Origin of the sequence: Leifsonia sp. NPDC102414 (assembly GCF_044765685.1) — a bacterium.
Taxonomy (GTDB): Bacteria; Actinomycetota; Actinomycetes; order Actinomycetales; family Microbacteriaceae; genus Leifsonia.
In genome coordinates, this window is record NZ_JBIWKN010000002.1 from 281,843 (window position 1) to 376,704 (window position 94,862).

Annotated in this window: 94 protein-coding genes and 1 tRNA gene; 39 read left to right on the forward strand and 56 right to left on the reverse strand. The window is 68.6% G+C overall.

What is annotated here, in order from left to right; all coding sequences use genetic code 11:
* Window positions 1–14 precede the first annotated feature (14 nt).
* The 4 genes from galU to ACIRCZ_RS09640 all read right to left on the reverse strand — a co-directional run bounded on the left by galU (window position 15) and on the right by ACIRCZ_RS09640 (window position 5,653).
* The gene (gene galU / locus ACIRCZ_RS09625; protein WP_402852306.1) at window positions 15–1,064 is read right to left on the reverse strand and encodes a UTP--glucose-1-phosphate uridylyltransferase GalU; all 1,050 of its coding nucleotides are present in this window, start codon (window positions 1,062–1,064) and stop codon (window positions 15–17) included.
* 68 nt (window positions 1,065–1,132) lie between these two features.
* Entirely contained in the window at window positions 1,133–2,533 is a 1,401-nt protein-coding gene (locus ACIRCZ_RS09630) for a UDP-glucose dehydrogenase family protein (protein ID WP_402852309.1), read from the reverse strand.
* 35 nt (window positions 2,534–2,568) lie between these two features.
* Complete coding sequence (locus ACIRCZ_RS09635) at window positions 2,569–4,086, reverse strand: glycoside hydrolase family 26 protein (RefSeq protein ID WP_055898117.1); 1,518 nt, start codon at window positions 4,084–4,086, stop codon at window positions 2,569–2,571.
* Entirely contained in the window at window positions 4,079–5,653 is a 1,575-nt protein-coding gene (locus ACIRCZ_RS09640) for a glycosyltransferase (protein ID WP_055898115.1), read from the reverse strand. Before ACIRCZ_RS09640 ends, ACIRCZ_RS09635 begins: the two co-directional genes overlap by 8 nt.
* Window positions 5,654–6,134: 481 nt before the next feature.
* On the opposite strand from ACIRCZ_RS09640, the gene ACIRCZ_RS09645 reads away from it, so the two are divergent.
* Both ACIRCZ_RS09645 and ACIRCZ_RS09650 read left to right on the forward strand, forming a co-directional pair.
* Entirely contained in the window at window positions 6,135–6,725 is a 591-nt protein-coding gene (locus ACIRCZ_RS09645) for a nitroreductase family protein (protein WP_055898112.1), read from the forward strand.
* A gap of 182 nt (window positions 6,726–6,907) precedes the next feature.
* Window positions 6,908–8,305, forward strand: coding sequence for an APC family permease (locus tag ACIRCZ_RS09650; protein ID WP_402852315.1), 1,398 nt, complete (start codon window positions 6,908–6,910; stop codon window positions 8,303–8,305).
* Window positions 8,306–8,452: 147 nt separating this feature from the next.
* Here the strand turns inward: ACIRCZ_RS09650 and pip are convergent, their stop codons facing one another.
* Window positions 8,453–9,397, reverse strand: a complete 945-nt coding sequence (pip, locus tag ACIRCZ_RS09655) for a prolyl aminopeptidase (protein WP_402852318.1) — start codon at window positions 9,395–9,397, stop codon at window positions 8,453–8,455.
* Between the two features lie 56 nt (window positions 9,398–9,453).
* Here pip and arr point away from each other — a divergent pair, with 56 nt between their 5' ends.
* Window positions 9,454–9,876, forward strand: coding sequence for an NAD(+)--rifampin ADP-ribosyltransferase (arr, locus tag ACIRCZ_RS09660; protein WP_055898106.1), 423 nt, complete (start codon window positions 9,454–9,456; stop codon window positions 9,874–9,876).
* A 33-nt stretch (window positions 9,877–9,909) separates the two neighbouring features.
* On the opposite strand, the gene ACIRCZ_RS09665 is transcribed toward arr, so the two are convergent.
* Window positions 9,910–10,959, reverse strand: coding sequence for a zinc-dependent alcohol dehydrogenase family protein (locus ACIRCZ_RS09665; protein ID WP_402852322.1), 1,050 nt, complete (start codon window positions 10,957–10,959; stop codon window positions 9,910–9,912).
* A gap of 192 nt (window positions 10,960–11,151) precedes the next feature.
* Between ACIRCZ_RS09665 and ACIRCZ_RS09670 the strand changes: the two genes are divergently transcribed.
* From ACIRCZ_RS09670 to ACIRCZ_RS09680, 3 genes are all read left to right on the forward strand, one after another.
* Complete coding sequence (locus tag ACIRCZ_RS09670; protein ID WP_402852325.1) at window positions 11,152–12,369, forward strand: imelysin family protein; 1,218 nt, start codon at window positions 11,152–11,154, stop codon at window positions 12,367–12,369.
* A complete protein-coding gene (efeB, locus tag ACIRCZ_RS09675; RefSeq protein ID WP_402852328.1) occupies window positions 12,366–13,607 on the forward strand; it encodes an iron uptake transporter deferrochelatase/peroxidase subunit in 1,242 nt (413 codons plus the stop codon). Before ACIRCZ_RS09670 ends, efeB begins: the two co-directional genes overlap by 4 nt.
* Window positions 13,608–13,669: 62 nt before the next feature.
* Window positions 13,670–15,346 carry a phospholipase C gene (locus ACIRCZ_RS09680; protein WP_402852331.1) on the forward strand — a complete coding sequence of 559 codons (1,677 nt, stop codon included), beginning with the start codon at window positions 13,670–13,672 and terminating at the stop codon, window positions 15,344–15,346.
* A gap of 93 nt (window positions 15,347–15,439) precedes the next feature.
* Here the strand turns inward: ACIRCZ_RS09680 and ACIRCZ_RS09685 are convergent, their stop codons facing one another.
* Window positions 15,440–17,599: an ATP-dependent Clp protease ATP-binding subunit gene (locus ACIRCZ_RS09685; RefSeq protein ID WP_402852334.1), complete on the reverse strand. Its 2,160-nt coding sequence runs from the start codon at window positions 17,597–17,599 to the stop codon at window positions 15,440–15,442.
* 130 nt (window positions 17,600–17,729) lie between these two features.
* A complete protein-coding gene (locus ACIRCZ_RS09690) occupies window positions 17,730–18,620 on the reverse strand; it encodes a hypothetical protein (protein ID WP_402852337.1) in 891 nt (296 codons plus the stop codon).
* 138 nt (window positions 18,621–18,758) lie between these two features.
* Here ACIRCZ_RS09690 and ACIRCZ_RS09695 point away from each other — a divergent pair, with 138 nt between their 5' ends.
* From ACIRCZ_RS09695 to ACIRCZ_RS09710, 4 genes are read left to right on the forward strand one after another with little or no spacing between them, the layout of a single operon-like run.
* The gene (locus ACIRCZ_RS09695; RefSeq protein WP_055898092.1) at window positions 18,759–19,142 is read left to right on the forward strand and encodes a PadR family transcriptional regulator; all 384 of its coding nucleotides are present in this window, start codon (window positions 18,759–18,761) and stop codon (window positions 19,140–19,142) included.
* Window positions 19,143–19,144: 2 nt separating this feature from the next.
* Window positions 19,145–19,537, forward strand: coding sequence for a DUF1048 domain-containing protein (locus tag ACIRCZ_RS09700; protein ID WP_055898090.1), 393 nt, complete (start codon window positions 19,145–19,147; stop codon window positions 19,535–19,537).
* Window positions 19,534–20,352: an ABC transporter ATP-binding protein gene (locus ACIRCZ_RS09705; protein WP_402852342.1), complete on the forward strand. Its 819-nt coding sequence runs from the start codon at window positions 19,534–19,536 to the stop codon at window positions 20,350–20,352. The genes ACIRCZ_RS09700 and ACIRCZ_RS09705 overlap by 4 nt, the downstream gene beginning before the upstream one ends.
* Window positions 20,349–21,113, forward strand: a complete 765-nt coding sequence (locus ACIRCZ_RS09710) for an ABC transporter permease (protein ID WP_402852345.1) — start codon at window positions 20,349–20,351, stop codon at window positions 21,111–21,113. The genes ACIRCZ_RS09705 and ACIRCZ_RS09710 overlap by 4 nt, the downstream gene beginning before the upstream one ends.
* 79 nt (window positions 21,114–21,192) lie before the next feature.
* Here ACIRCZ_RS09710 and ACIRCZ_RS09715 read toward each other — a convergent pair whose 3' ends face one another.
* Complete coding sequence (locus ACIRCZ_RS09715) at window positions 21,193–22,848, reverse strand: MFS transporter (protein WP_402852348.1); 1,656 nt, start codon at window positions 22,846–22,848, stop codon at window positions 21,193–21,195.
* Window positions 22,845–23,858 carry a glutaminase A gene (glsA, locus tag ACIRCZ_RS09720; RefSeq protein WP_402852351.1) on the reverse strand — a complete coding sequence of 338 codons (1,014 nt, stop codon included), beginning with the start codon at window positions 23,856–23,858 and terminating at the stop codon, window positions 22,845–22,847. The genes ACIRCZ_RS09715 and glsA overlap by 4 nt, the downstream gene beginning before the upstream one ends.
* A gap of 189 nt (window positions 23,859–24,047) precedes the next feature.
* On the opposite strand from glsA, the gene ACIRCZ_RS09725 reads away from it, so the two are divergent.
* From ACIRCZ_RS09725 to ACIRCZ_RS09750, 6 genes are all read left to right on the forward strand, one after another.
* The gene (locus tag ACIRCZ_RS09725) at window positions 24,048–25,223 is read left to right on the forward strand and encodes an adenosylhomocysteinase (protein ID WP_402852354.1); all 1,176 of its coding nucleotides are present in this window, start codon (window positions 24,048–24,050) and stop codon (window positions 25,221–25,223) included.
* Window positions 25,223–25,915: an IclR family transcriptional regulator gene (locus ACIRCZ_RS09730; RefSeq protein WP_402852357.1), complete on the forward strand. Its 693-nt coding sequence runs from the start codon at window positions 25,223–25,225 to the stop codon at window positions 25,913–25,915. The genes ACIRCZ_RS09725 and ACIRCZ_RS09730 overlap by 1 nt, the downstream gene beginning before the upstream one ends.
* A gap of 127 nt (window positions 25,916–26,042) precedes the next feature.
* Complete coding sequence (locus tag ACIRCZ_RS09735) at window positions 26,043–26,411, forward strand: hypothetical protein (RefSeq protein WP_235500573.1); 369 nt, start codon at window positions 26,043–26,045, stop codon at window positions 26,409–26,411.
* 75 nt (window positions 26,412–26,486) lie between these two features.
* Window positions 26,487–27,113, forward strand: a complete 627-nt coding sequence (locus ACIRCZ_RS09740) for a MerR family transcriptional regulator (RefSeq protein WP_402852361.1) — start codon at window positions 26,487–26,489, stop codon at window positions 27,111–27,113.
* On the forward strand, window positions 27,110–28,060 hold the full coding sequence (locus ACIRCZ_RS09745; protein ID WP_402852364.1) for a hypothetical protein: 951 nt from the start codon (window positions 27,110–27,112) through the stop codon (window positions 28,058–28,060). The genes ACIRCZ_RS09740 and ACIRCZ_RS09745 overlap by 4 nt, the downstream gene beginning before the upstream one ends.
* A complete protein-coding gene (locus ACIRCZ_RS09750; RefSeq protein WP_321164265.1) occupies window positions 28,057–28,494 on the forward strand; it encodes a DUF2834 domain-containing protein in 438 nt (145 codons plus the stop codon). The genes ACIRCZ_RS09745 and ACIRCZ_RS09750 overlap by 4 nt, the downstream gene beginning before the upstream one ends.
* A 107-nt stretch (window positions 28,495–28,601) precedes the next feature.
* Here ACIRCZ_RS09750 and ACIRCZ_RS09755 read toward each other — a convergent pair whose 3' ends face one another.
* Window positions 28,602–28,991, reverse strand: coding sequence for a tautomerase family protein (locus ACIRCZ_RS09755; protein WP_402852367.1), 390 nt, complete (start codon window positions 28,989–28,991; stop codon window positions 28,602–28,604).
* Window positions 28,992–29,199: 208 nt separating this feature from the next.
* Between ACIRCZ_RS09755 and ACIRCZ_RS09760 the strand changes: the two genes are divergently transcribed.
* The 4 genes from ACIRCZ_RS09760 to ACIRCZ_RS09775 all read left to right on the forward strand — a co-directional run bounded on the left by ACIRCZ_RS09760 (window position 29,200) and on the right by ACIRCZ_RS09775 (window position 32,065).
* Complete coding sequence (locus tag ACIRCZ_RS09760; protein WP_402852370.1) at window positions 29,200–29,469, forward strand: hypothetical protein; 270 nt, start codon at window positions 29,200–29,202, stop codon at window positions 29,467–29,469.
* Between the two features lie 26 nt (window positions 29,470–29,495).
* Window positions 29,496–30,191 carry a LysE family translocator gene (locus tag ACIRCZ_RS09765; protein ID WP_402852373.1) on the forward strand — a complete coding sequence of 232 codons (696 nt, stop codon included), beginning with the start codon at window positions 29,496–29,498 and terminating at the stop codon, window positions 30,189–30,191.
* A 37-nt stretch (window positions 30,192–30,228) separates the two neighbouring features.
* Window positions 30,229–30,750 carry a GNAT family N-acetyltransferase gene (locus tag ACIRCZ_RS09770; RefSeq protein ID WP_402852376.1) on the forward strand — a complete coding sequence of 174 codons (522 nt, stop codon included), beginning with the start codon at window positions 30,229–30,231 and terminating at the stop codon, window positions 30,748–30,750.
* 100 nt (window positions 30,751–30,850) lie between these two features.
* A complete protein-coding gene (locus tag ACIRCZ_RS09775; RefSeq protein WP_402852379.1) occupies window positions 30,851–32,065 on the forward strand; it encodes an MFS transporter in 1,215 nt (404 codons plus the stop codon).
* A gap of 12 nt (window positions 32,066–32,077) precedes the next feature.
* Here the strand turns inward: ACIRCZ_RS09775 and ACIRCZ_RS09780 are convergent, their stop codons facing one another.
* The 6 genes from ACIRCZ_RS09780 to ACIRCZ_RS09805 form a co-directional block, all read right to left on the reverse strand.
* Complete coding sequence (locus tag ACIRCZ_RS09780; RefSeq protein WP_235500570.1) at window positions 32,078–32,920, reverse strand: AraC family transcriptional regulator; 843 nt, start codon at window positions 32,918–32,920, stop codon at window positions 32,078–32,080.
* A 28-nt stretch (window positions 32,921–32,948) separates the two neighbouring features.
* Window positions 32,949–33,236: a hypothetical protein gene (locus ACIRCZ_RS09785; RefSeq protein WP_402852382.1), complete on the reverse strand. Its 288-nt coding sequence runs from the start codon at window positions 33,234–33,236 to the stop codon at window positions 32,949–32,951.
* 40 nt (window positions 33,237–33,276) lie between these two features.
* Window positions 33,277–34,407 (reverse strand): class I SAM-dependent methyltransferase, encoded by a 1,131-nt coding sequence (locus ACIRCZ_RS09790; RefSeq protein WP_402852385.1) that lies wholly within the window; start codon window positions 34,405–34,407, stop codon window positions 33,277–33,279.
* Window positions 34,408–34,428: 21 nt separating this feature from the next.
* Entirely contained in the window at window positions 34,429–35,400 is a 972-nt protein-coding gene (corA, locus tag ACIRCZ_RS09795) for a magnesium/cobalt transporter CorA (protein WP_402852388.1), read from the reverse strand.
* A gap of 126 nt (window positions 35,401–35,526) precedes the next feature.
* Window positions 35,527–38,022, reverse strand: coding sequence for a beta-glucosidase H (locus ACIRCZ_RS09800; RefSeq protein WP_402852391.1), 2,496 nt, complete (start codon window positions 38,020–38,022; stop codon window positions 35,527–35,529).
* Window positions 38,023–38,060: 38 nt separating this feature from the next.
* On the reverse strand, window positions 38,061–39,464 hold the full coding sequence (locus ACIRCZ_RS09805; RefSeq protein ID WP_402852394.1) for an MFS transporter: 1,404 nt from the start codon (window positions 39,462–39,464) through the stop codon (window positions 38,061–38,063).
* Between the two features lie 140 nt (window positions 39,465–39,604).
* Between ACIRCZ_RS09805 and ACIRCZ_RS09810 the strand changes: the two genes are divergently transcribed.
* Together ACIRCZ_RS09810 and ACIRCZ_RS09815 are read left to right on the forward strand one after the other, a co-directional pair.
* Window positions 39,605–40,627, forward strand: coding sequence for a LacI family DNA-binding transcriptional regulator (locus ACIRCZ_RS09810; protein ID WP_402852397.1), 1,023 nt, complete (start codon window positions 39,605–39,607; stop codon window positions 40,625–40,627).
* Between the two features lie 93 nt (window positions 40,628–40,720).
* Window positions 40,721–41,449: a hypothetical protein gene (locus tag ACIRCZ_RS09815; protein WP_402852400.1), complete on the forward strand. Its 729-nt coding sequence runs from the start codon at window positions 40,721–40,723 to the stop codon at window positions 41,447–41,449.
* 67 nt (window positions 41,450–41,516) lie between these two features.
* Here the strand turns inward: ACIRCZ_RS09815 and ACIRCZ_RS09820 are convergent, their stop codons facing one another.
* The 7 genes from ACIRCZ_RS09820 to ACIRCZ_RS09850 form a co-directional block, all read right to left on the reverse strand.
* On the reverse strand, window positions 41,517–42,701 hold the full coding sequence (locus ACIRCZ_RS09820) for a glycine C-acetyltransferase (protein WP_402852403.1): 1,185 nt from the start codon (window positions 42,699–42,701) through the stop codon (window positions 41,517–41,519).
* Window positions 42,701–43,744: an L-threonine 3-dehydrogenase gene (gene tdh / locus ACIRCZ_RS09825; RefSeq protein WP_402852406.1), complete on the reverse strand. Its 1,044-nt coding sequence runs from the start codon at window positions 43,742–43,744 to the stop codon at window positions 42,701–42,703. Before tdh ends, ACIRCZ_RS09820 begins: the two co-directional genes overlap by 1 nt.
* 193 nt (window positions 43,745–43,937) lie before the next feature.
* Window positions 43,938–44,354 carry a heat shock protein transcriptional repressor HspR gene (locus tag ACIRCZ_RS09830; protein WP_055898030.1) on the reverse strand — a complete coding sequence of 139 codons (417 nt, stop codon included), beginning with the start codon at window positions 44,352–44,354 and terminating at the stop codon, window positions 43,938–43,940.
* 2 nt (window positions 44,355–44,356) lie between these two features.
* Window positions 44,357–45,346: a DnaJ C-terminal domain-containing protein gene (locus tag ACIRCZ_RS09835; RefSeq protein ID WP_055898028.1), complete on the reverse strand. Its 990-nt coding sequence runs from the start codon at window positions 45,344–45,346 to the stop codon at window positions 44,357–44,359.
* 125 nt (window positions 45,347–45,471) lie between these two features.
* Window positions 45,472–46,185 (reverse strand): nucleotide exchange factor GrpE, encoded by a 714-nt coding sequence (locus ACIRCZ_RS09840; RefSeq protein WP_055898025.1) that lies wholly within the window; start codon window positions 46,183–46,185, stop codon window positions 45,472–45,474.
* A 2-nt stretch (window positions 46,186–46,187) separates the two neighbouring features.
* Window positions 46,188–48,050: a molecular chaperone DnaK gene (gene dnaK / locus ACIRCZ_RS09845; RefSeq protein ID WP_055898022.1), complete on the reverse strand. Its 1,863-nt coding sequence runs from the start codon at window positions 48,048–48,050 to the stop codon at window positions 46,188–46,190.
* Window positions 48,051–48,284: 234 nt separating this feature from the next.
* Entirely contained in the window at window positions 48,285–48,917 is a 633-nt protein-coding gene (locus tag ACIRCZ_RS09850) for a hypothetical protein (protein WP_402852413.1), read from the reverse strand.
* A 36-nt stretch (window positions 48,918–48,953) separates the two neighbouring features.
* On the opposite strand from ACIRCZ_RS09850, the gene ACIRCZ_RS09855 reads away from it, so the two are divergent.
* The 3 genes from ACIRCZ_RS09855 (at window position 48,954) to ACIRCZ_RS09865 (ending at window position 50,906) form a co-directional block, all read left to right on the forward strand.
* Complete coding sequence (locus ACIRCZ_RS09855; protein ID WP_055898994.1) at window positions 48,954–49,694, forward strand: GTP pyrophosphokinase family protein; 741 nt, start codon at window positions 48,954–48,956, stop codon at window positions 49,692–49,694.
* A 106-nt stretch (window positions 49,695–49,800) separates the two neighbouring features.
* Entirely contained in the window at window positions 49,801–49,944 is a 144-nt protein-coding gene (locus tag ACIRCZ_RS09860; RefSeq protein ID WP_157480441.1) for a hypothetical protein, read from the forward strand.
* Between the two features lie 125 nt (window positions 49,945–50,069).
* The gene (locus tag ACIRCZ_RS09865) at window positions 50,070–50,906 is read left to right on the forward strand and encodes a MerR family transcriptional regulator (protein ID WP_402852418.1); all 837 of its coding nucleotides are present in this window, start codon (window positions 50,070–50,072) and stop codon (window positions 50,904–50,906) included.
* Window positions 50,907–50,992: 86 nt separating this feature from the next.
* Here ACIRCZ_RS09865 and ACIRCZ_RS09870 read toward each other — a convergent pair whose 3' ends face one another.
* Window positions 50,993–51,901 (reverse strand): hypothetical protein, encoded by a 909-nt coding sequence (locus ACIRCZ_RS09870; protein WP_055898016.1) that lies wholly within the window; start codon window positions 51,899–51,901, stop codon window positions 50,993–50,995.
* A gap of 177 nt (window positions 51,902–52,078) precedes the next feature.
* Between ACIRCZ_RS09870 and ACIRCZ_RS09875 the strand changes: the two genes are divergently transcribed.
* Window positions 52,079–53,581, forward strand: a complete 1,503-nt coding sequence (locus ACIRCZ_RS09875; protein WP_082581599.1) for an MFS transporter — start codon at window positions 52,079–52,081, stop codon at window positions 53,579–53,581.
* Between the two features lie 99 nt (window positions 53,582–53,680).
* Here the strand turns inward: ACIRCZ_RS09875 and ACIRCZ_RS09880 are convergent, their stop codons facing one another.
* From ACIRCZ_RS09880 to ACIRCZ_RS09895, 4 genes are all read right to left on the reverse strand, one after another.
* Window positions 53,681–54,094, reverse strand: a complete 414-nt coding sequence (locus ACIRCZ_RS09880) for an NUDIX domain-containing protein (RefSeq protein WP_402852422.1) — start codon at window positions 54,092–54,094, stop codon at window positions 53,681–53,683.
* A 34-nt stretch (window positions 54,095–54,128) separates the two neighbouring features.
* A complete protein-coding gene (locus tag ACIRCZ_RS09885) occupies window positions 54,129–55,337 on the reverse strand; it encodes an RNA polymerase sigma factor (RefSeq protein ID WP_402853594.1) in 1,209 nt (402 codons plus the stop codon).
* Window positions 55,338–55,401: 64 nt separating this feature from the next.
* Entirely contained in the window at window positions 55,402–55,821 is a 420-nt protein-coding gene (locus ACIRCZ_RS09890) for a YciI family protein (RefSeq protein WP_055898010.1), read from the reverse strand.
* 142 nt (window positions 55,822–55,963) lie between these two features.
* Complete coding sequence (locus ACIRCZ_RS09895; protein WP_402852426.1) at window positions 55,964–56,728, reverse strand: MarR family winged helix-turn-helix transcriptional regulator; 765 nt, start codon at window positions 56,726–56,728, stop codon at window positions 55,964–55,966.
* Between the two features lie 60 nt (window positions 56,729–56,788).
* Between ACIRCZ_RS09895 and ACIRCZ_RS09900 the strand changes: the two genes are divergently transcribed.
* A complete protein-coding gene (locus ACIRCZ_RS09900) occupies window positions 56,789–57,709 on the forward strand; it encodes a hypothetical protein (protein ID WP_402852429.1) in 921 nt (306 codons plus the stop codon).
* Window positions 57,710–57,776: 67 nt separating this feature from the next.
* Here ACIRCZ_RS09900 and ACIRCZ_RS09905 read toward each other — a convergent pair whose 3' ends face one another.
* Window positions 57,777–58,223: an SRPBCC family protein gene (locus tag ACIRCZ_RS09905; protein WP_402852432.1), complete on the reverse strand. Its 447-nt coding sequence runs from the start codon at window positions 58,221–58,223 to the stop codon at window positions 57,777–57,779.
* Window positions 58,224–58,309: 86 nt separating this feature from the next.
* On the opposite strand from ACIRCZ_RS09905, the gene idi reads away from it, so the two are divergent.
* On the forward strand, window positions 58,310–58,861 hold the full coding sequence (idi, locus tag ACIRCZ_RS09910) for an isopentenyl-diphosphate Delta-isomerase (RefSeq protein ID WP_402852435.1): 552 nt from the start codon (window positions 58,310–58,312) through the stop codon (window positions 58,859–58,861).
* A gap of 100 nt (window positions 58,862–58,961) precedes the next feature.
* On the opposite strand, the gene ACIRCZ_RS09915 is transcribed toward idi, so the two are convergent.
* The 3 genes from ACIRCZ_RS09915 to dcd are packed head-to-tail and all read right to left on the reverse strand — an operon-like array spanning window position 58,962 to window position 61,183.
* Window positions 58,962–60,005, reverse strand: coding sequence for an alpha/beta hydrolase (locus tag ACIRCZ_RS09915; RefSeq protein WP_402852438.1), 1,044 nt, complete (start codon window positions 60,003–60,005; stop codon window positions 58,962–58,964).
* Between the two features lie 5 nt (window positions 60,006–60,010).
* Window positions 60,011–60,538 (reverse strand): hypothetical protein, encoded by a 528-nt coding sequence (locus ACIRCZ_RS09920; RefSeq protein ID WP_055897995.1) that lies wholly within the window; start codon window positions 60,536–60,538, stop codon window positions 60,011–60,013.
* A 39-nt stretch (window positions 60,539–60,577) separates the two neighbouring features.
* Window positions 60,578–61,183 carry a dCTP deaminase gene (gene dcd, locus ACIRCZ_RS09925; RefSeq protein WP_055897992.1) on the reverse strand — a complete coding sequence of 202 codons (606 nt, stop codon included), beginning with the start codon at window positions 61,181–61,183 and terminating at the stop codon, window positions 60,578–60,580.
* A gap of 102 nt (window positions 61,184–61,285) precedes the next feature.
* On the opposite strand from dcd, the gene ACIRCZ_RS09930 reads away from it, so the two are divergent.
* The 4 genes from ACIRCZ_RS09930 (at window position 61,286) to ACIRCZ_RS09945 (ending at window position 62,829) form a co-directional block, all read left to right on the forward strand.
* Window positions 61,286–61,702: a hypothetical protein gene (locus ACIRCZ_RS09930; protein WP_402852442.1), complete on the forward strand. Its 417-nt coding sequence runs from the start codon at window positions 61,286–61,288 to the stop codon at window positions 61,700–61,702.
* 133 nt (window positions 61,703–61,835) lie between these two features.
* On the forward strand, window positions 61,836–62,375 hold the full coding sequence (locus ACIRCZ_RS09935; protein ID WP_402852445.1) for a DUF6611 family protein: 540 nt from the start codon (window positions 61,836–61,838) through the stop codon (window positions 62,373–62,375).
* A 44-nt stretch (window positions 62,376–62,419) separates the two neighbouring features.
* Window positions 62,420–62,490: transfer RNA gene (locus ACIRCZ_RS09940), tRNA-Gly, on the forward strand.
* 147 nt (window positions 62,491–62,637) lie between these two features.
* Window positions 62,638–62,829, forward strand: coding sequence for a hypothetical protein (locus ACIRCZ_RS09945; protein ID WP_402852448.1), 192 nt, complete (start codon window positions 62,638–62,640; stop codon window positions 62,827–62,829).
* A gap of 9 nt (window positions 62,830–62,838) precedes the next feature.
* On the opposite strand, the gene ACIRCZ_RS09950 is transcribed toward ACIRCZ_RS09945, so the two are convergent.
* The gene (locus ACIRCZ_RS09950; protein ID WP_402852451.1) at window positions 62,839–63,795 is read right to left on the reverse strand and encodes a manganese catalase family protein; all 957 of its coding nucleotides are present in this window, start codon (window positions 63,793–63,795) and stop codon (window positions 62,839–62,841) included.
* 201 nt (window positions 63,796–63,996) lie between these two features.
* Between ACIRCZ_RS09950 and ACIRCZ_RS09955 the strand changes: the two genes are divergently transcribed.
* Window positions 63,997–65,172 (forward strand): zinc-dependent alcohol dehydrogenase, encoded by a 1,176-nt coding sequence (locus tag ACIRCZ_RS09955; RefSeq protein ID WP_402852454.1) that lies wholly within the window; start codon window positions 63,997–63,999, stop codon window positions 65,170–65,172.
* 127 nt (window positions 65,173–65,299) lie between these two features.
* On the opposite strand, the gene ACIRCZ_RS09960 is transcribed toward ACIRCZ_RS09955, so the two are convergent.
* Window positions 65,300–65,728 carry an Hsp20/alpha crystallin family protein gene (locus tag ACIRCZ_RS09960; protein ID WP_402852457.1) on the reverse strand — a complete coding sequence of 143 codons (429 nt, stop codon included), beginning with the start codon at window positions 65,726–65,728 and terminating at the stop codon, window positions 65,300–65,302.
* Between the two features lie 151 nt (window positions 65,729–65,879).
* Here ACIRCZ_RS09960 and ACIRCZ_RS09965 point away from each other — a divergent pair, with 151 nt between their 5' ends.
* Entirely contained in the window at window positions 65,880–66,191 is a 312-nt protein-coding gene (locus tag ACIRCZ_RS09965) for a MerR family transcriptional regulator (RefSeq protein WP_055897980.1), read from the forward strand.
* Here ACIRCZ_RS09965 and ACIRCZ_RS09970 read toward each other — a convergent pair.
* The 13 genes from ACIRCZ_RS09970 to ACIRCZ_RS10030 all read right to left on the reverse strand — a co-directional run bounded on the left by ACIRCZ_RS09970 (window position 66,188) and on the right by ACIRCZ_RS10030 (window position 81,143).
* Window positions 66,188–67,153: an ATP-grasp domain-containing protein gene (locus ACIRCZ_RS09970; RefSeq protein WP_402852461.1), complete on the reverse strand. Its 966-nt coding sequence runs from the start codon at window positions 67,151–67,153 to the stop codon at window positions 66,188–66,190. The two genes, ACIRCZ_RS09965 and ACIRCZ_RS09970, sit on opposite strands and share 4 nt — an antisense overlap.
* Window positions 67,146–68,285 (reverse strand): alanine racemase, encoded by a 1,140-nt coding sequence (gene alr / locus ACIRCZ_RS09975; protein ID WP_082581551.1) that lies wholly within the window; start codon window positions 68,283–68,285, stop codon window positions 67,146–67,148. Before alr ends, ACIRCZ_RS09970 begins: the two co-directional genes overlap by 8 nt.
* Before the next feature lie 207 nt (window positions 68,286–68,492).
* On the reverse strand, window positions 68,493–69,434 hold the full coding sequence (locus ACIRCZ_RS09980) for an aldo/keto reductase (protein WP_402853597.1): 942 nt from the start codon (window positions 69,432–69,434) through the stop codon (window positions 68,493–68,495).
* A 51-nt stretch (window positions 69,435–69,485) separates the two neighbouring features.
* Window positions 69,486–70,589: a Gfo/Idh/MocA family protein gene (locus ACIRCZ_RS09985; RefSeq protein ID WP_162255990.1), complete on the reverse strand. Its 1,104-nt coding sequence runs from the start codon at window positions 70,587–70,589 to the stop codon at window positions 69,486–69,488.
* Window positions 70,590–70,700: 111 nt separating this feature from the next.
* On the reverse strand, window positions 70,701–71,786 hold the full coding sequence (locus tag ACIRCZ_RS09990; RefSeq protein ID WP_055897970.1) for a nitrilase-related carbon-nitrogen hydrolase: 1,086 nt from the start codon (window positions 71,784–71,786) through the stop codon (window positions 70,701–70,703).
* A 99-nt stretch (window positions 71,787–71,885) separates the two neighbouring features.
* Window positions 71,886–73,583 carry a GMC family oxidoreductase gene (locus tag ACIRCZ_RS09995; RefSeq protein ID WP_055897967.1) on the reverse strand — a complete coding sequence of 566 codons (1,698 nt, stop codon included), beginning with the start codon at window positions 73,581–73,583 and terminating at the stop codon, window positions 71,886–71,888.
* Window positions 73,576–74,118: a gluconate 2-dehydrogenase subunit 3 family protein gene (locus tag ACIRCZ_RS10000; protein ID WP_402852467.1), complete on the reverse strand. Its 543-nt coding sequence runs from the start codon at window positions 74,116–74,118 to the stop codon at window positions 73,576–73,578. The genes ACIRCZ_RS09995 and ACIRCZ_RS10000 overlap by 8 nt, the downstream gene beginning before the upstream one ends.
* Window positions 74,115–75,068 carry an ABC transporter permease gene (locus ACIRCZ_RS10005; RefSeq protein ID WP_235500567.1) on the reverse strand — a complete coding sequence of 318 codons (954 nt, stop codon included), beginning with the start codon at window positions 75,066–75,068 and terminating at the stop codon, window positions 74,115–74,117. The genes ACIRCZ_RS10000 and ACIRCZ_RS10005 overlap by 4 nt, the downstream gene beginning before the upstream one ends.
* A 160-nt stretch (window positions 75,069–75,228) precedes the next feature.
* On the reverse strand, window positions 75,229–76,779 hold the full coding sequence (locus ACIRCZ_RS10010; protein WP_055897959.1) for a sugar ABC transporter ATP-binding protein: 1,551 nt from the start codon (window positions 76,777–76,779) through the stop codon (window positions 75,229–75,231).
* A 19-nt stretch (window positions 76,780–76,798) separates the two neighbouring features.
* On the reverse strand, window positions 76,799–77,872 hold the full coding sequence (locus ACIRCZ_RS10015; RefSeq protein ID WP_055897956.1) for a sugar ABC transporter substrate-binding protein: 1,074 nt from the start codon (window positions 77,870–77,872) through the stop codon (window positions 76,799–76,801).
* 63 nt (window positions 77,873–77,935) lie between these two features.
* Window positions 77,936–78,898, reverse strand: a complete 963-nt coding sequence (locus ACIRCZ_RS10020; protein ID WP_055897953.1) for a 1-phosphofructokinase family hexose kinase — start codon at window positions 78,896–78,898, stop codon at window positions 77,936–77,938.
* Complete coding sequence (locus tag ACIRCZ_RS10025; RefSeq protein WP_055898973.1) at window positions 78,895–79,665, reverse strand: DeoR/GlpR family DNA-binding transcription regulator; 771 nt, start codon at window positions 79,663–79,665, stop codon at window positions 78,895–78,897. The genes ACIRCZ_RS10020 and ACIRCZ_RS10025 overlap by 4 nt, the downstream gene beginning before the upstream one ends.
* Before the next feature lie 17 nt (window positions 79,666–79,682).
* Window positions 79,683–81,143 carry an L-fuculokinase gene (locus ACIRCZ_RS10030; RefSeq protein WP_402852476.1) on the reverse strand — a complete coding sequence of 487 codons (1,461 nt, stop codon included), beginning with the start codon at window positions 81,141–81,143 and terminating at the stop codon, window positions 79,683–79,685.
* Between the two features lie 27 nt (window positions 81,144–81,170).
* On the opposite strand from ACIRCZ_RS10030, the gene ACIRCZ_RS10035 reads away from it, so the two are divergent.
* Together ACIRCZ_RS10035 and ACIRCZ_RS10040 are read left to right on the forward strand one after the other, a co-directional pair.
* On the forward strand, window positions 81,171–82,025 hold the full coding sequence (locus ACIRCZ_RS10035; protein ID WP_402852479.1) for a class II fructose-bisphosphate aldolase: 855 nt from the start codon (window positions 81,171–81,173) through the stop codon (window positions 82,023–82,025).
* Window positions 82,015–82,734: an SDR family oxidoreductase gene (locus ACIRCZ_RS10040; protein WP_055897945.1), complete on the forward strand. Its 720-nt coding sequence runs from the start codon at window positions 82,015–82,017 to the stop codon at window positions 82,732–82,734. Before ACIRCZ_RS10035 ends, ACIRCZ_RS10040 begins: the two co-directional genes overlap by 11 nt.
* A 100-nt stretch (window positions 82,735–82,834) precedes the next feature.
* On the opposite strand, the gene ACIRCZ_RS10045 is transcribed toward ACIRCZ_RS10040, so the two are convergent.
* Window positions 82,835–83,929, reverse strand: a complete 1,095-nt coding sequence (locus ACIRCZ_RS10045) for a glutamate--cysteine ligase (protein WP_402852482.1) — start codon at window positions 83,927–83,929, stop codon at window positions 82,835–82,837.
* Window positions 83,930–84,021: 92 nt separating this feature from the next.
* Here ACIRCZ_RS10045 and ACIRCZ_RS10050 point away from each other — a divergent pair, with 92 nt between their 5' ends.
* On the forward strand, window positions 84,022–85,059 hold the full coding sequence (locus ACIRCZ_RS10050) for an iron-containing redox enzyme family protein (protein WP_402852485.1): 1,038 nt from the start codon (window positions 84,022–84,024) through the stop codon (window positions 85,057–85,059).
* Window positions 85,056–85,292, forward strand: a complete 237-nt coding sequence (locus ACIRCZ_RS10055) for a CDGSH iron-sulfur domain-containing protein (RefSeq protein WP_402852488.1) — start codon at window positions 85,056–85,058, stop codon at window positions 85,290–85,292. The genes ACIRCZ_RS10050 and ACIRCZ_RS10055 overlap by 4 nt, the downstream gene beginning before the upstream one ends.
* Before the next feature lie 46 nt (window positions 85,293–85,338).
* Here ACIRCZ_RS10055 and ACIRCZ_RS10060 read toward each other — a convergent pair whose 3' ends face one another.
* The 5 genes from ACIRCZ_RS10060 to ACIRCZ_RS10080 are packed head-to-tail and all read right to left on the reverse strand — an operon-like array spanning window position 85,339 to window position 92,481.
* Window positions 85,339–86,097, reverse strand: coding sequence for an SDR family NAD(P)-dependent oxidoreductase (locus ACIRCZ_RS10060; RefSeq protein ID WP_055897936.1), 759 nt, complete (start codon window positions 86,095–86,097; stop codon window positions 85,339–85,341).
* Window positions 86,088–87,269 (reverse strand): ATP-NAD kinase family protein, encoded by a 1,182-nt coding sequence (locus tag ACIRCZ_RS10065; RefSeq protein ID WP_402852493.1) that lies wholly within the window; start codon window positions 87,267–87,269, stop codon window positions 86,088–86,090. Before ACIRCZ_RS10065 ends, ACIRCZ_RS10060 begins: the two co-directional genes overlap by 10 nt.
* On the reverse strand, window positions 87,270–88,913 hold the full coding sequence (gene gcvPB, locus ACIRCZ_RS10070; RefSeq protein ID WP_402852496.1) for an aminomethyl-transferring glycine dehydrogenase subunit GcvPB: 1,644 nt from the start codon (window positions 88,911–88,913) through the stop codon (window positions 87,270–87,272). It abuts the gene before it with no gap.
* Entirely contained in the window at window positions 88,910–90,376 is a 1,467-nt protein-coding gene (gene gcvPA, locus ACIRCZ_RS10075; protein WP_402852499.1) for an aminomethyl-transferring glycine dehydrogenase subunit GcvPA, read from the reverse strand. Before gcvPA ends, gcvPB begins: the two co-directional genes overlap by 4 nt.
* Complete coding sequence (locus ACIRCZ_RS10080) at window positions 90,373–92,481, reverse strand: beta-galactosidase (RefSeq protein ID WP_402852502.1); 2,109 nt, start codon at window positions 92,479–92,481, stop codon at window positions 90,373–90,375. The genes gcvPA and ACIRCZ_RS10080 overlap by 4 nt, the downstream gene beginning before the upstream one ends.
* A gap of 235 nt (window positions 92,482–92,716) precedes the next feature.
* Here ACIRCZ_RS10080 and ACIRCZ_RS10085 point away from each other — a divergent pair, with 235 nt between their 5' ends.
* Window positions 92,717–93,373, forward strand: coding sequence for a GntR family transcriptional regulator (locus ACIRCZ_RS10085; RefSeq protein ID WP_235500562.1), 657 nt, complete (start codon window positions 92,717–92,719; stop codon window positions 93,371–93,373).
* Window positions 93,374–93,423: 50 nt separating this feature from the next.
* Here ACIRCZ_RS10085 and ACIRCZ_RS10090 read toward each other — a convergent pair whose 3' ends face one another.
* The gene (locus ACIRCZ_RS10090; protein WP_055897932.1) at window positions 93,424–94,245 is read right to left on the reverse strand and encodes a carbohydrate ABC transporter permease; all 822 of its coding nucleotides are present in this window, start codon (window positions 94,243–94,245) and stop codon (window positions 93,424–93,426) included.
* Window positions 94,242–94,862, reverse strand: a 621-nt coding sequence (locus ACIRCZ_RS10095) for a carbohydrate ABC transporter permease (RefSeq protein WP_402852506.1), incomplete at its 5' end; no start/stop codon positions are given. The genes ACIRCZ_RS10095 and ACIRCZ_RS10090, both read right to left, overlap by 4 nt.

Sequence of the window (94,862 nt, forward strand, 5' to 3'; positions counted from 1 at the left end):
GATTCAGCGAGTGGTCAGGCTCCTGCCACCGGCACCAGGTCGCGCTTGCGCGGCGCAGGCTCTGCCGCCGGCTCGGCCGGGATGGTCGCGACGGTCGGTTTCGCCGGCTTGGCGGGCTTGGCCGGCTGGGCCGGTGCGGGAGCGACGGGAGCGGCCGCCTCGACCGCATCCACGCCGTCCGTCGCGGTGAACTCGCGCAGCCACGGCACGAGGTCCTTGCCGAGGTCGTCGCGGGCGGCGGCGAGCTGCACGATCGCCTTGATGTAGTCCAGGCGGTCGCCGGTGTCGTAGCGACGCCCGGAGAAGACGACGCCGTGCACGCCGCCCGTCCACGATGGCGCGGTGGCGAGGCCCTGCAGCGCATCCGTCAGCTGGATCTCGCCGCCCTTGCCAGGCTCCGTCTTCTCCAGGATGTCGAAGATCTCCGGCCGCAGCACGTAACGCCCGATCACCGCGTAGTTCGACGGAGCGCTCTCGCGGTCCGGCTTCTCGACCAGGCCGGTGATCCGCACGACGTCGTCCTCGTCCGTCTCGACCACTGCGGCGGCACCGTAGAGGTGGATCTGGCTGGGGTCGACCTCGAGGAGAGCGACGACCGTGGTGTTGAGCTGCCGCTGCACCTCGAGCATCCTGGACAGCAGCGGGTCGCGGGCGTCGATGATGTCGTCGCCGAGGAGGACGGCGAACGGCTCGTGGCCGATGTGCATCTTGGCGCGGAGCACGGCGTGGCCGAGACCCTTCGGGTCGCCCTGGCGCACGTAGTGCATGTCGGCGAGCGACGTGGACTGGTTGACCTTCTCCAACCGGTCGAGGTCGCCCTTCCTGGCGAGGGTGTCCTCGAGCTCTGTGTTGCGGTCGAAGTGGTTCTCCAGCGCGTTCTTGTTGCGGCCCGTCACGAGCAGGACATCGTTCAGGCCTGCGCCGACCGCCTCCTCGACCACGTACTGGATGGCGGGCTTGTCAACGACGGGGAGCATCTCTTTGGGCATGGCCTTGGTGGCCGGCAGAAAGCGCGTGCCGAGCCCTGCGGCCGGAATGACGGCCTTGGTGACGTAACTGGTCATGATGGTTTCCTCTCGAAGGAAGCGGGGAACAGCCGAAAAGGGGGATGCGGTGGATGCGGTGGATGCGCTCAGCGCACGCCGGCGAGCGCGGCGAGGTCGTCGGCCAGCGGGGCGCCCTCCGGCACCCTGCCCATGACGTGCACCGCCCAGCCGGCGGCCGACCACGCGCCGGCGTCGAGGCAGTTGCGGGCGTCGATCACCGTTTTACCGTGCACGATCGCCGCGAGGGCGGCAGGGTCGGCCTCGACGAACTCGGGCCACTCGGTGAGCACGACCGTCACGTCAGCGCCGTTCACCGCTTCCTCGACCGAGTCGGCGTAGCCGAGGGTCGGGAACATGCGCTGGGCGGTGGAGCGCGCCTCCGGGTCGTACACGACGACCTGCGCTCCGCGGAGGTGAAGGGCGGCGGCGACGTTGAGAGCCGGCGAGTCGCGCACGTCGTCCGTGTGCGGCTTGAACGCGGCCCCGAGCACGCCGATCCTGCGGTTGAGCACCGAGCCGCCGCAGGCCGCGATGGCGAGGTCGATGACCCGCTGGCGGCGGCCCATGTTGATCTCGTCCACCTGCTGCAGCAGGCCGACCGCCGCGTGCGCACCGAGCTCGCTCGACCGGTGCATCAGGGCGCGGATGTCCTTGGGCAGGCAGCCGCCGCCGAAGCCGAGGCCGGCGTTCAGGAACTGGCGACCGATCCGAACGTCGTGACCGAGCGCATCCGCCAGCAGGGACACGTCGGCGCCTGCGGCGTCGCACACCTCGGAGATGGCGTTGATGAACGAGATCTTGGTGGCGAGGAACGCGTTGGCGCTCACCTTCACCAGCTCGGCGGTCGGCAGGTCGGCCACGAGGACCGGCGTGCCCGCCGCGATCGGGGTCGCGTAGATGCGGCGCAGCACGGCCTCGGAACGCTCGGACGTTCCGCCGAAGACGAGACGGTCGGGAGAGAGCGTGTCGTCCACGGCCTTGCCCTCGCGGAGGAACTCGGGGTTCCAGACCAGCTCGGCCGAGATGCCGTCCGGCAGCTCGGCGGCCACGATGGCGCGCAGCCTGGCGGCCGTGCCGACCGGGACGGTCGACTTGCCGACGATGACGCCGTCGTGCGTCATGTTCTGCGCGATCGACCGCGCCGCAGCCTCCACGTAGCTGAGGTTGGCGGCGAAGCTGCCCGACTGCTGCGGCGTGCCGACGCAGATGAAGTGCACGTCGGCGAGCGCTGTCGCCTCAGCGATGTCGGTGGTGAAGTTGAGTCGACCGGATGCGACGTGCTGGGTGATGAGCTCCGGCAGGCCTGGCTCGAAGAACGGCACGCGGCCGTCGCGGAGGGCGTCGACCTTGCTCTGGTCGGTGTCGACGCCGATCACGTCGAACCCGAGCTCGGCCATCGCTGCGGCGTGGGTGGCTCCGAGGTATCCGGTGCCGATCACGCTGATGCGCGGGGCCGGCTGTTCCTTGGTGGTCTTCTTGGTGGTCATGTCGCGTGGTCCTTTCGCTGGGATGTTCGCTGAGGTCATTGCGCCGGGGTGAGCGTGAAGTGGTCCTCCGGGCGCGTGATCCCGGAGATGAACGCGGAGAGCGTGTCTGCGCGGGAGTCGATGCGCCAGTCGTTCGTCGCTCTGACCCCCTCGACGTAGCTCGTCACGGCGAGGTTGAACCAGGAGAACCCGATGATGTCGTCGTTCTCCGGCTTGGAGAAGGCGTTGAAGAAGTCGGTGACCCAGGCCGTCTTATGGCCCTGCGTCTCTGACGCCCCCACCTCCGCGAGGACGATCGGCTTCTTCGTGATGGCCCTGAGCTGGTTCAAGCTCGGGGTGAAGGTGTAATCGAACGTGAAGCTCTGGTCCGCCTTGTACGGCGGCCGCAGGTAGCCGGACAGTCCGACCCAGTCGACGTAGTCGTCGCCGGGGTAGAGCGAGGGAAGGTAGCCGTCGACCTTGTGCTGCGCCGGGAGATTGTTGACGATGTTCGGCGCCCACACCCAGATCACCAGGTCGTTCGCGCCCTCCTCCTGGAAGACGTCGTGGACGTGCTTCCACATCTTCACGTAGTCGCCGGGGCTGTTGCCGTTGATCGAGTTGCCCTTGCCGTCGGTCTCCGCCCACGGGTACCAGACGCCGTTCATCTCGTGGTCGAGACGGATGGCCAGCGGCAGGCCGGTCGCCACGATGTCCTTGGCGTACTGGTGCAGGTAGGCGTCGAAGTCGCCTCCGATGATCTTCGGGAGCGAGTACTCCGGCGCATCCACCGAGTCGTTGCCCGCCGAGATGGGCCTGGACTCCCAGGTCATCATCGGCAGCCTGCCCTGCTGCCAGGCGCGGGTGACGGCGCTGGCACGGAACGTCTCGTCCCAGCCGCTGAAGTAGCCGACGAGGTTGGGCTGCACGCCGACCTTCGCGCTGGTCGCGTCGAACGTCGCCCAGTTGAACGGGGCCTGCTCGGTGTACATCCCGTAGTAGCGGCTGGCCGGCTGCAGCAGCTCCGCCTTGCTCGGCGCGGTGATCGGGGTGGGCTCCGGCGCGATGTTTCCGCCGTCGCCTCCGTTGCCGTTACCGCCGTTTCCGTTGCCTCCGGTGCTGGTGCCTCCCCCGGTTCCTGCCTTGCCACCGGACGCGCCGCTCTTGGCTGCTGCGTTGGCCGAGAGGGCGCCGTTCGCGCTGGCGAGCTGGGCCTTCGCCTGGGCGAGCGCCTTCTCCGCCGTGACGGCGCGCTGCTGCGCGGAGGCGAGCTGCTTCGCGGTCGACGCCTGCGCGGCGAGCGCCTGCTGCTGCAGGGAGGAGAGTTTGCCGTTCTGCGTCGCGATGGTCTTCTTCGCGGTGCTCAGGTTCTTCTGCAGGCTCGCGTTCTGCGCCGCGAGCGGGTTGACGGCGGTGGCCGCGGCGTCGACCACGGTGCGGACCGTGCTCGTCGGGGACGACCAGACGTAGTAGGAGATGCCGCCGAGCACGAGGCTCAGCACGACGAAGGCGGCGGTGGTCATGAGGGAGCGCGACTTGGTCTGCGCCCACCAGTGGGCTGCTTGGCTAGACAAGGAACAGGGCCTCCATGGTCAGGATCGCGATACCGATCAGGTACGGGATGGCGGCGTACGGGTTGAGCCGACGCCGCTCGGCGCGAGCGGTCTTGGTCTGGGTCTTGGTGATCTTGGTGGTGGTCTTGGTGGCCGCGCGGGTCTCTGCGCGGGTGGCCAATGCGGTCGTGGTGCTCAGGGCGGTCGTGGTTGTCAAGCCGCCGACCGCGTCGGGGAGCTGCTCGGCCCGGGTAGGCGCATCCAGTGCCTGCGCATCCAGTTGCTGCGCATCCCGCGCCTGGGCCAGGGCGATCTCGTCGTCGCTGCTGATCTCGTTCGGTCCGCCGGAGTATGCGCCGGAGCGGGTGCCCCAGCCACTGGCGTGCGCCATGCGGAAGAACCCGAGCAGGCGGATCGGCATGAGGAAGAACGTGGAGACGATGATGAACACCGGAAGGCGGAAGAAGTCGGACGGCTTCTCTGAAAGGTGCCGGATCTGACGGATCGACATGCTGATGACGGAGGAGGCGACCATCAGCGCGACGACCGTGAGCACTCCGCCCTGCACGCCGTACGCCTTGAGGAAGCCGGCGTAGAAGTTGTAGCCCTCACCCGTGATCGAGCGGTAGACCCAGCCGCCGAGGACCCCGGCGAGCACGAACGGCAGGATGATGTCGGTGATGAAGAAGAACGCCAGCAGCGGGGCGTGGCCGAGCATCCAGGGCAGCATCCTGAGCGTGTTGTACTGGCTGCCGCGAGCCCAGCGGAGCTGCTGCTTGAACAGCTTCTTCACCTTGAGCGGCGCATCCGTGTAGACCAGGCTGGTGTGCTGGTACACGGTGCGGTAGCCCTCCTTGAGGGTGAGGTTCGTGAGCGTCCGGTCGTCCGAGACCTCGAGAAAGACGCCGAGGAACTTCTCGTTCATGAACTTGTCCATGACGCGCATAAGGATCGACCGCCGGAACGCGATGGTGCGGCCGGGAAGGCAGCCGATCTGCCCGACGACGCTCTGCGCCGGCATCGAGTACAGGGCGCGCGAGTTCTCCAGCCAGTCCGCCCACCGGGTGATCCAGCTCCGCTCCGGCTCCAGGATGCGCTGCTTGGTGGTGACGCCGCCGACGCGCTCGTCCTTGAACGGCTTCACCAGCTCGGAGAGCGTGTTCTCCGTCCAGACGGTGTCGGAGTCGACCAGCACGGTGATGTCGCCCGTGGACATCCTGGTGCCGATCATCACGGCGTTGCGCTTGCCGGGGATGGGGGTGTGCACCCATCGCACCAGCGGCGCGAACTCCTCGCAGACCTCGACGAGGCCGGGGTTCGGGGCGCCGTTGATGACGACGATGATCTCGCCCGGCTTCTGCTCGACCATGCGGCCGATGACGTCGCGGAACAGATCGAGCGGTTCGTCAACCACGGGGACGACGACGCTGGTCGATACCTCGAAGTCCTCGGTGTACGGGCGGTAGCGGCGGGAGACGGCCACCTTGATGAGCCAGATGACCCAGATGAAGGCGGAGTAGACGGCGAACAGATAGAACTCGGGATGCCCCTCCAGCATGTGCCGGATTTGCAGAATGAAGATGAACATGGACGGGACCTCGCAGAGATACAGGGGGTGTCATCCACGTCACTGGGGATCTGGGCGGTCGGGTTGATCAAGTTCTAGCCGGGACGTTTCGCGCGCCGCAAGTGACGTTTCCGGGCAGCGGGCGACGGGGGGCGGTGTGCCCCGTCCCGCCCCTGTCCGCCGACACGCGGACACGATCCGGCTGTCGGCAGAATGACGGACGCACCCCCGTTCGGGGGAGGCGGAAAGGCCGGTCAACTGAGAAATCGCTCAGAGTGATGCTGCGCATCCCGTCGACCGCGGTGCGCAGGGATGGCGATGCGATTTGTACCCCGGATGCGGGTAGAAAACGGACGGGCGCAAGCCGGGGAGAATTAACACACCTGTAACAAATGGTTCATTTTCCGGGGGTCGGAATACTCCCACGCTGAATGTGTTTGCATGGTTATAGCTTGGCAATGGAGCCACGCGCTTCCATGTCGTTCGAACCACCAGGAGAGCCATGTCCATCGCCGAGCTGAACTCGCGCGCCGCCGTCACCGCGGCACCCATCATCCCCGCCCTCGCAGAGCGCTGGAGCCCCCGCGCCTTCGACCCGAGCGCCGTCGTCCCCGAAACCGCGCTGACCGCCGCGCTGGAGGCCGCCCGCTGGTCGCCGTCCGCGAGCAACACGCAGCCGTGGCGTTTCGTCGTCGCCCGCCGCGGAACCACCGAGTTCGACACCATCGCCGCGACCCTGATGGGGTTCAACCAGGCGTGGGCAGGATCGGCGAGCGCACTCATCGTCGCATTCGCCGAGGTGAAGGATGCCGAGGGCAACGACCGCCGCTGGGCCACGTACGACCTCGGTCAGGCCGTCGCCCACCTCAGCGTCCAGGCGCACCACGACGGCCTGCACGTGCACCAGATGGGCGGCTTCGACGGGGAGGCGCTCCGCACCGCCTTCGGCATCGAAGACCGCTTCGTGCCCACCTCCGTCAGCGCCATCGGCGTGCTCGGCGACCCTGACGCCCTTCCCGACCCACTTCGCGAGCGCGAGCTCGCACCGCGCACCCGTGCCGCGCTGGACGACATCGTCGTCGTCAACGCGTAACGGATAACGCCTGACGGCGACTCCCTACGAGAAGGGCGTGGTCGGCCCCGCACAGGATCGGCCGCGCCCTGTCACGGAGTTTGACGCGCGCCGGATCTGTGGGAATATGGCCGAACTCAGACGGCCATAGCAGTGTCGCGGGTCGTTGCAGAGTCGCAGCGTCGCCCGCCGAAGGAGAGACAATGACGACTCCCATCGCGCCAGCGATCGCATCGAGCGGCAAGCTCAAACGGAACCTCGGCCTGTGGGCGATCGTCGGTCTCGGCCTCGGCTACATGACGCCGACCGTCGTGTTCGACACGTTCGGCATGGTCGCGAAGGACACGAACAACGTCGTCCCGTCGGCTTACCTGGTTGCGCTCGTCGTGATGATGTTCACGGCCATCAGCTACGGCAAGATGGCCGGCGCCATTCCGAGCGCCGGGTCGGCATACACCTACGTGCGCGAGTCCATCCACCCGAACGTCGGCTTCCTGGTCGGCTGGACGTCGCTGATCGACTACGTGCTGCTGCCGATGGTGAACTGCCTCATCATCCGCAGCTACCTCGAAGCACTGTTCCCCGGCGTGCCAGGCTGGATCTGGGTGGTCATCTACTGCGCGGCCGTCACCTCGATCATCTACCTGACGATGCGCGGCACCTCCAACATCAACATGCTGCTGCTGGTGTTCTCGATCGTGGTCATGGTGGTGTTCGTGGTCATGGTGATCGCGCAGCTCGCCCAGGGTCAGGGCGCCGGGACCATCGCGTCCGTCCAGCCGTTCCTGCACGACGGCGTGACGCTCGGCGCTGTGCTGACCGGCGCCACGATCGTCTGCTTCTCGTTCATCGGATTCGACGCTGTCACGATGTACGCCGAAGAGGCCAAGACCCCCAAGATCATGCCGAAGGCGATCCTGTTCACGGTGATCATCGGCGGCGCGATCTTCCTCATCACCTCCTACTTCACGCAGCTCCGCTTCCCGTCGTCCCACGTGTTCCCGGAAGAGGCGATCCAGGACAGCACGCTGCCGGAGATCGGTCTCCAGGTCGGCGGCCAGACCCTGCAGGCCGTGCTGACCGCTGCCGGGTTCTGCGCGACGCTGGCCTCCGGCCTCGCCTCGCACGCCTCCGTGTCCAGGATGCTCCTGGTGATGGGCCGCAACAACGTGCTGCCCAACCGGTTCTTCGGTCACATCAACGCGAAGACGCACACCCCGACGTTCAACATCGTGCTGGTCGGCGTCATCAGCCTGCTGGCCGCGGCATTCACCCTGGAGACGATCGCAGCATTCATCAACTTCGGCGCGCTCATCGCGTTCACCTTCGTGAACATCTCGGTGATCGCCTGGTTCGCCATCCGCAAGGGCCGCCGTCGCACGCCACGCGACATCGTGACCTTCATCGTGCTCCCCGCCATCGGAATGCTGCTGACCGGCGTGCTCTGGGCAAACCTCCACGTGGATGCGCTGATCGGCGGCAGCATCTGGATGGGCCTCGGCGTCGTCTACCTGCTGGTACTCACCCGCGGGTTCCGCCGTAGCGTCCCCGGCTTCGACGAAGGCCAGCCGGTGACCGGGTTCAACAAGGCCGTGAAGTAGCGGCGGGACTGCTGGCCGGACTGGCCGCCATCGCCGCGCTCGTAGCCTTCGAGTTGATCATCCAGGCGATCGACGTGCAAGCCGAGCGCGACGGCGCCCCGGACTCACCGTCCGGACTTGCGGACGCGTGAGAGACGAGCGCCGCGGTCAGCGAGCGAACCCGCTGATCGCCTCCGCCATGCGCTCTGCCGATTCCGGGCCGCCGTGCCCCTCGCCTTCGACCACGATCAGTCGGCTGGCCGGCCACTGCCTGTGCAGCAGCCAGGGCGTGATGACCGGGCCGCTGACGTCGTGGCGGCCGTGGATGAATACGGCAGGGATGTGCGCGAGCTCGACCACACGGTTCAGGATGGCGCGGTCGCCTGGCAGGAATGCGTCGTTCGCCCAGTAGTGGGTGACGAGAGTCGCGAAGACCAGCCGCTGCATCGGATCGGTGTGGAGCGGACCCGGCACGAAGTTGGGGTCGAGTGAGACGTGGGTCGACTCCCAGTCGTCCCACGCGTCGGCCGCAGCGATCCGCTCCTCGACCGTGCCGGTCGCGAGCACGCGCGCGTACGCGTCGACCACGCGCTCACCCGGGCGGCGGTTCGACGACCGCTCCAGCGCAGCCCACGCCTCCGGGAAGATGCGTCCCATCGTCTCCGTGATCCAGTCGACCTCATCCCGGCCCGTGGTGGTCACGGCGCCGAGCACGATCCCTATCACCCGCTCTGGATGCGCCAGAGCGTACGCCAGCGCGAGCGTGGACCCCCACGAACCACCCGTCACGAGCCAGCGGTCGATGCCCAGCTCGGTGCGGACCAGTTCGAGGTCGGCGATGAGTCCGTCTGTGGTGTTCGATGGAAGGCGGTCGAGCGCATCCACGATAGACGGAGTGCTCCGACCGCATCCGCGCTGGTCGATGCCGATGAGGCGGAACTTCGCGGGGTCGTATCGTTTGCGGTAGTTGCCCTGCCCGAGCCCTGAACCAGGACCACCGTGCAGCCAGACGACGGGCACACCGTCCGGGTTGCCACTGGTCTCCCAGTAGATGCTGTCTCCGTCCGGGTTCTCCACCCAGCCGTGTGCGTCAGGATCGATCACAGGGAACATGTCCGCACGCTACCGCATCGTCTACCGGTCCGCCCCGGCCCTCGTATCATGGCGCTGTGAGCGCAGCGCAGGAATCAGGGCCGTTCTACCACGGCACCACGGCCGATCTCCTGGCCGGGGATCTCCTCTCGCCAGGGTTCCCGTCCAACTACCGGCCCGATGTCATCATGAACCACATCTACTTCACCGCGCTGCGAGACGGCGCCGGCCTCGCGGCAGAACTCGCCGCAGAGCTCGCGCCAGACCATCGCGAGCCACGGGTCTACCTCGTCGAGCCGACGGGCGGCTTCGAGGACGACCCGAACGTCACAGACAAGAAGTTCCCTGGCAACCCGACGCGCTCGTACCGCAGCGCCGAACCCATCCGGGTCATCGCCGAGGTCACCGACTGGACCAGGCTCACCTCCGAAGCGCTGCAACAGTGGCGCGACCGGCTCACCGGACTCCCACCGGAATCGCGCGGCGAGATCGTCAACTGACCAACGAACCGTAGGTCGACACCGGTCTGCTCCTTACGGCCGCAGGAGCACCTTGATAGCGCGGCGCTCATCCATCGCCGCGTACGCCTCTGCCGCCGCGGACAGCGGGAGCTCCAGGTCGAAGACGCGGCCGGGGTCGATGGCGCCGGACCAGACGTCCTGGAGCAGCTCCTCCACGTAGTTGCGCACGGGAGCGACGCCCCCGTTGACGCCGACGTTGTTGTTGAACAGCGGACGGACGGGCAGCTCGGGGCCGCCGTTGGGCACGCCGACGTAGCCGACCATTCCGCCAGGGCGGGCAGAGCGGATCGCCTGGTCCATCGACTCCTTGGTGCCGACCGCCTCGAGCACGCAGTCTGCGCCGATCCCGTCGAGCAGTTCCTTCACGGCCGCGACTCCGGCGTCGCCGCGCTCGGCGATGATGTCGGTCGCGCCGAACGCACGCGCCAGCTCCTGGCGGGACTCGTGCCTCGACATGGCAACGATGCGCGATGCCCCGAGGCGAGCGGACGCGAGCACAGCGCACAGCCCGACCGCGCCGTCTCCGACGACGACGACCGTGCTGCCCTTCGTCACGCCGGCCGAGACGGCGGCGTGGTGACCGGTGCCCATCACATCCGACAGCGTCAGCAGGCTCGGGATGAGCTCGTCGCGCGGGTACTCCGGCGTCGCGACGAGCGAACCGTCGGCGTGCGGCACGCGTACCTTCTGGCCCTGGCCGCCGTCCGCGAACCCGCCGAGCTTGTCGTCGGAGCCCCACCATCCACCGTGCAGGCAGGAGGTGCTGACACCGTTCTTGCAGTTGACGCAGGTCATGTCGCAGTCGTAGAACGGCGCGATGACGAAGTCGCCAGGCGCGATCGTCGTGACCTCCGGCCCGACCTCCTCGACGACACCGACGAACTCGTGCCCGATGCGGTGCGCCTCGTGCGTCGGCGTGACGCCGCGGTACGGCCACAGGTCGGACCCGCAGACGCAGGCAGCGACGACGCGCACGATGGCGTCGCCGCCGGTCGACAGCACGGGGTCGGGGACCTCTTCGACGCGGATGTCCTTTTCACCGTGGATGACTGTTGCAAGCATGGGAGAAAGCCTACGCCGCGCCCAGTGGCGCCGAGCACACCCGTCCCCCGTTCGGGGCACGGATGGTGACGGCCTGGTGAACAACGCGTGAAGCGCCGACCAGGGGATGCGCGACCCTCCTAACATCGCTCCTGCCGGTTCGGTCCGGCTCAGCCGTCCCCGCCCGCCCATCCGCCAGGAGGCCGTGAGTCCATGTCGAAGCGCTCCAGACTCGCAGTGTTCTTCGCTGCGCTCGGAGCCCTGGTGGTCATCGCGGTGGTGGTCACGGTCGCGGTGAGGTCGCAGAGCGCGCAGGCCGGCGAGCATCCTGCGTCGTACGCGGTGGCGGCCGACTCCGACGCCTGCGGCGCAGGCTGGGGTGGTCAGGATGCGCCGACGAACGCGTCCGTCCCTGGCGGCGAGCAGACCTTCACGGTGACGAACCACACGGTCGCCGGGATCGAGGTGTACCTGCAGGCCGTCGATTCGAAGAAGGTCTTCCTCGACCTGGAGGGCCTCGGCGCAGGCGCGCACGCCACAGCGCGGGTGACGATCGGCGCAGGACGCTACCGGTTCGTCTGTCTTCCTGCCGACGCCGACCCCGTGCACGGACCAACCGTCTCGGTCGGGCCGGCTCCGCCGTCCGCTCAGCTCACGCCGGGGGTCGTGCCTGTGACCAGGAACGACCTCATCCCGGTGGCCAAGACGTACACGACCTGGGTGGCGTCGCGCATCCCCGTGCTGCAACGACAGGTGGCCGAGCTCGGCACCGACACCGCGGAGGGCGACTTAGCGGCGGCACGCCGCGACTGGCTCAGCGCCCACCTCACTTATGAGACCCTCGGTGCAGCGTACGACGCGTTCGGGGACACCGGCGATGCCATCGACGGCCTGCCCGCGCCGGGCACCACCGCGCTCACCGACTCCGACCTCACCGGGTTCCACCGCATCGAGGCCCTGCTGTGGTCCGGTGCTCCTGCTACGCAGGTGGCGGATGCAGTCTCCGCACTGTCCGCGTCGGTCGCCACGCTCGCCTCCACGATCGCCGACGCCGAGATCGACCCTGGCGCCATCGGCCTGCGGGCGCACGAGATCGTCGAGAACGCCCTGCAGTTCGAGCTGACGGGCGACGCCGACGCCGCATCTGGGACAGAGCTGGCCACGGTCGACGCCAACCTCAGCGGCGCGTCTGCCGCCCTGGCGCCGCTCACGAGCATCCTGAGCAGCCGCTACGACGGGATGACCGCGACCACGGCGTCGATCGCTGCGACGCAGAAGCTGATCGAGTCGTTTCGGGCCGCCGACGGCAGCTGGCGTCCGCTCTCGTCGCTCAGCCGCGCGGAACGAGAGCGGGTCGACGGCGCGGTGGACGGGACGCTGGAGCTGCTCGCTCCCGTTGCGGCGATCTGCGACATCCGGAGGGAAGCATGAGCGGGATCGGACGGCGGGACTTCCTGCAGGCAGCAGCGGGCGCGGCGGTGGGCGCCGGTGCGGTCGCGGGGGTCGGTGCAGTCGCGGGGGTCGGTGCGGTCGCGGGCGCGCAAGCTGCTGCGGCGGGGACGGCCCGCACCGGCTACCCGTTCCACGGCACGCACCAGCAGGGCATCCTCACTCCTCCCCAGCGGGCCGCGGCGTTCGTGGCACTCGACGCGACGACCGCGAACAGGGCCGAACTCGCGGACCTGCTCAAGACGGTCACCGAGCGCGCCGCCTTTCTCACCACGGGAGGCACCCCGCCCGACCCGGGGCTCACCGCGCCGCCGCGCGACTCCGGCATCCTCGGCCCGACCGTCGTTCCCGACAGTCTCACCGTGACCCTCTCGGTCGGCGCCTCGCTGTTCGACGAGCGGTTCGGGCTGGCGAGCGCCAAGCCGGCGCGCCTGCGCACAATGGAGGACTTCGCCAACGACGCGCTCCGCCGCGAGGTCTGCGACGGCGACCTGCTGCTCCAGGTCTGCGCTGACGACCGGGACGCCGTCACCCACGCTGTGCGCGAGATCACGCGCGCCACCAGGGGAGGGATGCAGGTGCGCTGGCGGCAGGACGGCTTCATCTCCCCGCCGCGTCCGTCCGGGACGCCGCGCAACCTCATGGGGTTCAAGGACGGCACGAGCAACCCGGCCACCACGGACGCGAAGTGCATGGCCGACCTCGTCTGGGCGCGCGCAGGCGGAGCAGAGCCCGGCTGGGTCGCCGGCGGGAGCTATCACGTGGTGCGGCTCATCCGGATGCTCGTCGAGTTCTGGGACAGAGTCAACCTGCACGAGCAGGAGAACATGATCGGCCGGCGCCGCGACACCGGGGCGCCGCTCACCCGCTCGTACGAACACGACGACCCGCACTACGAGCTCGACCCGACGGGCGACGTCATCCAGCTGGATGCGCACATCCGCCTCGCCAATCCGCACACGACGGCCACCGCGAACCAGCGCATGCTCCGGCGGGCATACAACTACGACGCCGGGCTCGACGCCAATGGCGACCTCGACATGGGACTCATCTTCACGGCGTTCAACCAGGACCTCGAACGCCAGTTCGTGACAGTGCAGAAGCGGCTCGCCGACGAGCCGCTGACGGACTACATCTCGCCGTTCGGCGGCGGCTACTACTTCGCGTTACCCGGCGCGCGGAACTCCGGCGACTGGCTGGGCAGCGGAATGCTCGCCTGACACCGGTGACAGAGCTCGGCGCATCCCGTGCCGACGACCAACACACAAAGGAAGAAGGAATCGTGTTCAGACCATCACGTCTGCACCGCTCCAGGACGGTGGGCCGCGCCGGTCTCGCCGTCGTCGGCGCCGTCGCTCTCGTCGGCGCCGGGCTCCTGACGGTCGCGCCAGCGACCGCGGACACCTCGCACTCGTCGTTCACGCTCACGCCGATCAAGCACCTTGTCGTCATCTTCGACGAGAACGTGTCGTTCGACCACTACTTCGGCACGTACCCCTCCGCGGCCAACACGGACGGAACATCCTTCACCGCCGCCAAGGGAACACCGAAGGTGAACAACCTCGTCACCTCCGGCACGCTCGCCAGCAACCCCAACCTGTACCCGCCGAAGCGACTCGCATCCACCCAGGCCGTGACCTGCGACCAGAACCACAGCTACGCGGCCGAGCAGCAGGCGGTCGACGCGGGCAAGATGGACCTCTTCGTTCAGAAGACGTCGACGGACACCTGCACCGGCCAGTTCGGAGCACCAGGTCTCGCCATGGACTACTACGACGGCAACACCGTCACCGGTCTGTGGAACTACGCCCAGAACTATGCCATGAGCGACAACAGCTGGGACACCACGTTCGGCCCGTCGACCCCCGGCGCGCTCAACCTCATCTCCGGCCAGACCCACGGAGGCACCGCGTACGACCCGAAGACAGGGGCGACGCTGACCGCATCCACCGCAGTTCAGTCGCCCAGCGCATCCGGAGTCGGCACGGTGATCGGCGACCCCGACCCCGCATACGACGACTGCTCGGACAACGACCACACGTCGACGTCGGCCGTGGTCGGGATGGCGGGCAAGAACATCGGCGACCTGCTCAACAACCGCGGGGTGACCTGGGGCTGGTTCCAGGGCGGCTTCACGCCGACCACGTCCTGGGACGGCACGGCAGGCCACTACGCGAAGTGCGACGCCGTGACGGCGAACATCGCGGGGGCGACGCCGAAGGACTACTCGCCGCACCACTCGCCGTTCCAGTACTACAAGTCCACGTCCAACCCGCACCACCTTCCGCCGACCTCGACGAAGGCGATCGGGCACACCGACCAGGCCAACCACCAGTACGACCTCACGTCGTTCGACGCGGCGCTGAAGTCGAACAACCTGCCGTCGGTGTCGTTCCTGAAGGCGCCGGAGGCGCAGGACGGGCACGCGTCGTACTCCGATCCGATCGACGAGCAGAAGTTCCTCGTCAACGAGATCAACGCCATCCAGAAGTCGAGCTCCTGGTCGAGCACGGCGGTCGTGCTCGCCTATGACGACTCCGACGGCTGGTACGACCACGTCGCCCCGAAGGTCACCAACGGCTCTGCGGATGCGGCTGTCGACTCCGCCGTGTGCACGTCGGTCTCGCACACGGCCGGTGGATACGCCGACCGCTGCGGGCCGAGCCAGCGCCTTCCGCTCGTCGTGATCTCGCCGTACGCGGCGCAGAACAAGGTCGACCACACGCCGACGGATCAGACCTCCGTGCTGCGCTTCATCGAGAACAACTGGCTCACCGGCCGGATCGGCGACGCGTCATTCGACGCACGCGCCGGATCGCTCGGCGGCCTGTTCGACTGGTTCCGGCCGCAGCAGCGCGAGGTGCTGCTCTCGCCGACGACCGGAGCCGTGACCGCCGTCGTGCCGACGCGCGGGCACTGGCCCACGCCTCCGCGGAACGGGTGGTCGACGCAGCCGTAGGCACCGCTGAGCGCAGCAATCGAGCCCAGGCTCACTCACCCGTCACGCCGGAGCGTGCGGTGAGAGCCTGGGCTCGATGGTCGCGGGTTGTCGCTACTCCCGCACAGGTGCGACCGTGAGGTGATCGCCCGTTTCGGCGAGGTCGACGCGCACGAGGTCGCCGTCGCGGATCTCGCCGGACAGCAGCTCGGTGGCCAGGCGGTCGTCGATCTCGCGCTGCATCAGGCGACGCAGCGGCCTTGCACCGTAGATCGGGTCGTAGCCGCGCTCGGCGAGCCAGCGGCGAGCATCCGGGGTCACCGCCAGTTCCAGGCGGCGCTCCTGCAGCCTGCGCATCAGCCGGTCGATGTTGAGCTCCACGATCTCACCGAGCTCCTCCTTGTCGAGCGCCGAGAACACCACGATGTCGTCGAGGCGGTTCACGAACTCCGGCTTGAAGGCCTGGCGGACCATCTGCAGCACCGCCTCCTCCTTCTCGGTGTCGTTCAGGGTCGGGTCGACCAGGAACTGGCTGCCGAGGTTGGAGGTGAGGATCAGGATGGCGTTGCGGAAGTCGACCGTGCGGCCCTGGCCGTCGGTGAGGCGACCGTCGTCGAGCACCTGCAGCAGCACATCGAAGACCTCGGGATGCGCCTTCTCCACCTCGTCCAGCAGGATCACCGAGTACGGGCGACGGCGCACGGCCTCGGTCAGCTGACCTCCCTGCTCGTAACCGACATAGCCGGGAGGAGCGCCGACGAGCCTGGACACGGAGAACTTCTCCCCGTACTCGCTCATGTCGATGCGCACCATCGACTTCTCGTCGTCGAACAGGAACGCCGCGAGTGCCTTCGCCAGCTCCGTCTTGCCGACGCCGGTCGGCCCGAGGAACAGGAACGAGCCCGTGGGCCGGTCCGGGTCGGAGATGCCGGCCCTTGTGCGACGAACAGCATCCGCCACAGCAGCGACGGCCTTCTTCTGGCCGATGATGCGGCGGCCGAGCTCCCCTTCGAGCTGCAGCAGCTTCTCCGTCTCGCCCTGGGTGAGCCTGTCGACGGGGATGCCCGTCCACGCGGCCACCACGGCGGCGATGTCATCGGCCGTGACCTGCTCGTTGACCATGCGCGGCTGGTCGGGGTGCTGCTCGGCGCTCTCCGCCTCCGCGAGCTCCCGCTCGATGCCGGGGATGGTCTCGTACTCGATGCGCGACGCCTCCTGGTATCGGCCGTCCCGCAGCGCGAGGTCGCGCTTGGTCTTGGCCTCCTCCAGCTGCGAGCGCAGTTCGCCGACGCGGTTCAGCGACGCCTTCTCCGCGCGCCACCGCTCCTGCAGCTCCGCCAGCTCGGACTCCTGCTGACGCAGCCGCTCGCGCAACTGCTCCAGCCGCTCCTTGCTCGCCTCGTCCTTCTCTTTCTTCAGCGCGAACTCTTCGAGCTTCATCCGCTCGACCACGCGCTGGAGGGTGTCGATCTCGACGGGAGCGGAGTCGATCTCCATCTTGAGCCTGCTCGCGGCCTCGTCGATGAGGTCGATCGCCTTGTCCGGCAGCTGCCTGGCGGTGATATACCTGTTCGACAGGGAGGCGGCAGCGACCAGCGCGGAGTCCTCGATCGTGACCCCGTGGTGCGCCTCGTAGCGCCCCTTGAGCCCGCGAAGGATCGCGATGGTGTCCTCGACGCTCGGCTCGCCGACGTAGACCTGCTGGAAGCGGCGCTCCAGGGCCGCGTCCTTCTCGATGAACTCGCGGTACTCGTTGAGGGTCGTCGCGCCGATCAGGCGCAGCTCACCGCGGGCGAGCATCGGCTTGAGCATGTTGGAGGCGGCGACAGAGCCCTCTCCGCCGCCTGCGCCCATCAGGATGTGCAGCTCGTCGACGAAGGTGATGATCTCGCCCTCCGCGTCGTTGATCTCCTTGAGCACGGCCTTCAGCCGTTCCTCGAACTGTCCGCGATACATGGCCCCTGCCACGAGCGCGGAGAGGTCGAGCGAGACGAGCTGCTTCCCCTTGAGCGAGTCGGCGACGTCGCCGGCGACGATGCGCTGGGCCAGCCCTTCGACCACGGCCGTCTTGCCGACGCCGGGCTCGCCGATGAGCACCGGGTTGTTCTTGGTGCGTCGCGTGAGCACCTGGCTGACGCGACGGATTTCCGCATCCCGGCCGATGACCGGGTCGAGCTTCCCGCTCTTGGCGATCTCCGTGAGGTTGACGCCGTACTGTTCGAGCGCACTCTTCTGCTCCTCCTGAGTGGAGGGCGCGCCTTGCATGTTCGCCATTCGTGTCCTTTCCTCGGTCGGGCAAACTTGAGTCTACTAGGCTCAACTTTGTTTCGCACCCCTGTATTCCAGGAAAAAGCACGATTTTCGAGGAGGCCGCGCGAGCGAGCACGGCCAGCGGATGCGCGGCCTACCGCCCGTTCATCCGCAGCACCGCCACCGCGTTCGCCGTGACATAGCCGCGCCAGTCGAGCGCCGCGGCCGGCGAGTAGCTGGCGTAGTCGACGTCCCACCCGCCGTCCGCCAGCTGACCGCCCTCCAGCCGGTCGAGGTCGCGGGCGACCGCGGCGGGGTCGAGCAGCTCGCGGACCGGACGGCCGGGCTCCGGCGCGTAGTCGAGCAGGTGCAGCGTCTCGCCCTCCGACCCGCCGTCGACGGGCACGGCGCCATCGCCAGGAACGTACCTGCCCAGGTGGGCGAACAGGTCGCGCGCCTCCGGCTGGGAGTCCGCTGCCGCATCCAGGAGCTGCAGCGAGAACGAGAGCACGTACGCGAACGGCGCCGTGTCGATGCGACCGATCGCATCGAAGCAGTAACGCATCGCGGCCTGAAGCCAGGGGTGGTCGAGCACGGTGGCGTCCTGTCTGGCCACCCGATGCGCTCGCGCTGCGATCGCTGCGGTGATCTGCAGCGAGGACTCCGTGGGGTCCGCCTGCGCCCAGAACGGCGCGCAGGCGGTGGTGTCGGCGATCGGCAGGGCGAACGGGAGGCCGCCGTCCGGGAGCGTCGCCGCATCCAGCCAGTCGAGCAGGCTGCCGAGGTGGGGAGTCGCGACGGGCGCGGCGTCCGCGATCACCTCGAGTGCGTGCTGCGCGCCTCCCGGCTGACTCTCGGTCGCCCGCAGATCGGGCTCGAGCCCCCATCCGTATCCCCCGTCGGCGTTGCGGTATCCATCGAGGGCGGCGACGAGCGCGCGCTTGGCGGCGTCTCCACCTCCTGTCGCCGCCTCGAAACGGCGGCGGTCGAGGACGCGGGCGTGCGCGGCCATGAACGATGCGGCGCTGGTCAGGTCGATGCTCATGCCTCGACACTGCCACGCCATCGAGTTCCGCGTCGCACCGCCGCGAAAATCTCTTTGCTATTCAGTCTTGCTAACTACCGGTACTCGGCGTTACTATCTACCAGTACCAAGCACCACTGAGTAGCAAGGAGGAGTGCCATGGGCAAACAAGCGACAGAGATGCTCAAGGGAACACTCGAGGGCATCGTCCTGGCCATCCTGGCCGGGCGGTCGGCATACGGCTACGAGATCACCGCGTGGCTGAGGGACCAGGGCTTCTCCGACATCGCCGAGGGCACCATCTACGCCCTGCTCGTCCGCATCGAGCAGCGCGGCCTCGTGGATGTGGAGAAGGTGCCGTCCGAGAAGGGCCCGCCCCGCAAGGTGTACTCCCTCAACAGCCAGGGCAGGGAGTACCTCGAGGAGTTCTGGACCACCTGGAGCTTCCTGGCCGAACGACTGGAGCGGCTGAGGAGCACGGGCCGGACCGACGAGCAGACGCACGAACAGACACACGAACAGACCGAGACAGAAGGACAGTAGCAATGGTTGCGAAGTGGATCGAAGCCCTCACAGGCTCGCTCGAACAGAAAAAGCAGTACAAGCAGGCCGTCGCCCGCGTCGACGCCCTCCCCGAGCCGTACCGCAGCTCGGCGAAGGCGGTCAACCGGTACTTCATGTACTACGGCGGCATCACGGACGGAGACACGCTGGTCACGATGATCAGCGACCACACCGACCTCTGGGAACGCGCGGCCATCGACGGAACGCCTGTCCGCGACATCGTCGGCGACGACCCGGTGGAGTTCGCCGAGACGTTCGCGGCGTCGTACTCCGGCACCCAGTGGATCGACAAGGAGCGCGCCCGCCTCACCAAGGCGATCGACGCGGCGATCAGCGGCACGGCAGTTCCAGACGACAAGGAGACAGACGAATGAGCACGACGACCACCCCTGCCCCGGCCATCCGGGTGCAGGGCATCGAGAAGTCCTTCAAAGATCTGAGCGTGCTGCGCGGCGTCGACTTCGACGTGGCAGCGGGGAGCATCTTCGCCCTGCTCGGCTCGAACGGCGCAGGCAAGACGACCCTGGTGCGCATCCTGTCGACCCTGTTGAAGGCCGATGGCGGCAGCGCGACGGTCTCCGGCTTCGACGTGGCCACCAAGCCGGGAGACGTGCGCGAGTCCATCAGCCTCACCGGACAGTTCGCTGCAGTGGATGAGGTCCTCACCGGACGGGAGAACCTCATCCTGGTCGCCCGGTTGCGCCACCTGAAGAACCCGGGGGGCATCGCAGACGACCTGCTCGCCCGCTTCTCGCTCACCGACGCCGGCAACCGCAAGGCGGCGACATACTCCGGAGGGATGCGCCGTCGCCTGGACATCGCGATGAGCCTGATCGGCAACCCGCCCGTCATCTTCCTCGACGAGCCGACGACCGGGCTCGACCCGCAGGCACGCATCGAGGTGTGGCAGACGGTCAAGCAGCTCGCAGGACAGGGCACCACGGTGCTGCTCACCACGCAGTACCTCGACGAAGCGGAACAGCTCGCCGACCGCATCGCGATCCTGCACAAGGGCACGATCATCCAGAACGGAACGCTCGCCGAGCTCAAGCAGCTCCTCCCGGCCGCGAAGGTCGAGTACGTGGAGAAGCAGCCGTCGCTCGAGGACGTGTTCCTCGCGCTCGTCGGCGAGACGGGCGAGACCGAGACAGAAACCACCACCGAAACCGCAGGAAAGGAAAACCGATGACCACCCACGTCCTCAGCGACACCGGCGTTCTGACCGGTCGTTCGCTGCGCCACATCCTCCGCAGCCCAGACACGATCATCACCACCGTGATCACGCCGATCGCGCTGATGCTGCTCTTCGTCTACGTGCTCGGCGGCGCCATCCACACCGGCTCCGACGAGTCGTACGTCAACTACATGCTCCCCGGGATCCTGCTGATCACGATCGCCTCCGGGGTCGCGTACACCGCGTACCGGCTGTTCCTCGACCTGCAGGGCGGCATCTTCGAGCGGTTCCAGTCCATGCCGATCTCACGGTCGAGCGCGCTCTGGGGGCACGTGCTCACCTCGCTCGCCGCCAACCTGGTCTCCGTCGCCGTCGTCATCGGCGTCGCCCTGATCATGGGCTTCCGCACCGGGGCGTCGGTCGGCGCGTGGCTCGCGGTCGCGGGCATCCTGATCCTGTTCACCCTCGCGCTGACCTGGATCGCCGTGATCGCCGGCCTCTCGGCGAAGACGGTGGACGGGGCGAGCGGCTTCAGCTACCCGCTGATCTTCCTGCCGTTCATCAGCTCGGCGTTCGTCCCGACGGAGACGATGCCGGCCCCCGTCGCCTGGTTCGCGGAGAACCAGCCGGTGACCTCCATCGTCAACACCATCCGGGCACTGTTCGCACAGCAGCCGGTGGGGGCGGACATCTGGGTCGCACTGGCCTGGCTCGTCGGCATCCTCGTCGTCGCCTACGGCTTCGCCATCGTGATCTACCGACGCAAGATCAGCTGATCGCGTCGATCGGCAGTCGAGTCCGGACTTGTGCACGCGACACTCCAGGGTGTCGCGTGCACAAGTCCGGACTCGATTGTCAGTCGGCGGTGAGGGCGGACGGAGACGGGGATGCGGCCGGAGACGGGTCGGGGAGCTCGTGCGGGCGGTAGCGCGGGAGGCGCACCGCCGGGATGATCGCGACCGCGCTCACACCGGCGAGCAGCAGGAGCCCGAGCCGGAGGGCGTTGAGACGGGAGTCCTCGTTGATCTGCACAGCCGCATCCACTTGGGCGGGGGTGGCGTCGGTCTTCGAGAGGACCTCCCGGAGACGGTCGTTGCTGACGAAGTTGACGCTGTCGAGGTCCACCTGCGACGTGAGCGACTTCGGCAGGTCCGGATGCGCGATCACGGCCTGCCCGACGTTCAGCCCGAGGATGGTGACGAGCAGCGCGCCCGCGAAGGCCGTGCCGACCGCCGACGCGAGGTTCTGCGTCGTACCGCGCACGGAGCCGACATCGCCGGCCAGCTCCTTCGGAGACGCGGTGACCAGCACATTGAACACCAGCGTGACCAGCGCACCCTGCCCGACGCCGAACACGATCAGACCGAGGATGGTCGGGAACGTCTCCCAGTTGTTCGTCACGACGAACGACAGCCAGACCAGGGCCGCCGTCGTCAGCACGAAGGAGAAGATGCCGATGGTCCGCGGGCTGTACCTGCGGTAGAACCGCACGACGAGTGTCGCGGTGACGAACACCGTCAGGTTGAACGGGATCATCGCCAACGAGGTGTCGAACGGTGTCCGCCCCTGCACGATCTGCGTGTAGAGCGGGATGGTGAAGTTGATGGCGGCCTCGAGCAGCACGATGATGAACATCGCGTACACCGCGGAGCGCTCCCGAGACGAGCGCAGGACGCTCAGCGCGATCAGCGGGACCTTCCCGGTCTTGGTGCGGCGGCGGGTCCACAGGAAGAACGCCTGGCCGAGCACGATGCCGACGACGATGAAGACGATGGCGGGGGACAGCCCGAGGATGTCGAACGGCGCATCCGGTCGCGCCTCGAGGATGCCCCAGGCGTTCAGGTTGTTGAAGCCCAGCGTGAGCAGCACGATGCCGAGACCGATCAGCACGGCGCCGACGATGTCGATCTTGATGCTGCTGTCTCCGCGATCCGACCGCAGCGAGAAGCTGAGGATGAACACCACGACGGCCAGCACCACCAGGATGGCGAACACCGGACGCCAGCCCACCAGCGTTCCGAGCGCGCCGCCGATGAAGAAGGCGCTGAAGCCGGAGATCGCCCTGGCCGATCCGAGCGAGCCGATGGCCGTCGCCTGCTGCGTTCCGCGGTAGTTCTCGGCGATCAGGGCGACGAGCGCCGGCACGATGATCGCGGCGGACGCACCGGCGAGCGCCTGGGCACCGATCACCCAGCCGACGGTCGGCGCGAAGATCATCAGCACCTCCGCGAGGGCGAACAGGCCGATCACGATGCGGAAGATCAGCACCCAGCCGACCCGCTGCCCGAGCTTGGCGCCGACCATCACCAGCGCGGCGACCGCGATGCCGTACATGACGATCGCGGTGCTGACGGTGGTCGGAGGCACGCCGAAGTCGTCCACCATGCCGCCGAGCGACACGGGCAGCGCAGCGACGTTGAACGACATCAGGATCTGCGCGCAGAACAGCGCGATCATCGGCCGCCAGGACGCCTTCTCGATCGCCGGAGCGTTCGTCTCTGCTGTGGTCATCTGTCCTGTCCTTCTGCTGGGTGGTGCACGTCCGACGAGAAGAGGTTCAGCCCGAGGCTGCGCGAGAGGAACGCCGTCGCGCGCTGACCCCTGACGCTGTTGCCCGCCGCATCCAACGGGGGAGAGAATGTGCCGATGCCCGCCTTGCCGGGCGCGATGGCGACCAGGCCGCCCGCGACGCCGGACTTGCCGGGCATCCCGATCTCGAACAACCACTCCCCCGACCGCTCGTACAATCCGCTCGCGGCCATCACCGAGAGCGTGTCGCGGCAGACGTGAGCCGAGACCACGCGCTCGCCCGTGACGGGATTGACGCCGCCGTCCGCGAGGGTGGCGCCCATCACCGCGAGGTCGCGAGCCGTCACGAGCAGCGAGCACTGGCGCGTATAGACGTCGACCACCTCGGCCGGGTCGGCGGTGATCCTGCCGTAGCTCTGGAGCAGGCGCGCGATGGCCTGGTTGCGCTGGTTGGTCTCCGTCTCCGATTCGTAGACCGCTGCGTCCAGCTCCAGCCTGCGCCCGGCGAAGCGCGACAGGCCGTCCTGGATGAACGCCCAGCGCGCTTCCGACGTCTGCCCTGGGACGAGGGCGGTCGTGGCGAGCGCACCGGCGTTGACCATCGGGTTCATCGGATGCCCGTCGTTGAGCTCGATGGCCATCACCGAGTTGAAGGCGAGTCCGGTGTTGTTCACTCCGACGCGTTCGAGCGCCAGCTCGTGCCCCAGCTCGTCGCAGACCAGCGCGTACACGAACGCTTTCGAGATGGACTGGATGGAGAACGCGTGGTCGACGTCACCCGCTCCGTGCGTTGCGCCGTCGACCTCGGCGACGCAGACGCCGAAGAGCGCAGGGTCGGCGGCGGCCAGCGCCGGGATGTAGTCGGCGACCGTTCCCGAGGTGACACCGGCGTTGCGCGCGTGAGCCTTCTGCACCAGGGCTTCGACATCGTCCCACCCGGGAAGAGTGCCGGTGGAGACCCGTTCGGCGACTCCGTCCACATCCAGTTCCACGTGGGTTCCCCTCCCCGCGATGCCACGCACGGTCGGTGCAGCGGCATCGGTCTGTCGCGCTCATCCTTTCGCCATTCGGTGGTGCGCGCAACACACATGGCAACGGGTTGCGGCGGGGATGCGCTCGCGCCGGCGGTCATTGAGAGATAGCCTATATGAAAGTCATGTTCACCTACGAAAGTTGAGCCCGTGTCCGAACTCGCCGCTCGCGGAGCATCCCGCACCGCCTGGATCCGCTCCCGGATGCCGCTCCTCGCCGCAGCCAAGACGGAATTCGCCGCATCGCAGCCGTTCGCGGGCCACCGCATCGGGATGTCGCTGCACCTGGAACCAAAGACCGCCGTCCTGCTCGAGGTCCTCGCCGCGGGCGGCGCCGAGATCGTCGCGACGGGCAATCACGGCTCGACGCAGGACGACGTCGTCGCGTTCCTCCGCGAGCAGGGGATGACCGTGCACGGCCGCAGAGACGACACGATCGACGAGCATCACGCCAACGTCGCCGCCGTGATCGCGGCGCGGCCCACCATCCTGCTCGACAACGGCGCAGACCTCGCCGCCGGCATCGTGGAGGCCGGCCTGGCGGAGACGGTCGTCGGCGGCACGGAGGAGACCACGAGCGGCGGCGTCCGGCTGCGGCGCGAGCTGGCCGGCTCCGTGCCGTTCCCGATCATCGTGATCAACGACAGCATGCTCAAGGCGGTCGGCGAGAACCGGCACGGCGTCGGTCAGTCGGTCGTGGAGAGCATCATGAGGATCACGAACCTGATGATCCCTGGCCGCCGCTTCGTGGTGGCGGGATACGGCTGGTGCGGGCGCGGGATCGCGCAGTACCTGCGAGCATTCGGCGGCAAGGTGGCCGTCGCGGAGATCGACGAGCTGAAGATGTTCGAGGCGGCGCTCGACGGCTACCGGGTGGCGCCGCTCGCGGACCTCGCCGACTGGGGAGAGGTGTTCGTCACGGCGACAGGCTTCCCCGACATCGTGACGCCCGACATCATCGACCGGCTCCCGGACGGCGCTGTGCTCGCGAACGCCGGGCACTTCCCCTGGGAGATCGACACCGCAGCCCTCTACGCCTCGGCGAGCGCGGTGACGACCCTGGATGCGGCGATCGAGCAGGTGGACCTGCCGGACGGCCGGTCCATCGTCCTGCTGGCGGAGGGTCGCATGGTGAACCTCGCCGGCCGCGAGCCGAAGGGCAACTCGCTGGAGGCGATGGATCTCGGGTTCCTGCTGCAGTCGCTGTCGCTGGAGCGCGTCGCGACGGCGGCCTCGACGCTGGATGCGGGCGCGCAGCCGGTGCCTGACGACATCGAGCGCACGATCGCCCGGCGGTTCCTGACGGCGATCGGGGCGGATCGATGATGGCTCCGTCTCCTTCTCCGCAGCCCGACTATTCGGTTCCCGCCCTCGACAAGGCCCTCGACATCCTGGAGTATCTGGCGGGCGAGCCTGGGGAGCGATCGCAGACCGAGATCGCTGACGCTGTCGGGCGCAGCGTGAGCCAGATCTTCCGGGTGCTCACCACTCTCGAACGGCGCGGCTATCTCTACCGCGACCGTGCATCCGGTCTCTACGGGGTCTCGCTCGCCCTGTTCGACCTCGCGCACCGGCAGCCGCCCCTGCGCGGGCTGATCCGGCTGGCGATGGGCCCGATGCGCGACCTCGCGGACGCCGTGTCGCAGTCCTGCAACCTCGGCGTGCGCGACGGAGACGCCGTGCGGGTGATCGCCCAGGCGGAGTCGCCGGCGAACTTCGGTTATGCGGTGCGGGTCGGCGCGCTGTTCCCGCTCGACACGGCGGCGGGGCTCGTGCTCACCGGTGCGGGCGGGCGCGGCGACGGTGACGGCGAAGGTGACGTGATCACCCGGCCGGACCCCGTGCAGGACGCGGTGACCGACGTGGTCGCCGCGATCCGGGATGCGACGGGAGCGACGGTCGCGACGCTGACAGTGCCGTACATCGGCACCTCGTACAGCGCGCATCCCCTGGCCGTCGTCGTCGCTGCCGCTCGCGAGACGGCCGCCATTATCTCGGGGCGGGTACAGGGGCGCTGACCGCTCCGTCCGGACGGAGAACTGCGACGCCACGCCGCCGGGATCCCCGTTCGGACGGAGATCGGAGCCGGGCGGAGGCGTTTCTCCGTCGGAACGGATCGGGCGGTCGACCGGAACGGGCGCCCGGGTGCACGATAGAGACGTGGTCGACCCGATGGATGTGCATATCGTGCTGATGGACAGCGCGTCGGCGGCTGCGCTCGCGCAGATCCTGCCCCTGCTGCTGCTGACGCTCATGGTGGAGCTGCGGAGGCTGGAGCTGCACAGACGCGGGAAGTCGATCCGCCTGACGCGCGTGCTGCTCGGCCTGTTCTTCCTCGTCTTCGGCTTCATCGAGTGCGCGCTGGTGCTGTCGATCGACGGCGCGCTCGTGCCGTTCCAGTGGGGCGATCTTCTGGCGTCGCTGGCGATCTTCGGGCTGCTGGCGATCCTGTTCTGGCTGTCACTGCAGGAGTCGCCTTCACGATCGAAGCGCTCCCGCGACGACACTCTCTGATCGCGCGTGCGCGTTCGAGCGCGAGAATGCATCCAACACTGGTAGTCACGCTACCGGTAGTGCTACTATCACCACATGCTCATCACCGAACTGGCCGAGACCACCGGCACCCCCTCCGCCACGATCAAGTACTACGTGCGCGAAGGACTCCTGCCGGCCGGGGAGCGCCTCAACGGAAATCGCACGGAGTACGGCGATGCGCACATCCACAGGCTGCGCCTCATCCGCTCCATGCTCGAGGTCGGTCACCTGTCGGTCAGCTCGGTCGCGCAGGTGCTCGCCGCCCTCGACGACCCGGATGCGCCCATCGCGCACACCTTCGACGTCGCGCAGCAGGCGCTCTCCCGCGCTGCCGTGCCCGACGTCTCGGAGCCGACCTCCGCATCCATCGCCCGCATCGACGCCCTGATCGGGCGCGCGGGGTGGACGGGATGCGAGGACAACGTCGGCACGGAGATCGCCGCCCGCGTGCTCGACGCGTTCGTGCACGCCGGCTACCCCCTCCCCGACAGCTATCTCGACGCGTACGCGTCGGCCGCCCGCCTGGCAGCCGACGCCGACCTCGCCGCGGTCGCCGCCCTGCCGGACCCGTCGCGGATGGCCGAGCTCATGGTCATCGGCACGGTGCTCGGCGATTCCCTCGCCCTCGGCCTGCGGCGCATCGCCCAGGCCGCCGCAACCTCGGAGAGAAGGCTCTCATGAAGTCCGTCTTCGCCTGGCACCGTCCGCTCATGACGGTCGCCGCCCTCATGGTCGTCAGCACCATCGTGTGCGTCGTCGGCCTGCTCGTCGACCAGAGGCAGGTCCTCGGCGTCGACACCTGGCTCAAGCCGCTCAAGTTCTCGCTGTCGATCCTGCTCTACAGCGTGACCTGGGCGTGGCTGATCGCCCATCTCCCCCGCTTCCGCCGCCTCGCGCACAGTGCGGGCACGGTCATCGCCGTCTCCCTGATCGTGGAACAGGTGGCGATCGTCGGCGCCGCCGCGGTCGGCACGACCAGCCACTTCAACGTGTCCAACGGCGTCTCGGCCGCGGTGTGGGGCATCATGGCGGTGTCGATCACCGTGCTCTACGTCGGCACCTTCCTCACGACGATCGCGGTGTTCTTCCTGCGCCTGCCCACCGCATCCACCACCCTTGCCGTGCGGGCCGGCGCGGCGATCGCCATCGTCGGCATGGGCCTCGCCTACCTGATGACGGGCCCGACGGCCGCCCAGCTGCACGACTTCCAGGGCATCGCCGGCGCCCACACTGTCGGCCTGGCGGACGGTGGGCCCAGCCTCCCCCTGCTCGGCTGGAGCACGGTCGGCGGCGACCTCCGCATCCCGCACTTCGTCGGGATGCACGCGCTGCAGCTCCTGCCGCTGTTCGCCATCGCGCTCGGCTGGCTCGGACGCCGCTGGCGCGCCGTCGCCGACGACAGGGTGCGGCTGCGCCTCGTGGTGGTGGCGACGGTGGTCTACGCAGCGGTCGTGACGCTCGTGACGTTCCAGGCGCTGGCCGGGCAGTCGATCGTGCACCCGGACGGGGTCTTCCTCGCCGCAGGCTGGGCGATCCTGGTGGGCGGAGTGCTCGCCGCCGCCGTGGTGCTGGCGCTCGGGATGCTGGCGGCCGCCAGGCCGAGGCTGCACGCCGGAGCGACGGCGTGACCGGCGGCGGCGTGAACGGCGGCATGAGCCGCGGCGGCTGGAACGGGAGGGCGGTGTTCTTCCTGGTGGTCGCGATCGTGGGGCTGGTCGGCACGTGGACGTTCAACATCGCCGCCATCGTCGGTCGCCGCAACTACGTGGGCGACTGGCTGCAGAGCGGCCCTGCCGTGCTGTCGCTGACGGTGGATGTGCTCATCGCCGCCGTCGCGGTGGTCGCGTTCATGCTGTTCGAGAGCCGAAGGCTCGGGATGCGGCGGGTGTGGGTGTACGTGGTGCTCATCCCGCTGGTGGCGCTGGCCTTCGCGCTGCCGCTGTTCCTGGCGATGCGGGAGCGGGCGCTGGTGGCGCGACGGGGTGGGGGCACAGGTGGCGCGGGCGGGGCGACTGCAGGCGGCACCACCGCGGGCGACGCGAATACGGGCGGCGCCGCGTGATCGCGGCGGGCGAAGTTCGGCAGCGTCGCGCGCTGACGACGTCCCGGCGGACCCGCGCCACAGGCGCCACCGGATAATCGGCGCGCGTGGTTCACGCGCCCTGCGCGCTACACCTCAACGCTGTAACCCAGCGCCAGGTCGGTCGCGACCTGGCCGCGGATCCCCCAGTTCGCCTTGGGGGTCTCGGTGATCGTGATCTCTACGCTGTGCGGATCGATCCCCGCCTCCGCCCTGATGCGAGCGAAGAGCTCGGTGATGAGAGCCCGCTTGGCTTCGTCGGATCGACCCTCGAACATGGAGATCTCGATGATCGTGTAATCCGGTCCCCGGTCCTCGGGATATATGAAGTCGCCGGAGTCGAGCGGGATGAATCGCTGGAATCGTTTCTCGGCCGGATAGGTCAGCGAGACCATGATCGCCGCGTGAATCGCGTCCGCGAGAGCCGTTCTGTGCCGAGCAAGGGATTCCCGCCGGCCGTAGACCAGTACTTGAGCCATCTCCGCAGGCTATGCCACACCGGTGACGAATGTTGGCTCTGCGGGGCAGCCGGCCAGATGAGTCGAGATGCGTTCGGGGATCACGACGTGCCGAGCACCCTCGTCGCCGCAGCGACACCTGGGCCGCTATCACGAGTCAATTTACTCGAACACATGTTCGAAAGTTAATGGTTCAATGGAGTCATCCCTGAACCCCTTGGAGGCTGTCATGAGCATGACGCAAGCGACCGACATCGTCTCTGTCTGGACCGACAACGGCCGACCCACCCGCCTGGTCTGGCGCGGCACTCGCTATGTCGTCACCGATCAGCCGACGCCGCTGCGGGAGGTCGCCTGGCATGACGCGCTCACGCATCCGGCCGGGAAGCTCGCGGGCTGGCGGTTCCAGGGCTGCTCTGTCGCGGACGGCGATGTGCGGATGTTCGAGGTCCGCCCGACAGGCGATGGCCGCTGGGAACTGGTACGCACCTTCGTCTGATCGTGGGCACCGTCTAGGATCGTCGCATGTCGCTGCTCACGATCCTCGCGTTCGCCGGGCTGTGCGCGGTGCTCGCGCTCACGCCGGGGCCGGACACGTTCCTGGTGCTCCGCTACAGCATGGGCCGCGCTCGCGACGGGTTCGCCGCAGCGGTCGGGTGCTCTCTCGGGTCGCTGGTGTGGGCGGCGCTCGTCGCCATCGGGCTCGCGACCCTGCTCGAACAGTCCGCCGAGGTGTTCCGCGTCGTGAAGATCGTGGGAGGCCTGTACCTGATCTACCTGGGCGTCATGGCGTTCGTCGCGACCCGCAGGAGCGCCAGGGCCGCTGCAGCGGAGAAGGCAGCGGCAGAGACCGCATCGACCTCGGTCACCGCAGGCGACGCGGATTCCACGACCCTGACCGGACGAGCCAGGGGCGGCTGGTCGGTCCGCAGCCTGCTGGCCGGGATGCTCTCCACCCTGCTGAACCCGAAGGTCGGCCTGTTCTTCCTCGCGGTCGTGCCGCAGTTCGTCCCAGCGCACGCAGGCCTCGGCGAGACGATGCTGCTCGGCGCCGTCGACGCACTCGTCTCCGTGGCGTATCTGGGCGTCGTGGTGCTGCTGGCGTCCCGGATGGTCGCCTGGCTCAAGCGGCCGCGGGTCACCCGCGTGCTCGAACGGGTGTCCGCCGCCATCCTCGCCGCGCTCGGAATCGGGACGGTCGTCGCGGGCGCCGAGGGCTGACCCCGCAGCTCTCGTGCCCGTCTTATACGCTCGAACGGTGACGATTCGAGCGGCACGAACAGCGGACATCCCGGCCATCCAGGGCATCGAGCTGGCGGCGGGCGAGGCGTTCCGCAGCATCGGGCTCGCCGACATCGCCGACGACGACCCGCCCTCCGCCGCCGAACTGACGGCGCACATCCGGAACGGCGGCGCGCTGGTCGCGGTCGACGGGACGGACACGCCGGTCGCCTACCTGCTGGTCGAAGCGCTCGGCGGGCGCGCCCACATCGAGCAGGTGTCCGTGCATCCGTCGCACGCACGCCGAGGGCTCGGCGCGCGCCTGATCGAGGTCGCCGACGCGTGGGCGGACGCCCATGGACTCGCCGGACTCACGCTCACCACCTTCGCCGACGTGCCGTGGAACGCGCCGTACTACGCGCGGCTCGGCTTCGCGGTGCTGCCGGACGACGCCGTCGACGCCGCCCTGCGCGAGCGGGTGCGCGAGGAGGAAGCGCACGGACTCGGGCTCGCGGAATGGCCGCGCGTGGTGATGGCGCGCGGGGCGTCCGCTCCCTGAGCCGCGCGTCCTCCGCCGGCGTCGGCGACCCCGGACGGATGGTCGCCCATCACGGACGCAGAGTCAGGCGCGCGCCGTCCGCGGCCGTCAGAGTGGAACAGTGACGACAGACACCTCTCCCATCCGGGCCACCTCCCCCGCACCGACCGGCGCCGCGCACACCCGCACGCACTGGCTGGCGCTCATCGTCATGCTGCTGACCAGCTTCGTGCTCGTCACCGCCGAATTCCTCCCGTCCGGTGTGCTCACCGCGATGGCCGCCGAGCTCGGGGTGACGCCGGGGCAGGCCGGGCAGACCGTGACCGTCACCGCGTTCGTCGGGTTCCTCGCCGCACCCACCATCGGCATCCTCATCCCGCGGATGGACCGGCGCACGCTGCTCGTGCTCGTCGCCGTGCTCGCCGCGGTCTCCAACCTGGCGGTCGCCGTCGCACCGTCGCTGTGGGTGCTGCTGGTGGCGCGTCTGCTCATCGGTGTGGCGATCAGCGGGTTCTGGTCGATGTCGCTGACCGTCGCTGCGCAGCTCGCCAGCCCGGACAGGCTCGGCCGCGCGATGACCATCGTGAGCGCGGGGATGACGCTCGCCGTCGTTGCGGGCGTGCCTGTGGGCGTCTTCCTCACCGAGATCATCGACTGGCGCGGCGTCTTCTTCGGCGCCGCCGCACTGACCGCCGTCGTCGCCGTCGCCCTGCGCCTGTCGCTCCCGCCCATCGCTCCGGCGGCGGCGTCGAGCCTGCGGATCCTCGGCGACACCCTGCGGCGGCCTGGCGTGCGGCAGGGGCTCGCCGGACACATCCTGATCGTGTTCGGGCACTTCATGGCGTACACCTTCATCCGGCTCGCCCTCGACCAGGTGCCTGGACTCGACACGGCCTTCGCCGCCGGCCTGCTGGTGCTGTTCGGCATCGGAGGCGTGATCGGCAACCTCGTGGTCGGCGCGCTCGCCGACCGGTTCCTCGGGCTGCTGCGCTACCTGCAGCCCTCACTCATCGCCGGTGCCATCCTGCTCTCCGTGGTCGGGCAGGGCTCCGTCGTGGTCGTCGCGATCGCGGTCGCGGTGTGGGGGTTCGGCTTCGGGGCGTGGCCGGCGGTCATCAACACCTGGGCAGGCCGGTACATCCCGGACCGGCTGGAGGCGGCGGGCGGTCTGGTGGTCGCCGGGTTCCAGCTCGCGATCACGCTGGGCGCCGGGATCGGCGGGATCCTGGTCGACAGCGTGGATGTGCGCACCACATACCTGGTGGCGGTCGTCGTGGTCGCGGTGGGCGTGGTGCTGTTCGGCAGCGCCGGGCGACGCCGGGCCCGGCTGAACTGACGACGCTGCGGCTCAGCTCGCCCGCTGCCGCCACACAGACGGCGCGGAGCCGGTGTGCCTCCGGAAGGCGCGGCTGAAGCCGGCGTCCGACTCGTAGCCGAGCATCCTGGCTGTCTCGCTCACGGTCAGGCCGTCCCTGGACAGGTAGGACATCGCCGCGTCCATCCGCACCTGAGCGAGGTAGCTCGCCGGTGACTGGCCCACCTGCCGGCGGAAGCGCTCGGCGAAGATCGTCCGAGACATCGCACCGACAGCGGCGAGGTCTCCCACCGTCCATGGATGCCCTGGGTCGCCGTGCATCGCATCGAGAACGCGGGCGACGAACGGGTCCTCGACAGGCGCGGGCCAGTTCGCCGGAGCGCAGTCTCCTTCCGCCCACGCGCGGATCGCCACGGAGACGATGGTCGTCGCCATTCGCCCGCAGATCACGTTGTCACCCGCCCGTCCCGGCTGCGCAGGGCAACCCATGCGGGAGGCGAGGAGGGCTATCGCTGGGTCGAGTTCCGCCAGTCTGTTCACGCCGATCAGCTCCGGCAGCAGGTCGAGAGCGCGCGACCCGCCGACGGGTCGCAGCTCGGAGACCACGACCTCCGCCGCCGAATCGGCCGACAGGTCGACGGGGTGGCGGCCGGGCGTGAAGACCACGTCGCCGGTCGCGAACGAGAGCGAGACGGCCTGCGGGCCTGTCGAACGCACCCGCACGGACCCGCCGATGACGTACAGGAACGTCGGCTTGGCGAAGCGGAGGGTCGCGCCGGCGGCGAGCGCGTCACGCCGCGACTCGTCCACGTGCCATTCGAGCGTCGAGAGAAGCTCGTCGAGGGTGGCGGGAGAGGTCAGCGCGGTGATCGTCACTCTCGCGAAAACAGCGGCGCGGACGTCCCTATTCCGCAGACACCCAGCGGTAGAGCTGGCCGTCGCGGAGTTCGACCGACGCGGGCTCCGGCACCTCGGCCAGTGCGGACAGCGCCGCCAGCACGTGGATGCGCCCCCGCAGTGTCGTGCCGTCCGGGAACGTCCAGTGCAGGTACGGGTGCAGACTCAGCCGCGCGGAGGCTGGGTCGCCGGCCGCTACGGCCGCCCGGACGGCGGCGATCTGCGCATCCGGTTCGTCCTGCGCATCCGGCGCATCCGGCGCATCCGGCGCATCCGGCGCATCGTCGTGGCTCATGGACACGAGCTTCGCGGCTTCCCGCGCGGAAGGCAACCGGTCAGCGGCGGCGGGAGGCGGTCACCGTGAACTTCGCGTTGCGCGCGATCAGCCTGGTCGGCCCCACCGTGCGCTCCAGCGCTGCCCGGTAGCCGAGGTGCGAGTTCCACACGGTCCACAGTTCGCCGCCGGGGGCGAGCACGCGCGCGGCGTCCGCGAACATCCGGTGTGCGACGCCGGTGTGCACGGCGCTCCCGATGTGGAACGGCGGGTTCAGCACGATCAGGTCGGCGCTCGCGTCCGGCTGCGCGGAGAGCCCGTCGTCGCGGACGACCGCGACCCGGTCGGCGACGCCATTGGCGGCGGCGGTCGCCGTGGCGGAGGCGACGGCCGCGGCCGACTGGTCGGTGGCGATCACCCGCAGTTCGGGCCTGCGGATGGCGAGCGTCGTGGCGAGCACGCCGGTGCCGCAGCCGAGGTCGATGGCGGTGCGCGCATCGGGTGCAGCGTCGTCGACGACGCTCAGCAGGAACCGGGTGCCGATGTCGATCGCCGTGCCGGCGAACGCTGCGCCGTGCGCGCACACCCAGACGCCGAGCTCGTCGTCGTACGCGCGCTCCGGCCACCGACCCGTGCGCAGGTCGGCCACGGGATGCGGTCGCTCCGCAGTCAGGACCCGCGCCTTCTGTCTGGCCAGCGACGCGGTGACGGAGCCGAACGCCGCGCCGAGCACGTCGTTCATCGCCATGCTCATGTGCTTCAGCATCCCCCCGGCGTAGACGACGACCTCCGGATGCGCATGCTCTGCCACCAGGGTCGCGATCTCGTCGAGCGCATCCAGGCTCCGCGGCAGCCGCAGCAGCACGACCCTGGCCCCGCGGACGAGATCGGCGTTGAGCGGGTGCTGCGTGTACGCGTCGGCCAGGCCGAGCGCTGCCGCGTTGGCGGCGAGCGCCTGCTCGCCGGTCAGCGGGTCCTGGTGCACGCGGATGCCGCGCGCACCACCGGCCGCCGCCGCGAGAGTGAGAGCGCCATAGGCGTCGCCGACGATCACGAGCCCGCCTGCGCTGTCGCCCAGCGCGGCGACCGCATCCCGCGCCACCTCCGCGATCAGCCGGTCGGCCGCATCCGACGCGAACAGGTTCTCGCCTTCCACGTCCGGCCACCGCCGCAACCCCGCATACTCGAACACGCGGTCAATTCTCGCAGCCGGTCAGAGCCAGTTGTTGCGCCGGAACGCCCAGTACAGGCCTACGCCGGTGGCGAGCATGAGCGCGAGCGCGAACGGATAGCCGAGCACCCAGTGCAGTTCCGGCATGTGATCGAAGTTCATCCCGTAGATCGTCCCCACCAGCGTCGGGGTGAACAGGATCGCCGCCCACGATGAGATCTTCTTGACCTCGTCGTTCTGCGCCTGTCCGACGAGCGTCGTGTGCACGAGCAGCGCGTTCTGCAGGATCTGCCGGAATCCGTCCGCCCGCTCCACGATGCGGATGACGTGGTCGTGCACATCCCGGAACCGGTCGCGAAGCGTCTCGTCCGCTCCGGACGCGGCAAGCGCATCCCGCAGGCCCTGCAGAACGTCGCCGAGCGGGTTGACGGCCCTCTGGAACGTCATGACTTCGGTGGACAGCTCGTAGATACGGCGGGAGACGGTGCGGTCGCCGTTGAAGAGCTGGTCCTCGATCTCGTCGATGTCGTTCTCGAGACCTGCGATCACCGGCGCATAGTCGTCGACGATCTGGTCCAGGATGCCGTACAGCACCGCGATCGGGCCGAGCTCCAGCAGGCGCTGCTCGCTCTCCATCCTGTGCCGCACCTCGGAGAGGTCCGGCCACTCGAAGTGGCGGACGGTGATGATGAACTGCTCGCCGAGGAACACGTGCACCTCGCCGAACTCGACCTTCTCCGTCTCGTCGATGTAGTGCGCCGGCCGCAGCGCGACGAACGTCGTCGCCCCGTACTTCTCCAGCTTCGCCCTCTGGTGTCCGCTCAGGGCATCCTCGACGGCGAGGTCGGGCAGCTCGAACTCGGTGGCGACCTCCCCCAGCTCGGTCTCCGTCGGCCGGTAGAGGCCGATCCAGGCGAAGCCGTTTCGCTCCTGAACGGTCTCGAAGGTCTGCTCCAGCGAACTCGGGTCCGCGGTGCGCCGGCCGTCCACGTACACGGCGTTGTCGACGATCATGGCGGGGGATCCTTCCGATGGGCTGCCGCAACGTTACCCGCTCGAACGGCGAGGAGTGGTTCCGAACTGCCGCAGGCGCTCGCCTGACTGGCGGTCCGGAACCACTCGTCGGGGATCAGGCGGCGGTCAGACCGTGAACTCCACGGCGTCCGACAGCTCGGCCACCGAGACGCCGACCCGCACCGCGTACGTGCCTGCCTCGTTTCGCCAGGCGTGGTCCTCCACAGACCAGTGCTGCAGCGAGCGCGGCTCGATGACGATGGATGCGGCCGTCGCCTCCCCCGCGTCAGCGCGCACAACTGCGTACCCGGCCAGCCAGAGCACGGGGCGCTCCACCTCCGAGTCGGAGACGCGGGACAGGTAGACCTGTACCACCTGCTTGCCCGCGCGGTCGCCGACGTTCGTCACCGGCACGCTCACCGAGAGCTCACCGGACGCCTCGTCGATGCTCGGCGTGCCGAGCTCCCAGGCGGTGTAGCCGAGGCCGTGGCCGAACGAGATCGCCGGCGCCGGACCGCCCGCCGCCTGGCGCCGCAGCCACTCGCGGTAGCCGACGTTCAGCTTCTCGTCGTAGTAGAGCTGCCCGTCCACCGGCTCGACCTGCCACACCGGAACGTCGTCCTCCGTCGCCGCCCAGGTGGTCGGGATGCGTCCGCCGGGCTCGACGGCGCCGCTGAGAACGTCGGCGATGGCGTGACCCATCTCCTGACCGGGGAACCAGGTGAGGAGCACAGCAGGCGCATCGTCGAGCCAGGGCAGGATGACGGGTCCGCCGGAGTTCACGACGACGACGGTCCGCGGATTCGCTGCGACCACGCGGCGCACCAGTTCGTCCTGGCCATCCGGCAACCGGAGGCCGCTCCTGTCGAACCCTTCCGACTCGAGCTGCTCCGTCGTGCCGACGACCACGACGGCGACGTCCGCTGCCGCGGCCAGTTCGACCGCGCGCTCCAGTTCGTCCTCCGCCGCGCCGAACGGCTCCTCGTAGCCGAGGGTGAACATCACGGCGGCCAGGCCGAGCTGCTGCTGCGGACGGTGTTCCAGCCGCAGCGACACCGACTGCCCGGCCGTGAGCTGGAGCGGGAACGACTGCTTGGGCGGGTTCAGGAAGGCCATGAACGGGTCGGTGCCGTCCGGGAAGAACAGGCCGTCGCTCTTCAGCTCGCCGTCCACCTCGAACCGGAACAGTCCGAGTCCGGCGAAGCCGACCGCGTACTCGCCGTCCGCCGGAGCGGTGAACGTGGTGGTCGCCTCGACGACCGCGGTGTCCGCGAGCACGGGGTCGCCCAGCCAGGTCAGCCGACCGCTGCCGCGGTGCTCATCCAGCACGACGCCGCCGTCGGCGTCGAGGAAGCGAACGTGCACGCCCGTCTCGCCCGTCGCGGGGTCGACGGCGACCGTCGCATCCACCGGCAGCAGCGAGTCGGAGGCGCGCACCCCTGGCGCGAACGAGACGAGGTCATCGCCGAACGCCTCGACGATGCCGTCCAGCGGGCTCACGACGTGGTCGGGGAAGACCGTCGCGGATCCTCCGCCCTGGCTCCTGGCGATGCGCGCGTGCTGACCGATCACGGCGATCGAGCCAGGCGTTGTGCCGAGCGGCAGCACGGCGGTGGATGCGTCTCCTCCGCCGTTCTTCACCAGCACCATGCCGTCCGCGGCGGCTTCGCGCAGCAGCGCATCCACCCTCTCGGCCGGCCACGGCTCGGCGAGCTGGGTCGCGGCGGCAACGCCGTCGAGGGCGCCGAGGCGTCCGGCGAGGCGCAGGATGCGCAGCACCTTCTCGTCGATGTCCGTCTCGGAGACCTGGCCGGAGCGCACGGCCTCGACCAGCGCATCCCCCCAGACGCCATCGGGGCCAGGCATCGCCAGGTCCTGCGCGGACGCACCTGCTGCGACCGTGTCGCGCACGCCCATCCAGTCCGAGACGACGACGCCGTCGAAGCCCCACTCGTCTTTGAGCGGCGAGCGCAGGAGGTCGTTCTCGCTCATCGTCACGCCGTTGACCGAGTTGTACGACGACATCACAAGCCACGCCCCGCCCTCGGTGACCATGCGCTCGAACGGCGCGAGGTAGACCTCGCGGAGGGTGCGCTCATCCACGTTGACGTTGACCGTCATGCGGTCGGTCTCACTGTCGTTGGCGACGAAGTGCTTGGGTGTCGCGCCGACGCCGCAGGACTGCACGCCCTTCACGAACGCCGTGCCCACGACGCCGGAGAGCCACGGGTCCTCGCTGTACGCCTCGAAGTGGCGTCCGCCGCGCGGCGACCGCTGAATGTTCACGGTCGGGCCGAGTGCGACGCCGACGCCCTTGCGGCGCGCCTCCGCCGCGATGAGCTGCCCGAGCGCGTGGACGCGGTCCACATCCCAGGATGCGGCGAGCGCGGTCGGCGACGGAAGGTTCGCCGAGCTGTCCCGCTCGTCCCAGAGCTGCCCGCGCACCCCGGCAGGGCCGTCGGAGACGACGATCGTGTCGAGGCCGATCTGCGGTTCGCTGTGCAGCGTCCAGAACGAGGCGCCGGTGAGCAGGCGCACCTTCTGCTCGATGGTGAGGCTGGAGACGAGGCCGGCGATGAAGGCGTCGGTGTCGGTGTCGGTGTCGGTGGTGGTGTCGGTCATCGTGCAGTCTTTCAGTCGGTTCGGCCGGATGGGCGGGGTCAGCGGACGGATTTGATCGGCATGACCGCGAAGGCGCCGAGGAGGGCGAGCACGATGCCGATCGGGAACAGCGGGGTGTACGAGTTGCCCGCGATGAAGACGATCAGTCCGGCGAGGCCGGGCGCGAGCGTCTGCGGCAGTGTCGCGGCGATGTTGAGCACGCCGAGGTCCTTCGCGAAGTCGTTCTTGGACGGGAGCACCTCGCTCATCAGCGCGGTGTCGACGGCCTGGTATGCGCCGAAGCCGAGCCCGGACACGAAGGCGAACAGCATCATGCCGGTGATGCTCGGGATGATCAGCGGGAACACCAGGGAAACCGCCATGACCGCTCCGGCGACGATGACGACGATCTTGCGGCGCCCGATCCTGTCCGACACGGGTCCGCCGATGAGCGTGGTGATGATGATGCCGACCAGGCTGATCAGGCTGAGCACCGGAACCATCGTCACCGCGTCGCCCTTGAGGCCGATGTAGTCCTGGAGGATGTAGAGCTGGAAGCCGGTGACCATGAAGTAACCGGCGTAGAGCAGCAGGCGGCCGGTGAAGCCCCAGAAGAAGTCGGGGTGCTTGCGCGGACTGACCCAGAAGGTCTGCAGGAACGTGACGAAGTTGAACGGCGGCTTCGGCTCTCCCTTGTTGGACGCATCCGGGTTGAAGATCACGAACAGCACGATCACGATGAGCGCGATACCGGCGAAGGTCAGGTAGCCGGCGGGGATCGACTTCGCGAACTGCGCGCCGGCGATCGAGCCGCCGAGCGAGCCGAGCATCAGGCCGAGGCCGGACAGCGAAGAGAAGGTTCCCCGCGCGCCGCTCGGGACGCGGTCGGGGAGGATCGCGCTCAGCGGTCCCTGCGCGAAGTTGAACGTGACCTGCACCATCACCCAGGCGACGGTGAGCTGCACGATGCCGTTGGCCGCTCCCATGAAGAGGAGGGAGAGCCCGCCGAGCAGCACGCCGATGACCATCCACGGCGCGCGGCGGCCGAAGCGGCTGCGGGTGCGGTCGGAGACCAGGCCGGCGATGGGCTGTGCGATCATCGCGGCGAACGCGCCGATGGTGGCGACGAGACCGTAGATCGGTCCCTTGTCAGCGTCTCCGACGATGCCCTGCACCTGGAGTGGCAGCAGCACGCCAGGCACGGCGCCCCAGATCGCGAAGATCGCGATGTTCCCGACCATCATCGACAGCATCAGCTTGAGCAGCTTGCCGCGCACCTTGACCTTGACGGGGCTCTGCGCCGAGACGGCGGAGGTCGGAGCGGCGCTGAACGGGCTGCCTGCTGTGGTGATGGTGGAGGCGAGGGATGCGCTCTCCGGTACTCCGGAGAGGTTGGAGGGGATCGTGGGCTGGACCGGTCGTGCGGGGGTGGGACCGGTGGTGTCTTCCGACGGCGTTGTCACTTGGATGTCCTTTCGAGCAGGCGACGTTGCGTGCTAACACGCGTAACCATAGGGCACCGGATTCTTTAATACAAGCCATTGCTCGGTTTTTGCTTACCCGTGTAACCAACGACGCCTCTCCGGCCTAGACTGAGACCAGGATGTTCACCCCTCACGTCGTCAAAGCCCCGACGAGCGCCGACGTCGCCCTCGCGGCCGGCGTCTCGCGCGCGACGGTCTCCTTCGTACTCAACGACAAACCGAACTCGCGGGTCTCCGACGACACGAGGCACCGCGTCCTCGAAGCCGCCAGACTGCTCGGCTACACGCCCAACACGGCGGCCAGGTCGCTCGCCAGCGGAGAGGCCGTCTCCGGTTTGCTGTTCGCCGCATCCAGCCACGACAGCGGCGCCACCCTGGAACGCACGTTCGCCTCCCTCCTCACCCGCACCATCGACGACGGCGTGGATGCACTCAGCCACGCCGAGACCGACCTCGTCGGCGCCGAGGCGGGCCAGCTCTGGGCTCGGCTCCGCCCGGAGGCCGTGCTCGCCGAGGCTGCGCGCTGCGACGCGGAGGCCACCGAGCTGCTGCGTCTCGCCGGGGTCCGCGCGCTGATCGTGCACGGCCAGGAACCGGTCGGGTACGCCCCGACCCTCGTCGTGCCGCAGGAGCCGTTCGGCGACGCCGCGGTGAGCCACCTCACCTCGCTCGGCCACGACAGGATCGTCTTCCTCGCACCGACTGCCCCTCCAGCGGCTTCGACCGCGCGTGCCAGGCTCGCCGGAGCGCAGGCGGCGGCCGAACGCTCCGGGGTGACGCTCACGGTGGCGCACGCGGGAACGTCTGCAGCGTCTCTCCGCGACTGGGCCCGCAGCTGGCGCTACGACGCCACGCGACCGACCGCCGTCGCGGCGTACGACGACCGCCTCGCGATGGCGGCCATCCGCGCTCTCGCCGACGCGCGCATCCGCGTGCCGGACGACGTCTCGGTGATCGGGGCCGACGACCATCCAGCTGGGGCGGAGTTCGTCCCGCGCCTGAGCACGGTCGCGTTCGACGCGGACGCCCTCGCCGCCACCCTGCACGATGCGTACAGCAGGATGCGCGCAGGCGAGCGGGTCGAGCGCGTCGACGCTCCGCCGGTGCGCGCCATCCCGCGCGAGTCGACCGCGCAGCGCTAGGCACGCTCGGCGCGAGCCGCGCCCGGCGCGAACCGCGCTCAGGCGATTCCCTGCGACGCGAGCGACGATGTAGCCCGGTACAGGGAGGATGACATGTCCACGAACTCCAAGAACGAGCGCTCCCGCGAGGCGAAGGCGGCCGCGCGCGCCAGGTCGGCGGAGCTGATCCGCCAGCAGAAGCTGCGCGAGCGGCGTCGCCGCACGCTGGTCTGGGGCGGCGGAGGCGTGGCGGTCGTGCTCGTCGGCGCGATCGTGACGTCGGTGATCGTGGCGAACGCCGGTTCCAAGGCGGCGGACGCTGCGGCGGTTCCGTCCGTGGCGCCGACCGTCGCGGCCGGAGCCGAGTCCGCTCCGCCGTGGAACGCCCCGTCCGACCCGGCCGCTCGCGCCAAGGCTGCCGGTCTCACCATGCTGAGCAGCGAGGGCACGGTGGAGCACATCCACTCGCACCTCAGCGTCACCGTCGACGGCGCGAACGTCCAGGTGCCCGCACTGCTCGGGATCGACGAGAAGGCCGCATCCATCTCCCCGCTGCATACCCACGACACCTCGGGCATCGTGCACGTCGAATCGCCCGTGAAGACCACGTTCACCCTCGGTCAGGTGTTCACCGAGTGGGATGTGGCGCTCGCGTCCGGCCGGATCGGCTCTTACTCGGCGGCGTCCGGCGACACCGTCACGACGTTCGTCGACGGCAAGCCGGCCACCGGCGACCCCGCCGCGATCACCCTGGCCGACCACGAGGACATCGACATCGTCGTCACCGCGTCCGGCACGTCCGCCACCCCGCCCGCCCCATTCAGCTGGCCTGCGGGGTACTAACCGACGCAGCCGAAGACTCGCGGGCGGTCACGCGCGGCGCTCAGACGGCCACCGTCAGGCGCAGCGCTTACGCGACCGCATCCCGAGCGGCGACGAACGCGGCCACGCAGCGACGGATCTCCTCGTCGGTGTGCGCAGCGGAGAGCTGCACGCGGATGCGCGCCTTGCCGCGCGGCACCACGGGGAACGAGAACGCCGTCACGTAGACCCCCAGCCGCTGCATCTCGTCGGCGATGCGTGCGGTGAGCGCCGCGTCGCCGAACATCACCGGCACGATCGGATGCTCGCCCGGCAGCAGGTCGAAGCCCGCCTCGGTCATCAGCGAACGGAACAGCGCCGCGTTGGCGACGAGCTGCGCGCGCAGGTGGTCGGACTGCTCCAGCAGGTCGAGCGCCGCGATGGTCCCGGCGACGATCGACGGCGCGAGCGTGTTCGAGAACAGGTACGGCCGCGCGCGCTGACGCAGCAGGTCCACGATCTCGCTGTGCGACGACACGTAGCCGCCTGATGCGCCGCCCAGCGCCTTTCCGAATGTGCCCGTATAGATGTCCACCCGGTCGGCGACTCCGCAGAACTCCGGCGTCCCCCGCCCGTGCTCCCCGACGAACCCGACGGCGTGCGAGTCGTCGACGAACACCAGCGCGCCGAACTCGTCGGCCAGATCGCAGATCTCGCGCAGCGGGGCGATGTAGCCGTCCATCGAGAACACGCCGTCTGTGACGATCACGGTGTGGCGGGCACCCGCATCCCGTGCGGCGGCCAGCTGGGCGCGCAGGTCGGCCAGGTCGCGGTTCTTGTAGCGGTAGCGCTGCGCCTTGGAGAGCCGGATGCCGTCGATGATGGATGCGTGGTTCAGCTCGTCGGAGACGATGGCGTCGTCCGCGGTGAACAGCGTCTCGAAGACCCCGCCGTTCGCGTCGAAGCACGACGAGAACAGGATGGTCGCCTCCGTGCCGAGGAACTGCGACACGCGACGCTCCAGCTCGAGGTGCTGCTCCTGCGTGCCGCAGATGAACCGCACGCTCGCCAGCCCGTATCCCCAGTCGTCGAGGGCCTGTTTGGCCGCATCCACGAGGGCGGGGTGGTCGGCGAGGCCGAGGTAGTTGTTGGCGCAGAAGTTGAGTACCTCGGCGCCGTCCGCCGTGATCAGCGCCGACTGCGGACCGTGGATGCTGCGCTCGCGCTTGGTGAGCCCCGCCGCTTCGATCTCCGTCAGCTGCATCGCCACCGTCTCCCGAAACGTTCCGTACATCAGAGCTCCGTCCAATCCAGGATGACCTTGCCGCCGTCGGCCGCCGCGGCCGCGGCGAACCCCTTCTCCCAGTCCCGCGCCGCGAACCGGTCGGAGACGACGGAGGCGATGGCGTCGCGCAGCGTTGCGGAGGTCTGCAGCATCGCGCCCATCGCGTTCCAGGTCTCGAACATCTCGCGGCCGTAGATGCCCTTGAGGGTGAGCATGTGGGTGACCACGTTGCCCCAGTCGATCGCGATCGGAGCGGACGGCAGCCCGAGCATCGCGATGCGGCCGCCGTGGTTCATGTTCTCGATCATCCCCGGCAGCGCGCTCGGTGCACCGCTCATCTCGAACCCGACGTCGAAGCCTTCGCGCATCCCGAGCGCCTGCTGCGCCGACCGGATGGGCGCCTGCGAGACGTCGACGGTGTAGTCGGCGCCCATGCCCTCTGCGAGCGCGAGCCTGGCCGCGCTGATGTCCGTTCCGACGATGAAGCGCGCTCCGACGTGCCTGGCGACCGCGATGGCCATGAGGCCGATGGGGCCGCACCCCGTGACCAGCACGTCCTCGCCGACGACCGGGAACGCGAGCGCGGTGTGCACAGCGTTGCCGAGCGGGTCGAACAGGGCGCCGACCTCCGGCTCGATGGTGCTGTGGTGCACCCACACGTTGGTGGCCGGCAGGGTGAGGTATTCGGCGAACGCGCCGTTGCGCTGCACGCCGAGGCCCTGGGTGCGGATGCACATCTGGCGGCGTCCCGCGCGGCAGTTGCGGCAGGTCCCGCAGACGATGTGCCCTTCGCCGGAGACGAGGTCGCCGACGGCCACATCGTGCACCAGCGGGCCGACCTCGACCACCTCGCCGAAGAACTCGTGCCCGGGGATGAGCGGGGTGACGACGGCGGACGCCGCCCAGTCGTCCCAGCGCTGGATGTGCAGATCTGTTCCGCAGATGCCGGTCCGCAGCACGCGGATCTTGACGTCCGCCTGCCCGATCTCCGGCTCGGGTACGTCGACCAGTTCGAGACCGGGTCCGGCCTCGCTCTTGAAGAGAGCCTTCATCGCCACCTTCCTTGTGGACAGCCCCTCGTGGGGGTTCGTGAAGCAGTTCGGGATGCGCGGCCCTCGTGGGGCGGCGCGTCTCGCCGCTGACAGCCTAGACGCTCCGACGTCCATCGGCTGAGGCCGTCCACGCGTGCGGAAGGCGCGGCCGGCGTGCTGCCGACCGCGCCTTCTGCACGAGTGATGGGTGCCGTCAGTCGCGGTCCAGGGGACGCCAGACGACGACCTGGTTGCTGCGACGGACGCGCGTGCCCGCGCGCAGCGAGATGACCTCGCCCGCTGAGCCTGCCGCGAAGACGCGGTGGCCGGGCCGGTTCAGCAGCTCGTCCGCCAGCGCCGTCTCGAGCTCGCGCACCCGTTTCGTGAGCGCGCCGACCTGATCCTCCAGGTCCAGGATGCGCCGGATGCCCTCGAGGCTCACACCTTCCGCCCCGAGCCGCGCAATCTCCTGCAGCTTCGCGACGTCGCGCATCGAATAGCGGCGCGACTTGCCTGCCGTCCTGCTCGGGCTGACCAGCCCGAGCCTGTCGTACTGGCGGAGGGTCTGTGGATGCATCCCCGCCAGTTCGGCCGCGATCGAGATCACGAAGACCTGGCTGTTCTCATCCATGATCAGGTGCGGGCCTTAGCGAGCAGATCTTCGCGGGGATTCTCGTCTGGAAGCTTCGCAGCGAACTCCTTGAGCGCCTCCTGAGCCTCCGGGGAGAGGTGCGAAGGAACCGCCACCTGCACCACCGCGAGGAGGTCGCCCGTGCCCTTCGCCGTCTGCACACCGCGGCCCTTGACGCGCAGCACGCGGCCGCTCGGCGTTCCCGGCGCGACGCGCAGCTTGACGGGGTCGCCGCCCAGGGTCGGCACCTCGATGGTCGCCCCGAGGGCCGCCTCCGCGAACGTCACGGGGACGGTCACACGCAGGTTGAGGCCATCGCGCTCGAACACCGGGTGCTTGCGCACGGTGACGGTGAGCACGATGTCGCCCGCCTCGCCGCCGTCCGGGCTCGGCTGACCCTTGCCGCGGAGCTTGATCTTCTGGCCGTCTGCGACGCCGGCAGGGATCTTGACCTTGATCGGCTTGCCGTCCGAGGCCTGCAGCGTGATGGTCTCGCCCTTGGTGGCCGTGACGAAGTCGATGGTGGTGTGCGCGGTCACGTCGCGGCCGCGCGTCGGTCCGCCGTAGCCGCGGAACCCTCCGCTTGACGAGCCGAAGCCGCCTCCGCCCTGGCCGAACAGTCCGCCGAACACGTCGTCGAAGTTGCCGCCCTGCTGGTAGCTGTAGCCTCGGCTTCCTCCCTGGCCGAACATCCCGCCGAAGACGTCGTCGAAGCCGCCCTGACCCGCGGAGCCAGGCGCGGTGAAGCGGGCACCGGAGCCCATCGCGCGGATCTGGTCGTACTCCTTGCGCTGCTCGGGATCGCCGAGCACCGAGTGCGCTTCGCTGATCTCCTTGAACTTGGCCTCCGCGGCCGGGTCGCCGGGATTGGAGTCGGGGTGGTACTTGCGCGCGAGCTTGCGGTAGACCTTCTTCAGCTCCGCTGGGGTGACGTCTTTGGAGACGCCGAGAACCTTGTAGAAGTCCTTGTCGAACCAGTCCTGGCTTGCCATGGCGCCTCCTTTCTAAGCCTGTTGTCGTGTGTATGAAGTCTGCATGTATTCGTGGCGCACGTCACGGAAGCGGCGGGATGCGTATCCCGCCGCTTCGCGTGTCACGTGCATCCGGCCGTCGGGGGTCAGGCCGGAACCGCGACGACGACCTTCGCCACCCGCACCGTGGTGGAGCCGAGCCGGTAGCCCGTCTCGACCACGTCGGCGATGGTGTCCACCGTCACGCCGGGGGTCGGCTGCTGGAAGATCGCCTCGTGGATCTGCGGATCGAACGGCTCGCCCTTCTCGCCGTACGGCGTGAGGCCGAGACGTTCCACCGTGGTGCGCAGTTTGGCCGCGATCGTGGCGAACGCGCTGCCCTCTTCGAGGTCGCCGTGCTTCTCAGCACGGTCGAGGTCGTCGAGCACGGGAAGGAGCCCCTTCACCGTGTCGCCGACCGCACGTTCCCGCTCGAGCTCGCGGTTGGACTCTGTGCGCTTGCGGTAGTTCGCGTACTCCGCGGTGACCCGCTGGAGATCGGCGAGGCGCTCCGCCGCGAGCTGGTCCGCCGTCGACTGCCCGCTGAGCAGATCCAGGTCGTCGTCGGAGAGGAGGGACCCGAGGTCGTCCCCGTCGGCCGGGCCGACGTCGACGAGCTCCTCGTGGGCGAGGTCGGGGCCGGCGCCGCTTCCGTCTCCGGAAGCCGCGCCGGCGTCCTGACCGTCGCCGTCCTGGCCATCCTGGCCGGCCTGCGGCTGCCGAACCTTGCCGGTCTCGGGGTCGATCTTCCGCTTGTCGCGGATGATCGGCTCCTCGCGCTCAGGGTCTTCGCCCTGCCCGTTGGGGTTCTGGTCCGACATCGTTACTTCTTCTCCTCGTCTTCGACGACCTCTGCGTCGATGACGTCCTCGTCCGAGTTCTCCTCGGCGGGCTGGTCACCGGCAGGAGCCTGCTCACCGGCGGTCGCGTCGGCCTGAGCGGACGAGTAGATCGCCTCTCCGAGCTTCTGCTGGCTCGCGTTGAGCTTGTCGTACGCGGTCTTGACTGCGTCCTCGTCGTCTCCGGCGAGCGCGGTCTTCAGCGCGTCGACGTCGCCCTGGACCTCGTTCTTGACGTCCTCGGGGAGCTTGTCCTCGTTGTCCTTGATCAGCTTCTCGATCGAGTATGCGAGCTGCTCGGCCGTGTTGCGGGTCTCGGCGGTCTCACGACGCTTCTTGTCCTCGGCGGCGTGCTCCTCCGCCTCGCGCACCATGCGCTCGATGTCGTCCTTCGGCAGCGACGAGCCGCCGGTGATCGTCATCGACTGCTCCTTGCCCGTGCCCTTGTCCTTGGCGGACACGTGCACGATGCCGTTCGCATCGATGTCGAAGGTGACCTCGACCTGCGGGATGCCACGGGGAGCCGGGGCGATACCGGTGAGCTCGAACGTGCCGAGTGGCTTGTTGTCGCGGGTGAACTCGCGCTCGCCCTGGAAGACCTGGATGGCGACGGACGGCTGGTTGTCGTCCGCGGTCGTGAAGGTCTCGCTGCGCTTGGTCGGGATCGCGGTGTTGCGGTCGATCAGCTTCGTCATGATGCCGCCCTTGGTCTCGATACCGAGGCTCAGCGGGGTGACGTCGATGAGGAGGACGTCCTTGCGCTCTCCCTTGAGGACACCGGCCTGGAGGGCGGCGCCGACGGCGACGACCTCGTCAGGGTTGACGCCCTTGTTGGGCTCCTGTCCACCGGTCTCCTGCTTCACCAGCTCGCTCACGGCCGGCATGCGGGTGGAACCGCCGACGAGCACGACGTGCGCGATGTCGGACACCTTGATGCCCGCCTCGCGGATGACGTCCTGGAACGGCTTCTTGGTGCGGTCGAGGAGGTCGCTGGTCATCTGCTCGAACTGGGCGCGGGTGAGCGTCTCGTCGAGGTTGGCCGGGCCGTTCTCGGTGAGCGAGAGGTACGGCAGCTGGATGCTCGTCGACATGCTCGACGACAGCTCCTTCTTGGCCTGCTCTGCAGCTTCCTTGAGGCGCTGCAGCGCGATCTTGTCCTTGGAGACGTCGACACCGGTCGAGTCCTTGAAGCGCTTGATGAGCCACTCGACGATGCGCTGGTCCCAGTCGTCTCCACCGAGGCGGTTGTCACCGGCGGTGGCGCGGACCTGGATGGTCGAGAAGTCGTCGTCCTTGCCCACCTCGAGGAGGGAGACGTCGAACGTTCCGCCACCGAGGTCGAAGACCAGGATGAGCTCGTCTTCCTTGCCCTTGTCGAGGCCGTATGCGAGCGCGGCCGCGGTGGGCTCGTTGATGATGCGGAGCACGTTGAGGCCCGCGATCTCACCGGCCTCCTTGGTGGCCTGGCGCTCTGCGTCGTTGAAGTACGCGGGAACGGTGATGACCGCATCCGTGACGGTGTCGCCGAGGTACTGCTCCGCGTCCCTCTTGAGCTTGGCGAGGATGCGCGCCGAGATCTCCTGCGGCGTGTACTTCTTGCCGTCGATGTCGACGGTCCAGTCGGTGCCCATGTGGCGCTTGACGGACGCGATGGTGCGGTCGACGTTGGTGACGGCCTGGCGCTTGGCGGTCTCGCCGACGAGCACCTCGCCGTCCTTGGTGAACGCGACGACCGACGGGGTGGTGCGGAAGCCCTCCGCGTTGGCGATGACGGTGGGCTCGCCACCCTCGAGGACGGAGACGACGGAGTTCGTGGTTCCGAGGTCGATTCCTACTGCACGTGACATATGTGCTTTCTCCTTTTGTTGCTGACTGTGTGGCTGAAAAATCTGGGGTCAAGAGTTGAGTCCCGACGACTCAAGTGTTGCATCCACTGCTGAACCTGTCAAGCCGAGGATCCAAAACTTGAGCGCACTTGACTCAACTTTGAACGACGGTCGTTCATTCCCGAAAACTGCGAGAGATGACAAGCGCTGGAGACAGGGAAGTACGATCCGGGCGCGGTGGTGCGCCGTGAGCGCTCAGCGTCGGACGAGCATCCCCCGCCCGGCGTAGAAGCGCTGGAAGTCGTCGACCGGGAGGGACGCATCCGCTGCCGTCGCGCCGATCCCCGACGGGTTGTGGAACGAGACCGTTTCGCCGTCGAAGCCGTGCACGAGAACGAGATGGCCGCCGACCCGGTCGTTCTGCCGCTCCGGATAGCGGATCTCTGGCGTGACAGACGCGATGGCGACGACGCTCCGCCTCGTGGATGCCTGCCTGATGGGCTCGAAGTGCTCGCGCGCTGTCGACCTCTCCACCACCTCGCCGTCCAGCTCGTACGCGGCGGCGATCCAGGACAGGAACGGGCGGTAGTAGAGCCCGCGGACGGTGTCGGCCTCCGGGATCAGCGCGCCCGCCGCCGTCGCGCCGTCGATCAGGTCGCGCATCGTCGCATCCGCAGCCTCCGGACGCCAGACGCGCATCACGGAGCGCAGGCAGGCCAGCCCGCACACATTACGCGCCCAGTACCGGTACTCGTCGGCGGACGCGTACCCATCCCGCGCCCAGTCGTGCAGCGCTGCCGGGTCCTCACCGCGCACGATCAGCGCCTCGTTGCAGCGCGGATCGCCCCACTGGGATTCGTACGGGAAGCCGGTGTCCCCCGAATTCACACCGCCTCCACAAGGACCGTCGATAGCGTGCTGTTCATGGATTCGGAGTCCCTTCCCGTCGATCACAACGGACCGCTGCTGTCGTCGCGCGCCATCGAGGCGCTGCAGAACATCGACGCGGCGACGCTCGACGAGGTGCAGGCGTTCCGCACGGACTTCGCGCGGTTCATCATGCCCTACAAGTTCGGCATCGACGAGATCTCGACCAAGGTGTCGATCCTCCGCGAGGAATTCGCCGAGCTCCACGACTACAACCCGATCGAGCACATCACCAGCCGCCTCAAGTCGGCGGAGAGCATCGAGCAGAAGATCATCCGCAAGCAGTGCGACCCGTCGTTCGACGCGATCCGCGAGTCGATCACCGACATCGCGGGCATCCGCATCGTCTGCAGCTTCGTCTCCGACGTGTACCACGTGTTCGAGCTGCTTTCGGCGCAGGCGGACGTCAACGTGCTGCGCGTGAAGGATTACATCGGGCATCCCAAGGCCAACGGGTACAAGAGCCTGCACGCGATCGTGGAGGTGCCGGTCTTCCTGTCTGACGGACCGATCGCTGTTCCTGTCGAGATCCAGATCCGCACCGTCGCGATGGACTTCTGGGCCAGCCTGGAGCACAAGATCTACTACAAGTACGACGGCGAGGTGCCGGAGGAACTGCTCCGCGACCTCACCGACGCCGCGGTGAAGGCCAACCAGCTCGACATCACGATGGAGAGCCTGCACCGGCAGGTGCGCGGCAAGGGCGGCACCCAGTACACGCTGCCGATCGCGATCTAGCCGCCAAGGCGGGACCTGCCCTGCTCGTCCCTGGACCCAGTCCACACGCAGACTCATCGAACATGTGAGCTCTCCCCCGCGGGCCGATCGACCTGAACGAGAAGAAGTGAAGCAGCAGATCATCGCCTCGCGCATGTTCGGGCATCCGGTGACCGACCTGCCACCGTCGTGCACGTCCTGTCCGTGGACGCGCAGCGGGGCGACGGCACGGATGCGCAGGGAGAAGTCCGTTGCTGGACCGGTGACGTAGCCGCTCATGCTCCACGACAGTACGGCGCGGCCGGACGCCAGCGACGAAACGAGCTTGCATTCCATGGACCGCTGTGAGGTCGAGCGGCTATGGGACTTGACCCTCACACCGTGTCAGGCTGGAGCGTGGCCTCCATCATGTACACAATCGGGGAATTCGCGGCGATCGGGAGAATCAGCGTGCGGATGCTGCGGCACTACGACGCGATCGGCCTGCTGCCGCCGGCACATGTCGACGAGAACAACGGGTACCGATTCTATTCGGACGTGCAGCTTGCGAGCCTGCTCCTGATCGTCGAGCTGCGACAGCTCGGGATCGGCCTGGACGCCATCGCCGCCGTGCTCGCCTCCGCCGACCCGCGGCCCGCCCTGACGGCCACGCTGCGGCAACGCCGGACGGAGCTGGTGGCGGGAATCGCCCAGGACCGCGAACGGCTCGATCGGCTCGAGCGGCGCCTCAACATTTTGGAAGGAACGGAAATCATGTCCACACTCGTCGAGTACCGCCCCCTCGAGGCGCTCACCGTCTACGCCGTCAGCGGCACCGCGCCCGGGATGGGGCCAGAACTCGTGGGGCCGGTCGTCGGGCCGCTCATCGGCTCACTGGACCAGGCTCTGGAGGCCGCGGGGCGTCCGATCCTCGCGCCTTCGACGTTCTGGTACGAACCCCGGGACGATGAACGGCTCGAGGTGAACATCTCCTATCCGGCGGAGACACCTCCCCAGCCAGGCGAGGGCTATGACGTCGTCGAGCTGCCTGCTGTGCCCCTGGCCGCGACACTGATGCACCACGGCGACATGTCCGGCATCGGCGATTCCTGGATGGCGCTCATCGAGAGCCTCGTCGCCGACGGCTACCGCGTCATCGGCCCCACCCGCGAGGTGTACGTGCGTGCCACCGGCCACATCCCGGGCCCCGACTGGCTGACCGAGCTCCAAGCGCCCGTCGAGCTGGCCTCCTGATCGAGGATCGTTCGACGCTGCCGCCCCGCGGCTTCTCGTTCTCGCTCGGCCCCCGAACCTCCGTCGGCCCGCGCTGCTCGTGAGCGTCAGTAGCCGACGACGCCCGTGAAGTCGGGAGAGCCGTCCGACGTCACTGGGAGCGGCTGGCCGCTGATGTAGCGCGGCCACTCCAGCCGGAGGCCGCCGGCCACGTCGAGCCGGGGGTACGCGGCGGTCGGCGGGGTTGCGGTGGGGACCTGGGATGCGGCGGGAACCGCTGCGAACGCGGTTTGGGGCGCCTGCGTCGCGGTGGGGGGCGCGGGCTGAGGGGCCGTCGGCTGCGCGAACGCGCCCGGCTGCTGGGGCGGCCACGGCTGCGGCCTCTCCCGCTTCGGCCCGAAGAGTGTGTACGTGAGCGGGATCAGGATGGTGCCGAGGGCATCCAGGATCGCCACCACCGCCATCAGGCGCCAATACGTCTCGCCGAAGTCGACGCTCGGCAGCGCGAGCGGAACGGACAGCCCGAGGGTGAGCAGCGCGACGAGGAGCAGTGTCGCCACGGTGACCTTGCTCATCACCGGGCCGGTGAAGCGCCGCTGCGTGTTCAGGACCAGGTGGATGTGCAGGAGCCCGAGCCGCGTCACGATCACCAGGGCGATCCACGCGAACGGCTCCCACCACGGCCCGTGCGCGAACGGGTCGTCCGGGTTGACCGCGACGGGCACCCAGATCTTCGCCAGCCCCGCCATCAGCAGGTACGCGGACGTGATCACGCTCACCACGCCGAACCAGGCCGCTCGCCTGGCGGACACGTCGGCGTCGTACCAGGACACCAGGGAGAAGAAGACCAGCAGTGCGATCGTGCCGATCAGCCGCCAGCAGGTCTCGTCGAACCGGCCGATCACCACCGCGTAGACGCCCACCAGCGCGGCAGCGATGAGCGCTCCGATCACGATGCGGGGCAGCAGATGCCGCACCCATCCGTACTGTCGGACCTGGTTCGCCGTCGTCGTCATGTGAGCCTCCGTGCCGTGTATGCCGCTCCGGACATATGCACGTCCGGAGCACCTTCGGCGCGAGCCTATCCGCGGCGGCGGTGCGGCGATAACCGTGTCCGCACGGATCATCGGGACGGGGCACGCCACGAGCGCGCGGTTCACCCACCGGCAACCCCGACGCCATACGCTGTGCTCATGAGCACTCCCCCGAGCGCGAACGGCAACGACGCCGACCGCGGCACCCAGCCTCCGTCAGCGCCAGGCACCCCGACGCCGGCCGGGCCCCCGCCCGCGAACACCGATGCCCTGGTCACCTCCGCGTCTCCGCTGTTCGTCGACAGCTCGGCCGAGCGCCGCATCCCTCGTCGTCAGGTGGTGTCATGGGCCCTCTGGGACTGGGGAGGGGCCGCGTTCAACGCCGTCATCACGACCTTCGTGTTCACCGTCTACCTGACGGGCAGCCTGTTCGTCGACCCGGCGCTCGTCGCGGCACGGGATGCGGAGACCGACCTCAGCGGACCGGCCCACGCCGCCGTCACCGCCGCCGAGGCGCCGCTGTCGAGCGGGCTCGGCTGGGGACTCGCCATCGCGGGCATCGTCGTCGCCCTGATCGCCCCGGTGCTCGGCCAGCGCACGGACGGATCGGGCCGCCGCAAGCTGTGGCTCGGCATCAACACGGGCGTGGTGGTGGTGATGACGGCGCTGATGTTCTTCGTCGTCGGCGCGCCTGGCTACTTCCTGTTCGGCGTGATCCTTGTCGCCATCGGCACGATCTTCTACGAGATCGCGACCGTCAACTACAACGCGATGCTCGTGCAGGTGTCGACGCCGAAGACGGTCGGCAGGGTCAGCGGATTCGGCTGGGGCGCCGGATACCTCGGCGGCATCGTCCTGCTCCTCATCGTCTACTTCGGCCTCGTCACCGGCAACGACGACGGCACGGGCGGGATGTTCCACGTCACCGAGGACGCCGGCCTCAACATCCGGATCATCGCCCTGATCGCGGCAGCCTGGACGCTGATCTTCTCCCTCCCTGTGCTGATCGCCGTGCCGGAGATGCCAATCGGCTCCCGGCGACCGCGGGTGGGGTTCTTCCAGTCGTACGGCGTGCTCGTGCGCGACATCGGACGGTTGTGGAAGGAGAGCCGCAACACGGTCCTGTTCCTCATCGCATCAGCCCTGTTCCGTGACGGCCTGGTGGGCGTGTTCACGTTCGGCGGTATCCTCGCGCAGGGCACGTTCGGGTTCAGCAGCGGCGACGTCATCATCTTCGCCATCGCCGCGAACGTCGTCGCCGGTATCAGCACGTTCGTTTCCGGCCGCTTCGACGACCGGTTCGGGGCGAAGCCGGTGATCGTCACCTCCCTGGTCGGCCTGGTGATCGCCGGGCTCGCCGTCTTCTTCGCGCACGACCTCGGCGCGACCGCGTTCTGGATCGGCGGACTCGTGCTCTGCCTGTTCGTCGGGCCTGCGCAGTCGGCGAGCCGCACCTTCCTCGCCAGGGTCACGCCCGCCGGCAGGGAGGGCGAGGTGTTCGGGCTATACGCCACGACCGGACGCGCCGTCTCATTCCTGGCGCCGCTGCTGTTCGCGACGTTCGTCGCGGTCGGCGGCGCCCAGTACTGGGGCATCCTCGGCATCGTCCTCGTGCTCGCCGCGGGCCTCGCGCTGCTCATCCCGGTGCGCGCCACGCGCTGACCGCCCGGCGCCCTTCCCGCCCCCCCCCCCCCCCCCCTTCGCGCCATCATCGAGTCCGGAGTTGTTCACACCCGGGGTCGGCGTGTCGCCTGAAGAAGTTCAGACTCGACGATCGGGGAGCTGGGCGAGGGCGGGGATGACGCGGTCGCGGAGGAGCGGGGCGAGGTCGCCGAGCGGGTCGGCCTGGCTCGACCAGCGCAGCTCTGCGATCTCGGCTGCCGCAATGGGGATGCCCGTGAGGTCGGCGGTGAACACCGTCGCGTCGAGGATGTGGCCCGGCTCGTTCGCCGCGTCGGCCTCCCAAGCGCCGAGCAGCCGCAGCTCACTGTGGGCGAGGACGATGCCGACCTCCTCCCGCACCTCGCGCACGGCGGCCTCCGCCGCTGACTCGCCCGGTTCCGGCTTTCCACCCGGCAGCATGAACCGCGACGTGCCCTTCTTGCGGACAGTGAGGACGTCGCCGTCCCCCCGGACGAACGCGACCGCGGAGACGGTGATGACGGGGTGAGACATGGAACGAGCGTAGCGAGCCGCCCAGCCACGCGCGTCACCCGGAGCGCAGCCTGTCGAGCTTTGCGACGATGGCCGTCCGTTCCGATGGGGACGGGCTGAGGGCGAGCGCCTCCTCGAGGGCCGCGGCCGCCGCATCCCGTCGCCCCAGGCGGGCGAGCAGCTCGCCACGCGTCGCAGGGAGCAGAGAGGAGCCGGCGAGCTCCCCTCGTTCGATCATCGCGTCGACGAGCGCGACACCGGCGGCCGGGCCGACCGCCATGGCGACGGCGACCGCGCGATTCAGCTCGACCACGGGAGACGGCGCGAGCTGAGCGAGCGCGTCGTAGAGGAGGACGATGCGATTCCAGTCCGTCTCCGCCACCGACGACGCCACAGCGTGACACTCGGCGATCGAGGCCTGCAGGCCGTATGCGCCGAGCCCTCTGCCTGCCGACGCCGCGTGCGCGAGCGCGGCCCGTCCCCGCCGGATGGCTGCCGTGTCCCAGAGCCGTCTGTCCTGGTCCTCCAGTAATACAGGCTCGCCGTCCGCATCCATTCTGGCGGGGAAGCGCGCCGCCGTCAGCTCCATCAGCGCCAGCAGGCCGAACGCCTCCGGCTCCGGCGCCAGACGCACGAGCACCCTGGCCAGGCGGAGGGCCTCGTCGGCGAGGTCGGTGCGCATCCAGGTGTCGCCCGTGGAGGCGAACGACCCTTCCGAGAAGATCAGGTAGACCACCTGCAGCACCGATCCCAGGCGTTCGCCTCGCTCGGTGGGCTCCGGCACCGCGAACGGGACCCTCGCGGCCGAAAGCGTCTTCTTGGCGCGGGTGATCCTGGCCTGGATGGTCGGCACCGGCACCAGGAACGCCCGCGCGATCTCGTCGCTGGTGAGACCGCCGACCACGCGCAGCGTGAGCGCGATGCGCGCCTCCCTGGACAGGACGGGGTGGCAGCTCACGAACATCAGGGCGAGCACGTCGTCGTCGATGGCCCCTGGGTCGAACAGGGCATCGACGCCGGGTTGCGTCTCCTCCAGGTCGCGCGCGAGCAGCGCATACCGGTCGTCGCGCGCCGCCCTCCTGCGGAACGAGTCGATCGCGCGGCGGCGGCCGACGGTGAGCAGCCAGCCGGTGGGTTGAGCAGGCACGCCGTCGACCGCCCAGGAGACGAGCGCCTCGGCGAGCGCCTCCTGGGCCAGGTCTTCAGCGAGCGCGAAGTCGCCGGTGTAGCGGGCGAGGGCGCCGACGATCCTCGCCGACTCCATCCGCCACACGGCCTCGACGGCCGCGCGCGCTGCTGTGCTGGTGGTCACAGGGTGCCGGGGTGCCTCAGAGCTGGCCGGTCTGCTCGCGCCAGGCGCGTTCCTTCTGGATCCATACGTTGTCCTGCGGGAACTCGTCGATCGTCGGCACCCGGCGGATCTCGCAGATGCTGCCGGACATCATCGGTGCGCGCTTGGCCCACTCGACGGCCTCCTGCGCCGACGCGACGTCGAGGATGTAGTAGCCGTTGAACAGTTCGCGGGTCTCCCCATACGGGCCGTCGGTGACCACGGGAGTCTCACCCGTGAAGTCGACGACGACACCCTCACTCGGGTCGGCGAGCCCCTCGGCTGCGAGCAGGACGCCCGCCCGGATGAGTTCGTCGTTGAACTGCCCCATTGCGTTGAGGATCTCTTCGAAATCGACGTTCGCGAAGGCAGCCATCGACGCCTCGGTCGGTCGCAGGATGAGCATGTACTTGGGCATTGTCTTCTCCTTGGTTCGAGGTCCTTTCGACCTTTTCATCCAGAGGTCGAACGGCGCGACCCCCGATCGACAGGATGTGGAAAGCTTCTTCGGGAGGCCGTGGTGTGGAGGGATGCTCGCCTGCTGGCGATGCGATACGTGCTCAGTCGCGCGGCCACGCCCGCACGAAGCGTGCGAACAAGTCGGCGAAGGTCCGCGCTTCCTCCGGCGTGAATGCCTCGAGTGCCTGCTCGACCGCCGAACGCCGGTGGTTGCGCACCTCGGAGATCTGCTTGCGCCCCGCTGCCGTCAGCTGGATGAGGGTGCGTCGTGCATCCGCCGGATCGGTCACCCTGCTCACGAGGCCGCGGTCGACAGCCTCCTGAACGAGCCTGCTCGCCCGCGGCTGGTCGACGCCGATCGCCGGTGCCAGGGTGCTGATGGAGTACGTCGCGCCCTCGCGTTCCGCCGCTTCGAGCACGTCGAGCATCCGGAAGCGCGCGGCGCGGCCGAGGGAGCCGTCCGGGCGGCCTCGACGGCCGGGGGCCTGGCGGCCTGAGTCGCCGAAGCCGGGGAAGCCGCCGGGGACGGAGCCCGCGCCGGGGACGGAGCCCGCGCCGGGGACGGAGCCATCGCCGGGGGCGGAGCCTGGCGCGCCGCCGGGGAACCGGCCGCGGGAGGCGTCCTCCGCCTCGCCGTCCTGCGCATCGAAGCCGTGGCGACCGCCGTGACCCGCCCAGCCCTGGCCACCGCGATGGCCGTGGCCGACGCCCTCCTGCCACGGGGGACGGCCAGGCATTCCGTGCGACGGCGGCCCTCCGTGCATCCTGCGGCGCGACTGATCGTGACGGACGGCCATCAGGGACTGCTCGACGAGCGCCACGATGTCCGCATCCTGCGAATCGGATTCGGGGACTTGACCATCCATTTCCATGTATGTAATCATACAACTGCTTGTAACAGTACATGCAATAGGAAAGGGTTCCTGATGAACACCGACACGAATACACACACGACACCCCCCGGCTACTGGTTCGGGGTCATCGAGCACGAGCTGCGGCACCGGATGCGCCACGAGCTCTCCGGCTTCGACCTGCGCCGCGGAAGCTGGCGGGTCCTCAACACGATCGCCGACGGCGCGACCAGCGTCGACGACATCGCAACCACACTTCCGCCCGGTCGCGGCGGACGCGGCCGAGGCGGGTTCGCCCGCGGCCAGTACGGGTTCCGCGGCGGCGAGCGAGGCGGTTCAGGCCGCGGACGCTTCGGTCACCCGCGGTTCGCGACCGACGAGGAACGCGCAGCGTTCTGGGAGCAGCGACAGCAGCGGTTCGAGGAGCTGCATGAGCGGCACGGCTTCGGCCCAGGCGAGCGCCACGGCTTCGGCCCTGGCGAGCACCACCGCCCGGAAGGCTTCGCGCACGCCGACGCAGCCTGCCACGGTCACCGGCACCACCACGACGACGAGCACACGCGCGACGCCCACAGCCAGCACGACCACCACGGCCATCACGGCCATCACGGCCATCACGGCCACGAGCACCCGCACGGCGCCGCCCGTCACCCATCGCGCGCATCCCGCGTCGAGGCGACCATCGCCGACTTCGTGGAGCGAGGCTGGGTCACCCTGTCAGGCGACCGCAACGAGGTGGTCGAGTTGACCGACGCCGGACGTGCGGCGCACGAGTCGGCCCGTGAGCGCATCCAGGGCCTTCGCACCTCGATGACCTCCGGGATCAGCGAGGCGGACTACGCGACCACCATCTCCACCCTCAAGGCGATGGCGCGCAACCTCGGCTGGCACGAGAAGTCCGCACCGGAGGACGCCCCAGCGGCAGCAGCACCGGCACCGGCACCGGCCGACGACACCTCCGCGCCGGACGGCAGCTCTCCATCGCAGGAGAAGTGACAGCTGTGCGCCCGTCCGATCGGGCGCAGCCACCGTCGTGGTCCCACTCGCCGCGCTCCCGCCGTCTCTACCGCTGTTCCAGGTGCTCCTTCAGCACCCGGAGGGTCCGTCGGTTCTCCGACGCTATGGCGGAGGCGGCGAGGGGGCCGACCGCGCGGATGAGGCCGCTCGCCACCACGGCGCCGGTGCGGACCACGCGCGTGCCGCCCTCGATCGGCGTCAGTTCGTAGCGAATCGTGATGGACAGAGCACTGCCGCCTGATCGCTTCGGGGCCGCCTTCTGCTGGAAGACGAGGAGCCGGACCGGTTCGTACTCGAGGACGGTGCCGTGCGCCGTGCCGATCAGGCTGGCGTCGGTGTACGCGGTCCCCTTCCCGACAGCGGCGCCGGACGCGCTCGTCCTGGTGCGCGGCAGCCAGCCGGGATAGCCGTCCAGGTCGGCGAGAGCTGCGAAGACGCGGTCGGGGCTCGCGGCGATGTCGATGGTCACGATCGTCTCTTTCGGCTTCGGCACGCTTCGAATATAGGGGAGTTCCCTACCCGTCCTGAATGGCAGGGCGCGATGGCACTCCGGTCCCGCCGATCAGCGAGAATGGACCCATGACCGCATCCCGCGAAGAGGTCGTCCTGCTCGCCGACGACGGCACCCCGATCGGCGTCGCAGACAAGGCGACCGTCCACACCACGGACACGCCGCTGCACCTGGCGTTCTCGTGCCACCTGTTCGACGGCGACGGTCGCATCCTGGTCACCCGCCGCGCGCTGGGCAAGCTGACCTGGCCCGGCGTGTGGACGAACTCGTTCTGCGGGCACCCCGCCCCCGGCGAGGGGTTCGAGGATGCCATCCGACGCAGGGCGGGTGAGGAGCTGGGCGTCGCCATCGAGAACGTCGCGGTCGTGCTCCCCGATTTCCGCTACCGGGCAGTGGATGCGGGCGGCATCGTCGAGTACGAGGTCTGCCCCGTGTACACGGCCACGATCAGCGGCGAGCTCGCCCCGGAGCCGAGCGAAGTGGCCGAGTGGTACTGGGTGGACCCCCGCACGCTGCTCGGCGCGGTGGAGGCGACACCCTGGGCGTTCAGCCCGTGGCTCACGCTGCAGCTGCCCGCTCTGTATGCGGACGCCAGCATCGAGCCGTCGGATCAGCTCTGAGCATCCCGGCCGTCGCTGAAGAGTGAAACGCCCTCACTATTTCCACCTGTGTAATTGACTGTGGATAACTACCGCGCCCGTATGCCGGCCCCGGCATCGGTCAGTCGGAGTTCTTCGTCCGCGCGCTGACCGTGTCGAGGAAGTCGACGGTCGACTGGAGCGCCGACCTCGCCTTCGCGAAGTTCAGGTGGAACTGGTACTCGTGCGGGAGGGCCGGCGACTCGTCCTCCGGATAGAAGACACTCGTCACCTCCACTCCCAGCCCGGCGAGTTTCTTCGCCAGCGGCTTCGATTGGCTGTTCGTGAGCGGGTCGCCGTTGCCTCCGGAGATCCAGGTGGTCGGGAAGTCGGCCGTGACGTATTCGATGGTGGACATGTCCCTGCCTCCTGCGGTGTCCGACCAGTCTTTCTCGCCCAGGTACGACCAGAGCGCCACCCGGAAACCCCAGCCTCCGATGCCCGGAGCGTTCGGGATGCCGCGCACGTCGTAGATACCGCAGTTGAGGATGACCGCCCTGAGCTGGTCTGCCGTGAGTTTCGGGGCGATGCCGACGCGCTCGGCGTACGCCGGGTTGGTCACCATGGTGGCGAGCTGGGACGCGTACTGCGAGCCGGCGGAGTCACCGGCCAGCACGATGCTCTCCGGGTCGATGCCGTATTCGGCCGCGTGCTCGACGAGGAATCCGAGGGCGTCGTTGAGCTGGGTCAGCGCGGTCGGGTACGTGGTCTCCGGCGAGATCGTGTAGTTGAGGCCGACCGCCGCGTAGCCGTGCGATGCGAGCAGCTGCAGGTATGGGTCGACGTTGGACTTGTCGCCGGAGATCCACGCCCCGCCGTGGATCCACACCACCGTGGTGAGCGGGGTGGATTCGCCTGCCGGTGTGAACACGTCGAGGGTGGTGTCCGAGCCGGCGTCGCCGTAGGAGATGTCGCGGCGCGCATCCACCCCGCTGCGCGGCACGTACGGTTCCATCTCGGCGACGGTCTGCGCCGCACCGCGCTCGAACAGCGCCCGGATCAGGAGGGCGGACGGCCACGGGTTGACGAACGCGACAACGGCGAGGGTGGCGAGCGCGAGGCCGAGCGCGGTGAACAGGACGGACGGGACGCTGTCGTACCAGCGTTCGCGCGATCGCTTCCCCACTGCTGTCAGCCGTTGCGGGTGGCGTCGATGTGCTGTTCGAGCCACCAGGTCTTTCCTTCGTCGTCGGACACCCAGCCGTCCCACGAGAAGGAGTCGTCGGTGATGCTGCTGAAGTTCCAGCGGATCGGGCGGCCATCGGTCTGCGTGCCGTCCTGCCGGATACCGTCGCGGTGGTGGGCGCTCGCGACCAGCGTGCAGAAGTCACCGGCGACCGCGCCGAACCAGCTCACCCGCCAGAGTCCGAGGACGGGGTCGTAGACGCGGATGGTGGTGCCCTTCGCCTCCGTCATGGTCGGGTCGGACGCGCTCGGGGCGACAAGCACATCCTGAACTGCTCGACCTCCCAGCGTGTACGCGAACAACCAGTCGGTGGTGAACTCCGCCCACGCGCCCGACTCCTCGTCGAGGAACCGGCACTCCGCCCGCCAGCTGCCGACCAGCTGACCGAACAACTGCATCCGTTGTGGCCGGACGGGCGTCGGACCCGACGCCACGAGTGCCCGCGCGAACGCTGCGTCTGTCGACTCGCTCATGGTTCTGCCCTCCAGGACGAATGGGACGGACGGACGGGATCAGCCTGCGGTGCGACCCGCCTCTGTCGTCGACACGTCTGTGCGGTGGAAGTTGAGGTACGACCGCGACGCCGTCGGGCCGCGCTGGCCCTGGTAGCGCGAGCTGTACTCGCTCGACCCGTACGGCCGCTCGGCCGGCGAGGTGAGCCGGAAGAAGCACATCTGGCCGATCTTCATGCCGGGCCAGAGCTTGATCGGCAGGGTGGCGACGTTGCTGAGCTCCAGCGTGACGTGACCGGAGAAGCCGGGGTCGATGAACCCGGCGGTGGAGTGCGTCAGCAGGCCGAGACGCCCGAGCGAGCTCTTGCCTTCTAGCCGCGCCGCGACGTCGTCCGGCAGAGAGACCAGCTCGAAGGTGGAGCCGAGCACGAACTCGCCAGGGTGCAGGATGAACGGCTGGTCCGCATCCACTTCGACCAGCCTGGTGAGCTCCGGCTGATCCTCTGCAGGGTCGATGAACGGGTACTTGTGGTTGTCGAACAGGCGGAAGAACCTATCGAGCCGCACGTCGACGCTCGACGGCTGGACCATGGCCCCGTCGAACGGTTCGAGGGCGATGCGTCCGGAGCCGAGCTCGGCCTTGATGTCGCGGTCTGAGAGAAGCACGGGATCAGCCTATCGGCGGAGACGACGATCGAGCAGGATCGGAGAAGCGTTCGCTCCTACGGCCGTCTTAGATTGTGTGCAGACCGGAAAGGGAGGGGCATCATGGCCACCACGACGTTCAGCAAAGAGGAGAAGGCCGCCATCAAGGCCGCCGTCGCCGAGAAGAAGGCAGCACAGGAGGGCGCAGACGCCGCGGCAGCGTGCGACGCGGCCATCGCCGCCATGACGGGCACCGACAAGGACCTCGCCGAGGCGTTCCACGCGCTCGTCGCCGAGAACACGCCGCTCGCCGCGAAGACCTGGTACGGGATGCCCGCATACGCCGACGCGGACGGCAAGATCGTCGTGGCGTTCAAGCCGGGCGCCAAGTTCAAGATCCGCTACGCCACCCTGGAGTTCCAGCAGGCGGCGAAACTCGACGACGGCACGCTGTGGCCCGTCGGCTACGCGATCACCGGAATGGGCGACGCGGAGAGGACGCGGATCGCCGAGCTCCTGCGGACCGCCGCCGCGCGCTGAGGCCGGGTCGGGGGTCGGTTGTCGGTGGTGGTTGTCGACCCATCCGTCAGGGAACCGTTAGCGTCCCCTCCGTCGCCGTAAGGACATCGCAAGGATCGGCCATGGCATGCAGGAACCGGCGCACGCTGAAAGCGTGAACGAGGTCCTGAGACGAATCACCGAAGGCCGCGCCCTCTGGGGCACGATCGACGTGTCCCCGCTGAGCAGGGGCATCTGGCAGCGCGCGCGACTGACCGTGTACCCGCCAGGCATCAGCCGCGGGGAGCGACGTCTGCTGCATGCCTTCCACGCGTGGCCGATCGTCGGCGCCGTCGGTTGCCTGTTCGCGCTCATCCCGCTCAGCGACGCGGGTCCTGTCCTGGCGCTGGCGACGGCCCTGGCGGTGTACCTCGCCGGCTTCCTCGTGCTGGCCGCGCTCAGCCACGACCTGCGCGTCCGCTGCCACGTAATCACCGCCGCCTCCGAGTACGTCGGAGGAAGCCTCCGCGAGTTCGGCGACGTCCAGCTCCTGCTCACCGCCGGCCGCCGGCTCGTCGACCTGGAGACACAGCGCCGCGCCGGGCACATCGACCCCGTCGCATACGAGGCCGAGTGGGCGGCGGTGTACGACACGCTTCCGGCGTCCGCCGAGCGGGCCGCGGTTTGGCCAAAAACCACAGACCGGGTACGCTGAGGATCCAACTCGGATTCCAGATATTCACTGGGAACCTGGGTCGTGCGAGTGTAGTTCAATGGTAGAACTTCAGCTTCCCAAGCTGATAGCGCGGGTTCGATTCCCGTCACTCGCTCTCTTACCGGTCTCACGCCCGAACGGCACTCAGCCGCTATCCGCCCCGCACGCTCGCCCGCTAGCGTGAGCGCATGCGGCAACGAATCCGGATGCGGTCGACCGACCCACGCACCCGTCGGCGTGCGCGCCCGGAGGTGGCGATCCCGTGACACCGCTGATCCTGGCCTCGTGCGCGACGGCGCCGCCTGAGGGCCAGCCCTGCGACGACACCGTGGCGTTGGGGCCGATTCCCGACTGGGTCTGGCTCGGCGTCCTCGGTGTCATCGCAGCAGTGACCGTCGTCGCCCTGTTGGTCTCGTGGTCGCGACGACGCTCACGCCGCGAGCCGCGCGGATGACCGACCACCTCAGCCGCCCGCGACCCTCCCGTAGATGGCCTCCACGTCGGCCAGCTCGAGGTCGGCAGTGGCCTGGATGAGCCTCAGCAGCTCCGGGTCGAGGCCCGGCGCGAATTCCTCGAAGCGCTCCGTCGCGATGACCGACGGGACTCCCTCCGGCGCCTGCTCCGAGGCGTCGAGGTTCGTGCCGTCCTTCGACGGCGAGAGTCCCTGGAAGATCTTGCCGGCTTCGGACTGACCGGCGAGGTCGAACGTGTACTGCTTGCTCTGCAGGCCGAGGTCGGTCAGCTTCTTCACCTCGGGGAAGCGCTCGGCGTTGGTCTTCGGGATCGGCAGCAGTTTGTTCCAGTCGACGCCGAGCGTCTCGAGGGCCTTCGCGTAGCCATTCTCGTGGGCCTGATCGCGCACGATGAGGTAGGCGATCGTCGAGCGCGCCGTCTTGTTCTCCGTCATCTCGTAGATCCGGCACTTCTGCAGGCGTCCGGTCGACTCCAGCATCAGGTTGTAGAGCAGATCCAGCACGAGGTTGCCGGAGTTGTAGACGTAGCTGCCCGACCATGGGTTGCCGACGGCGTCGACGGGGAGAGCACCCTGAGCGCCGACCAGGTAGTGGTGGATGTTCCCCTCTGCGAGGGCGATGTTCAGCGGGATCGCACCGCCGGCGCCAGGCTTGTCGAGCGGGTCGCTCTTCTTGCCCTGATACTGCGGCGACCCGTCGAGGAGTCGCGCGATCGTCGTTCCGATCAGCTCGACATGGCTGATCTCCTCCGTGCCGATTCCCTGGATGAGGTCGCGATACGGCTTGGCCGCCGGGCCGCGGAAGTTCATCGCCTGGAACAGATACTGCATCATCGTGCGCATCTCGCCGAACTGACCGCCGAGCCCCTCCTGCAGCGCGTTCGCGGCGGCCGGATCCGGCTCGTCCTGCTCGATGTCGTTGATCAGGCTCTGCACGTGAAAGAACATGGATACCTCCCCAGTAGCGAGGCCCGGAATCGGTCGCCTCCCCGTCGACGGTCCTCAGCAATCCCGCCACCACCACCCCATTGACCGACGACGCAGGGGGTGTCAATCAGAGAGGGGATGCGCACCCGTCGCCGCCTGCACGATGCGGGCGGTCAGGCAACCCGGTAGAGCACGCTCAGCGGTCGGCGTACACAAGCAGCCATGAGAGCTCTGACCTGGCAAGCCAACAAACGTGTCGACGTCGTGGATGCACCTGACCCGCGCATCGAGAAACCGACCGACGTCGTCATCCGGGTCACCTCGACCGCCATCTGCGGCTCCGATCTGCACCTCTACGACGTGCTCGGGCCGTTCCTCTCCCAGGGCGACGTCCTCGGGCACGAGCCGATGGGCATCGTCGAGGAGGTCGGCGCAGAGGTCCGCTCCCTCAGCGTCGGCGACCGGGTCGTCATCCCGTTCGTGATCGCCTGCGGCGACTGTTTCATGTGCAAACGCGGTCTGACGACGCAGTGCGAGACCACCCAGAACCACCAGCACGGCACCGGCGCCAGCCTCTACGGATACACCGAGCTCTACGGGTCCGTTCCGGGAGGCCAGGCCGAACGCCTGCGCGTGCCGCTCGCCGACTTCAATGCCCTCCGCGTCGGCACGGAGCTGCCGGACGACCGCTACCTGTTCCTCAGCGACATCCTGCCCACAGCGTGGCAGGGCGTCGAGTACGCGAACGTGCCGGAGGGAGGCACCCTCGCCGTCATCGGGCTCGGCCCTGTCGGCCAGTTCGCCAGCCGTATCGGCGTTCAACGGGGCTTCACGGTGATCGCCGTCGACCCGGTTCCCGAGCGCCGGGCGATGGCGGAACGCCACGGCGTCGACACGTTCGACCTGAGCGACGACGCCGCCGCCTGGCTGCGAGAAGCAACGGACGGGCGCGGGCCGGACGCCGTCATCGACGCCGTGGGGATGGAAGCGCACGGCAACACCGCGGCCGCGGTGGCCCAGTCCGCCGTCGGACTGCTCCCCGACACCGTCGCCAAGAAGCTGATGACGACGGTCGGCCTCGACCGTCTTTCGGCGATGATGCTGGCCTTCGACGCCGTCCGCCGAGGCGGGACGGTCTCACTGAGCGGCGTCTACGCCGGCGTCGCCGACCCTGTGCCGTTCATGAACCTCTTCGACAAGCAGCTCACCCTGCGGATGGGCCAGGCCAACGTGCACACCTGGCGGGATGCGATCCTCCCGCTGGTCGAGGACCCCGCCGACCCGCTCGGCACGGAAGACCTCGTGACGCATCGCGTCGGGCTCGAGGAGGCGCCCCGCATGTACGACCTGTTCAGGGACAAGCAGGACGGGTGCATCAAGGTCGTCCTCACTCCCTGAGCGAGCCGAATCATGGGCGGGGGTCGCCGGTCGGCCGCACCGGCGACCCCGCACTCTCTCGGGAAAGCATCCGCGTCGCCCGCCCCATGCGGTTCGACATGCACTTCCGAGAGGCCCCGGACAGCCGTCAGGCCGCGACGGCCTGCTGCTGCTTCTCGTTCGCGGACGCGACCGAGATCTTGCGCGGCTTCGCCCGCTCGGCGATTGGAATCACCACGCTGAGCACCCCGTTGTCGTAGCTCGCGCTGATTCCGTCAGGATCCACGTCGTCGCCGATCGAGAACTGCCGCAGGTAGGAGCCGAACGGACGCTCCTGCGCCAACCAGCGACCGTTGTCCCTGTTGCCCATCGAACGCTGCGCGCGGATGGTCAGCAGGTGACCGTCCACATCCACGTCGACGGAGCCGGGGTCGACGCCGGGAAGGTCGGCGTTCAGCACGTACTGATGCCCCTCGCGGTACAGGTCGACCGGCATGATCCGCGGCTGTCTGCTCGTGTCGAAGATGCTCTGCGCGATCCGATCCAGCTGGCTGAAAGGATCAAATGACATCGACATAATGAGATTCTCCTTTCCGTTGTGGCGTCGCGACGGAATCGGAACGGCTCGCACCGCTCCGCGTCCGCCGCTGCAAGTTATCTAAATCACTTGCTACATATTTTCTACATCGAAACTTGACACCCCGCAAGGGCGCCAGCACAATTCAGCTATGAGTCAGAGCCCAGGGAGCCGGCCGGTCTACAGCATGGCGGTCGCTGCCGAACTCCTCGGCCTGCCCGCGGCGACACTGCGCCTCTACGAGCGCAAAGGCCTCCTGACTCCCGCTCGCACGGAGGGCGGCACCAGACGGTACAGCGCCGACGACATCGAGAGGATGCGGCGCGTCTCCGAGCTGCAGGACGACGGCGTCAACCTGGCCGGCATCGGCAGAGTCCTCGCCCTCGAAGGCGAGAACGCGCAGCTCCGCCAGGAGGCCGCCGACCGCGAGCGCCACCGTGCCGGAGACGACGCGCCCCGCTAGGCGGCCGGCTCCGCCGCCTCGATCAGTTCACGAATCAGGCCCTCGTAGCCGAGGCCGGTCGCGGCGTACATCAGGGGCACCTGTGACTGCTCGGTGAAACCGGGGGTGGTGTTCACCTCGTTGAGGACCACACCGGTCTGGGTGACGAAGAAGTCAAAGCGCGCGACGCCCGCGCAGCCGAGCGCATCGTAGAGCGCGCGCGCCGCGCTCTCGACGCCCGCGTGCTCGTCTGGGCAGAGTCGCGCCGGGACCGTGAACGACGCAGTGCCGTCGTACTTCTGCTCGCGGTCGAAGACACCGCCGTCGGCCACACCGATCTCGAGGGCTGCTCCAGCACGAAGCACGCCGGCGCGATCCCGGAACAGGGCGATGTCGACCTCCCGACCGGTGACGAACGACTCGACGAGCGCCGTGTCGCCCGAGCCGCACGCGAGCTCGATCGCCGCGGCCAGCTCGCCGGGGTGCCTCACCACGGTGACGCCGTTGCTCGACCCTCCGGAGGTCGGCTTCACGACAAACGGCGGGACCGCATCCATCGAGGACGCGTCCGCCGCGCTGCGCACCAGAACCCCGGGAGTGGTGCGGACACGCACGGCCTGCGCGACGAGCTTCGTCACCCACTTGTCCATCCCGATGGCTCCTGCCCGCACGGGCGAGCCGACGAAGGGCACGCCGATCATGGTCAGCAGACCGGCCGCGGCGCCGTCCTCCCCGTTCACACCGTGCAGCACGGGGAACGCGACATCGCAGGACGCCACGAGTGCGACAGCTTCCGCAGACGGCAGCGGCCCGCCATCGCCGTGGTGCCATCGACCTGAGCGGTCGATGGTCAGCGCGACCGCATCCATCCCGTTGGCCTCCACCGCGCGGGTGACGGCTGCGGCGGAGGCGAGCGAGACCTCGTGCTCGTCGTTCGCACCGCCGCCGATCACCGCGACCCGGCGCGCACGCCCCTCACGCACGGACCGCTCCCCGCTGCCCCCGGTACGCACCTGTCGTCCGGTGGATGCGCGCCACCCGCGTGCCGATCCTGGTCACGATCTCGTGTTCGATCGTCCCCGACCAGAGCGCCCACTCCGCGACGGTCGGCTCACCGTCGCCGCCAGGGCCGAACACCAGCACTGGCTCGCCGGGAGCGACCGCGTCGTCGCCCGTGTCCGCGACGACCATGTCCATCGAGAACCGCCCGACGAGGGGGCGGCGGCGGCCCCGCACGAACACATCCGCCCGCTCTGACGCTCCTCGCGGGAGCCCGTCGCCGTAGCCGATCGGGAGCAGCGCGAGGTGGGTGCGCCGGTCGGCGATGTGGTCCAGGCCGTAGCCGATGCCCGTGCCGGGCGCGACCTCGCGCGCGGCGACGACGTGAGTGGTCAGGGACAGCGCCGGCCGCAGCTCCGCCGAGGTGCCGGACGGATCGATGCCGAACAGCCCGGCGCCGATGCGGTGCATCCCGAAGCCCGCGCCGACGCCTGTCAGGGTGGCGGCCGTCGCGGCGAGATGGGTGACGGTGGGGGCAAGACCGCGCCGCAGAGCGGTGCGCACGGCGTTGGCGAAGACGAGCCGTTCGCGCTGGTTCTGAGGATGCTCGGGCTGGTCGGCGCAGGACATGTGCCCCATCACACCGACGACGCGGATCCAGCCCAGATGCTCGAACTCGCGCGCGATCCCGCACAGCGCCGCCCACTCGCCGGCCGGCGCGCCGTCGCGCGCCATGCCGACGTCGATGTGCAGATGAACTCTGGCTCGCCGCCCGGCCCCCGCGGCCGTCCGCGCGACGGCCTGCAGCAGAGCGGCACTCGGCACCGCGAGGTCGATGTCGGCGAGCACGGCCGCCTCGAAATCGGCGTCGACGGGGTTCAGCCAGCTCAGGATGGGGGCGCTGATCCCGTCCACGCGGAGCGCGATCGCTTCGTCGATGGACGTGACGCCGATCGACGTCGCCCCGGCCTCGAGGACCGAGCGCGCGATCGCACCGTGCCCGAACGCATCCGCCTTGAGCACCGCCATCACCCGCCGGCCGGTGATCGACACGAAATACGCGGTGTTCGCCCTGATCGCCTCGTCGTGGACGACCAGCTCGGAGGTCCAGGCCATCAGCAGGCGACCGGCTGCGCGACGCTGCGGCGCTCGTTTACGATTCCCATGCGATCAGCGTCGCTCAATTCGGAGCGCGGGGAGTCATCCGGACTGTTGAAGCCGATCATCCCCTGGATCGAGATCGGGGGGGGCTGTCAACCGGCAGGCGCTACTCGGCGAAGACGCGCGTCGCCACCAGGATCGCGGACATCGCCTCCGGCCAGGTCATTCGGGAACCCGCTCGCCTCTCACGAGTGGTTCGAGCGCACCCCAGAGCTCGTCGGCGATAGGCGTCTCCAGCAACTCCAGCGTCTGATCGATGCGTGAGGGTCGTGACATCCCTACAATGGTCGACGCCACGCGAGGATCACGGGTAGAGAACTGGAGGGCAGCCGCGGCGAGCGGGACGCCGGCATCGTCGCAGAGCTGTTTCATGGCCCGCACCCTCGCCAACAGCTGCTCATCCGCAGTCTCGTATCGGTAGCGGATTGTGGTCTCTGGCCCCGTGGCAAGCATCCCCCCACCGAATGGAGCGGCATTCACGAACGCGACACCTCGTTCGGCAGCGTCATCCATGAGAGACTCGGCGGTCTGGTCGACGAGCGTGTATCGGTTGTGACTGATGACGGCGTCGAAAGCGTCCGTGGCGAGGTAGCGCAGCTCCAGGTCGATCGGTCCGCCCGCCACACCGATGTAGTCGATGACACCCTGATCGCGCAGCTCAATGAGCGCCTCCAGTGGGCCCCCCTTGGCTACCCCCTCGTCAAAGGTGATCTTCTCCGGGTCGTGGAAGTACACCAGTTGCAGGCGGTCCAGGCCGAGCCGTTCCAGACTCTCCTCGACGGAGCGGCGCACACGGTCGCCGGAGAAGTCGGTGGAGCCGAGGAGCGGATCCACTTTGGTAGCGACCACGACGCCCTCAGGCATGCCTCCCCCGCGGTTCGCGAGCGCCTGGCCGATACGTCGTTCGCTGTCTCCGCCGTGACCATATTCGTTCGACGTGTCGATGAACGTGAACGGTCCACTCAGAGCGCGTGCGATGGTGGCGACGCCGGTCTCGGTGTCTACTTCGTAGCCGTACTGGTCGGGGTGGCTTCCGAGCGCACTCGTTCCGACGCAGACAGATGAAACGGTCAGGCCGGTTCGCCCGAGGGCGTTATAGGTCAACATTGATGATCTCCTTCGTGGTGCGGTGTTTTGATCTCTCGGGCGGACGCGCTATACCAACGCGGCCGACCAGGGTTGGGCTCGGGATATCAGTTGTGTCTCGCGGTCGGCCGACTCTGCGACGAGGAGGGAGAGATATCGGTCCTCACAGGCGTCCGCGAGTGAGTAGCCTGCCGGATGATCAGGGTTGGTGATATTGACGAGGCAGGTGGCGATCGCGATCTCCTCGTCGGAGAGGCCGCTTCCAGGGAACGGATTGCGGTACAGCGTCTGGCTGCACCAGGTCAACCGGTCGAGCCCCGTTCCTTCCAGGTTGCCGTCAAGACCGAGCTGACGACGCACGATGGGAGCGCTCATGATCTCACCGCCCGCCGTCCAGGTCACGTCCGACCCGACGACTTCGCCGTGGCTGCCGCGTACCGACACCTGGCGACGCCGCAGCGGGTTGAACCATTGCGTCTCCGTGAAGTCGTAGAGGGCGCTGCGGTCGCCGGTGCGGAGCACGGCGGTCACGTGCTCTCTCTGCGACACGGCAGGCAGCTCAGGCCAGCCCGACCGGTCCGGACCGTCGACCAACGGAACCGATGCACGAATGGCGGTCACGCTGGACCCCTCGCCCCCGACACCGGCCAGGCGACGCAGCAGCGCCGCCGCGTGGTATTCGTGCGTCCATGAGATCGAAGCCGAACTCACCTCCCCGAGCACCCCCTGGTCGATCAGGCGCTGCAGCGCGACGAAGACCGGCAGGTACGGATGCTGTTCGGCGACCATCACGAGTGGCGAGTCGCCGACGGCTTTCCACAGGTCCGCAAGCCCATCGAGCGTCGGCGCTGGCGGTGTCTCCGTGAGCACCGGAATTCGAAGCCTCACGAGGTCGGCGATGATCGGCGCCGCTGCGATCGGGGGAACGCTGACCACCATCGCATCCACCTGTGACCCGTTGACGAGGTCGGCCACCGCGCGAAAGGAGGGCACCCCCCATCGTTCCTCGACTCGACGACCCGCCTCGGCGGTGCGGGTCACTATGCCGACGCAGGTGAATCGGTCCGGAAGCGCAGCGGCAATGCGGAGATAGAAATCGGTGCGCCAGCCGTGACCGACGAGCCCGAACCGACGCGGCGCCGGCGGTACGCGTGATAGGGATCCTGCCTGCATGTCCTCGCCTCGCTCTTCTCGCCAACTCATCTGGCCACCGAGTGATCGCGTCGGTGGCCCGGGCGGGTGCGGCCAGCCAGAGCACCGCACCCGCCCTTCGTCACGCCTTCGTCACTTGGACGGCGGCGTGAGCACTCCGCGCTGGATGAGCTTCTCGATGTTGCTCCCGCGCCGCTTCGCCTCGCGCGCCAGCCAACCGGTGGTCGGAGGTGCGTCAAGGTACTGGTTGGCCTCGTAGATGGGCTGGTCGTAAATGGCCCGGTACTGCTCGGTGCGCAGATCCTTGAACCAGCTCGTCACGCCGTTGGACGTGCGCGACCGGCGAAGCGCCTCGATGTCGATGACGGAGCTCACGAATGAGTCGCCTGCGCCACTGCCGCTCTGCTTGACCACCACACGGCCCTTGTTGTCGACGATCATCGACTGGCCGCCGAAGAGGTCGAACAGAGTGCCGTCGTCATTGCGCTGCGGCCCGAGGTTCGGCGCCACCACGTAGACCTGGTTGAACATCGCGTGGGCGCGATTCTGCAGCTCCCACATGCCTGCTCCGACCTGGGGCTCGATCAGGGTGCCACGGATGATGATCTCTGCGCCGTTCATCGCAAGCCCTCGAGTGATCTCCGGGTATGCACCTTCGTGGCAGATGACGTAGCCGATGTTGCCGATCTCGGTCTTCGCCACCGGGAAAATGGCGTCGAGCACGTTGCCGTTTCCCTTCTTCTCGATCCACTCGTCCCAGATGTCGTGGGGGTTGGTGGTTCCGAGAGCCCCACCCTCGTATGCGTCGCTCGTCGCCTTGGCGCGCTTGTAGATCACTTCTCCTTGAGGGCTGATCAGGAAGGCGACGTTGAAGGAGTGGCCAGGGAAGTCGGGGTCTCGGACCAGATAGAGCTCGCCGGCGATGTAGGTGTTCAGCTCCTTGGCCTTCTGCCCGAGGATCTCGGTCTCCGGACCGGGGATCTCCATCGCGAACTCTTCGTGTGCATCCTTGTCGCCGGCCAGGAAGTGCGGCAGCATCCCCTGGATGGCCATCTCCGGCAATACAACGAGCTTGACCGGAGCCCCATCGGTCGAGGCGACCATGACGGCTGGATCCATGAAATCGCAGATCCGTTTGGTGTTCTCGATGGCGTCGGAGCGCTTCTTAATGGTGTGCACCGTGTTCGACAGTGCAACGATCGCGTACGGATCGACCATGATGTGGTTCCTCTTTCTTGTTGGTTTCGCCCGAGAGCGGTGTCGGTTCTGGCTGGTTTGTGACGTGCCCGTGAGACACGACGTTCGTGGAGGCGCTTCTCAGCGCCTGCCGAGGATGTGGTCGGCTGTGAGGTAAGCGAGCGCCTGGATGGTCTGCGTCGGGTTGTAACCGGAGAGGGTCGGGAACTGGCCGCCCCCGACCACGTAGAGTCCGCGGCACTCGTGCGACTCGCCGTACACGTCGACGACGGAGGTGGCGGGGTCCAGGCCCATCCGATGCGTCCCTACTTCGTGCGTCGAAAGGTGGTAGAGCGGAGGCGTCGGCTCTGACCAGAACTGCACGGCGCCCATTTCTTCTGCGATGTCCCGTTTGATCTTCTCGAAGTACCCGAGTGCCGCCCGGTCGTGTGTCGACCAGTCGTGCGTGATGCGCAGTGCCGGCTGACCGTACTGGTCGGTGACCGTCGGGTCCAGATCGACATAGTTTCGTACCGAGGGGAAGGTCGGGATCTGGTTGTGGATGCCGAATAGGCGCCGATAGTTCGCGCCGAACCACTCGATGAAGTCGGCGCCCCAGCGCTTGGAGCCTGGCGGCAGGTTGTGCGCGGCCTCGATCGGCTGCAGGTCGCCGGGGATACTGGTGATCACCGAGCCCCAGAGCACGCCATCATCGTTGTCCGGCATTCCGTCGCAGTTGAAGTCGTCGATGACGCTCGCCGCCACCAGCGGTGCCATGAACGGATTCGAGTTCTCAGGCAACACGGCCGTACACCAGCCGAAGCTGTGGGTCATGAAGTTGCGTCCGACCTGACCGTTCGCGTTGATATCCGACGCGAGGAGCAGCCGACTGTTCTCGAGTGCATAGCAGGCGATCACGACCAGATCGGAGTCGATGCGCCGCTCCAGACCGTTCTCGTCGAAATAGGAGACACCGAGGACCCGGCGTCCGCTGGCATCGCGCTCGATGCGGAACACCCGCGAGTTCGCGCGGATCTCAAGGTTGCCCGTGCTCAGTGCCGCCTCGACGGACGTGATGCGGCTGGACTGCTTTGCGTTCACGTGGCAGAGGAATCCGTGGCAGAAGCCGCAATACTCGCACCCCTTGAGCGACTTGTAGTCCTCGGAGGCCACGGCGGCCGGCTGCTGGAATGGGTGGTATCCGAGGCGTTCGGCCGCGGCAGCGAATCGATCGTCGGCCGGCGCGCGGCGGAGCGGCCTCATCGGGAAGCCGCGGGTGCGAGGCGACTCGAACGGGCTGCCGCCCTCTACGTGCTCGCCATTGATGTTGCCTGCGGCCCCAGAGACGCCGAGCTCCCATTCTGCCTTGTCGTAGTACGGCTCGAGATCGTCGTAGCCGATCGGCCAGTCCACCATCGTGGAGTCACTACCGAGCGCGTCCTCGCCAAACCGGTCGACGATGATCGACTTCATCCTGAAGTCGCTGTCACGGTGCCGCCATGATGCGCCGCCCCAGTGCAGGGTGCCGCCGCCCGGACCGATCGACGGTGGGAGGTGCAAGGGCTCACTGTTGCCGCGGACACCGGCAGCCCACGGGAGCAGCCGTGCCGTGCTGTTGTCGTCCGCTCGCCAGGTGACCGGGTCCGTGCTGAGCTGGGGGACCAGGCTCCCGCGTGAGTAGTACTTGACCTCGTCGTGCTTGAGTCGGAACTCCTCACTCGTGTGCATAGGGCCCTTGTCGAGGGCGACCACGCTCACGCCAGCCTTGGTCAACTGCTCGGCGATGATGCCGCCGGAAGCTCCGAGGCCGACGACGATCGCTTCTGCGCGCTCAACCATTGGTCACCTTCAATTCGTCTCTGAGGTCTTTCAAGGTCTTGATGACGATCGCGCGGGAGTCGAACCCTTCTCGCATCTGCTCGGCGTTGTAGCCCCATTGCGCTCCAGGGAACCCGACCAGCTTCCAGCCCACTGTGTCGCGGTTGCCGCCGTACTGCGGATCGCAGAACATGCCCTGGATGCCGTGCTCCCAGATCACTCCGAAGAACGCTTCGAGCCGAGCACCGGCGTCTGGCCCGTCCGCAGAATGGGCAGCGTCGATCTGCTCAAGGACGCGGTCCTGGTCCTGCGCCGCGATCGCTGTGAACGGAGCGCCGAACAAAGCGTGACTCTCTCTGTCCAGGGCGTCGAGGCCGCTCACATAGAAGGCGTGGAGTTCCGCGCCCCCCTCTGCAACAGCGGCGACGACGTACTCGGGGACTCCCGCCGCTTCGGCACCCGGCCAGTTCTGCGTCGGAGGGAACATCCTCTGGCAGACGGCGGCGATGGTCTCGGCCTGAGACGGAGTGAACGTGTGCGTCACGAGTTGGTTCATCGTTCCTCCTTCGTCGCCGTGGCCGGAAGGGCGGCATACCGGCGTTGGAATACGAGCTTGCGGATGGCGTGTGGGAGACGACTGCCAGCTCCGCTGGTGAACAGCACAGCGAGCAGGATGACTGCGCCTTTCACGATGAGCTGCGGCTGTGCCTGAATGCCGAGCAGGTCCATGATGTTCAGGATCACAGCGATGATGAGACCGCCGATCACGGCGCTGACCGGATCGCCGGTGCCGCCGAACAGGGATGCGCCTCCGACGACTACGGCTGCGATGGCGTTCAACTCGTAGCCGTCGCCGATGATCGCACTGCCTTCCGTCAGCTGCGCGGCGATCATCACCCCCGCGAGGCCGGCGAGAAGCGACGACAGGAAATAGGCAGTGATCACATCGCGCTTGACCGGCAGACCCGACAAGCGCGCGGCCTCCGGGTTACCGCCCAGTGCGTAGAGCCTCCGGCCGTATCGGGTCTGCGCCATCATCAGCGCCGCGAGAACGGTGACGACGAGTGCGATGACGATCGGCGCGGGAAGCGGCCCGAAATCGCCGACGAACGCGTCGAGGAATCCCTGATTCGAGATCGGTACCTGGCGACCGGTCTGGAGCACGTAGGCCGCTCCGCGTGCCAGGCTCATCATCGCCAGGGTCACGATGAACGGTGTCACGCCCCCGTAGACGATCATCACGCCGTTGAATACCCCGATGAAGCCGGCGACAAGAAGCGCGACGATCAGTGCGATGGGCCACGGGACTCCCTGTTGGAGGGTGAGGCCCACGGCCACGGACGAGAGGGCAGCGACCGCACCGACCGACAGGTCGATGCCGCCGGTGACGATGACAAGATACTGGCCTACGGCGAGCACCGACACGACCGAGGCGGTGATCAGCACCGCGACGAGGTTGCGGGAGGTGAAGAAGTATGGCGAGACCGCGCTGCCGACGATGAGCACGATGGCTCCTACGACGAGGAGGTAGCCCTTTGATCCGAGGGAGGCCGCGAACTCCTTGACCGCGTCGCCGGGACGGCGGCGGGGTGCGGGCGAAGAAGGCAGGCGCTGTTGGGTGTTGGTGTTGGATGACACGATCTGACTCCGTTGTTCGTGTGCTGTTTCAGGCGAAGAACTTCATGACGGCGACTTCGCCGTCTCGTTCGATGGTGGGTCGATCGACCGTTGCGACGATGGTGCCGCGGCGTAGTACGGCAACGCGGTCGCACATCAGCGCCTCGTCGATCTCGGAGGTGATGATGATCGCGCTACCACCGCCCTCCACGAAGCCTCGGATCAGCTCGTAGATCTCGAGCTTTGCCCCGACGTCGACTCCGCGGGTTGGCTCCACGAAGATGAGGGTGCGCACGCCACTGACGAGCCATTTCGCGAGGGCGACCTTTTGCTGGTTGCCTCCGGACAAGGTCGCGACGGGCCGTCCGAGCGAGGGCGCCTTGATCGAGAGGGCTGTGCGCATTCGCTGGCCGGTGGCGGCCTCCTTGCGCTTGTCGATGACAGCGAGCCTGCTGAACTTCCCCAGCGCTGCAAGGGTGATATTCCTCGTGATCGACATCGGCAGGATGAGGCCCTGCGATTTGCGCTCTTCCGGCAGCAGCCCCAACCCGAGACGTACCGCGTTGGCCGGGCTGTGCAGCCTACCTACCTGCCGGCCTGAAACGGTGAATGAACGGGCCGCGTACTTCTGAGCACCGAACAGCGCAGCCGCCAGCTGGGTCTGCCCGCTCCCGGACAGCCCGGCGACACCGAGCACTTCTCCTCTGTGCAGCACCAGGTCGACATCGCTGAGGTTCGAGTCGTCGCTGAGGCCCTGCACCTCCAGGGCGACCTCGCCGTCGACCCTGCCCAGACCGAGCCTGGGGGTGTCGCTCGCGCCGAGCTGCAGGCGCTGTGAATCCTCCGGGTTCATGCTGCCGAGCATTGCCTGCAGAATCGCATCGTGGTTCTCCTCCTCGGCGACAAAACCGGCGACCCGTCTTCCGTCTCTGAAGACCGAGATGGTGTCGCAGATCTCGTACATCTCATCGAAGTGGTGCGAGATGAAGATGATGGCGATCCCGGAGGTGCGGAGCCGCCGAAGCAGCTCGAACAGCTTGGCCACGTCGTGCCGCGGCAGGGTCGCGGTCGGCTCGTCGAGGATGAGGACTCTCGCGTTGCGGCTGATCGCCTTGGCGATCTCGACCGCCTGCCGGTGTGCGATGGGCAGCGCCGACACAGGCTTCCGCACGTCGATGTCGAAGCCGAGGGCGAGCAGCTGCTGCCTGGCATCCCGCCGAAGCCGGCGCCAGGCGATGGATCCGGCTCTTGTGCGTGGCATGTCTCCCACGAAGATGTTCTCGGCGACCGAGAGGTACGGGATCAGGCTCAACTCCTGGTGGACTGTCATGATCTGCGCCCGCTGGGCGGCCTGGGGCGTCTCCAGCGAGACCTCCTCGCCATCGAGGCGGATGGTCCCGGTGTCCGGCCTCTCGACTCCCGAGAGGATGCGAACAAGGGTCGACTTGCCGGCCCCGTTCTGTCCGGCGATACCGTGAACCTCTCCCGGCATCACGGCGAGGTCGAGATCGATCAGGGCTCTCGTACCCGGATAGGACTTGCTGACACCGGTGATGGAGACCCGGGCGACGTCCTGGGCCGTCCCAGCGAACGCGATCATGACGTGTGGCTCCTTCCGCCTACTCGGTGCCCGCGAAGGCGATCTTGTCGTTGACGTACTTGGACGCGTTCTCGGGCGTCACAGCCAGCGGCGCCAGGATGCGCGTGGCCGGCGTTCCTTCGCATTCGCCCGTCTTCTTGCCCGTGATCGAGGCGATTGCCTCGTCGACGGAATAGGCCGCCTGGAGGGCCGGCCGGTTCAGTCCGTCGGCGACGACCGAGCTCGTGCCGTCCGCCATGCCCTTGATCACGTCCATCCCGCCGTCGAAACCGGCGATGGTCACCGCCGTCTTGCCGGACTGGTCCATGAGCCCGGAGCCCTTGAGCGCCTCGGTTACCGCGGGCATCACCACGTCTGTCTGATTGAAGATGACGTCGACGTTCGGGTTGCCTGCCAGCACATTCCTCATCGCGGTGAGCGTCTTATCGGGGAGTGCCTCGCCGTAGTTGTTCGGGATGCGTTTGGTCGTGACGCCGGGGTGATTCTTCATCTCCTTGTTCCAGCCGTCCATGAAGCCGTTCTCACGACTCTCGGTCACGAGCTCTTGCGGGAAGAGCGCCTGGATGTAGAGGTTGATCGTCGCGCTCTCGCCCTTCTTGGCGACGGCGCGCTTTGCGGCGATCTCGCCGACCAGTGCTGCCGTGGCCTTACCGTCGTCGTGCACGTTGCAGGCGACCTGCTTGGCCAGATCGCTGCTCACCTGATCGTTGACCACGATCACAGGCACCTTGGCACGCTTTGCGGCCTGGATGCCCGCGGCGACGTTGCGGTCACCGACAGGCTCGATGATGATCGCCTTCGCTCCCTTGTTGATGAACGTCTGCATCTGCTGGATCTGGGTTTGGGCGTCGCCTTGGGCGTCGACCGCTTCCAGGTCGTATCCCTTGGATTCCGCGGACGCTTTCGCACCGTCCGCCAGTGTGCTCAGCCAGGAGTTCCCGGCGATGAATCGCATGGACAGACCGATCAGGGGCTTGTCGCCACCGGAAGCGGACTGACCGGCCCCTCCTCCGCTGCATGCTGTGGTGAGGACGAGCAGGCCGGCCGAAAGTCCGGCAAGCAACGTCCCGGATAAGGCGCGCTTCAAGTTCATTTCTTACTCCTTTGTGTGATCTGAACTGGCTGTTGACCTGGCTGTCTCGGTGCGTGCGACGCGCTAGATGTCTGGCGCGTCGCTGGTCCGGCAGGGAGCGGTGAGCTTCCTGCCGAAATCGATGTCCCCCGTGATGTCGATCGGAATGCTCGGAGCGCTGCTCGCCGAGAGCGTGCCAGGGAGTTGCACGGCTGAGGCCGCCCATCCCATCGCAGTCCGCAAAGCCTCCGGTCCTGCCCCGCCTGCGGCGACGAACCCAGCGAGGAGGGCATCACCGGCGCCGACTGCACTGACCACCTCGATTGCGGGGGCCGCGGCATGCCAGCGGCCGCCATCGGCGACGAGTACAGCGCCGTCTGGTCCAATGCTGGCGAGCACTGCCCCTGCGCCGCGCTCACGCAGGCTCTCCGCAGCCATCACCACGTCTCCGAGCGACACGATGTCGCGCCCAGTGACGTCCGACAGCTCTGAGACGTTCGGCTTGATCAGATCGGGCCCGGCAGCGATCGCGCGGTCGAGGGGCTCGCCGGACGTGTCGATTGCGACACGTGCGCCGACCTCCTGGGCGCCTCGAACCAGACTCGGATAGATCGCTTCGACGGCGCCAGCAGGAAGCGTTCCGGATGCCACGAGCCAGTCGCCCTCGTCCAACCGGTTCAATACCGCCCTGACCAGCCGCGACGCTTCGTCGGGGCTGAGCGTCGGCCCCACCTCGTTGATCTTCGTCACGATGGCGTCCGGTTCGATGAGGCTGATGTTGCTGCGTACCTCCCCCGTGATCGGGACGCTGACATGCGGCACACCGAGAGCGTCGAGCAGCTGTACCACCTGGAACCCCGAGAAGCCGCCGACCGGCAGCACCGCCACGACATCTATGCCGTGCGCGTTCAACGCGACCGCCACGTTGACACCTTTGCCGCTCGGCTCGCTCGAGCTCACGGAGGCGCGGTTGACCGCTCCGCGCTTGAGGAAGTCGACGACGATGGTCCGATCGAGGCTGGGATTGGGCGCGACAGTGACGATCATGCCTGCTCCACCTCCACTCCGACGCCGCGCAACGCGGAAAGCTCGTGTTGGTCGATACCCGAGTCCGTGATCACCAGGTCGATGTCGCTGAGGTCGGCATGCTTGCACGTGCTGACCTGGCCGAACTTGCTGTGGTCGGCAAGCAGTATGCGCCGCCGCGCACTCGACAGCATCAGACGTTTGATCGCGGCTTCCGCAGGATCGGGCGTCGTCAGACCACGCTCGATCGACACGGCGTTCGCGCCGAGGAACGCCACGTCCACGTTGATCTCGGAGAGGGAGCGGGCCGCCCAGTCGTCGACCTCCGCCACCGTCAGCGGACGCACCCTCCCGCCCAGCGTCATCACGGTGAGAAGTGGCCGGTCGAGGAGGCTCAGCGCGATGCTGAGCGTGTTCGTGTATACCGTCAGCGCCCGATCCGACGGGAAGATGTCGGCGAGGCGGCCGGTGGTCGACCCGGCGTCGATGAGCACAGAGCCACCCGCCGGTAGGTGTGCAAGTGCGGCTTTGGCGATCCGCGTTTTCTCCTCCGAGAAGCCGACGCGTGAGGCGACCGGCGGCTCGTATGACAGCTGACCGACGGGGACGGCGCCGCCATGGACACGACGGAGCAGCCCCATCTGCTCAAGGGCCAGGAAGTCTTTGCGCACCGTTTCGGTGGTGACGTGAAGCTCCGCCGCGATGCTGCTCGCCGTCGCGCGACCCTCGGTGCGCAGCTTCGTGAGAATCAGCTCCCTACGCTGCTCCGGATACTGCACCGAATGCATCGGCTCTCGTCCTGCGTTCATGCCGGTACCCCCACTTCGTCCATTCCCCGTTCGAGCAGCGCTAGCCCGCCTTTGATCGGGGGAAAATCGCTGACACCCCGATACACTCCCGCGGCCTGGCCCGCGAAGAGCGCTGCTCCGCGGGAGCCGGCTTCCATGCCGGCGACGACGCGGAAACCGCCGAGCCGACGACGTTTGCTCTCCTGGACCGACCGGTCGCCCGACCAGCCTCCGGTGATGACGAGGTCGCCACGCGGCCCTGCCGCCTTGGTCATCGCAGCGTCGATGGCCGCAACCTGCTCGGTCACGTCGCCCACTGCCGCCCGCCAGATCGCGCCAGGCCGCGTGGAGGAATCAATGCCCGTGATACTGATCTTCTCGGGATCGGCCGCGTCGACGCGGACCGGACTGCTGACGGCCCCCAGCGCCGCGGCGGCGTGAGCGGCCTCCTCGGGCGAGAGGCCGACGACATCGAGTATGACTTGCAGAGCCCGTCCGCCCTGCGTTCCGCCTAGTAGCGTCCACCGCCCGGCGAGAGGGGACCAGCCGACAGTCACACCCGCAGCGGTCACGGTGTCGATCGCCTCGGCGGGCATTCCGCGACGGATCGTCCGGACGATCGCCTCGGCCGTGCCGCAAGAGTCCAGTGCATCGCCTTCGCCCACCGCTCCGACGCCGACTGCTGCAACCTGATGGTCATGGCCTGCGACCGTGACTGTCGCGCCCGCCAGTCGTTCGAGGCCGGGCCGCACGCTGGCGCGTCCGAGCGACGTTCCTGCTGTTACGATCTCGGGCATCCATCGCGCCGATCCACCAGCCCACTGCACGCCGTCGAGCCACCAGTCACGGGCAGCCAGGTCGAATAGACCGGTCCGCGAGGCGAGTGACTGCTCGGCAACGGGTGCTGCCCCGAGGCTGAAGGCGATCCACTCAGCCACGTCGAGCCGTCGCGCGACGTCCGCGAGCTGCCGCTCCGGCCGCGTCGCCCACCGGATCTTGGTGATGCTCCACTGCTGCCGGAGCGGCAGGCCAGTGCGCTTAGCGAACTCCGACCGGCTCACCCACGCCTCGAGTTCTTCGAGCTCGCGAGTGTCTCGAGTGTCGTGCCACGCGATGACAGGGACCACGGGACGGTCGCGCCGGTCCAGGAGGACGCTCGACTCCCCCATGCTCGTGACCCCCACTCCGACGATCTCGCCGTCCGGTGCGGCCGCGACCGCCTCGCGGAGTGCAGCCTCAGCGGCAGCCAACAAGGCAACGGCCGAGATCTCGGTGCGCCCTGACGTTCGCTCCCAGTGAGTGGCCGTCCGGCCATAAGCAACGACGTCACCCTCGATCGTGTACACCACGGCCTTGCAGGATGAGGTGCCCACATCCAGGCCTGCGAGTAGTTGAGTCATCAGTGACCGATCTTGGTTTCGTTGCAGTTGACTTGCTATTGCTTGCATATTCTTGCGATATCTTGCGATACTTGTCAAGCATCCATCGAAGAAGAAGGAGCCGAAGTGCCGCTGACGACAACCGCCGCCATCATGAGCCACGCGCGCCGCCACGGGGTCATCGCATTCAATGTGGTCACGCTCGAGCAGGCCGATGGCCTCATCGCCGGAGCCGAGGCCGCTGAGCACCCTGTCATCCTCCAGGTCAGTGAGCATTGCCTTGACTTCCACGCCAGCGGAGCACGCGCCTTCCTCTGCGGCTTAACTGAGCTTGTGCGTCAGAGGCGTGCCTTGGCGAGCATCCATCTCGACCACATCGAGACGCCATCGTGGCTCCGGGTCGGCGCAGGCACGGGCGTGTCGTCCGCCATGGTGGACGCATCCCGGTTGTCGTTCGCCGAGAACGTCCGCACCGTCGCCGACCTCACGCAGATGTTGCACGCCGACGGCTGGTATGTGGAAGCCGAACTAGGCGAAATCGGCGGCAAACGCGGCGCCCATGCGTCCGGCGTCCGCACCGATCCCGACGAAGCCGCTGTTTTCGTGTCGGCGACAGGCATCGACGCACTGGCGGTCGCAGTCGGCAGCTCCCACGGTATGTCGACGGCGGACGCGACACTCGACGACGAGCTCATCGCCGCTATCGCGGACCGAGTGTCCGTCCCCCTCGTCCTTCACGGGTCATCAGGCGTCAGCGCGGCGGGCATCCGTCGGGCAGTCGCGGTGGGGATCACGAAGGTCAACATCGGGACCCGCGTCGCGACGACATACAGCGACGCGCTACGACGATCGTTCGAGCAGAATCCCGCGACCGATCCTCGGCCCCACCTGCGTGCCGCCCGCGATGCTGTCAGTGCCACAACCGTCGAGGTCCTGAGTTCTCTCACCGGTGAGAACGGAGGTGGCCGGAATGCTCTGTGAGCCATTGGCCGGGCGTGTCGCTCTCGTCACCGGCGCGAGCAGCGGTATCGGGCTGGCCGTCGCCCACCGGCTGCACGACGCGGGTGTGCGAGTGGCTGCACTGTCCCGGCACGCCGAAGCGGACCGAGACGGGCCGTCCTATCTTCCTCTCGTGGGGGATGTGCGAAGTGTCCGCGACCTCAGTTCGGCGTGTGAGAGAGCGGCTCAGACCTACGGTGGGATCGACATCGTGGTCGCCAATGCCGGTGTCGGCTCGTGGGGGCCGGTCGAGATTACCCCGCAAGCGGAGGTCGACGAGATGATCGACATCAACGTCAAGGGGCTGATCAATACGGTGCGGGCCGCTCTCCCTGCGCTGCGCCTCAGCAGCTCGCCGGACCTCGTGACGATCGCCTCGGAGGCGGGGCGCAGGGCGCTTCCAGACGAGGCCGTCTACGTCGCATCCAAATTTGCGCAGGTCGGATTCACTCGCTCACTGGATCACGAACTTCGAGAGGCCGGAATCCGAACCGTCAACATCTGTCCAGGTGGGGTGGCGACAAAGTTCGGCATGGGCCGTGGCTTGCGGCACGAAAGCATGCCAGAGCTGCAATCCATGCTGACGCCCGAGGACATCGCTGACGTCGTCGAATTCGTCCTCACCCGGCCTCGGCACCTGCGCATTCTCGAGGTAGCTCTCCGGCATCTCTCCGAGGATTCGTGGGGGTAAGGAAGCGCGTAGGTGACGACGTGCCGCTCCGGCAGCCGGACAGCTTGCTGTGCGTCACGGATCAGTGCATCGCCGGTTCGCGCGCGGGAGGGAGTGACTGTCAGTACGTGGAGACGGCGTCCGCGCTGATCGCGGCGGTGAGCCCGCGCATCCCGCCCTCGGTCATCGCCGCCCGCTGCCTGGTGGCACCGTTGCCCTCGCGCAGAATGCGGTCCACTACTGCGGACACCGCAGCCGTGTCGCCCTGCTCGGCCAGCCCGCCGGCTGCCGCGTCGAGAAGGGCCCGGACCACCGCGCGGGCGTCGGCGAGCGAGCCGTCGCGAGGATCGAGCAGGTCGGCCGCGAGACCGTTGCGGGCCGCGTGCCAGAGCGCGGAGTCCAGGAGCTCGGGCTCGATCTCCGCGGCCTGGGTGCCCGTGGCCCGCCCCGCCGACGCGAGGACCAGCCCGCGCACGATCGACGCGAGCGCCACGCTCGTCTCCGGGTCGAGCTGGGCGTCGAACACGCGCACCTCCACGGTCGGATAGCGTTCCGAGGGCCGCACGACCCAGTTGAGCGTCCCGGCATCCGAGGTGCCTCCGACGCCACGCAGCGCGGCGGTCCTGCGGTCGTAGTCCGCCGCATCCAGGAACCGGGGTGGGATGCCGTGCGTCGTCCAGCGCCTGCTGTGGATGGCGCGCCAGGAGTCGAACCCCGTGTCGACCCCGTTCCAGTACGGCGAGTTGGCGGACAGCGCCAGCAGAACGGGCAGCCACGGCCTCAGGGCGTTCGAGGCCGCGACCGCGGCGTCCCTGTCGGCGACGCCGACGTGCACATGCAGCCCGTTGAGCTGGTGGTCGCGCACGATGAGCCCGAAGTGCGACGCGATCTCGCGGTAGCGCGGCTCGTCCGTCACCTCGGCCTCCTGCGCGACGCGGTACGGCAGCCCGACCCCGCAGGCGATCAGGCCGTTCTCCGCCGCCCAGGCCGACAACTCCTCCCGGAAGCCGGTGATGGAGGCCAGCGCCTGCCCGGCGGTCTCGCACACCGGCGACGCGAACTCGAGCTGCGATGGGAAGAACTCGGCCATCACCCGGCCGAAGCCGTTGCCGGCGCGTCGCAGCGCATCCTGAGCCTCCCGCGCACGCTCGACCGGCACGAGGGTTTCGGGATCGAGCAGCACGAACTCCTCCTCAACGCCGATCGTCGTCCGCACGCGCATCCCCTCGTCCGCCGCACACAGTACGCACGGCCACGGGATGCACGCAATGGCTTGACTGCGCACGGAAGTCGGCTCACGGTCGGAGCATGACAGCACGAATCACGCCGCGCGGACCCGTGAGCGCGCAGCTCCTCCAGGCCCTCTCCGAACCGGCGCGACCATCGTCCGACTCCATGCAGCGCACCCTAGACGCCGCCCGGGAAGCGCTCGACCAGCAGCCGTACGTCGGCACCGACGACGACCTCCAGCTCGCCCTGCTCGTCAGCTACGGCCTCTCCTACGGAGGGGTGGTCGAGTGCGACGACCGCTGGGAGTGGCACCCGGCGCAGGTCGCCGTCCGCACCGCCATCGAGGACCTGTTCGAGCAGCAGCTCCGGGAGCGCGTGGAGATCGGCGAGCTCCCGCATCCCGATGCGGAGTCCGTGGCCGCGTACCTCTTCGCCGCGACCGCGGAGGACAGCGGCCCGAGCCTCTCCCGCTACCTGGCGAAGAAGGCGACGCGCGAGCAGGCGACCGAGTTCATCATCCACCGGTCGATCTACACCCTCAAAGAGGCAGACCCGCACTCCTGGGCCATCCCGCGCCTGACCGGCAGGGCGAAGGCCGCGCTCGTCGAGGTGCAATCGGACGAGTACGGCGGAGGGCAGCCGTCGCGGATGCACTCGGTGATCTTCGCCAAGACCATGGCCGGCGTCGGGCTCGATCCGAGCTACGGGGCGTACATCGACCGCGCGCCCGCCGTGACGCTCGCGTCCTTCAACATGATGTCGATGTTCGGACTGAACCGGCGGCTCAGGGGCGCCATCGCCGGTCACCTGGCCGCGTTCGAGATGACGTCGTCCATCCCGAACCGCCTGTACGGCAACGGGTTCAGGCGCCTCGGCTACGACAGCGAGGTCACCGACTACTTCGACGAGCACGTCGAGGCGGATGCGGTCCACGAGCAGATCGCCGGACGCGACCTCGCGGGCGGCCTGGCGGAGGAGCATCCCGAGCTGCTGCCCGACATCGTGTTCGGTGCGCGTGCCTGCCTGTACGCGGACGGCCTCGTCGGAGCGCACATGCTCGAACGCTGGCAGGCGGGCGCGAGCTCACTGCGCGCGGAAGAGACGGTGACGGTGTGAGTGCGTCGGATTCGCCTGCACCCGTGACCATCGTCGCGTGCCCCGACGGGCCGCTGCTCGTGCGCGGCCCGGCGCAGATCGTGGACGCGGAGGGGAAGCCCGTTCACCGCAGCCGGCGCACGGTGGCGCTGTGCCGCTGCGGGGTGTCGACGATCAAGCCGTACTGCGACGGGACGCACAAGCTCGTCGGGTTCCGGACGGACCCGCCGCCGGAGCCGCAGTCACGGCCGTAACCCGAGGTGCGGGCCGGTGCTCCCGGCCCGCACCGCACAGCAGGGGTCAGGCGATCCCGCCGCCGTCCACGACGAGGGCTGAGCCGGTGACGTACGAGGACTCGTCGGAGGCGAGCCAGACGACGGCGGCCGCGATCTCCTGCGGCTCGCCCATGCGCTGCAACGGGCGGTCGGCGGCTTCGGCGAGGAACGAGCCGGCCTCCTGGCCGAGCTGGCGGGCCTCGTCGCGGAGCATCCCGGTGTTGACGTCGCCGGGGTTGACCGAGTTGACGCGGATGCCCTGCGGGCCGTGGTCGATGGCGAGCGCGCGGGTCATGTTGACCACCGCCCCCTTGGATGCGCAGTACGAGATGGCCTGCGCGCCGCCCTTGAGACCCCATCCGGAGCCGGTGTTGACGATCGAGCCTCCGCCGTTCGCCGCCATGACGGGGACGACGTGCTTGCACATCAGGAAGATGCCCTTGACGTTGACGCCGAACACGCGGTCCCACTCGTCCGCGGTGGTCTCGACGGCTGTGGTCCTGCGGATGATGCCCGCGTTGTTGAAGACCACGTCGACACCGCCGAACTCCGAGACGGTGTCGGCGACGACGCGCTCGATGTCCGCCTCGTTCGACACATCGGCCGTGAGGGCGATGGCGGTGCCGCCCGCCGCACGGATCTCCTCCGCGACCTTCTCCGCCGCTCCTGGGGCGACGTCGACGACGGCGACGCGTGCGCCCTCCGCCGCGAAGGCGAGGGAGGTGGCGCGGCCGATGCCGCCCGCTCCTCCGGTGACGATGGCGGACTTGTCGGCTAAACGCATGTGTGCGCTCCTTCGGTGGTGGCCGCACTGGCGGCACTGACAGGGTAGATGCTCGACGACGACGGGCCGGTGATCACACGGAGATGACCGGCGAGGCGTTCGTCGATGCGGGGGTCGCCGGTGTCGACCAGGAGAGGCCGGCCGGAGAGGTCGAGGAGTTTCTGCTCCGTCGCGACGACGAGCAGAGGGTCGGGGCCGATCGCGTCGACCACCGCCGGTGAGAGCTGCTGATTGCCCCGGCCGAGCAGGAAGCCCTGGCCGCCGATCACCGTGACCACCGCTTTCGCAGGATGCCCGGCGATGGCGGAGAGCGCCTGCTTCTCGGAGACGTCGCGGGCGATGAGCGCGCCATCCTGCACGATGTCGACGCCGAGCGGTGTGCCCTGGATGCCGAGCTCACGGGACACGGCGGCGAGCGTTCCGCCCGGCCCGAGCAGGTAGCGGACGCCCGGCTGCATGGCCGCCACGGCTCCCGCCGCTGCGAGGCGGACGGCGTCCGCCTCGCTCGTCGGGGTCGGCGCTTTGCGCGCCTGGGTGCGCTCGCGGGATGCGGGCACGCGGACGAGCGCGAACAGGCGAGGGTCCGGGCGACCTGCACGCAGGAGCGCCTCGTCGAGGTCGAGCACTTCGGCCTCGCGCGTCGACAGCCCGCCCGACGACTGCCAGTCCGCTGCGATGGCCCCAGCAGCCGCCGGGGAGACGGCGAAGCAGCCGGAGTACATCTTCACACCGGCGGGGATGCCGAGGAGTGCGACCTCCGGAGGGGCGCCGCTCGCCGCATCCCTGGCGGTGCCGTCTCCTCCGGCGAACAGCACCAGCCCAGCGCCGTCCGCTGCACAGGCGGCGACCGCGCGCATCGTGTCGTCGCCGGTCGTCGCGCGCGACGCATCCGGGGTGTAGACGACGCGCGCCAGCAGCCCCGCTGCACGGACAGTGTCCTCGCCGAGGGCACCGCCGGCCGTCAGCACCTCCAGCCCCGGATGCGCGTCCGCCAGCACCGCGAGGGCGACGGCCGCGCGGTCGGCGGCACGGGCGTGCGCACCGCGCGCGATGGCCTCGCGCTGCACGGCGTCGCCGTCGCTGCCGACGAGACCGGCTGGTCCCCCGATCCCAGCGACGGGGTTCACGACCACCCCGATCGCCGGGCGGCGGAGCTGACGGACGGTGGACATCTAGGCCGCTGCCTCCTCGGCCGACGCGCCAGACGCGGCAGCGCTATCGGCCGCGACGCCGGTTCCTGCGCCAGCAGCGCCAGCACCGAAGTACTTCCGCTGGTACGCCCGCCAGGTCACGGCCCACCGCTCCGGGTCGTCGAGGTCGTCGTGGTGGGTGTGGTGCACGGTCTGGTTGTGCGGAGCGGTGCGCACCACCTCCGGCGTCTCGCGCGCCTCGCGGGCGACCTCGGCCAGCACGTTCGCGTACTCGTCCAGCTCGGCCATCGAGTACGACTCGGTCGGCTCCAGCGTGAACGGCTGCGGCACGATGTACGGGTGGTGGCTGGTCCAGTAGTGCATCCCGAAGTCGGCGGCGCGCACGCCGATCTCCTCCGAGCTGATGCCGGTCTCCTCGAACAGCTCCTGCCACGAGTAGCGCACCTGCTCGATGCGGCGGCGACCGGTCGCATACGGTGCGCTCGCACCGGGGATCTCCAGGATGCGCTTCATCAGGTAGTTGTTGTTGAGCACGGCGGTCTCCGCCACGGCGCGCAGGCCGTCCGCGCCGAGTGCGCTGATCCACGCGTACGTGCGCACGATGTTCGGGATGACGCCGTAGAACGGGGCGACGGAGCCGATCGACTGCGGGCGGTTCGCATCCAGGTAGTAGCGATCGCCGTCGCGCTCGACCACCGGGCCGGGCAGGAACGGCGCGAGCGCCTCCGACACGGCGTTCGCCCCCGAGCCTGGCCCGCCGCAGCCGTGCGGCGTGCCGAACGTCTTGTGCAGGTTGAAGTGGCAGACGTCGAACCCTGCGTCGCGGGCGCGGGTGATGCCGAGGATGCCGTTCGCGTTGGCCTGGTCGTACGACGCGAGCGCGCCCACCTCGTGCGCCAGCTCCACCCACTCGCGGATGCGCGGGTTGTAGATCCCGGTGTCCTCCGGGTTGGTGACCATGATCGCCGCTGTGCGCGGGGAGAGCGCGGCGCGGAGGGCGTCGAGGTCGGGGTAGCCGTCCGCATCCGGGTGGATGGTGATGACCGTGTATCCCGCGGCCTTGGCCGCTGCGGCGTTGGACGGGTGGGAGAAGATCGTGGTGATGACCTCATCCCGCTGCTCCGCCTCGCCGCGGGAGGCGTGGTAGGCGCGGATCATCGAGATGTTGGCCCAGATCGCCTCGGAGCCGCCGCTGGTCTGCAGCGAGACCCTGCTCATGCCGGAGATCTCCGCGAGCATCCGCTCGGTGCGCCAGACGATCTCGAGGACGCCCTGCGCGCTCGCCTGGTCCTGCAACGGGTGCAGCTCGGTGAGGTCGGGCGTGCGGATGATCGCCTCGTTGACCTTGGGCGCGTACTTCATGGTGCAGGTGCCCTGGCCCACGTCGACGTTGAGGTCGGCGCCGAGGTTCTCCTGGCTGAGTCGCAGGTAGTGCTTGAGCACGCGCATCTGCCCGATCTCCGGCAGCGCGGGCGGTGCGCTGCGACGAAGGGATGCGGGCAGATCGGCGACGACATCGCCGACCGTCTCGCGCACCCCGGCCTCCGGGCGGGAGACGAGCACGCCGCGCTCTCCCGGCGCGTGCAGCTCGAAGACGATGGGCTCGTCCCAGCGCGCCTGGTGGAAACGGCGAAGAGCCGGCTTGGGGGCGATGGGGAGGCTCATGCGTTCTGCTCCTTCTGCTGTGCGCGCGCTGCGACGAGCGCGTCGGCGAGCACGGCGGTGAGGTCGTCGATGTCGGTCTGGGTGTTCTGCTCGGTGACGCACACCAGCAGCCGGTGGTCGTCGATGGCGAGGCCGGGCTCGAATCCGGATGCGCGGCCCGCGGCGACCAGCTCGGGTGCGGTGAGCGCCGCATCCGTCAGGTCGATCACGAACTCGCGGAAGTGCGTCGCGCCGTCTGCGAGCGCGACGCCGGGGAGGGCGGCGAGCACGCGGGAGGCGTACGCGGTGCGGGCGAGGACGGTCTCGCCGACCTCCGCCATGCCCTGCGGCCCCATCAGCGAGAGGTAGACGCCGGCGGCGATGCCCCAGAGGGCCGCTGCGGTGCCGACCCACTCCTTCCCTTCCTCACGGAGGGCGAACGATGTGCGGTCGTACGCCACGTCGCCGAAGCCGTACTCGCCTTCGACGTCGGTGGACGCGAGGCCGAACAGCCGCGACGGGAGCTCCATCACGAACCGGGTGTCGTCGTGCACGGCGATGAACCCGGCGTGCGCGCCGCCGAACCAGGGGTGCAGCCCGAGCGACTGGATGTCGCCGTGGACGATGTCGGCGCCGAGGTCGGCAGGCGGGGTGAGCACGCCGAGCCCGATCGGGTCCGTGCCGACGATGACGACGGCTCCGACAGCGTGCGCGGCGGCGGAGAGCTCGGCGACGGCGGTTTCCAGCGCTCCGGTGTAGCTGGGCGTCTCGATCCAGATCGCGGCGGTGCTCTCGTCGAGCATCCCGGTCACGGCGGCGAGGTCGGCGGTGCCGTCGACCGTGGGGACGAGCACGAGGTCGATGGTGGGCGCGATGTAGTCGCGGACCTTCGACAGCTTGTCCGGATGCGCGTCGCTGACCAGCAGGACGGTGCGGCGGCCGGTGATGCGGCCCGCCATCGCCAGCGAGGTGGCGGCGGCCTGGAAGCCGTCGTAGGTGGGGACGTTGACCACATCCTGGTTGAGCAGTTCGCCCATCAGCGACTGGTACTGGAACAGCGCCTGGAAGCGGCCGTGGTCCTCGTACGGCTCGCCGGCGTATGCGGTGAGGAACTCGCTGCGGCTGATGACCTCGTCCACGACGGCGGGGACGGCGTGCTGGTAGGTGCCTGCGCCGAGGAAGAGGCGGCCGGGCTCGACGGAGCGGTTGCGGCGCAGCAGACCGCCGACGTGACGCACCAGGTCCTGCTCGGCGACGAGCGGCTCCGGCAGGTCGAGGGCGCGGCCGAGACGGAGGTCGGCCGGGACGTCGGCGTAGAACTCCTCGACGGATGCCGCCCCGACGGCGTCGAGCATCGCCTGACGGGATGCCGGCGCCGTGTTCGGCACGTACGGGTGGACGAAAGGTTGGGTCATGGTGGCCTCGCGGTCGGTGGTGGGGTGGTCGGGATGGTCGGCGTCGCGATCGAGTCCGAAGTTGTTCACGGATGCTCGCGGCGTGTCGGCTGAAGAAGTTCGGACTCGATTGTTCGGGCGGGGGCGGGATCGGCAGGGGCGGGGTGGGCGATGACCGCGACGCCGAAGGCGGGGAGGGCGATGGCGGAGTCGGACGGGGCGCCGGTGAGGAGGTCGCGGCCGCCGCGGATGGGCGGTGCTGAGCGGTCCGCCCTGCCGTGGTTGAGGACGAAGGTGTAGTCCGTGGTCCCGTCGGTGCGGGTGACGACCTCGAGGTCGGTGTCAATGGATGCGGCGACCGGCACGTCTGCCGCGGCGAACACCTGGGCGAGCACCGCGCGCATCCCATCGCTGTCGAGGCCGGCGCTGAGGTACCAGGCTGCTCCGGCACCGGATGCGCGGCGCGTGACGGCCGGACGCCCTGCGAGGTCGCCGTCCGCGTACGTCGCGAGCACCTCGGTGCCGGGCGCTGCCTCGATCCACTCGCTCCAGACGCGCACGCCGTGGGTCTCTCCCGCAGTGCCGAAGGACGTGTCGAACGCGACACTGCGGGTCTGCCCGTCCGCCAGCGGCCACCACTCGTCCACCTCGACGCCGAGCAGGTCGCGCAGCGGGCCGGGGGCACCGCCGTCGTGGATCTGCTCGCGGTGGTCGACAACGCCGGAGAACGGGCCGACGACGAGCTGACCGCCCGCCTCGACGAACGCTGTCAGCGCAGCCGCCTGCTCCGTCGTGGTGGCGTAGAGGTTCGGGACGAGCAGCACGCGGTGGTCGCCATACGGGCCTGCGGCGCGGGCCACGTCGACCGGCTGGCCGAGCGCGTACGCCGCGGCGTGCCAGGCGCGCGCCTCCCTGAGCCAGTCGAGGCGCACAGAGGGCAGAGACTCCGGTTCGCTGACGCCCCACCAGGAGTCCCAGTCGGCGACGAGGGCGACGGATGCGCGCACCCTGGTTCCCGTGATCGGCGCGAGCGTCTTCAGCTCGGCCCCGAGCGCTTTGGTCTCCTGGAAGGTGCGGCTGCGCTCCCCGCGGTGGCCGAGCATCGCTGAGTGGAACTTCTCCGGGCCGAACTTCGCCTGCCGCCACTGGAAGAACAGCACGCCGTCCGACCCGTGCGCCAGCGCCTGCATGCTGCCGACACGCATCTGGCCTGGCGCCTTGGGCACGTTGACCTCGCGCCAGCTCACCGCGCTCGGCGCCTGTTCGAGCAGCAGCCACGGGCGGCCGTCTTTGAGGGAGCGCATCAGGCCGTAGTTGAGGGCGGCCGCGATGTGCGCATCCTGATCGGCGGGGTCGGGGTACGCGTCGTCGGTGACGAGGTCCTCGGCGTCGGCGAAGTCCCAGTAGTCGAGCTCGCGGAACATGCTCATGAAGTTGGTGGTGACGGCGATGTCGGGAGTGACCTCGCGCAGCACGTCGATCTCGGCCTGGAACAGTTCGAGCAGCGCGTCCGAGGAGAACCGCTCGAAATCCACCAGCTCCGCCGGGTTGATCGGTCCTGTCGCGGTGCGCGGTGGCTCGATCTGCTCGAAGTCGAGGTAGTGCTGGCCCCAGCAGCTCGTGCCCCACGCCGCGTTCAGGCCGTCGATCGTCTGGTACCTGTTCTGCAGCCAGCGGCGGAAATGCCGCGCAGACTCCGGGCACCAGCAGCGCGAGACGTGATCGCCGTACTCGTTGGAGACGTGCCAGAGCGCCAGGGCGGGATGCGCGCCGTAGCGCTCGGCGAGCGTGCGGGTGAGGCGGAGCGCCGCCTCCCGGAAGATCGGCGAGCTGGGGCAGTACGACTGCCGCGACCCGAACTCCAGCCGCACGCCGTCCGCATTCCACGGCAGCACCTCTGGATGCTCGCGCACCAGCCACGCGGGAGGGGTCGCGGTCGCGGTGGCCAGGTCGATGCGGATGCCGTGCTCCCAGAGCAGGTCGATGACGCGGTCCAGCCCGGCGAAGTCGTACTCGCCCGGACGCGGTTCGAGCAGCGGCCAGGAGAAGACGGGGAGGGTGACGAGGTTGACGCCGGCCTCGACCATGAGGCGCGCATCCTCGGCCCAGACGCTCTCCGGCCACTGGTCGGGGTTGTAGTCGCCGCCATAGGCGAGGGCGTCGAGGCGGATGCTCCGCGGCGAGGTGGTCGTCACTGGTCTCCTTGCGAGGGTGCGGGTCGAGCTGGTGTGCGGGTCGAGCTGGTGTGCGGGTCGAGCTGGATGGTGCGGGGTCGAACGGACAGTTCACGGCTGCGGTGCTTTACACCGGGCAACCGTCGACTGTATTCTGTATACAGTAACGCTAAAGCGATTCCCGCGAGGGGTCAAGCCCTAAGCTGGCGACGCCGGCCGGCCGCGAGGCCACGCACGAACCGACCAGGAGGTCACAGTGATCGAGCGCAAGAACCTGCGATCCCAGGTGCGCGAAGAACTCATCGCGAGGATGCGGGCCGGCAATGTGCGCCCGGGCGAGAGCATCAACGAGGTGCAGCTCGCCGCCGAGCTCGGCGTCTCCCGCACCCCGCTCCGCGAAGCGCTGATCGCGCTCGAGAGCGAGGGCCAGATCGAGTCGGAGAACGGCAAGGGCTTCCGCTTCGTGCCGCTCAGCGCCCGCGAGTTCGAGGAACTCTGCCCGATCATCGTGGCCCTGGAGAGCCTGGCCATCGACCTCAGCCCGGCGGACGAGCTGGCTGGGATCGGCGAACAGCTCGCCGCCCTCGCCGCCGAGTTCAACGACGACGTCGCCCAGCACGCCCTGGTGAACCGCCGCGACGACGAGTGGCACAACCTGATGCTCAGCGCGTGCCCCAACCAGCGCCTCCTCGACGAGATCGCCGGCGTGCGCCGCGCCATCCACCGCTACGAGTCGCTGCTGGTCTCCGACGACGTGATGGTCGAGCGCAGCGCGATCGAGCACGCCGACATCGCCCGCCACCTCGTCGAGGGCGACCTGGACGCGGCGAAGCAGGCCCTGGCCGCCAACTGGACCAACGGCATGCGCCGCCTGCTCGCCGACGCCGGCATCTCGTGGGAGCGGCTGGGCTGACCCCGCCGGTCCCACCGGTTCCACCGCCCGCGCCGCCCCCGCTCTGACGCTCACCCCTTCACCGCACCGCCCAGCAGCCCCGCCACGAACTGCCGCTGGAACAGCAGGAACACGATCAGCAGCGGGATGGTCGCCAGCAGCGAGCCGAGCATCAGGCCGGAGTAGTCGACGCGGGAGAGGCCGATCATCGTGTTGAGGGCGACAGGCACCGTGTACTTGTCCTCGGTGTTGAGCATCAGCAGCGGCCAGATGAACGCGTTCCACTGGCTCACGAACGTGTAGATGACGAGCGCCGCGAGCTGAGGGCGCGCGATCGGGAGCACCACCCGGTAGAACGTGCGCAGCTCGCCTGCGCCGTCGATGCGCGCCGCCTCGATGATCGTGTCGGGGAAGTCGAGGAACGCCTGACGCATCAGGAAGATGCCGAACGCGTTGGCGAGGAACGGCACGATGATCGCCTGATACGTGTCGATCCAGCCGATGCTCGCCATCATCTGGAACAGCGGCACGAGCAGCACCTGCATCGGGATCATCATGGTCACCAGCACGACGCCCATCAGCACTCCGCGCCCGCGGAACCGGAACTTCGCCAGCCCGTAGCCCGCCATCACGCTCACGGCCGAGCTGAACACCGTGTAGACCACGGCGATCCCGAGGCTGTTGGCGAGCACGAGGCCGAAGTTCGTCTCCGCCTGCAGCCGCGCCAGGTTGGCGAGCAGCTCGCCGCCCGGCAGCACGGGCAGGGGCGTGGCGAACAGCGACGACGTGGTGTGGGTCGATGCCACGACCATCCACAGGAACGGGATGACGCTGAGCACGGCCCCGGCCGCGAGGAGCAGGTAGACCGGTGAGTGCCGCAGGGCGCGGATCATTTCTTCTCCCTCAGAAGACGGAACTGCACGATCGAGATGATGCCGGTGAGCAGCACGAGCAGCCACGCGATGGCCGACGCATACCCTGGGTCGAACTGCCGGAAGCCGACCTTGTAGAGGTAGAGCACCGGGGTCAGGGTGGCGTTGTTGGGTCCGCCGCCGGTGAGGATCACGTTCTCGTCGAACAGCTGCAGGGCGCCGATGGTCGACGTGATGGTGGTGAACACGATCGCGGGGCGGAGCTGCGGCACGATGACCTTCGAGAACGTCGCCCAGCGGCCGGCGCCGTCGACGCGCGCCGCCTCGTACTGCTCGGCGGGGATGCTCTGCAGCCCGGCGAGCAGGATGACCATGTTGTATCCGGTCCACCGCCAGGTGATGGATGCGATGAGCGCCACGCGAGCCCAGAGCTCGTCGTTGAGCCAGTCGACGGGCGCTATGCCGAACAGGCCGATGAGCTGGTTCACCGCCCCGCCGTCCGTGGCGAGCATCACCCGGAACACCACAGAGTACGCGACGAGGGTCGTCACGGCCGGCAGGAAGTAGATCAGCCGGAACCCGGTGCGGAACTTCAGCCAGGTCTGGTTGAGCGTGTATGCGAGCAGCAGCGCCGTGGC

Excerpts from the sequence above, each read along its gene's own strand:
- ACIRCZ_RS09800 (WP_402852391.1), bottom strand. The coding sequence starts at position 38,022 with ATGACCGACACCACCACCGACACCGACACCGACACCGACGCCTTCATC.
- ACIRCZ_RS09665 (WP_402852322.1), bottom strand. The coding sequence starts at position 10,959 with ATGCTTGCAACAGTCATCCACGGTGAAAAGGACATCCGCGTCGAAGAG.
- corA (WP_402852388.1), bottom strand. The coding sequence starts at position 35,400 with ATGATCGTCGACAACGCCGTGTACGTGGACGGCCGGCGCACCGCGGAC.
- ACIRCZ_RS09710 (WP_402852345.1), top strand. The coding sequence starts at position 20,349 with ATGACCACCCACGTCCTCAGCGACACCGGCGTTCTGACCGGTCGTTCG.
- ACIRCZ_RS09885 (WP_402853594.1), bottom strand. The coding sequence starts at position 55,337 with ATGGAGTCGGCGAGGATCGTCGGCGCCCTCGCCCGCTACACCGGCGAC.
- ACIRCZ_RS09690 (WP_402852337.1), bottom strand. The coding sequence starts at position 18,620 with ATGAGCATCGACCTGACCAGCGCCGCATCGTTCATGGCCGCGCACGCC.
- ACIRCZ_RS09840 (WP_055898025.1), bottom strand. The coding sequence starts at position 46,185 with ATGTCGGACCAGAACCCCAACGGGCAGGGCGAAGACCCTGAGCGCGAG.
- ACIRCZ_RS09920 (WP_055897995.1), bottom strand. The coding sequence starts at position 60,538 with ATGAGCGAGTCGACAGACGCAGCGTTCGCGCGGGCACTCGTGGCGTCG.
- ACIRCZ_RS09820 (WP_402852403.1), bottom strand. The coding sequence starts at position 42,701 with ATGTACGGAACGTTTCGGGAGACGGTGGCGATGCAGCTGACGGAGATC.
- ACIRCZ_RS10025 (WP_055898973.1), bottom strand. The coding sequence starts at position 79,665 with ATGCATTCGGTGCAGTATCCGGAGCAGCGTAGGGAGCTGATTCTCACG.
- gcvPB (WP_402852496.1), bottom strand. The coding sequence starts at position 88,913 with ATGAGCCTCCCCATCGCCCCCAAGCCGGCTCTTCGCCGTTTCCACCAG.
- galU (WP_402852306.1), bottom strand. The coding sequence starts at position 1,064 with ATGACCAGTTACGTCACCAAGGCCGTCATTCCGGCCGCAGGGCTCGGC.
- ACIRCZ_RS09755 (WP_402852367.1), bottom strand. The coding sequence starts at position 28,991 with ATGGCTCAAGTACTGGTCTACGGCCGGCGGGAATCCCTTGCTCGGCAC.
- dnaK (WP_055898022.1), bottom strand. The coding sequence starts at position 48,050 with ATGTCACGTGCAGTAGGAATCGACCTCGGAACCACGAACTCCGTCGTC.
- ACIRCZ_RS09995 (WP_055897967.1), bottom strand. The coding sequence starts at position 73,583 with ATGGTTGAGCGCGCAGAAGCGATCGTCGTCGGCCTCGGAGCTTCCGGC.
- ACIRCZ_RS09965 (WP_055897980.1), top strand. The coding sequence starts at position 65,880 with ATGAGTCAGAGCCCAGGGAGCCGGCCGGTCTACAGCATGGCGGTCGCT.
- ACIRCZ_RS09900 (WP_402852429.1), top strand. The coding sequence starts at position 56,789 with ATGAACACCGACACGAATACACACACGACACCCCCCGGCTACTGGTTC.
- pip (WP_402852318.1), bottom strand. The coding sequence starts at position 9,397 with ATGTTCCCTGTGATCGATCCTGACGCACACGGCTGGGTGGAGAACCCG.
- ACIRCZ_RS10000 (WP_402852467.1), bottom strand. The coding sequence starts at position 74,118 with ATGAACCAACTCGTGACGCACACGTTCACTCCGTCTCAGGCCGAGACC.
- ACIRCZ_RS09895 (WP_402852426.1), bottom strand. The coding sequence starts at position 56,728 with ATGGATGGTCAAGTCCCCGAATCCGATTCGCAGGATGCGGACATCGTG.
- ACIRCZ_RS09685 (WP_402852334.1), bottom strand. The coding sequence starts at position 17,599 with ATGGCGAACATGCAAGGCGCGCCCTCCACTCAGGAGGAGCAGAAGAGT.
- ACIRCZ_RS09785 (WP_402852382.1), bottom strand. The coding sequence starts at position 33,236 with ATGAGCCACGACGATGCGCCGGATGCGCCGGATGCGCCGGATGCGCCG.
- ACIRCZ_RS09835 (WP_055898028.1), bottom strand. The coding sequence starts at position 45,346 with ATGGCAAGCCAGGACTGGTTCGACAAGGACTTCTACAAGGTTCTCGGC.
- ACIRCZ_RS09985 (WP_162255990.1), bottom strand. The coding sequence starts at position 70,589 with ATGCAGGCAGGATCCCTATCACGCGTACCGCCGGCGCCGCGTCGGTTC.
- ACIRCZ_RS09815 (WP_402852400.1), top strand. The coding sequence starts at position 40,721 with ATGTCCACGAACTCCAAGAACGAGCGCTCCCGCGAGGCGAAGGCGGCC.
- ACIRCZ_RS09695 (WP_055898092.1), top strand. The coding sequence starts at position 18,759 with ATGGGCAAACAAGCGACAGAGATGCTCAAGGGAACACTCGAGGGCATC.
- ACIRCZ_RS09855 (WP_055898994.1), top strand. The coding sequence starts at position 48,954 with ATGGATTCGGAGTCCCTTCCCGTCGATCACAACGGACCGCTGCTGTCG.
- ACIRCZ_RS10020 (WP_055897953.1), bottom strand. The coding sequence starts at position 78,898 with ATGATCGTCACTGTCGCGCCCAATCCCAGCCTCGATCGGACCATCGTC.
- ACIRCZ_RS09700 (WP_055898090.1), top strand. The coding sequence starts at position 19,145 with ATGGTTGCGAAGTGGATCGAAGCCCTCACAGGCTCGCTCGAACAGAAA.
- ACIRCZ_RS10060 (WP_055897936.1), bottom strand. The coding sequence starts at position 86,097 with ATGCGTTTAGCCGACAAGTCCGCCATCGTCACCGGAGGAGCGGGCGGC.
- ACIRCZ_RS09715 (WP_402852348.1), bottom strand. The coding sequence starts at position 22,848 with ATGACCACAGCAGAGACGAACGCTCCGGCGATCGAGAAGGCGTCCTGG.
- ACIRCZ_RS09730 (WP_402852357.1), top strand. The coding sequence starts at position 25,223 with ATGGCTCCGTCTCCTTCTCCGCAGCCCGACTATTCGGTTCCCGCCCTC.
- tdh (WP_402852406.1), bottom strand. The coding sequence starts at position 43,744 with ATGAAGGCTCTCTTCAAGAGCGAGGCCGGACCCGGTCTCGAACTGGTC.
- ACIRCZ_RS09650 (WP_402852315.1), top strand. The coding sequence starts at position 6,908 with ATGACGACTCCCATCGCGCCAGCGATCGCATCGAGCGGCAAGCTCAAA.
- ACIRCZ_RS10090 (WP_055897932.1), bottom strand. The coding sequence starts at position 94,245 with ATGATCCGCGCCCTGCGGCACTCACCGGTCTACCTGCTCCTCGCGGCC.
- ACIRCZ_RS09630 (WP_402852309.1), bottom strand. The coding sequence starts at position 2,533 with ATGACCACCAAGAAGACCACCAAGGAACAGCCGGCCCCGCGCATCAGC.
- ACIRCZ_RS09955 (WP_402852454.1), top strand. The coding sequence starts at position 63,997 with ATGAGAGCTCTGACCTGGCAAGCCAACAAACGTGTCGACGTCGTGGAT.
- ACIRCZ_RS09870 (WP_055898016.1), bottom strand. The coding sequence starts at position 51,901 with ATGACGACGACGGCGAACCAGGTCCGACAGTACGGATGGGTGCGGCAT.
- ACIRCZ_RS09765 (WP_402852373.1), top strand. The coding sequence starts at position 29,496 with ATGTCGCTGCTCACGATCCTCGCGTTCGCCGGGCTGTGCGCGGTGCTC.
- ACIRCZ_RS09890 (WP_055898010.1), bottom strand. The coding sequence starts at position 55,821 with ATGCCCAAGTACATGCTCATCCTGCGACCGACCGAGGCGTCGATGGCT.
- ACIRCZ_RS09990 (WP_055897970.1), bottom strand. The coding sequence starts at position 71,786 with ATGGTCGATCCGTACGCGATCGTTGCACTGTCGAACACGGTGCACACC.
- ACIRCZ_RS10065 (WP_402852493.1), bottom strand. The coding sequence starts at position 87,269 with ATGTCCACCGTCCGTCAGCTCCGCCGCCCGGCGATCGGGGTGGTCGTG.
- ACIRCZ_RS09745 (WP_402852364.1), top strand. The coding sequence starts at position 27,110 with ATGAAGTCCGTCTTCGCCTGGCACCGTCCGCTCATGACGGTCGCCGCC.
- alr (WP_082581551.1), bottom strand. The coding sequence starts at position 68,285 with ATGGCCTGGACCTCCGAGCTGGTCGTCCACGACGAGGCGATCAGGGCG.
- ACIRCZ_RS09645 (WP_055898112.1), top strand. The coding sequence starts at position 6,135 with ATGTCCATCGCCGAGCTGAACTCGCGCGCCGCCGTCACCGCGGCACCC.
- ACIRCZ_RS09930 (WP_402852442.1), top strand. The coding sequence starts at position 61,286 with ATGGCCACCACGACGTTCAGCAAAGAGGAGAAGGCCGCCATCAAGGCC.
- ACIRCZ_RS10050 (WP_402852485.1), top strand. The coding sequence starts at position 84,022 with ATGACAGCACGAATCACGCCGCGCGGACCCGTGAGCGCGCAGCTCCTC.
- ACIRCZ_RS10010 (WP_055897959.1), bottom strand. The coding sequence starts at position 76,779 with ATGATCGCGTTCGCTGGGACGGCCCAGGACGTCGCCCGGGTCTCCATC.
- ACIRCZ_RS09960 (WP_402852457.1), bottom strand. The coding sequence starts at position 65,728 with ATGTCGATGTCATTTGATCCTTTCAGCCAGCTGGATCGGATCGCGCAG.
- ACIRCZ_RS10040 (WP_055897945.1), top strand. The coding sequence starts at position 82,015 with ATGCTCTGTGAGCCATTGGCCGGGCGTGTCGCTCTCGTCACCGGCGCG.
- ACIRCZ_RS09640 (WP_055898115.1), bottom strand. The coding sequence starts at position 5,653 with ATGTTCATCTTCATTCTGCAAATCCGGCACATGCTGGAGGGGCATCCC.
- ACIRCZ_RS09705 (WP_402852342.1), top strand. The coding sequence starts at position 19,534 with ATGAGCACGACGACCACCCCTGCCCCGGCCATCCGGGTGCAGGGCATC.
- efeB (WP_402852328.1), top strand. The coding sequence starts at position 12,366 with ATGAGCGGGATCGGACGGCGGGACTTCCTGCAGGCAGCAGCGGGCGCG.
- ACIRCZ_RS09950 (WP_402852451.1), bottom strand. The coding sequence starts at position 63,795 with ATGTTCTTTCACGTGCAGAGCCTGATCAACGACATCGAGCAGGACGAG.
- ACIRCZ_RS09875 (WP_082581599.1), top strand. The coding sequence starts at position 52,079 with ATGAGCACTCCCCCGAGCGCGAACGGCAACGACGCCGACCGCGGCACC.
- ACIRCZ_RS09880 (WP_402852422.1), bottom strand. The coding sequence starts at position 54,094 with ATGTCTCACCCCGTCATCACCGTCTCCGCGGTCGCGTTCGTCCGGGGG.
- ACIRCZ_RS09670 (WP_402852325.1), top strand. The coding sequence starts at position 11,152 with ATGTCGAAGCGCTCCAGACTCGCAGTGTTCTTCGCTGCGCTCGGAGCC.
- idi (WP_402852435.1), top strand. The coding sequence starts at position 58,310 with ATGACCGCATCCCGCGAAGAGGTCGTCCTGCTCGCCGACGACGGCACC.
- ACIRCZ_RS09760 (WP_402852370.1), top strand. The coding sequence starts at position 29,200 with ATGAGCATGACGCAAGCGACCGACATCGTCTCTGTCTGGACCGACAAC.
- ACIRCZ_RS09830 (WP_055898030.1), bottom strand. The coding sequence starts at position 44,354 with ATGGATGAGAACAGCCAGGTCTTCGTGATCTCGATCGCGGCCGAACTG.
- ACIRCZ_RS09740 (WP_402852361.1), top strand. The coding sequence starts at position 26,487 with ATGCTCATCACCGAACTGGCCGAGACCACCGGCACCCCCTCCGCCACG.
- ACIRCZ_RS09810 (WP_402852397.1), top strand. The coding sequence starts at position 39,605 with ATGTTCACCCCTCACGTCGTCAAAGCCCCGACGAGCGCCGACGTCGCC.
- ACIRCZ_RS10015 (WP_055897956.1), bottom strand. The coding sequence starts at position 77,872 with ATGAACTTGAAGCGCGCCTTATCCGGGACGTTGCTTGCCGGACTTTCG.